107 protein-coding genes, 1 tRNA gene and 2 pseudogenes (2 of these 110 cut by a window edge) are annotated in these 114429 nt (G+C 62.4%); 71 read left to right on the forward strand and 39 right to left on the reverse strand.

Annotated elements, in window-relative coordinates; all coding sequences use genetic code 11:
* The 6 genes from NKI21_RS12240 to hutI form a co-directional block, all read right to left on the reverse strand.
* Nucleotides 1–6757: the 5' portion of a glycoside hydrolase family 94 protein gene (locus NKI21_RS12240; RefSeq protein ID WP_352865738.1), read on the reverse strand. 1826 nt of this gene lie to the left of the window's left edge; the window shows 6757 of its 8583 coding nt (coding positions 1–6757); the start codon lies at nt 6755–6757; its stop codon lies off the left edge, out of view.
* Between the two features lie 267 nt (nt 6758–7024).
* Nucleotides 7025–7612, reverse strand: a complete 588-nt coding sequence (locus tag NKI21_RS12245; RefSeq protein WP_352678533.1) for a HutD/Ves family protein — start codon at nt 7610–7612, stop codon at nt 7025–7027.
* 12 nt (nt 7613–7624) lie between these two features.
* Nucleotides 7625–9295: a urocanate hydratase gene (gene hutU, locus NKI21_RS12250; RefSeq protein ID WP_352865741.1), complete on the reverse strand. Its 1671-nt coding sequence runs from the start codon at nt 9293–9295 to the stop codon at nt 7625–7627.
* A gap of 27 nt (nt 9296–9322) precedes the next feature.
* On the reverse strand, nt 9323–10141 hold the full coding sequence (gene hutG, locus NKI21_RS12255; protein ID WP_352721273.1) for an N-formylglutamate deformylase: 819 nt from the start codon (nt 10139–10141) through the stop codon (nt 9323–9325).
* Nucleotides 10141–11682, reverse strand: a complete 1542-nt coding sequence (gene hutH / locus NKI21_RS12260) for a histidine ammonia-lyase (protein ID WP_023810174.1) — start codon at nt 11680–11682, stop codon at nt 10141–10143. Before hutH ends, hutG begins: the two co-directional genes overlap by 1 nt.
* Nucleotides 11679–12914 (reverse strand): imidazolonepropionase, encoded by a 1236-nt coding sequence (gene hutI, locus NKI21_RS12265; RefSeq protein WP_352865745.1) that lies wholly within the window; start codon nt 12912–12914, stop codon nt 11679–11681. The genes hutH and hutI overlap by 4 nt, the downstream gene beginning before the upstream one ends.
* A 98-nt stretch (nt 12915–13012) precedes the next feature.
* Here hutI and NKI21_RS12270 point away from each other — a divergent pair, with 98 nt between their 5' ends.
* From NKI21_RS12270 to NKI21_RS12300, 7 genes are all read left to right on the forward strand, one after another.
* Nucleotides 13013–14365: a formimidoylglutamate deiminase gene (locus tag NKI21_RS12270; protein WP_352865748.1), complete on the forward strand. Its 1353-nt coding sequence runs from the start codon at nt 13013–13015 to the stop codon at nt 14363–14365.
* Nucleotides 14362–15102, forward strand: coding sequence for a histidine utilization transcriptional repressor HutC (gene hutC, locus NKI21_RS12275; protein WP_352865752.1), 741 nt, complete (start codon nt 14362–14364; stop codon nt 15100–15102). The genes NKI21_RS12270 and hutC overlap by 4 nt, the downstream gene beginning before the upstream one ends.
* 177 nt (nt 15103–15279) lie before the next feature.
* The gene (gene urtB, locus NKI21_RS12280) at nt 15280–16896 is read left to right on the forward strand and encodes an urea ABC transporter permease subunit UrtB (protein WP_352865755.1); all 1617 of its coding nucleotides are present in this window, start codon (nt 15280–15282) and stop codon (nt 16894–16896) included.
* Complete coding sequence (urtC, locus tag NKI21_RS12285) at nt 16893–18125, forward strand: urea ABC transporter permease subunit UrtC (RefSeq protein WP_352865757.1); 1233 nt, start codon at nt 16893–16895, stop codon at nt 18123–18125. The genes urtB and urtC overlap by 4 nt, the downstream gene beginning before the upstream one ends.
* 6 nt (nt 18126–18131) lie before the next feature.
* On the forward strand, nt 18132–18878 hold the full coding sequence (gene urtD, locus NKI21_RS12290) for an urea ABC transporter ATP-binding protein UrtD (protein WP_023813007.1): 747 nt from the start codon (nt 18132–18134) through the stop codon (nt 18876–18878).
* 69 nt (nt 18879–18947) lie between these two features.
* Nucleotides 18948–19643, forward strand: coding sequence for an urea ABC transporter ATP-binding subunit UrtE (gene urtE / locus NKI21_RS12295; protein ID WP_023813006.1), 696 nt, complete (start codon nt 18948–18950; stop codon nt 19641–19643).
* A 268-nt stretch (nt 19644–19911) separates the two neighbouring features.
* Nucleotides 19912–20088 carry a hypothetical protein gene (locus tag NKI21_RS12300; protein WP_023759335.1) on the forward strand — a complete coding sequence of 59 codons (177 nt, stop codon included), beginning with the start codon at nt 19912–19914 and terminating at the stop codon, nt 20086–20088.
* 144 nt (nt 20089–20232) lie between these two features.
* Here the strand turns inward: NKI21_RS12300 and NKI21_RS12305 are convergent, their stop codons facing one another.
* The 8 genes from NKI21_RS12305 to NKI21_RS12340 form a co-directional block, all read right to left on the reverse strand.
* A complete protein-coding gene (locus tag NKI21_RS12305; RefSeq protein ID WP_352442593.1) occupies nt 20233–21384 on the reverse strand; it encodes a GGDEF domain-containing protein in 1152 nt (383 codons plus the stop codon).
* 115 nt (nt 21385–21499) lie between these two features.
* Nucleotides 21500–22321 (reverse strand): DUF72 domain-containing protein, encoded by an 822-nt coding sequence (locus tag NKI21_RS12310; RefSeq protein ID WP_352865760.1) that lies wholly within the window; start codon nt 22319–22321, stop codon nt 21500–21502.
* A gap of 25 nt (nt 22322–22346) precedes the next feature.
* Nucleotides 22347–22817, reverse strand: a complete 471-nt coding sequence (locus tag NKI21_RS12315; RefSeq protein ID WP_023813003.1) for a GNAT family N-acetyltransferase — start codon at nt 22815–22817, stop codon at nt 22347–22349.
* A gap of 31 nt (nt 22818–22848) precedes the next feature.
* On the reverse strand, nt 22849–25770 hold the full coding sequence (uvrA, locus tag NKI21_RS12320; RefSeq protein WP_023813002.1) for an excinuclease ABC subunit UvrA: 2922 nt from the start codon (nt 25768–25770) through the stop codon (nt 22849–22851).
* Between the two features lie 720 nt (nt 25771–26490).
* Nucleotides 26491–26787 carry a hypothetical protein gene (locus NKI21_RS12325; RefSeq protein ID WP_128303588.1) on the reverse strand — a complete coding sequence of 99 codons (297 nt, stop codon included), beginning with the start codon at nt 26785–26787 and terminating at the stop codon, nt 26491–26493.
* Between the two features lie 88 nt (nt 26788–26875).
* Nucleotides 26876–27481 (reverse strand): ATP-dependent Clp protease proteolytic subunit, encoded by a 606-nt coding sequence (locus NKI21_RS12330; protein WP_128303589.1) that lies wholly within the window; start codon nt 27479–27481, stop codon nt 26876–26878.
* Nucleotides 27482–27504: 23 nt separating this feature from the next.
* Nucleotides 27505–28002, reverse strand: a complete 498-nt coding sequence (locus NKI21_RS12335; protein WP_352442594.1) for an SRPBCC family protein — start codon at nt 28000–28002, stop codon at nt 27505–27507.
* Nucleotides 27999–28313, reverse strand: coding sequence for an ArsR/SmtB family transcription factor (locus tag NKI21_RS12340; protein WP_013531836.1), 315 nt, complete (start codon nt 28311–28313; stop codon nt 27999–28001). The genes NKI21_RS12335 and NKI21_RS12340 overlap by 4 nt, the downstream gene beginning before the upstream one ends.
* Before the next feature lie 226 nt (nt 28314–28539).
* Here NKI21_RS12340 and NKI21_RS12345 point away from each other — a divergent pair, with 226 nt between their 5' ends.
* Both NKI21_RS12345 and NKI21_RS12350 read left to right on the forward strand, forming a co-directional pair.
* Nucleotides 28540–29061, forward strand: coding sequence for a single-stranded DNA-binding protein (locus tag NKI21_RS12345; RefSeq protein WP_127270744.1), 522 nt, complete (start codon nt 28540–28542; stop codon nt 29059–29061).
* Nucleotides 29062–29178: 117 nt separating this feature from the next.
* Entirely contained in the window at nt 29179–29604 is a 426-nt protein-coding gene (locus tag NKI21_RS12350) for an OsmC family protein (protein ID WP_023812998.1), read from the forward strand.
* Nucleotides 29605–29631: 27 nt separating this feature from the next.
* Here NKI21_RS12350 and NKI21_RS12355 read toward each other — a convergent pair whose 3' ends face one another.
* Nucleotides 29632–30261: a MarC family protein gene (locus NKI21_RS12355; protein ID WP_023670949.1), complete on the reverse strand. Its 630-nt coding sequence runs from the start codon at nt 30259–30261 to the stop codon at nt 29632–29634.
* 146 nt (nt 30262–30407) lie between these two features.
* Nucleotides 30408–30938 (reverse strand): hypothetical protein, encoded by a 531-nt coding sequence (locus NKI21_RS12360; RefSeq protein ID WP_352442595.1) that lies wholly within the window; start codon nt 30936–30938, stop codon nt 30408–30410.
* Nucleotides 30939–31023: 85 nt separating this feature from the next.
* On the opposite strand from NKI21_RS12360, the gene NKI21_RS12365 reads away from it, so the two are divergent.
* Nucleotides 31024–31866, forward strand: a complete 843-nt coding sequence (locus tag NKI21_RS12365; protein WP_023812996.1) for a helix-turn-helix transcriptional regulator — start codon at nt 31024–31026, stop codon at nt 31864–31866.
* 253 nt (nt 31867–32119) lie between these two features.
* Entirely contained in the window at nt 32120–34924 is a 2805-nt protein-coding gene (gyrA, locus tag NKI21_RS12370; protein WP_352865764.1) for a DNA gyrase subunit A, read from the forward strand.
* Nucleotides 34925–34992: 68 nt separating this feature from the next.
* On the opposite strand, the gene NKI21_RS12375 is transcribed toward gyrA, so the two are convergent.
* Nucleotides 34993–35145 carry a hypothetical protein gene (locus NKI21_RS12375; RefSeq protein WP_352678740.1) on the reverse strand — a complete coding sequence of 51 codons (153 nt, stop codon included), beginning with the start codon at nt 35143–35145 and terminating at the stop codon, nt 34993–34995.
* Nucleotides 35146–35339: 194 nt separating this feature from the next.
* On the opposite strand from NKI21_RS12375, the gene coaD reads away from it, so the two are divergent.
* From coaD to tgt, 7 genes and pseudogenes are all read left to right on the forward strand, one after another.
* Nucleotides 35340–35840 carry a pantetheine-phosphate adenylyltransferase gene (gene coaD, locus NKI21_RS12380; RefSeq protein WP_127295887.1) on the forward strand — a complete coding sequence of 167 codons (501 nt, stop codon included), beginning with the start codon at nt 35340–35342 and terminating at the stop codon, nt 35838–35840.
* Between the two features lie 109 nt (nt 35841–35949).
* Nucleotides 35950–36444, forward strand: a complete 495-nt coding sequence (locus tag NKI21_RS12385; protein WP_245490450.1) for a peptidylprolyl isomerase — start codon at nt 35950–35952, stop codon at nt 36442–36444.
* A gap of 38 nt (nt 36445–36482) precedes the next feature.
* Nucleotides 36483–36995, forward strand: a complete 513-nt coding sequence (locus NKI21_RS12390; RefSeq protein ID WP_352865768.1) for a peptidylprolyl isomerase — start codon at nt 36483–36485, stop codon at nt 36993–36995.
* A 12-nt stretch (nt 36996–37007) separates the two neighbouring features.
* The gene (locus NKI21_RS12395; RefSeq protein ID WP_352660321.1) at nt 37008–37457 is read left to right on the forward strand and encodes a DMT family transporter; all 450 of its coding nucleotides are present in this window, start codon (nt 37008–37010) and stop codon (nt 37455–37457) included.
* On the forward strand, nt 37457–38545 hold the full coding sequence (queA, locus tag NKI21_RS12400) for a tRNA preQ1(34) S-adenosylmethionine ribosyltransferase-isomerase QueA (protein WP_352865772.1): 1089 nt from the start codon (nt 37457–37459) through the stop codon (nt 38543–38545). The genes NKI21_RS12395 and queA overlap by 1 nt, the downstream gene beginning before the upstream one ends.
* Nucleotides 38535–38734: pseudogene (locus NKI21_RS12405) on the forward strand (hypothetical protein). The gene queA and the pseudogene NKI21_RS12405 overlap by 11 nt, the downstream one beginning before the upstream one ends.
* Nucleotides 38727–39857, forward strand: coding sequence for a tRNA guanosine(34) transglycosylase Tgt (gene tgt, locus NKI21_RS12410; RefSeq protein ID WP_352865775.1), 1131 nt, complete (start codon nt 38727–38729; stop codon nt 39855–39857). Before NKI21_RS12405 ends, tgt begins: the two are co-directional and overlap by 8 nt.
* A 4-nt stretch (nt 39858–39861) precedes the next feature.
* Here the strand turns inward: tgt and NKI21_RS12415 are convergent, their stop codons facing one another.
* A complete protein-coding gene (locus tag NKI21_RS12415) occupies nt 39862–40281 on the reverse strand; it encodes a DUF4864 domain-containing protein (protein ID WP_023812986.1) in 420 nt (139 codons plus the stop codon).
* 266 nt (nt 40282–40547) lie between these two features.
* Between NKI21_RS12415 and NKI21_RS12420 the strand changes: the two genes are divergently transcribed.
* The 16 genes from NKI21_RS12420 to NKI21_RS12495 all read left to right on the forward strand — a co-directional run bounded on the left by NKI21_RS12420 (nt 40548) and on the right by NKI21_RS12495 (nt 57384).
* A complete protein-coding gene (locus NKI21_RS12420) occupies nt 40548–40784 on the forward strand; it encodes an Lrp/AsnC family transcriptional regulator (RefSeq protein WP_010909609.1) in 237 nt (78 codons plus the stop codon).
* 171 nt (nt 40785–40955) lie between these two features.
* Entirely contained in the window at nt 40956–42368 is a 1413-nt protein-coding gene (locus tag NKI21_RS12425; RefSeq protein WP_023812984.1) for a circularly permuted type 2 ATP-grasp protein, read from the forward strand.
* Between the two features lie 135 nt (nt 42369–42503).
* Entirely contained in the window at nt 42504–43445 is a 942-nt protein-coding gene (locus tag NKI21_RS12430) for an alpha-E domain-containing protein (protein WP_127411294.1), read from the forward strand.
* Between the two features lie 85 nt (nt 43446–43530).
* On the forward strand, nt 43531–44325 hold the full coding sequence (locus tag NKI21_RS12435; RefSeq protein ID WP_352774228.1) for a transglutaminase family protein: 795 nt from the start codon (nt 43531–43533) through the stop codon (nt 44323–44325).
* 132 nt (nt 44326–44457) lie between these two features.
* The gene (locus NKI21_RS12440) at nt 44458–45189 is read left to right on the forward strand and encodes a proteasome-type protease (protein WP_023812981.1); all 732 of its coding nucleotides are present in this window, start codon (nt 44458–44460) and stop codon (nt 45187–45189) included.
* A gap of 101 nt (nt 45190–45290) precedes the next feature.
* Nucleotides 45291–46700 (forward strand): pyridoxal phosphate-dependent decarboxylase family protein, encoded by a 1410-nt coding sequence (locus tag NKI21_RS12445; protein WP_352865779.1) that lies wholly within the window; start codon nt 45291–45293, stop codon nt 46698–46700.
* Between the two features lie 79 nt (nt 46701–46779).
* Nucleotides 46780–47547 carry a DeoR/GlpR family DNA-binding transcription regulator gene (locus tag NKI21_RS12450; protein WP_127258922.1) on the forward strand — a complete coding sequence of 256 codons (768 nt, stop codon included), beginning with the start codon at nt 46780–46782 and terminating at the stop codon, nt 47545–47547.
* A 125-nt stretch (nt 47548–47672) separates the two neighbouring features.
* Nucleotides 47673–49199, forward strand: coding sequence for a glycerol-3-phosphate dehydrogenase (gene glpD / locus NKI21_RS12455; RefSeq protein ID WP_352442603.1), 1527 nt, complete (start codon nt 47673–47675; stop codon nt 49197–49199).
* Nucleotides 49200–49241: 42 nt separating this feature from the next.
* A complete protein-coding gene (locus NKI21_RS12460; RefSeq protein WP_352442604.1) occupies nt 49242–50321 on the forward strand; it encodes an ABC transporter ATP-binding protein in 1080 nt (359 codons plus the stop codon).
* A 10-nt stretch (nt 50322–50331) separates the two neighbouring features.
* Nucleotides 50332–51399 carry an ABC transporter ATP-binding protein gene (locus tag NKI21_RS12465; protein WP_023812976.1) on the forward strand — a complete coding sequence of 356 codons (1068 nt, stop codon included), beginning with the start codon at nt 50332–50334 and terminating at the stop codon, nt 51397–51399.
* Entirely contained in the window at nt 51400–52266 is an 867-nt protein-coding gene (locus NKI21_RS12470; RefSeq protein ID WP_023812975.1) for a carbohydrate ABC transporter permease, read from the forward strand. It abuts the gene before it with no gap.
* A 1-nt stretch (nt 52267) separates the two neighbouring features.
* The gene (locus tag NKI21_RS12475; RefSeq protein ID WP_027036701.1) at nt 52268–53191 is read left to right on the forward strand and encodes a carbohydrate ABC transporter permease; all 924 of its coding nucleotides are present in this window, start codon (nt 52268–52270) and stop codon (nt 53189–53191) included.
* A 2-nt stretch (nt 53192–53193) separates the two neighbouring features.
* The gene (locus NKI21_RS12480; protein ID WP_352442605.1) at nt 53194–53475 is read left to right on the forward strand and encodes a DUF2160 domain-containing protein; all 282 of its coding nucleotides are present in this window, start codon (nt 53194–53196) and stop codon (nt 53473–53475) included.
* A 79-nt stretch (nt 53476–53554) separates the two neighbouring features.
* Nucleotides 53555–55279: an ABC transporter substrate-binding protein gene (locus tag NKI21_RS12485; RefSeq protein ID WP_352442606.1), complete on the forward strand. Its 1725-nt coding sequence runs from the start codon at nt 53555–53557 to the stop codon at nt 55277–55279.
* 97 nt (nt 55280–55376) lie between these two features.
* A complete protein-coding gene (gene glpK / locus NKI21_RS12490) occupies nt 55377–56870 on the forward strand; it encodes a glycerol kinase GlpK (protein WP_352442607.1) in 1494 nt (497 codons plus the stop codon).
* A 34-nt stretch (nt 56871–56904) separates the two neighbouring features.
* Nucleotides 56905–57384 carry a DUF6882 domain-containing protein gene (locus NKI21_RS12495; protein ID WP_352865784.1) on the forward strand — a complete coding sequence of 160 codons (480 nt, stop codon included), beginning with the start codon at nt 56905–56907 and terminating at the stop codon, nt 57382–57384.
* 96 nt (nt 57385–57480) lie between these two features.
* On the opposite strand, the gene NKI21_RS12500 is transcribed toward NKI21_RS12495, so the two are convergent.
* Entirely contained in the window at nt 57481–57966 is a 486-nt protein-coding gene (locus NKI21_RS12500) for a BA14K family protein (protein ID WP_023812969.1), read from the reverse strand.
* Between the two features lie 258 nt (nt 57967–58224).
* Between NKI21_RS12500 and NKI21_RS12505 the strand changes: the two genes are divergently transcribed.
* Nucleotides 58225–58300 (forward strand) — tRNA-Lys (locus tag NKI21_RS12505).
* A gap of 63 nt (nt 58301–58363) precedes the next feature.
* On the opposite strand, the gene NKI21_RS12510 is transcribed toward NKI21_RS12505, so the two are convergent.
* The 5 genes from NKI21_RS12510 to NKI21_RS12530 all read right to left on the reverse strand — a co-directional run bounded on the left by NKI21_RS12510 (nt 58364) and on the right by NKI21_RS12530 (nt 63131).
* Nucleotides 58364–58834, reverse strand: a complete 471-nt coding sequence (locus tag NKI21_RS12510; protein ID WP_352442609.1) for a nucleoside deaminase — start codon at nt 58832–58834, stop codon at nt 58364–58366.
* Between the two features lie 252 nt (nt 58835–59086).
* The gene (dprA, locus tag NKI21_RS12515) at nt 59087–60226 is read right to left on the reverse strand and encodes a DNA-processing protein DprA (protein WP_352442618.1); all 1140 of its coding nucleotides are present in this window, start codon (nt 60224–60226) and stop codon (nt 59087–59089) included.
* Nucleotides 60227–60243: 17 nt separating this feature from the next.
* On the reverse strand, nt 60244–60831 hold the full coding sequence (gene plsY, locus NKI21_RS12520; RefSeq protein WP_023812966.1) for a glycerol-3-phosphate 1-O-acyltransferase PlsY: 588 nt from the start codon (nt 60829–60831) through the stop codon (nt 60244–60246).
* 57 nt (nt 60832–60888) lie between these two features.
* Nucleotides 60889–62175, reverse strand: coding sequence for a dihydroorotase (locus tag NKI21_RS12525; protein WP_352442610.1), 1287 nt, complete (start codon nt 62173–62175; stop codon nt 60889–60891).
* Nucleotides 62172–63131 carry an aspartate carbamoyltransferase catalytic subunit gene (locus tag NKI21_RS12530; protein ID WP_127411308.1) on the reverse strand — a complete coding sequence of 320 codons (960 nt, stop codon included), beginning with the start codon at nt 63129–63131 and terminating at the stop codon, nt 62172–62174. The genes NKI21_RS12525 and NKI21_RS12530 overlap by 4 nt, the downstream gene beginning before the upstream one ends.
* Before the next feature lie 195 nt (nt 63132–63326).
* On the opposite strand from NKI21_RS12530, the gene NKI21_RS12535 reads away from it, so the two are divergent.
* From NKI21_RS12535 to NKI21_RS12545, 3 genes are all read left to right on the forward strand, one after another.
* Nucleotides 63327–64955 carry a DNA alkylation response protein gene (locus tag NKI21_RS12535; RefSeq protein ID WP_352442611.1) on the forward strand — a complete coding sequence of 543 codons (1629 nt, stop codon included), beginning with the start codon at nt 63327–63329 and terminating at the stop codon, nt 64953–64955.
* A gap of 193 nt (nt 64956–65148) precedes the next feature.
* On the forward strand, nt 65149–65718 hold the full coding sequence (locus NKI21_RS12540; protein ID WP_352442612.1) for a hypothetical protein: 570 nt from the start codon (nt 65149–65151) through the stop codon (nt 65716–65718).
* Entirely contained in the window at nt 65718–66059 is a 342-nt protein-coding gene (locus NKI21_RS12545) for a DUF6105 family protein (protein WP_023812962.1), read from the forward strand. Before NKI21_RS12540 ends, NKI21_RS12545 begins: the two co-directional genes overlap by 1 nt.
* Here NKI21_RS12545 and ruvX read toward each other — a convergent pair.
* Entirely contained in the window at nt 65977–66483 is a 507-nt protein-coding gene (gene ruvX, locus NKI21_RS12550; protein WP_127258949.1) for a Holliday junction resolvase RuvX, read from the reverse strand. The two genes, NKI21_RS12545 and ruvX, sit on opposite strands and share 83 nt — an antisense overlap.
* A gap of 122 nt (nt 66484–66605) precedes the next feature.
* Between ruvX and NKI21_RS12555 the strand changes: the two genes are divergently transcribed.
* From NKI21_RS12555 to NKI21_RS12580, 6 genes are all read left to right on the forward strand, one after another.
* Nucleotides 66606–67313, forward strand: a complete 708-nt coding sequence (locus NKI21_RS12555) for a metal-dependent hydrolase (RefSeq protein WP_352442613.1) — start codon at nt 66606–66608, stop codon at nt 67311–67313.
* Nucleotides 67314–67337: 24 nt separating this feature from the next.
* The gene (locus tag NKI21_RS12560; RefSeq protein ID WP_352442614.1) at nt 67338–67754 is read left to right on the forward strand and encodes a hypothetical protein; all 417 of its coding nucleotides are present in this window, start codon (nt 67338–67340) and stop codon (nt 67752–67754) included.
* Between the two features lie 118 nt (nt 67755–67872).
* Entirely contained in the window at nt 67873–68160 is a 288-nt protein-coding gene (gene gatC, locus NKI21_RS12565) for an Asp-tRNA(Asn)/Glu-tRNA(Gln) amidotransferase subunit GatC (RefSeq protein ID WP_023812958.1), read from the forward strand.
* 8 nt (nt 68161–68168) lie between these two features.
* Nucleotides 68169–68624 (forward strand): GNAT family N-acetyltransferase, encoded by a 456-nt coding sequence (locus NKI21_RS12570; protein ID WP_023812957.1) that lies wholly within the window; start codon nt 68169–68171, stop codon nt 68622–68624.
* On the forward strand, nt 68624–70189 hold the full coding sequence (locus NKI21_RS12575) for an amidase (protein ID WP_023812956.1): 1566 nt from the start codon (nt 68624–68626) through the stop codon (nt 70187–70189). Before NKI21_RS12570 ends, NKI21_RS12575 begins: the two co-directional genes overlap by 1 nt.
* Nucleotides 70190–70313: 124 nt before the next feature.
* Nucleotides 70314–71105, forward strand: coding sequence for a YdcF family protein (locus NKI21_RS12580; RefSeq protein ID WP_352442615.1), 792 nt, complete (start codon nt 70314–70316; stop codon nt 71103–71105).
* On the opposite strand, the gene NKI21_RS12585 is transcribed toward NKI21_RS12580, so the two are convergent.
* Nucleotides 71084–71797 carry a DUF599 domain-containing protein gene (locus NKI21_RS12585; RefSeq protein ID WP_027161543.1) on the reverse strand — a complete coding sequence of 238 codons (714 nt, stop codon included), beginning with the start codon at nt 71795–71797 and terminating at the stop codon, nt 71084–71086. The two genes, NKI21_RS12580 and NKI21_RS12585, sit on opposite strands and share 22 nt — an antisense overlap.
* Nucleotides 71798–71977: 180 nt before the next feature.
* Between NKI21_RS12585 and NKI21_RS12590 the strand changes: the two genes are divergently transcribed.
* The 4 genes from NKI21_RS12590 to NKI21_RS12605 all read left to right on the forward strand — a co-directional run bounded on the left by NKI21_RS12590 (nt 71978) and on the right by NKI21_RS12605 (nt 75409).
* On the forward strand, nt 71978–73381 hold the full coding sequence (locus NKI21_RS12590; RefSeq protein WP_127295570.1) for an L-serine ammonia-lyase: 1404 nt from the start codon (nt 71978–71980) through the stop codon (nt 73379–73381).
* Between the two features lie 76 nt (nt 73382–73457).
* A complete protein-coding gene (locus NKI21_RS12595; RefSeq protein WP_013531780.1) occupies nt 73458–73895 on the forward strand; it encodes a DUF1489 family protein in 438 nt (145 codons plus the stop codon).
* An 84-nt stretch (nt 73896–73979) separates the two neighbouring features.
* Entirely contained in the window at nt 73980–74711 is a 732-nt protein-coding gene (locus NKI21_RS12600; RefSeq protein WP_352794209.1) for a vWA domain-containing protein, read from the forward strand.
* Nucleotides 74711–75409, forward strand: coding sequence for a DnaJ domain-containing protein (locus NKI21_RS12605; protein ID WP_023812952.1), 699 nt, complete (start codon nt 74711–74713; stop codon nt 75407–75409). Before NKI21_RS12600 ends, NKI21_RS12605 begins: the two co-directional genes overlap by 1 nt.
* 46 nt (nt 75410–75455) lie before the next feature.
* On the opposite strand, the gene NKI21_RS12610 is transcribed toward NKI21_RS12605, so the two are convergent.
* The gene (locus tag NKI21_RS12610; RefSeq protein ID WP_023812951.1) at nt 75456–76865 is read right to left on the reverse strand and encodes a D-alanyl-D-alanine carboxypeptidase; all 1410 of its coding nucleotides are present in this window, start codon (nt 76863–76865) and stop codon (nt 75456–75458) included.
* A gap of 285 nt (nt 76866–77150) precedes the next feature.
* Here NKI21_RS12610 and NKI21_RS12615 point away from each other — a divergent pair, with 285 nt between their 5' ends.
* The 3 genes from NKI21_RS12615 to clpA all read left to right on the forward strand — a co-directional run bounded on the left by NKI21_RS12615 (nt 77151) and on the right by clpA (nt 80582).
* The gene (locus NKI21_RS12615) at nt 77151–77480 is read left to right on the forward strand and encodes a phasin family protein (protein WP_013531776.1); all 330 of its coding nucleotides are present in this window, start codon (nt 77151–77153) and stop codon (nt 77478–77480) included.
* Between the two features lie 297 nt (nt 77481–77777).
* Nucleotides 77778–78107, forward strand: a complete 330-nt coding sequence (gene clpS / locus NKI21_RS12620; protein WP_023812950.1) for an ATP-dependent Clp protease adapter ClpS — start codon at nt 77778–77780, stop codon at nt 78105–78107.
* 6 nt (nt 78108–78113) lie between these two features.
* The gene (gene clpA / locus NKI21_RS12625; RefSeq protein ID WP_023812949.1) at nt 78114–80582 is read left to right on the forward strand and encodes an ATP-dependent Clp protease ATP-binding subunit ClpA; all 2469 of its coding nucleotides are present in this window, start codon (nt 78114–78116) and stop codon (nt 80580–80582) included.
* Nucleotides 80583–80640: 58 nt separating this feature from the next.
* On the opposite strand, the gene NKI21_RS12630 is transcribed toward clpA, so the two are convergent.
* Nucleotides 80641–81995, reverse strand: a protein-coding gene (locus tag NKI21_RS12630; protein WP_502895240.1) for an IS3 family transposase whose coding sequence is annotated in 2 segments (ribosomal slippage) — nt 80641–81530 and nt 81530–81995 — 1356 coding nt in all. Because the reading frame shifts where the segments join, the coding sequence is not laid out codon by codon here.
* A 79-nt stretch (nt 81996–82074) separates the two neighbouring features.
* On the opposite strand from NKI21_RS12630, the pseudogene NKI21_RS12635 reads away from it, so the two are divergent.
* Nucleotides 82075–82693: pseudogene (locus NKI21_RS12635) on the forward strand (chloramphenicol phosphotransferase CPT family protein).
* Between the two features lie 52 nt (nt 82694–82745).
* Here NKI21_RS12635 and NKI21_RS12640 read toward each other — a convergent pair.
* The 5 genes from NKI21_RS12640 to NKI21_RS12660 all read right to left on the reverse strand — a co-directional run bounded on the left by NKI21_RS12640 (nt 82746) and on the right by NKI21_RS12660 (nt 87075).
* The gene (locus tag NKI21_RS12640) at nt 82746–83888 is read right to left on the reverse strand and encodes a phosphatase PAP2 family protein (RefSeq protein ID WP_352612296.1); all 1143 of its coding nucleotides are present in this window, start codon (nt 83886–83888) and stop codon (nt 82746–82748) included.
* A 183-nt stretch (nt 83889–84071) separates the two neighbouring features.
* On the reverse strand, nt 84072–84503 hold the full coding sequence (locus tag NKI21_RS12645; protein ID WP_352865792.1) for an HIT family protein: 432 nt from the start codon (nt 84501–84503) through the stop codon (nt 84072–84074).
* 99 nt (nt 84504–84602) lie between these two features.
* Nucleotides 84603–85817 carry a GNAT family N-acetyltransferase gene (locus NKI21_RS12650; RefSeq protein WP_352865795.1) on the reverse strand — a complete coding sequence of 405 codons (1215 nt, stop codon included), beginning with the start codon at nt 85815–85817 and terminating at the stop codon, nt 84603–84605.
* 50 nt (nt 85818–85867) lie between these two features.
* Nucleotides 85868–86596 carry a glycerophosphodiester phosphodiesterase gene (locus tag NKI21_RS12655; RefSeq protein WP_023812942.1) on the reverse strand — a complete coding sequence of 243 codons (729 nt, stop codon included), beginning with the start codon at nt 86594–86596 and terminating at the stop codon, nt 85868–85870.
* A 14-nt stretch (nt 86597–86610) separates the two neighbouring features.
* The gene (locus NKI21_RS12660) at nt 86611–87075 is read right to left on the reverse strand and encodes a RidA family protein (RefSeq protein ID WP_023812941.1); all 465 of its coding nucleotides are present in this window, start codon (nt 87073–87075) and stop codon (nt 86611–86613) included.
* Nucleotides 87076–87213: 138 nt separating this feature from the next.
* Between NKI21_RS12660 and NKI21_RS12665 the strand changes: the two genes are divergently transcribed.
* The 5 genes from NKI21_RS12665 (at nt 87214) to tsf (ending at nt 91797) form a co-directional block, all read left to right on the forward strand.
* Nucleotides 87214–88041, forward strand: a complete 828-nt coding sequence (locus NKI21_RS12665; RefSeq protein WP_023812940.1) for a cell envelope integrity EipB family protein — start codon at nt 87214–87216, stop codon at nt 88039–88041.
* 113 nt (nt 88042–88154) lie between these two features.
* Entirely contained in the window at nt 88155–89453 is a 1299-nt protein-coding gene (locus tag NKI21_RS12670; protein WP_352865798.1) for a lysophospholipid acyltransferase family protein, read from the forward strand.
* A 43-nt stretch (nt 89454–89496) separates the two neighbouring features.
* A complete protein-coding gene (locus NKI21_RS12675) occupies nt 89497–89775 on the forward strand; it encodes a DUF4031 domain-containing protein (protein WP_023812938.1) in 279 nt (92 codons plus the stop codon).
* A 203-nt stretch (nt 89776–89978) separates the two neighbouring features.
* Nucleotides 89979–90767 carry a 30S ribosomal protein S2 gene (rpsB, locus tag NKI21_RS12680; protein WP_023812937.1) on the forward strand — a complete coding sequence of 263 codons (789 nt, stop codon included), beginning with the start codon at nt 89979–89981 and terminating at the stop codon, nt 90765–90767.
* A 109-nt stretch (nt 90768–90876) separates the two neighbouring features.
* Nucleotides 90877–91797 (forward strand): translation elongation factor Ts, encoded by a 921-nt coding sequence (tsf, locus tag NKI21_RS12685; RefSeq protein ID WP_023812936.1) that lies wholly within the window; start codon nt 90877–90879, stop codon nt 91795–91797.
* Between the two features lie 21 nt (nt 91798–91818).
* Here the strand turns inward: tsf and NKI21_RS12690 are convergent, their stop codons facing one another.
* Nucleotides 91819–92745 carry a LysR family transcriptional regulator gene (locus NKI21_RS12690; protein ID WP_127295546.1) on the reverse strand — a complete coding sequence of 309 codons (927 nt, stop codon included), beginning with the start codon at nt 92743–92745 and terminating at the stop codon, nt 91819–91821.
* A gap of 116 nt (nt 92746–92861) precedes the next feature.
* On the opposite strand from NKI21_RS12690, the gene NKI21_RS12695 reads away from it, so the two are divergent.
* The 13 genes from NKI21_RS12695 (at nt 92862) to lpxB (ending at nt 105971) form a co-directional block, all read left to right on the forward strand.
* The gene (locus tag NKI21_RS12695) at nt 92862–93389 is read left to right on the forward strand and encodes a nuclear transport factor 2 family protein (protein ID WP_128303617.1); all 528 of its coding nucleotides are present in this window, start codon (nt 92862–92864) and stop codon (nt 93387–93389) included.
* A 38-nt stretch (nt 93390–93427) separates the two neighbouring features.
* Nucleotides 93428–94534 (forward strand): aldo/keto reductase, encoded by a 1107-nt coding sequence (locus tag NKI21_RS12700; protein ID WP_352442394.1) that lies wholly within the window; start codon nt 93428–93430, stop codon nt 94532–94534.
* 147 nt (nt 94535–94681) lie between these two features.
* Nucleotides 94682–95404 carry a UMP kinase gene (pyrH, locus tag NKI21_RS12705; RefSeq protein WP_013531760.1) on the forward strand — a complete coding sequence of 241 codons (723 nt, stop codon included), beginning with the start codon at nt 94682–94684 and terminating at the stop codon, nt 95402–95404.
* A gap of 99 nt (nt 95405–95503) precedes the next feature.
* Nucleotides 95504–96058 carry a ribosome recycling factor gene (frr, locus tag NKI21_RS12710; protein WP_023812931.1) on the forward strand — a complete coding sequence of 185 codons (555 nt, stop codon included), beginning with the start codon at nt 95504–95506 and terminating at the stop codon, nt 96056–96058.
* A gap of 34 nt (nt 96059–96092) precedes the next feature.
* Nucleotides 96093–96827, forward strand: a complete 735-nt coding sequence (locus tag NKI21_RS12715) for an isoprenyl transferase (RefSeq protein ID WP_023812930.1) — start codon at nt 96093–96095, stop codon at nt 96825–96827.
* A complete protein-coding gene (locus tag NKI21_RS12720; RefSeq protein WP_023812929.1) occupies nt 96824–97639 on the forward strand; it encodes a phosphatidate cytidylyltransferase in 816 nt (271 codons plus the stop codon). Before NKI21_RS12715 ends, NKI21_RS12720 begins: the two co-directional genes overlap by 4 nt.
* Nucleotides 97640–97743: 104 nt before the next feature.
* Entirely contained in the window at nt 97744–98886 is a 1143-nt protein-coding gene (rseP, locus tag NKI21_RS12725) for an RIP metalloprotease RseP (protein WP_023812928.1), read from the forward strand.
* Nucleotides 98887–99103: 217 nt separating this feature from the next.
* Complete coding sequence (bamA, locus tag NKI21_RS12730; protein WP_352442395.1) at nt 99104–101470, forward strand: outer membrane protein assembly factor BamA; 2367 nt, start codon at nt 99104–99106, stop codon at nt 101468–101470.
* A 75-nt stretch (nt 101471–101545) separates the two neighbouring features.
* Nucleotides 101546–102604 carry a UDP-3-O-(3-hydroxymyristoyl)glucosamine N-acyltransferase gene (lpxD, locus tag NKI21_RS12735; protein ID WP_352442396.1) on the forward strand — a complete coding sequence of 353 codons (1059 nt, stop codon included), beginning with the start codon at nt 101546–101548 and terminating at the stop codon, nt 102602–102604.
* A complete protein-coding gene (fabZ, locus tag NKI21_RS12740) occupies nt 102597–103064 on the forward strand; it encodes a 3-hydroxyacyl-ACP dehydratase FabZ (RefSeq protein WP_013531753.1) in 468 nt (155 codons plus the stop codon). The genes lpxD and fabZ overlap by 8 nt, the downstream gene beginning before the upstream one ends.
* A 13-nt stretch (nt 103065–103077) precedes the next feature.
* Nucleotides 103078–103911: an acyl-ACP--UDP-N-acetylglucosamine O-acyltransferase gene (gene lpxA / locus NKI21_RS12745; RefSeq protein ID WP_352442397.1), complete on the forward strand. Its 834-nt coding sequence runs from the start codon at nt 103078–103080 to the stop codon at nt 103909–103911.
* Nucleotides 103883–104800 (forward strand): LpxI family protein, encoded by a 918-nt coding sequence (locus NKI21_RS12750; protein ID WP_352442398.1) that lies wholly within the window; start codon nt 103883–103885, stop codon nt 104798–104800. The genes lpxA and NKI21_RS12750 overlap by 29 nt, the downstream gene beginning before the upstream one ends.
* A complete protein-coding gene (gene lpxB, locus NKI21_RS12755) occupies nt 104793–105971 on the forward strand; it encodes a lipid-A-disaccharide synthase (protein WP_128303625.1) in 1179 nt (392 codons plus the stop codon). The genes NKI21_RS12750 and lpxB overlap by 8 nt, the downstream gene beginning before the upstream one ends.
* A gap of 68 nt (nt 105972–106039) precedes the next feature.
* Here lpxB and gltA read toward each other — a convergent pair whose 3' ends face one another.
* Together gltA and gltX are read right to left on the reverse strand one after the other, a co-directional pair.
* Nucleotides 106040–107368, reverse strand: coding sequence for a citrate synthase (gene gltA / locus NKI21_RS12760; RefSeq protein ID WP_027036654.1), 1329 nt, complete (start codon nt 107366–107368; stop codon nt 106040–106042).
* Between the two features lie 185 nt (nt 107369–107553).
* Nucleotides 107554–108978, reverse strand: coding sequence for a glutamate--tRNA ligase (gene gltX / locus NKI21_RS12765; protein WP_352865808.1), 1425 nt, complete (start codon nt 108976–108978; stop codon nt 107554–107556).
* Between the two features lie 102 nt (nt 108979–109080).
* Here gltX and NKI21_RS12770 point away from each other — a divergent pair, with 102 nt between their 5' ends.
* Complete coding sequence (locus tag NKI21_RS12770) at nt 109081–111531, forward strand: ComEC/Rec2 family competence protein (protein WP_352865811.1); 2451 nt, start codon at nt 109081–109083, stop codon at nt 111529–111531.
* Here the strand turns inward: NKI21_RS12770 and lexA are convergent.
* The 3 genes from lexA to kynA all read right to left on the reverse strand — a co-directional run.
* Nucleotides 111525–112265, reverse strand: a complete 741-nt coding sequence (gene lexA, locus NKI21_RS12775; protein WP_013531746.1) for a transcriptional repressor LexA — start codon at nt 112263–112265, stop codon at nt 111525–111527. The genes NKI21_RS12770 and lexA overlap by 7 nt on opposite strands.
* A 412-nt stretch (nt 112266–112677) precedes the next feature.
* The gene (kynU, locus tag NKI21_RS12780) at nt 112678–113925 is read right to left on the reverse strand and encodes a kynureninase (protein WP_352631554.1); all 1248 of its coding nucleotides are present in this window, start codon (nt 113923–113925) and stop codon (nt 112678–112680) included.
* Nucleotides 113926–114004: 79 nt separating this feature from the next.
* Nucleotides 114005–114429: the 3' portion of a tryptophan 2,3-dioxygenase gene (kynA, locus tag NKI21_RS12785; RefSeq protein WP_027036649.1), read on the reverse strand. Its footprint extends 412 nt past the window's final position; the window shows 425 of its 837 coding nt (coding positions 413–837); the start codon falls outside the window, past its right edge; the stop codon is at nt 114005–114007.

Consider the following 114429-nt stretch of genomic DNA (forward strand, 5'->3'; position numbering starts at 1 on the left):
GCTCGCCGAAATCCAGCCCGTAGGGGTTTTGTGCCAGCAGCGCGCCGCTGGCGGCATCCCGCGACGGGACGATGGTTGCCGCCGTGCGCGACCGGTGCCCGCCGAGCACCCATTCGGCATAGGCATAGACACGCAGCCGCGCCGGCACCGAGCCGGAATTCTGGATGCGCAGCCGTGAGATCTTCAGCGGATCGACCGGATCGACGACATGGGTGAGATCCATCGACAATGGTCCGCGCTTCGAGCGGAAGGTCGAGAAACCCTGGCCATGCCAGGCCTCGTAGGTCATCGAGGGATCGCGCACCATGGCGGCGAGCGGCGAGAATGCCTTGCCGCTCGCCTGATCGTAGATATAGAAGCCCTCGCCCGGCCGGTTCGAGACCGGATCATTCGACCACGGCGTCAACTGGTAGTCGCGGCTGTTTCGGCTCCAGGTGAAGGCGGCGCCCTCGGCCGAGGTATGGAAGCCGAACGAGGCGTTGGAGACGACGTTGATCCACGGCTGCGGCGTCGTGCGCCGGCCGGCCAGGCGCACGACATAGTGCCGCCCGTCGCCGTCGAAACCGCCAAAGCCGTTCCACTGGCTGAGCCCGCTGCCATCGGCGCTGACATTTGCCACCGCCTGCGAGGCAGGAGCATGCGTCGTGGGTGTCGGCGACGGCAATTCACGCGGAATCGGCAATGCTGCCAGAGCGTCCCGCGCCTGCAGAGCCGCCGCCTCGGCGCGCTCGATCTGGTCGAAGATGGTGCCATTGCGCGTGTGCAGGACCACCCGGGCGACAGCGAGCAGCGTCTTGTAGGTGGTCTCGTCCATGAGGTCGCGGCGCACCGCGAAAATGTGCTGGCGCGGTCCGAGCTCCTTGCCGCGCAGGCGGCTGTTTTCGCACAGCGTCTCGACCGCCCGTTGCAGGTCCTGGACATAGGAGGACGCCTGCTCGTTGACGACGACGAAGTCGATCATCATGCCGCGGGTGCGCATATATTCCTGGAAACGCAGCGCCTGGGCAACGATTTCGAGATCGGCGACATCGCCGATCCTGACCAGGAAGATCGGGAAATCGCCGGAAATGCTTGTCGGCCACAGGCTCGACTGCTTGCCCAGCCCCGAGGCGATGGATTCGGCGGGAAGACGCAGGAACGGATCCGGATAGATCAGGTAGCGCGCCAGCTTCTGCACATTGGCGGCATCGGTCAGGCTGAGGCCCATATGGCGGGTCTGCACCTGGCTGCGCGTCCAGGCAAGCATGGCTTGGCGGGCAAAGCTCTCCGGATGGTCGAGGCGGGCGATGGCTTCGTCCAGCTCGGTGCGGCCAGCGCCGACGACGGTCCAGAAGGTCAGCGATATCTTCTTGTTGGCCGGCACGCGCACTTGGCGGCGCAGCGACGCGACGGGATCGAGCGTAAAGCCTGAATGGCCGCCCAGCCTGGCGCCCGGGTCGAAAGCGGCCGCATCGACGATGGTACGGCCACGGCCGATGAAGGCGCGCCTGTCGGTCTCGGCCTCGGCATCGCGCGCCGACCCGGACGGATCGGTGACGAAATGCACCATGGCGATATCGGGCTCGCTGGTCTCGCGCTTGCGCCGCGTGGCGAAGATCGCCGCGTTGTTCGCAGAGATTTCGGTTTCCACGAACATCTTCGAGAAGGCCGGATGCGCGTTGTCGGACGCCTCCAGGCCGAGCACCAGTTCGGCAAAGGAGGTCACTTCGATGTGACGGTCGGACGGACCGTCATTGTAGAGCGTGACCCGACGGCCCTCGCCATTGCCTTCCGAGATGACGATGCATTCGACCTCGGAGCGCAACGTGCCCACCGATTTGACGAAGCTCGCCTTGTCGTCGGAGAACAAGGTCTGCGCCTTTTCCTCGGCGGCGCGCTTCGGTTCGGCTGTAGCCGACCACCAGTCACCTGAGCCTGCGTCACGCAGGAAGATGTAGGAGCCGAGCCGGTCCTCGGTCGGATCCGGCTGCCAGCGTGTGACGGAGAGATCGCCCCAGCGGCTGTAGCCCGAGCCGGTCGCGGTGACCATCACCGAATAGCGGCCGTTCGACATGACGTTGGTCGACCGCAGCGACTGCAGCGGATTGAGCACGATGCGGGTGTCGGGGCTGTCGACTTCGGTCTCGTCCTTGGAGCGTTCGTCGGCCTCGGTCCTGACGGTCGCGGTCGGGATGTCGCGCGGCGCCCTCTCCTGCAGCAAGAGTTCGGCCGATTCGATGACCGGGTCGCTGTGGAAGCGGTCGCGCATGCGGCCTTCGAAGATGGCGTCGGCAACCGCCGCGATCGACATGCCCGAATGGTGGGCCATGTAGTTCTGGACGACGACATGATCCGTGCCTTCCGGCACGCGCTGCGGCGTGAAATCGACGGCATCGTAGTAACCGTGGCGGCCGAGCGCCCCGATCTCCCGCAATCGGGCGAGATTCAGCACGGCTTCACGCGGATTGAACTGGGCCGCCAGTATGGTGGCGTAAGGCGCGATCACCGTGTTCTGGCCAAGGCCGCGCTTCAGCCCGAGACCTGGAACGCCGAAATTGGTGTATTGGTAGGTCAGTTCGCGGTCGCGCGCATTGTAGGCGGCCTCCGAAATGCCCCACGGCACGTTCTTCTGGCGGCCGTACTGGATCTGGCGCTTGATGATCAGCTTGCTGGTCTGGTTGAGGATCGAGCCCTGCGGCTCCTTCATCACCAGCGGCGGCATCAGGTATTCGAACATCGAGCCGGACCAGGACATCAGGGCGCCCTGGAAACCGATTTCGACGATCGGCCGGCCAAGCCGGAACCAGTGCTCGGTCGGCAGGTCGCCCTTGGCGATGGCGAACAGGCTGGTCAGCCGCGCTTCGGAAGCCAGAAGGTCGTAGCAGCTTTCGTCGAGCTGGTGCTCCTCGACCCGGTAACCGATCGACAACAGCTTGCGCTCCGGCCGCATCAGGAAGGAGAAATCCATCTCGAAGGCGTAGCGGCGCGTGCGCTCGCGCAAGGTGAGCAGCTTGGCACGCAGCGCCTCGACGGCATTGTCGTCGCTGTGCGCGTCATGGACATGCGCTTCGCAGGTGGCTTCCAGCCTTGCCGCCCAGTCGACGATGACGTCGCTCTGGGGCGACACGGCCTCGGTATGGATGGCGGTGGCCAATTTGCGGATCTCGCCGGCCAGCACAGCCAGGTTGATGGTGCGGATCGACGCCATTTCGGGCTGCGCCTTGATGGTGTCGACAGCGCGCCGCATGCCGTCGAGACGGTCCGCGAGACGCTGGCGCAGCGGGCGCAACTGACGGCGGTCGTCGGGCAAATCATCGAGGCTTTCGCTGAGGATGGTGACCGTGTCGAGAATGCCTTCGAAATCGCCCTGGAGATGGACGGAGGGCGCTTCGGCCCATTCGGCGCAGGCCGCCGCCACCGCCACCAGATGGCCAGCGAGATTGCCGCTGTCGACAGCCGAGATGTAAAGCGGATAGAGCGGCTTCAGTGTCGTCGTGTCGTACCAGTTGAAGAGGTGGCCGCGCTCACGCGGCATGCCCTCGATCGTCGCCATGGTGGCGTCGATGCGGGTGATGGCGTCGGACAGGCTGATCCAGCCGAAATCGCGGGCGGAAACGACGGACAGCAGGTAGACACCGATATTGGTCGGCGAAGTGCGTGGCGCCACCACCGGCGCCGGGCTTTCCTGGAAATTATCGGGCGGCAGATGGTGGTGTTCTGCCGTCACGAAGCTTTCGAAATAGTGCCACGTGCGCCGCGCCACCGTGCGCAGCGTGTGGATGTCGGCCTGCGATATGCGCAGCCGATCCTCGGTTTCAGCCGAACGGCTGATCCAGCTGGCGATGGCCGGCGAGCCAATCCAGAACAGGGCGAAGAAGAAGGCCACGAAGGCGCCGGTCGAATCGGCCAGCACCGGAATGGCAAGGCCGACGAAGCCGATGATCACGGCGCCATACATCATGCCGTAATAGGAACCGACATCGTTGTCGCCCGCCTTGTGCGCCTGCGAGGCGGTGCGCCATTCCAAAAGGTTCTGGCGGCTGACAAACAGCCGGTAGAGCGTGCGCACGATGGCATCGCCCATCATCCAGGCGTTGTGCGCCATCAGCACGATCTTCAGCGCCACCATGGCGGTGCCGAAGGCGACGTCGCGTGCCAGGGCCGAGAAATGACCGCGCGGCGTCTGGTCGCCGCTCTTGGGCAGGATGGCGTTGACGATGTCGAATGTCGGCGCCATGAACAGGCTGAGGATCAGCAGGGCCTGCCATTGCGCGGCCTGCGTGAAGGGCAGCAGCGTCCAGCCGGCGATCGCCGCCATCACCCAGAAGATCGGCGTCAATGAGCGGCGCAGATTGTCGATCATCTTCCAGCGCGACAGCGCCGGCACGCCGGAGCGCGGATCGAGCATGAAGCCGAGCAGCTGCCAGTCGCCGCGCGCCCAGCGATGGTGGCGCGAGGCGTCGACCGAGTATCGGGTCGGATAGTCCTCGACCAGTTCGACGTCGGTGACCAGCGCCGCGCGCGCCAGCGCGCCTTCCAGCAGATCGTGGCTGAGGATGGTGTTTTCCTCGATGCGGCCCTGCAGCGCGGCCTCGAAGGCGTCGACATGATAGAGGCCCTTGCCGGTGAAGGACCCGTCGCCGAAGACGTCCTGATAGAGATCGGACACGGCAAAGACATAAGGGTCGAGGCCGCGATTGGCCGAAAACACCCGCTGGAAGAACGACGCATCGTCGCCCGATGTCAGCGACGCGGTGATGCGCGGCTGCAGGATCGCGTAGCCGGCGGTGACGACGCGCTTGCTGGCATCGAAATGCGGCCGGTTGAGCGGGTGGCAGAGCTTGCCCACGAGGGTGGCGACCGCGTCACGGGTGGTGCGCGTGTCGGCATCGAGCGTCATCACATGGACGACGTTCTCCGGCAGCGGCACGTCGAGCGGCAGGAACGTGGTGTCGCTGTCGCCGCGCAGCAGAAGATCGAGCTCGTGCAGCTTGCCGCGCTTGCGCTCCCAGCCCATCCAGGCCCCTTGCGCCGCGTTGAAAAGCCGGCGCCGGTGCAGGATGTAGAAACGGGGCGCGCCTTCGGAGGGATAGCGGGCGTTGAGACGAGCGATTTCGGTACGGGCGAATTCGAGGATTTCGGTGTCCGCCGCATCAATCTCGGTCTTCGAGTCTGGCCAGTCCGACAGCAGCGCGAAATGGATTTCATCGGCCGTGTTGGCGAGATGATGCACCTCGATGTTGCGGATGTTTTCCTCGACATCGTCGCGCGAGCCGATCAGCGACGGCACCACCACCAACGTGCGCGCCTCGGGCGGCACGCCGTGCCGGTAATCGTAGCCGACGAGGCGCGTCGGTTTCAGGAACAGCGATACGACCGTGTTGAAGAAGGCGAGCGCGCCCTCGCTGGCCGGCACGGCAAAAAGCGCCAGCATGAGGACGATCGAGGGCACCGACAGGCCAAGATTGGCAAGCGCGTTGCCGGACAGAACGAGAAGCAGCGCCGTCAGCGCAAACACGGGCACGACGATGCCGAGCCAGCCGGTCTTGCGGAAGGCACGCTTGACTGTCTGGCTGATGGTGGGCCGATAGCCGATCGCCTTCTCCAGCTCCAGCCGGCGTGGGCCGACGAGAAAGAAGCCGACATCGGTGTGGGCGGACCCGGTTAAAACGGCGTCGCCGTCACCATCGCTGGCGGCGTGGCCGGCCAACTCGATGGCCATCTCGGCAACGCGATATTCCGAAAGGTTCGAGCGGCGCGCCAATTCCTCGATCGCGGTCCGGTACTGATCGCGCGAGAAGAAGTCGAGCGCGGCGAAATCGGTGCGCTCGCGCAGCACGGTGTCGATGCGGCTGACGCCTTCGAACCACACCGTCCAGTCGACGTCGTTGATGAGGCGCAGGCCGCGGATGATGTTGCCCGTCGTCACATTGCCGCTGGACAGCGTGTGATGTTCGGAAATGATGATTTCCTCGGCATCGGAGCCGGTCTTTTCGAGCTCGCCTTCCAGCCATTCCAGAGCCTTGCCGGCATTCTGCGATCCATCGCGCAAGCGATAGAGCAGCTGGGTGGCGAAGGTGGTGTCCTGCGCGTGGGCGCTGAAGTTGGACAGGATCGACTGCCGGTCGGCGCTGTCGTCGGTGGCCAGGACCTTGTCGGCCACATCGTTGGCGATCTGGCGCATCTGGCGGGTGCGATTGACCCTGACGGCCAGCCGGCGGAGATTTTCGATCAGGACGAAGCGCAACAGCGAAGGCAGCGCCCAGAGTTCGCCGATCTTCAGCGGCTCGACCGACTGGAAACCCTGGACGATGGACTTGAACATCGTCGCCGAAACGGAACTGTCCGAATGCGCCACATAGGTCCAGGCCAGCGCCAGCGCGCGCGGCACAGTGCCGTTGTCAGGCAGTTTCAGCGTCGGCAACTGACGATAGAACCGGCGCGGCAGGTCGCGCTTGACCTGGAAAATGGTCTCTTCGACCAGGTAATTGTTGTCGAGCAGCCATTGTGCCGCCGGCGTGATCGTCTCGCCCCTCGCCTGCGCAGCATTGGTCGACCGGTAAACTTCCAAAATCTTCTTGGCGCTGTCCCGGATACGGGCCTGAAAATCAAAGGGCGTCAGGCCGAACAGGTCCGTGAGGTCGCCTTTTGCCAGGCTTTCGCCAAGCAGCCGAAGGCGCGCTTCGGGCAGGTAATTGGAACGGATCGGCTCTTCGGTAATGGCCGGGAAGCTTGCGCTTGTCTTCTCGATTTGGGCAGGATTCGTCTGAATATTCATTGAAAATTCCGTAAGCGGGCACTGAGCGGCGTCACCGCCACGGCAATGGCCCTAAAACCGGTTCAAATGCAATTGGTTGCATAAACCCCACTTGCCGAAAGTTTGTTTCCGCACCGCGACAGGGCGTCATCTCTCAGCAAGACTCAAAGACAAGCACCCTACTTCCCACCAAGCCAGATCGGCGGAGAGGATTCAGGCTTTTTCGTGATGCCGCCAGCAGCTTACGCTATATTTCGCCGGTACCGCGATCATGTTTGGAAACAAGCGTTAATCGTTGCCGGCGACGGCGCAGATCCGGATCACGAACAGCGTTGCCTCATGGGCGGGCTGGACAAGCAGGCCGGTGCTGACCGGACCGGACCGCAGCGTGTCGAGCGGCCCGAGGCGAACCGGTTCAGCGGCGGGCACGCTGACGTCGCCGTTCAAGCACAGGATCAGCGTTGTGCCGGCTTCAGTCCGGATTTCCACGGGGGCCGAAATCACCAGGCGTTCGACCGAATGCGTCATCCGGCTTCGGCGGGTCATGACATTGAGATCAGTGATCGGTCCGCCGATCAGCGCGGCCGAGGTCCGCACGTCGGCAGGGAAAGAAAACAGGGCAGTCGTCCTGTTTATGGATGTCGGCGGGTGGCCGGCAATCTCGAGGACGATGCCCTCGCCTTCGAGCACGGCAAGGGTGCGATCGATCCCGGCAAATTGCGAGAAAGGACCGCTCAATTCGACGCGCGCCATCGAGACGCGCCAGTCGAAATCGTCGAGCCCGGCACCAGTGGGCGAGACGGCGATTTCCGTCGTCACGCCGCCGCCGTTCTTCCACGGCATCGACCGGTATTCGGCTGCCCGCAGAACACGCATCGGCTCAACCAATCAGCCGAGAATGCCGGGCAAATTGAGCTGGTGCTCCTTGGCGCATTCGACGGCGATCTTGTAGCCGGCATCGGCGTGGCGCATGACACCGGTCGCCGGGTCGTTCCACAACACCCGCTCCAGGCGCCTGGCCGCTTCGCGCGTGCCGTCGGCGACGATCACCATGCCGGCGTGCTGCGAGAAACCCATGCCGACGCCGCCGCCATGGTGCAGCGACACCCAGGTGGCGCCGGACGCCGTGTTGAGCAATGCGTTGAGCAGCGGCCAGTCGGACACCGCGTCCGAGCCGTCTTTCATCGATTCCGTTTCGCGGTTCGGCGAAGCGACCGAGCCGGAATCGAGGTGATCGCGACCGATGACGACAGGCGCCTTCAACTCGCCCCTGGCCACCATCTCGTTGAAGGCGAGCCCGAGCCGATGCCGGTCGCCGAGGCCAACCCAGCAGATGCGCGCCGGCAGACCCTGGAAGGCAATGCGCTCACGCGCCATGTCGAGCCAGTTGTGCAGATGGGTGTTGCCGGGCGTCAGTTCGCGCACCTTGGCGTCGGTCTTGTAGATATCCTCCGGATCGCCCGACAGGGCCGCCCATCGAAAGGGGCCGATGCCGCGGCAGAACAGCGGACGGATATAGGCCGGCACGAAACCGGGGAAGGCGAAAGCGTTGTCGAACCCCTCCTCCTTGGCCACCTGGCGGATGTTGTTGCCATAGTCGAGCGTCGGCACGCCGGCGTTCCAGAACGCCACCATCGCCTCGACATGTTCGCGCATGGAGGCGCGGGCTGCCTTCTCGACTTCCTTGGGGTCGCTGACGCGCTTCTCGCGCCACTCGGCCATCGTCCAACCCTTCGGCAGGTAGCCATTGATGGGATCATGTGCCGAGGTCTGGTCGGTGACCATATTGGGGCGAATGCCACGCCTGAACATCTCCGGCACGATGTCGGCCGTATTGCCGAGCAGGCCGACCGACTTCGCCTCGCCGGCCTTGGTCCAGCGTTCGATCTTTTCCAGCGCCTCGTCGAGCGTGTCGGCGCGCTCGTCGACGTAGCGGGTGCGCAGGCGGAAATCGATCGAGTCCGGATTGCATTCGATCGCCAGGCAGCAGGCGCCGGCCATGACGGCGGCGAGCGGCTGGGCGCCACCCATGCCGCCGAGACCGCCGGTCAGGATCCATTTTCCCCGGAGATTGCCGCCATAGTGCTGGCGGCCGGCCTCGACGAAGGTCTCGTAGGTGCCCTGCACGATGCCTTGCGTGCCGATGTAGATCCACGAGCCGGCCGTCATCTGGCCGTACATCATCAAGCCCTTCTTATCGAGCTCGTTGAATTTTTCCCAATTCGCCCAGTGCGGCACCAGATTTGAGTTTGCGATCAGCACACGCGGCGCGTCCGGGTGGGTGCGGAAGACGCCGACCGGCTTGCCTGACTGCACCAGCAAAGTCTCGTCATCGGCCAGCGTCCTCAATGAGGCGACGATGCGGTCAAAGTCGTTCCAGGTGCGCGCCGCCCGGCCGATGCCGCCATAGACGACCAGCTCGTTGGGATTTTCTGCAACGTCCGGATCGAGATTGTTCATCAGCATGCGCAGCGGCGCTTCCGTCAGCCAGGAGCGCGCGCTGATTTCGGTGCCGCGCGGGCTGCGGACTTCGCGGATGTTGTGGCGAGGATTGTTCATGGCGTCACTCCATAAAAGGACCTAATGTCAGACACGCGCCCAGGATGTCGCGGTCTCGAGGATTTTCCGCAGCGTGGCGCGGATCGGTGCGGCAAACTCGGCATCGTAAGGCACTGGCCAGTTGTCCGGCGTACCCTTGCCATCGGGCTCGCGCATATAGCCGCGATTGGAAAGTTCCATCTGCAGCGCATGCACGCCTTGTTGCGGCTGGCCGAAATGGCGTGTAATCCAGCCGCCTTTGAAGCGGCCGTTGATGACAGAGGTTTCACCGGTTTCGGCCATGATCTGGCCGACCATCGCCTGCAGCGTCGGATCGGCGCTCCTGCCGTCATTGGTGCCGAGGTTGAAAACCGGCAGCGTGCCTTCAAACAGGCGCGGCAGCACTGAACGGATCGAGTGGCAGTCATAGAGGACGATCTTTTCGTGCAGGCCGCGCAACCGGTCGATTTCGGACTGCAGGGCGGCATGGTAGGGCACGAAGAATTTCTCGCGACGCTCGTCGATCTCCGACGGCCCCGGTTCTTCGCCCTCGCGATAGAGCGGATCGCCATCGAAAGTCTCGGTCGGGCAAAGGCCGGTCGTCGCCTGGCCGGGGTAAAGCGAGGCGCCGGAGGGATCGCGGTTGACGTCGATGACGGTGCGCGAGATCGCGGTGTGCACCACCGTCGCCCCGAGGCCGGCGGCAAAGTCATAGAGATTGTCGATCCACCAATCGCAATCGCGGCGGCCGAGCCAGGGCGAGACCAGCCGATTCTCAAGGCCGGCCAGGTCGATGCCGGTGTGCGGTAGCGACACCAGCAACGGGGCTGTGCCGGGCGTGACCGTCAGCCAGGGCGCGCTTGCCATCACATCGCTCCGGAAATCGACGGCAGAGCCACGCCGCCGGCGGCCTCGATGGCCGCACCGCTGCGCACCATGGCGATGGCTTTTTCCATATCGGGGTGGAAATGGCGGTCATTGTCGAGATGTGGCACTTCGGCCCGGACCAGCTTGCGCACTGCCTCAAGGGCATCGCTCGACGCCAACGGGGCATGGAAGTCGCAGCCTTGCGCCGCAGCCAGCAATTCGATGCCGATCACCGCGGTGGCGTTCTCGACCATGCCGATCAGCCGGCGCGCACCGTGCGCGGCCATCGAAACATGGTCTTCCTGGTTGGCCGATGTGGGAATCGAATCGACGCTGGCCGGATAGGCTTTCTGCTTGTTTTCCGAGACGAGAGCCGCCGCCGTCACCTGCGGGATCATGAAGCCGGAGTTCAGACCGGGCTTCGGCGTCAGGAAGGCCGGCATGCCCGAAAGTGCCGGATCGACAAGCATGGCAATGCGGCGTTCCGACAGCGAGCCGATCTCGCAGACCGCGAGCGCGATCATGTCGGCGGCGAAGGCCACCGGTTCGGCGTGAAAATTGCCGCCGGAAAGCGCGGTGTCATCCTCGGCGAAGATCAGCGGATTGTCGGTGACGCCATTGGCTTCGGTGCCCAGCGTGTCGGCCGCCTGGCGCAGCACGGTGAGTGCGGCGCCCATGACCTGCGGCTGGCAGCGCAGGCAATAGGGATCCTGCACGCGTTCGTCGCCAACCCGATGCGATTCACGGATGGCGCTGCCGGCCATCAGATTGCGCAGGGCGTCGGCCGTCTCGATCTGGCCGGGATGCTTTCTCAGCACATGGATGCGCGGATCGAAGGGGGCGTCAGAACCTTTTGCCGCGTCGGTCGATAGGGCACCAGCGACCAGCGCCGATTGATAGAGCACTTCGGCCTCGAACAAGGCGGCCAGCGCATAGGCGGTCGAAAACTGGGTGCCGTTGAGCAGCGCCAGGCCTTCCTTGGCGCCCAGTGTCACCGGCTCCAGTCCATGTGAGACGAAGGCGACCTTGGCCGGGAAACGGCCATGCGGGGTAAAACATTCGCCGACGCCGATCATCACCGCGGTCATGTGCGACAGCGGGGCAAGGTCCCCGGAGGCGCCGACCGAACCCTGCGCCGGCACCACCGGGATGACGTCGTTGGCCAGCATTGCTTCCAGCAATTCGATGGTTTGCGGCCTCACGCCGGACGCGCCCTGCGCCAGGCTGGCGAGCTTCAGCGCCATCATCAGCCTGCAGACAGCAACCGGCATCGGCTCGCCGACGCCGGCGGCGTGCGACAGAACGATGTTGCGCTGCAAGGTCTCGAGATCCTCGGCCGGGATGCGGACGCTGGCCAGTTTGCCGAAACCGGTGTTGATGCCATAGACCGGTTCGCCCTTGGCGACGATCCTGGCGACGGCCTCGGCGCTCGCCTTGATCTTTGGCCGGCAGGCGTTGTCCAGCTTGGGCACGGCGCCACGATAGATGGCGCGCCAGTCGGCCAGCGTCGCATTGCCGGGCTTCAGGGTCAGTTCGGTCATTGTCCTCTCCAGATGCGGGCATGCAGCGGGTTGAAGCCCATGCGGTAGACGAGTTCGGCGGGGCGCTCGATGTCCCAGATCGCCAGGTCGGCGGATTTTCCGACCTCGAGCGTGCCGGTTTCCCCCAGCAAACCAAGCGCGCGGGCGGCCTCGCGGGTGACGCCGGCAAGGCATTCATCGACGGTCAGGCCGAACAGGGTCGCGGCCATGTTCATGGTCAAAAGCAGTGAGGTCAGCGGCGAGGTGCCGGGATTGTTGTCGGTGGCGACAGCCATCCTGACGCCGTGCTGGCGAAACAGGCCGATCGGCGGCTTCTTGGTTTCGCGAATGAAATAGTAGGCGCCTGGCAGGATCGTCGCAACGGTCCCCGCCTTGGCCATCGCCGCTGCACCCGCCTCATCGGTGTATTCGAGATGGTCGGCCGACAGCGCGCCATAGCGGGCGGCGAGTTCGGCGCCATGCAGGTTGGACAGCTGGTCGGCATGGAGCTTGACCGGCAGGCCGGCCGCTTTGGCCGCATCGAAGACGCGCGCCATCTGTTCCGGCGAAAAGGCGATGCCCTCGCAGAAACCGTCGACAGCATCGGCCAGCCCCTCGGCGGCAACCGAAGGAAGAATCTCATTGGCGACCAGATCGACAAAAGCGTCCTTGTCGCCCTTGGCTTCCGGCGGCAGCGCGTGAGCGCCGAGGAAGGTCGTGCGGATCGTCACCGGCCGTTGCTCGCCTAGTTGGCGGGCGGCACGCAGCGACTTCTTCTCGTTTTCGAGGTCGAGGCCATAGCCGGACTTGATCTCGACGGTGGTCACGCCCTCGGCGATCAGCGCATCGAGGCGTGGCAGTGATTGAGTGACCAGTTCGCTCTCACTGGCGGCGCGCAGCGACTTGACCGAGGAGACAATGCCGCCGCCGGCCCGGGCGACCTCTTCATAAGTGGCGCCGGCCAGCCGCATCTCGAATTCGTTGGCGCGGTTGCCGGCATGGACCAGATGGGTGTGGCAGTCGATCAGGCCGGGTGTGATCCAGCGGCCCTCGCAATCGATCGTCTCGACGCCCTGGGCAAGTGTTGGGGGCAGCTCCGACTCGGGGCCGGCATAGACAATGCGGCCGTCACGCGAAGCGACCGCGCCGTGTTCGACGATGCCAAGTCCGGCAGACCCTTCGGCCATGGTCGCGAGCCGCGCATTGCGCCACAGACGAAGATCCCCTGCCCGGCTTTTGCTCTGTCCAGCCATCATCTTTTCCGTTTCAATCGATGACGATTATGTATATACATATCGAAGCGCACTGCAAGTGCCATCGTCGCATGAGAGACAGAGAACCGGAGAGAAAAGTGGCAGCGATCTTTGCGGAACAGGCGCTCCTTCCCAATGGCTGGCGCGATAATGTGCGGATCACCCTGGCCGAGGGACGCATTACAGCCGTTCAGCCTGGTGCCCCTGCGACAGCCGACGACGAACGCCACGCGATCCTGTTGCCCGGCATGCCCAATTTGCACAGCCACGCCTTCCAGCGCGGCATGGCCGGCCTTGCCGAGCTTCGCGGCCCCTCCGCCGACAGTTTCTGGAGCTGGCGAGAGGTGATGTACCGCTTCGCCCTGTCGATGACGCCCAATCAGGTCGAGGCGGTTGCAGCACAACTTTATGTCGAGATGCTGGAGGCCGGATTTTCGCGCGTCGGTGAATTTCACTACCTGCATCACGACCGCGATGGAAAACCCTACGCCAACCTCGCCGAGATGGCCGAGCGCATTGCGGCCGCGGCCGGCGAAACGGGTATCGGCCTGACGCTGCTGCCGGTGTTTTATGCGCACTCGTCTTTCGGCGGAGCCGTGCCAAACGAAGGCCAGCGGCGATTCATCAACGATGTGAATCGGTTCTCGCGGCTTGTTGAGAAATGCCGCGAATCGGTTCGTGCACTGAATCAGACTGTCGTCGGCGTCGCTCCGCACAGTTTGCGCGCCGCGACGCCGGAAGAACTGATTGAGGTGACTGCCATAGCGCCGGATGGGCCTATCCACATCCACATTGCCGAGCAGATGAAAGAGGTCGAGGATTGCCTTGCCTGGTCGGGCGCGCGGCCGGTCGAATTTCTGCTTGGGCATGCCAAGGTCGACAAGCGCTGGTGCCTGATCCACGCCACGCACATGACCGATGCGGAAGCCGTTGCCATGGCCAAAAGCGGCGCCATCGCCGGCCTCTGCCCGATCACCGAGGCCAATCTCGGCGACGGCACATTTGCCGCGCCGCTGTTCAGGGAACATGGCGGCCGCTTCGGGGTCGGCTCCGATTCCAACGTGCTCATCGGCCTGCCCGACGAGTTGCGCCAGCTCGAATATTCGCAGCGCCTCGCCCACCGCGCCCGCAATGTGCTGGCGGTCGCCGGCGGCTCGACCGGCCGTGCACTGTTCGACGCCGCGCTTGACGGTGGCGGCGTCGCCCTTGGCGCCGGCGCCTCGCAGATCGCCGCCGGCGCATCCGCCGATCTCGTCTCGCTCGATCCCAAAAGTCCCTCGCTGGCCGGCAAGAGCGGCGACGCGATCCTGGACGCCTGGATCTTCGCCAATGGCGGCAAGGTCGACTGCGTCTGGGTGCATGGCCGCAAACAGGTCAGCGGCGGCAGGCATGTGAAGCGAGAGGCCATCGCCGGGCGGTTTCGCAGCGTGATGACGGCGCTTTCGGCATGAGCATGGCCGACACAGTGGTAGCGGAAGGTGGCGGCTCGCTGCACCAGCGCATCCTGACCGACATTAGCGAGAAGATCACGTCCGGGGCCTGGGCGCCCGGCCATCGCATCCCGTTCGAGCACGAATTGAGCGTGCAATACAATTGCTCGCGCATGACGGTGAACAAGGCGCTGTCACAGCTTGCCAAGGCCGGGCTGATCGAACGCCGCCGCCGCTCAGGCAGCTTTGTGCGCCGGCCGCAGTCGCAAGCGGCGGTGCTGGAAATCCACGATATCCGCATCGAGGTCGAAGCGCTCGGTCTGCCCTATCGCTACGAGCGCGTGATGCGACACAAAAGGCGCAGCAGCGCCGGGGACCGCGCGCTGCTCGAGCTGGGCGTGGCCGGACCGGTGCTGGCGCTGGAGTGCGGGCATTTCGCCGGCGAGCGGCCGTTCGCGCATGAGCAGCGGCTGATCAACCTCACCGCCGTGCCTGAAGCAGCCGATGAGGAATTCCTGGCCATAGCGCCAGGGCCATGGCTGATCGGCCGCGTGCCGTGGAGCGAAGCCGAGCACCGGATTCGCGCTGTCGCCGCCGACAGGCATATAGCGGCCGCACTCGACATCGAAGCCGGCGCGCCATGCCTGGTGGTAGAGCGACGGACATGGAGCGCCGAACATCCGGTCACCCATGTGCGCTTTACCTACGCGGCCGAGAGCCACACGCTGGTGGCAAGGTTCAGGCCCTCGCAGGGGTGAGGCGTGTCCAGCCGCAGGCTGGCGAAAAGCCAACGATTTGGCTTTTCGAACGCCGAACGCCCGGAGCCATAGCGGAGGGCAGCGGCGCCGGGCCCCCCCCCCCCCCGGGGGGGGGCCCCCCCCCCCCCCCCGCCCCCCCCGACGCCCACTTCAACCTTCAGGGGTTACCAGAAACCGATGAACCTGTTTCGTACGATTGGTTTGACGCTGTTGTTCCTGCTGGCGACGCTGTCGTCTTCGGGCGCCGGCCAAGCCGATCTGCGCGGCATCATCGCCAAATTCGCCACGGCCAAGGGCTTTTCCGAGATCGGAGCCGTCGTCCACGAACTGGCTGCCGCCGGCGATCCGGCTGTAGAGCGGCCGCTTGCGGCACTTGCCGACGGCAACCTGTATGTCCGCAAGGCTGATTCCCTGGTGTTTGTCGGCAAGGAAGCGGGCGAAAGCGTCCAGCTTTCCGACCCGTTGAGCGGCGAGGCATCGGGCGAGGCGGCCAAGGACGGCATCACCAAGGTCAAGGTCAACAACACGCTGCGTCGCGTCATCCGAGATGCGTTGGGCACGCTGACGCTTGGCGCCAAGGATCCGGCCGTGCGCATTGCCGCCGCCGACACCATGTTCAAGACGCCCGACGCCGCAAACATCGGACCGCTCGACACGGCAATCGCCAGTGAGAGCGTGGCAAGCGTCAAGGCGCTGCTCGAACAGGCTCGTGCCGCCTCCGTTCTGGTCTCCGACCGGCCTGAAGCCGACAAGCTCGCTGCCATCGCGCTGATCGGGGCGCGGGGCGACCGCGACGCGGTTTCGTTGCTCACGTCTGTCGAGGTGAATTCCACCGACGCGGTCAGGCAAGCGGCGACAGCCGCGATCGCCAACATCAATTCGACGCTGGCCTTCTGGGATGCCGGCCAGAACATCTGGTACGGCATTTCGCTGGGCTCGGTGCTGCTGCTGGCGGCAATCGGCCTTGCCATCACCTTCGGCGTCATGGGCGTCATCAACATGGCGCATGGCGAGATGGTCATGCTCGGCGCCTACACGACCTTCGTCGTCCAGCAGGTGATCCGCACCTCCTTTCCCGGCCTGTTCGACTGGTCGCTGGTCATTGCGCTGCCGCTGGCTTTCCTCGTCGCGGCCCTAGTCGGCCTGATCATCGAGCGCGGCGTCATCCGTTTCCTCTATGGCCGGCCGCTTGAAACGCTGCTGGCGACATGGGGCGTCTCGCTGATCCTGCAACAGGCCGTGCGTTCGATCTTCGGGCCGACCAACCAGGAGGTGGGCAACCCCTCGTGGATGTCGGGCTCGTTCAATGTCGGACAGTTGGCGATCACCTGGAACCGCCTGTGGATCCTGGTTTTCGCGCTCGCTGTCTTCGGCATCCTGCTCTACGTGATGAAGCGCACGCCCTGGGGCCTGCAGATGCGCGCCGTCACCGCCAACCGGCGCATGGCCGCCTCGATGGGCATCAGGACGCCATGGGTAGACGCGCTGACTTTCGCGCTCGGCTCCGGCATTGCAGGCATTGCCGGTGTCGCGCTCAGCCAGATCGACAATGTCTCGCCCAATCTCGGTCGCGGCTACATCATCGACAGCTTCATGGTCGTCGTCTTCGGCGGTGTCGGCAATCTGTGGGGCACGCTGGTCGGCGCCTTCTCGCTTGGCATCGTCAACAAGTTTCTCGAGCCCTATGCGGGCGCGGTGCTCGGCAAGATCGTCGTGCTGGTGCTGATCATCCTGTTCATCCAGAAGCGCCCGCGCGGCCTGTTCGCGCTCAAGGGCAGGGCGGTGGAAGCATGATCACGGGACGCTTCTTTGCCGCCGGCGCGGACCGCCGCATCGCCATCACGATCTTCATCCTGCTGGCGGTGGCCGTCATCGTGCCGTTGCTCAACCTTGCGGTGTCTCCCACCAGCGCCTTCTACGTCCCATCCTACATCGTCGCGCTCACCGGCAAATATCTTTGTTATGCGCTGCTCGCCTTGGCGCTCGATCTTGTCTGGGGCTATTGCGGCATTCTCTCGCTCGGCCACGGCGCCTTCTTCGCGCTCGGCGGCTATGCGATGGGCATGTATCTGATGCGCCAGATCGGCTCGCGCGGCGTCTACGGCAACCCCATCTTGCCCGACTTCATGGTGTTCCTGAACTACAAGGAATTGCCGTGGTTCTGGTATGGCTTCGACCATTTCTGGTTCGCCGGCCTCATGGTGCTGGCGGTGCCTGGCCTGCTGGCTTTCGTCTTCGGCTGGTTCGCCTTCCGCAGCCGCGTCACCGGCGTTTATCTCTCGATCATCACACAGGCGATGACGTACGCGCTGCTGCTTGCCTTTTTTCGCAACGACATGGGGTTCGGCGGCAACAACGGCCTGACCGATTTCAAGGATATTCTCGGCTTCAACGTGCAGGCCGACGCGACGCGCTCGGCGCTGTTTGCCGCCAGCGCCGTGATGCTCGCGCTAGCCGTCTTCGTCACCTGGGCGATCGTCGGCTCCAAATACGGCAAGCTCCTGATGGCTGTGCGCGATGCCGAGAGCCGCACGCGCTTCCTCGGCTGGCGGGCGGAGAACGTAAAACTGTTCGCCTTCACCGTCTCGGCCGTCATGGCCGGCATAGCCGGCGCGCTCTACGTGCCGCAGGTCGGCATCATCAATCCGGGCGAGTTCGAGCCGGCCAATTCGATTGAAGTCGTCGTCTGGGCGGCTGTCGGCGGGCGAGGCACCATTGTCGGGCCGATCATCGGTGCGTTGCTGGTCAATGCCGGCAAATCTTGGTTCACCGGCGTGCTGCCGGAATTCTGGCTGTTTGCCTTGGGCGGGCTGTTCGTCGCCGTCACGCTTTTGCTGCCCAAGGGCATTATCGGCATGTGGGACAGCTGGCGCGGCAACGCCAGGGCGTTGCGGGCAGCTTCCGTCGCCGAGGAAGCCGGTAGCGACCCCGACGTCCCGCCGCCGGCGAAAATCGTTCGCAGCGAGGCGAGAAAGCCCGGCGACTGGTCCGCCAGCAACCCCGAGCCGCAGCCGGCGGAGTGAGCGACCATGTCAAAATCGAACACGATCCTTTATCTCGACGGCGTCTCGGTCTCCTTCGACGGCTTTCGCGCCATCAACAATCTGTCGCTGGTGCTCGACAAGGGCGAGATGCGCGCCATCATCGGCCCCAACGGCGCCGGCAAGACGACGATGATGGACATCGTCACCGGCAAGACGCGGCCCGACGAAGGCGACGTGTTCTTCGACGGCCAGGTCGATCTGACCAAGCATGATGAGGCCGAGATCGCCATGATGGGTATCGGCCGCAAGTTTCAGAAGCCGACCGTGTTCGAAAGCCACACGATCGAGGAAAACCTGATGCTGGCGCTGAAGGGGCCGCGCTCGATCTTTCCGGCGCTGTTCCATCGCCGCTCGGCCGCCGAGACGCGGCAGATCGATGATATCCTCGGCATCATCCGGCTTGGCGACAAGCGTGACGAACTGGCGGCCAATCTGAGCCATGGGCAAAAGCAGTGGCTCGAGATCGGCATGCTCTTGGCGCAGGACCCGAAACTGCTTCTGGTCGACGAACCGGTCGCCGGCATGACCGATGCCGAGACCGAGGAAACCGCGCGGCTGCTCAAGGATATTGCCCGCGACCATTCGGTCATCGTCGTCGAGCACGACATGCATTTCGTGCGCGAGCTCGGCGTCAAGGTCACCTGCCTGCATGAGGGCTCGGTGCTGAGTGAGGGCACACTCGATTTCGTGTCGGCCGACGAGCGTGTCGTCGAAGTCTATCTGGGGAGATGAGCATGGTTTGGCGGGTGCAGTTCCATCACTTCGATCTGTCGTTTCTGCGGTTCTGGAAAAGGCGCTGACATGCTCGAAGTTTCTAATGCCACGCTGCACTACGGCGCCGCCCAGGCGCTGCGCGGCGTGTCGCTGAAGGCGGGCGCCGGCAAGATCACCTGCGTGCTCGGCCGCAACGGCGTCGGCAAGACCAGTTTGATGAGATCGATCGTCGGCCATCACCGGCTGACGAGCGGAAGCGTTGCCTTCGAGGGGAAGGCGCTCGACCGGAGCGCGGCGTATGACCGCGCCCGGTCGGGCATCGCATTCGTACCGCAGGGCAGGGAGGTCTTTCCGCTGCTCACCGTGCGGGAGAACCTGGAATCAGGCTTCGCGCCGCTGAAACGGGCCGACCGCAACATTCCTGCACATGTCTTCGAATTGTTCCCGGTGCTGAAGCAGATGCTCGGCCGTCGCGGTGGCGATCTTTCCGGGGGCCAGCAGCAGCAGCTCGCCATCGGGAGGGCATTGGTGATGCGGCCGAAGCTGCTGGTGCTCGACGAGCCGACCGAAGGCATCCAGCCGTCGATCATCAAGGACATCGGCCGCGCCATCCGCTACCTGCGCGACCAAGCCGGCATCGCCGTGCTTTTGGTCGAACAATATCTCGATTTCTGCCGCGAACTCGCCGACGAGGTCAACATCATGGACCGGGGCGTGATCGTCCATACCGGTCCGGCGGAAGATCTGGACCGTGCCGATGTCCGGAAGTTCCTGACGGTGTAGAATCGCCGCCGCACTTCAGTTGACGATCCGAAGTCCTTGCCAAATCCAATATTTCTCCGGCCCTGCATCAGCGTCTCTGGTGCATCGGCAACTGCGTGCTAGTCTTTTCCTAGGCTTTTGTGAGTCGGCCGCTTCCGTACCAGTCTGGTTTATCGCAGATCGAGGCCGCGGCTATCACCGGCAAGTCTCACGCAAGCAAGGCTTCCTAGCTTCTCTCCTGCGATCTTTGTCGTTCAACGCGTTTGGGCACACAGGCTAAGGGACAGCCATGGAACGTTACGTCGAGGACTACCAGAAGCGGCGGCTTACCGAGCGCGTCGATATCATCACTGCCATCAACATCTTGAAGTCCCAAGGCTACGGCCATGACGACCTGATCGAGGAGATCACCAAGGTCTTCTATGTCGACCTGGATGCATTCAATGAAATCGTGATGGCGGCGTAGAGCAATTCTGGGAAAAGTGCGAAGCGCTTTCCCTGGATAATTGCATCAGACAACGGGTTAGAGCAGCTCGCCGTTTCCTTGAAACGGTGAAATGCTCTGGAAGTCGCACAGCTCATCGTGATCGTGGCTGCCACAGATGCGCGATCAGCCTGCGCGCCTGAACGGAGAGGCGGTGACGCGGTTGCGGCCACCGCGCTTGGCGTCGTAGAGCGCCTTGTCGGCGGTATTGAGCACCTTGTCGAAGCCGAGACCTTCCTTGGTGCCGAAAGCAAATCCGGCACTGACCGTGCATATCAGCGAGCCTGTCTCGGTTTCGATGCGGTGCGCGGCAAAAGCTGTCCGTATGGCCTCGGCGGTGGCCTCCACCGTTTCGGGCAAGGTCCGCTTCAGCACCAGCGCGAATTCCTCGCCGCCCATGCGCGCGGCGACGTCGCCCGGGCGGAGATTGCCGGCGAGTTCCCGTGCGAACACCTTCAGCACCTCATCGCCGGCGGCGTGGCCGAATTCGTCGTTGACGGCCTTGAAGTTGTCGAGATCGAAGACGACCACCGCCGTGAAGGCGCCGACCGGCGCATCGCCGTGCAGGTCGAACAGGGCGCGGCGGTTGAGCAGGCCGGTCAGCGGGTCGGTCAGGGCATTGTGGCGGTGATGCCGGGCCAGACGTCCCTGGTTCAGGGCCAGGGAAAGCGCCCCGATCCCGGTCATGCTGGCGATGACGATGATGAGGCTCAGTTCCTCGGCCCAGTTGCTTGGCGCATGTCCAAGGTCCAGCTTTCCATCCAAGGCTAGAACCATGGCGCAGAGAGCGAAGGATGCGGCCGTGGCGGAATAGAGCGCGGTGATACCGATCGTCAGGGCAGGGGCTTCGTCGCGGCCTTTCCAGTATTCGACCGCCGTTGCGAACAGAAGCAAGGCGGCGAAGGCATTTTCGAACATGAAGCCCAGCCCGTCATAGCCTAGAGCCATCGGAGGCAACGTCACGGCCAGCGAAATGGCGCTGCCAAGCACCGTTCGCGGCACTGGCGAGCCGCCGGTTCTGAACTGGTAGGCCGCGCCCAGCATTGTCGAGAAACCGAGCAGGAGGAAAGCCAGCGTGGCGATGCCGAGCAGGCGCCCGGGCATATCGATATAGGCGTCATAGACAAAAATATCGCCGACCACGAACACCAGACTGATCGCCCATGTCAGCAGGAATTTCTCCGAGCGAGCGGTCAGCCACATGCCAAACAATGTCAGGCTCAGGCAGGCAGCGGAAAAACCGACAGCCAGCAGAAGTGAAGTGTAGTCGAGCGACATGCCCCTCGTCCTTGCCCGCGGCGGCCCAAATCTGCGACTGGTTCGGCTGGATTCATGCAGCAAGGAGGTATCGATAAGGTTACGACGGTAGCGAAGATGCCATGATTCCGCTGCGTCAGGGCACCGGCTGACCCTGGTCCACTCGCTTCATCAGTGCCATGGCGCCGAACGGCGCGCGCACCTTGCCCTCGGTGATGAAGTAGACGAACACGTCGCGCGGCTTGACCGGCGCATCGGTGGCGGGGTCGGCGCGCCGCAGGTCGGCCGGCTGCTTGCCTTGCGCCCAAATCTTTACCCGCGCGGCCCATTCATCGAGGCCTTTCGGCGTGTAGCAGTCGGGATTGTCATCGCTGCCGGTCTGCAGCCGGGCGTAGACGAAATCACCGGTGACATCGGCGATGTCGGGATATTTGGCATGGTCGGCGTAAACGATCGCGGCCTTGTATTTTCGGGCAAGTGCTGCGAATTCCGGCACGACAAAACTGTCGTTGCGGACTTCGAGCGCATGGCGCAGCCCAACGCCGTCCTGCTTTTCCGGCAGCAGTTTCAAAAAGGCTTCGAAATCGTCCGGATCGAATTTCTTGGTCGGCGCGAACTGCCACAGGATCGGCCCGAGCTTTTCACCGAGCGCGGCAACACCCGAGTCGAGGAAGCGCATCATCGATTCGCCGGCCTCGCCGAGCACGCGCCGGTTGGTGACGAAGCGGTTGCCCTTTAGCGAGTACACGAAACCGTCCGGCGCCTCGTTGGCCCATTTAACGAAGGTCGGCTCCTTGAAGCTGGAATAGTAAGTGCCGTTGACCTCGATGCTCGGCACCTGGCGAGTGGCGTAGTTCAGCTGCTTGGCCTTGGGAAGCTTGTCGGGATAGAAGGACGTATCCCAGGGCTCGAAGGTCCAGCCGCCCATGCCGGCGCGGATTGTTCCCGATGTGCTCATTGTCATCCTCCCAGTGCTGAAAAAATCAGGCCGCGGTGGTCTCATCGACGACTTTTGCCATGTCGACGAGCACCCATCCCGGCCGGTAGGGATTGGGCCGGCGACCCGTTTCGTGGAAACCGTAGGCCAGATAGAGCGCGATGTTCCGCTCCATCCTGGCGTTGGTGTAAAGCCGCACCTCGGGCAAGCGCCACAGCCGCGTCTGTTCGTCCGCGTGTTTGAGCAACGCAATACCGAAGCCTTTGCCCTGAAAGTCAGGAGAGACCGCGACGGAGAAGATCATCGCGTGATCGTCGTGCCGTTCCAGTGTGAGTACTCCGGCAATTTCGCTGCCGCTTTCCAACACCCACACCTCGCCGCGCGCGATGCGCGGCGTATAGTCTTCGGTGACTGGGATCGGCGGTGCGCCTAACAGTGCAGTGTAAGGCGCATAGGCCGCTTCCGTCAGCGAGACGACAGTTTGGAGATCACCGGCAAGCGCTCTTCTGATTTTCATTCAAAAGCTCTCCAGGCGCCAACCGGTCCGATCACTCCGCCGCTTCGCGCTTGCCTCCGGGGCGCCGCTCCAGAAGCTCCTTGAGGAACTGGCCGGTGTAGCTGCGCTTCTCGCGCACGATTGCTTCCGGCGTGCCGGAGGCAACCAGTTCGCCGCCGCCGTCGCCGCCTTCGGGGCCGAGGTCGAGCACCCAGTCGGCGGTCTTGATCACTTCGAGATTGTGCTCGATGACCACCACCGTGTTGCCCTGGTCGACCAGTTCATGCAGCACTTCCAACAGCTTGGCGACGTCGTGGAAATGCAGCCCGGTGGTCGGCTCGTCGAGGATATAGAGCGTCTTGCCAGTTGCCTTGCGCGACAGTTCCTTGGCGAGCTTGATGCGCTGCGCCTCGCCGCCGGACAGCGTCGTCGCCTGCTGGCCGATGTGGATGTAGCCGAGGCCGACCTGCTTCAGCGTTTCGAGCTTGTCGCGCACGCCGGGCACGGCGGCGAAGAAGTCGACGCCTTCCTCGACCGTCATGTCGAGCACGTCGGCGATCGACTTGCCCTTGAACACGACGTCGAGGGTCTCTCTGTTGTAGCGCTTGCCGTGACAGACGTCGCAGGTGACGTAGACGTCGGGCAAAAAGTGCATCTCGATCTTGATGACGCCGTCGCCCTGGCAGGCCTCGCAGCGGCCGCCCTTCACGTTGAAGGAGAAGCGTCCCGGCTGGTAGCCGCGCGCCTTGGCTTCGGGCAGCCCAGCGAACCAGTCGCGGATCGGCGTGAAGGCGCCGGTATAGGTGGCGGGGTTCGAACGCGGTGTCCTGCCGATCGGCGACTGGTCGATGTCGATGACCTTGTCGAGGAATTCGAGACCCTCGATGCGGTCGTGTTCGGCCGGATGTTCGCGCGAGCCCATGATGCGGCGCGACGCGGCCTTGAACAGCGTCTCGATGAGGAAGGTCGACTTGCCGCCGCCCGACACGCCGGTCACGGCGGTGAAGGTGCCGAGCGGGATTTCTGCGGTGACGTTCTTCAAATTGTTGCCGCGCGCGCCGACGATTTTCAGGCGCCGGTTCTTCTTCGCCTCGCGCCTGACACCAGGCGTCGCCACTTCGAGCGCACCGGACAGGTATTTGCCGGTGATCGAATTGGGATTGGCCATGACCTGCTGCGGCGTGCCCTGGGCGATGATCTCGCCACCATGGATTCCGGCGGCCGGGCCCATGTCGACGACATAGTCGGCATGCAGGATGGCATCCTCGTCATGCTCGACGACGATCACCGTGTTGCCGATGTCGCGCAGATGCTTCAGCGTATCGAGCAGACGGGCATTGTCGCGCTGGTGCAGGCCGATCGATGGCTCGTCCAGCACATAGAGCACACCGGTAAGACCCGAGCCGATCTGCGACGCCAGCCGGATGCGCTGGCTCTCGCCGCCCGACAGCGTGCCGGAATTGCGCGACAGCGTCAGATAGTCGAGCCCGACATCGTTGAGGAAGCGCAGCCGCTCGCGGATCTCCTTCAAGACCCGCACCGCGATCTCGTTCTGCTTGTCGTTGAGCGACGCTGGCAGGTCGGTGAACCACTGGTCGGCCTTGCGGATGGAAAGCTCGGTGACTTCGCCGATGTGCTTGCCGGCGATTTTCACCGCCAGCGACTCGGGCTTCAGCCGATAGCCCTTGCAGACCGGGCAGGGCGTCGCCGACATGAAGCGCTCGATTTCTTCGCGCATCCAGGCGGATTCGGTCTCTTTCCAGCGCCGCTCGAGATTGGGAATGACGCCTTCAAAGGTCTTGGTGGTCTTGTAGGAGCGCAGGCCGTCATCATACTGGAAGGTGATTTCGCGCTCGCCCGTGCCGTGCAGGATGGCTTCCTTGGCCTCTTCGGACAAATCCTTGAACTTGTCGCCAAGCTTGAAGCCATAAGCCTTGCCCAGCGCTTCCAGCGTCTGCGCGTAATAGGGCGAGGTCGACTTCGCCCACGGGCTGACGGCGCCGTCGCGCAGCGAGATGTTCTCGTCCGGCACGATCAGATTGCCGTCGATGGCGCGCTGGCTGCCGAGACCGTCGCAGGTCGGGCAGGCGCCGAACGGGTTGTTGAACGAGAACAGCCGCGGTTCGATTTCCGGAATGGTGAAGCCGGAGACCGGGCAAGCGAACTTTTCCGAGAACAGGATGCGCTCATGCGTCTCGTTCTTCGACTTGTTGACCGAATCCTCGCCGGTCTGGCTGGCATCGAGCGGCTTGTCGGCGAATTCGGCGACCGCCAGCCCATCGGCCAGCTTCAGGGCGGTCTCGATGGAATCGGCAAGCCGCGTCGCCAGATCGCCGCGCACGACGATGCGGTCGACGACGACGTCGAGGTCATGCTTGTACTTCTTGTCCAGCGCCGGCACGTCGGCGATTTCGTAGAAGACGCCATCGACCTTGACGCGCTGAAAGCCCTTTTTTTGCAACTCCAGCAATTCCTTGCGGTATTCGCCTTTGCGGCCGCGCACCATCGGCGCCAGGATGAACAGCCGCGTGCCTTCCTCGACCGCCAGCACGCGGTCGACCATCTGCGAAACCGTCTGGCTCTCGATCGGCAGGCCGGTGGCCGGCGAATAGGGGATGCCGACGCGCGCAAAAAGCAGCCGCATATAGTCGTAGATCTCGGTGACGGTGCCGACGGTCGAACGCGGGTTCTTCGAGGTGGTCTTCTGCTCGATGGAGATGGCGGGCGACAGGCCGTCGATCTGGTCGACGTCAGGCTTCTGCATCATCTCAAGGAATTGCCGCGCGTAGGCCGACAGGCTTTCGACGTAGCGGCGCTGGCCTTCGGCATAGATCGTGTCGAAGGCAAGCGATGACTTGCCGGACCCCGACAGGCCGGTCATGACAATCAGGCTGTCACGCGGCAAGTCGAGATCGACATTCTTCAGATTGTGTTCGCGCGCCCCGCGAATGGAAAGATATTTATGGTCGGCCATAGCCGGTCGCCGCCTCAGAATCTGGAATTTCCTGGAATGGCGGGTTTTCCCGGCCATCCCCTATGTAGGTAGTTTTGCCGCCACGTCGAGAGACGCCACAATTCCCGACCAAAGCGTTTAACCGTCTTTCGCGTGAACGGGCAAGCGGAAAGAACAAAGGCCGAACACGCTCCTGACAAAGCTGTGCAAAAGCTGACCTGCACGTAACCTTCCGGCGATCACATTTTTCGGTAACCGGCTATTGATGGTTGACGCCACCAGCTGACGGGAGCAGTCTCCAGCAGTCAACGAAGACGGCCGTCTTTCGATGGCCTCGCCGCCCAAAGGCGGCCTGCGAGACGCCGCAGGCATTTGCGATTTGTGCTTCGTGACGACAACGTCGCAATGGACAAAGGAGCGGAGCTATGACGCCACCGGATCGTCCCATAGGGTTCCAGTTGTTACTGGAGCGGCGGCAGGCATAAGTGCCAGGGTTTAGCGTTTTCGCCACCCGACAAACCGTGACCTGCCATATCCCCGTAAAAATCAGAGACTGTTAGTCGGATCGTCGGTTGAACGCCGCGTTGCATCCGAAATCAAATGCCGGCAGTACACTCCCGGTAGAGATTGGATTTGAGATCCAAAAAGGCCCCGTCCGTTTGCGCAAAGCACGGCGGGGCCGTTTTCATGTGCGGATTGTCTGTTGGCGACAGGCGCAACGCAGCACGCGCCGACAGACTGTCAGTGGCGCGGCGGCCCGATCGAGCCGGCGCCGACATCGACGGTGATGCTGCCGGAAATCCTGACATCCGTATCGCCGATCTTGAACTGGCCGTTGCCGTTGCCGGGAAACGCGTCGTCGGGCTCCGGAGCCGGCTTGGCGATGCGGTAGTCACCGGTTACGCCGGGCAGGGCGCCTTTTTGCGTTGACGGCGAACTGTCTTCGGCAAGTGCCGCGCCGCTGATGAGGCCCGCAATGGCGAGCGCTACAACGGCGATGACGCGGTGCAATGATCTGGACTGATGAGTGTCGGTCATCCCAAGACTATAGTGGCGCGCCGCCGATGGAACCAGACCGGCATCGTCAAATCTTCGACAGCCGGACGGACTCCGATCCGGCCCTGGCTCACGCCGCCTTTTTTCGCGTGTCGAAAACATGGTCGACGATGCCCCATGCCTGGGCCTCGCGGGCGGTCATGAAGTGGTCGCGGTCCAGCGTGCGCTCGACCTCTTCATAGCTGCGGCCGCAATGCTGCGCGTAGAGTTCGGCCATGTGCCGTTTCGTCCGGCCGATGCGCTCGGCATGGCGCTGGATGTCGGAGGCCTGGCCCTGGAACCCGCCCAGCGGCTGATGCAGCAGGATGGTGGCGTTCGGCAGCGAGATCCGGCGCCCCGGTGCGCCTGCCATCAGCAGGAACGAGCCCATCGATGCGGCAAACCCCATGCATACGGTCGACACCGGGCAGCTGATGTATTGCATTGTGTCGTAGATGGCGAAGCCGCTGGTGACCACGCCGCCCGGCGAGTTGATGTAGAGCGAGATCTCCTTGTCGGGATTGTCCGATTCCAGCGACAGAAGCTGCGCGCAGACCAACGCCGAGATGTCGTCGTTGATCTCACCGTTGATGAAGACGATGCGCTCGCGCAGCAGTCGTGAAAAGATGTCGAAGGCGCGTTCGCCGCGGCTCGATTGCTCGATCACCATCGGAACCAGATTGGCAACACCGCTCATTGTCTCTCTCCGTCTGTTTGTTTTCAGGCCGCGCGCAGCAGGAGGCGAGGCGTGTTTGCGGCGATTGGCTTAGGTGACCTGTTTGCATCGAGCGAAAGCCGGCAGCCGGCGCCTGCCATGGCGACGGCAGGCATGGCCTTGCGGGCAAAGCCGTCATGGACGATGCGCAGATGCGTGCCGCCGGAAACGGTGCGCGCAAGCGTAAAAGTGACGGTACTGTCAAGCGGATCCTGCCGCGCGCCATCGCCTGGCTGCGAGCGCTCCCGCCAGGAATAGCGCAACAGGCGTTCGGGCTCGGCGTCGAGGATTTCGCAATCGATCGGCGCATCCGGTCCGGCGAGGGCAAAACGGTTGCCCATCTCGGGTCTGATGTCGTTCGGCATCATCCAGGCGGCGAGCAATTCCGGTACGGTCAGGGCCCGCCAGACCTTTTCCGGCGGCTCGGCAAGCTCGTACTCGAATTCGAGCGCATCCGCGGCGTCGCTTTGGCCCGCGTTGGTCGTTGATCCCGCCTTCTTCATTGATCCATGTCCTTCAAAACCGCCTTCAGCCTTTCGATGCGCTCCGGCCAGAAGGTCCGGTAGCGTTCGATCCAGGAGAGCAAGGGGGCGAGCCCCTGCGGATCGGCGCGGTAATAGGCGTTGCGGCCGGCTCGCCGCTCGACCACCAGCCCGGCCCCACGCAGCACCGCCAGATGCTGCGACACCGCGGGCTGCGACACCGTCATCCCGGTGCGCAATTCCGACACGCTCATCTCGCCGGCGGCCAGCCGCTCAAAGACGGCGCGGCGCGTCGGGTCGGCCAGTGCCCGGAAAATCTCTGCTTCGATCATGCCAAAAGCATAAGTGAATACTTATTGATTTGGCAAGCGGTCTTTTCAAACCCATATGAGCGGCTTCGGCATTGCTGCCATTCCTTGACAATAAGCAGCGATGCGGATAAGAACGAAAAGGGAACAAAAACCTTGTGGGTAAAGGCAGCCATGGCAAGCGGCGATCGCCTGCAGCCTGTAAGGTGCTGCGACAAAAATTTGTTTCGGATGAGCGCGGAGAAATATCATGGCGGGTAGCGTCAACAAGGTCATTCTGGTCGGCAATCTCGGCGCGGATCCCGAAATCCGTCGCCTGAATTCGGGTGAACCGGTCGTCAACATCCGCATCGCCACATCGGAAAGCTGGCGCGACAAGAATTCCGGCGAACGCAAGGAAAAAACCGAGTGGCACAACGTCGTCATCTTCAATGAGGGCATCGCCAAGGTGGCGGAGCAGTATCTGAAGAAGGGCATGAAGGTCTATGTCGAGGGCCAGTTGCAGACGCGCAAATGGCAGGACCAGACCGGTGCCGACAAGTACACGACGGAAGTCGTGCTGCAGAAATTCCGCGGTGAGCTGCAGATGCTCGACGCACGCGGACAGGGCGAGGGCGGTCAGGTCGGCGGCTATACCGGTGGCGGCAGCAGCCGTGGTTCCGATTTCGGTCAGTCCAGCCCGAGCGAAGGCTTCAATCGCGGCGGCGGCGGTGCCAAGAGCGGCGGCGGTGGCGGTTCGTCGCGCGAATTGGATGACGAAATCCCGTTCTGATCGCAACAGTTATGTCAGACACAGTGCCCCGAGAGTCATTCATGGACTTTCGGGGTTTTGCATCGTGATTGAGGCTGACCGGGCCGATCAAGGAAATACGGTGAAAGGACGAGTTCGGTGAAAGCACGCGTAAAGTGGGTCGAGGAGCGCACCTTCGTCGGGGAATCCGGCAGCGGTCACAAGGTCGTGCTCGGAACAGCGCACGGATCGGAAGGCAAGACGCCGGGTCCAAGCCCGATGGAGCTGGTGCTGATCGGCACCGGTGGCTGTTCGGCCTATGATGTCGTGCATATCCTCGAAAAAGGCCGCGAGGCGGTCGAGGACTGCGTCGTCGAACTCGACTCCGACCGGGCCGAAACCGAGCCCAGGGTTTTTACACGCATCCATATGCATTTCGTCGTCAAGGGCAGGGCACTCTCCAGCGACAAGGTGAAACGCGCGATCGACCTTTCGATCGAAAAATATTGCTCGGCGTCTGCGATGCTGGCCAAGACCGCGACGATTACCCACGATTTCGAAGTGATCGACACGACGGTGAAATAGGGCCGGCTTCGGCGGCAGCTCGTCGCGTTACCCCGCCATCAGCGCCTTGATGCCGTCGGCCACGAATTGCACGGCCAGTGCCGCCAGGATGACGCCAAGCAGCCGGGTCAGGATCGAACGACCAGTCTGGCCGAGGATGCGGTCGATGCGTTCCGACAGCACGAACACCAGATAGGTGATGGCGAGGCAGACGAAGATGATGCCGACCAGGGCTGCCTGCGCGGCAAATCCCTGAAATGAACCGGAAAGCAGCACCGTCGCCGAAATCGCGCCGGGGCCGGCGATCAGCGGGATCGCCAGCGGGAAGGCGGCGATGTTGTGGATCATGTCCTTGGTGATGGCGACGTCGCCGATCTTCTCCTTACGGTCCTGCCGGCGCTCGAACACCATCTCGAAGGCGATGAAGAACAGCAGGAAACCGCCGGCGACGCGGAAGGCCGGCAACGTTATGCCGAACACCGACAGGATCGATGCGCCGGCAACTGCAAACAACGCCATCACCAGGAAGCCGATGATCGAGGCACGGACGGAAACCTGCTGGCGCTCCTCGCGGTTCATGCCGCGCGTTACGGCCAGGAACAGCGGCGCCAGGCCAGGCGGATCGATGGTCACGAGAATGGTGACGAAGGCGTTGAACAGGCTGTCGAAACTCGGCATCTCTGACCCTCCCGCCGGGCCGTGCCCGGACAGAATATTGGTAGAGCAAAGCCCGGTCGGTGGGAACTGTCAGCGGGAAAGTGGTTGATGCCGGCGCAAAGGATCGCGACGCTTTTATTCTGGGCTGCTGCTGCATTCCTCGGCGATCAAACCTCTCGGCGCGCCAGGAACTCGACTTCCAGCCGCCATGTCGCGCCATTGTCTTGCGAGCGTTCGCCCAGCCATCGGAAGGAGTTTTCGGTGATGCGTGAAAAGCTCCAGCGTACTGAACTGCCGGTGCCGTCGGCGCCCACTTGCATGATCGTGTCGCCCTCGGCGCGACCGAGCTGGCGGCTGTAATACTGGTTGCGCGGATCGCTCCAGAAGATGTGCCAGGCATCCGCGCCGGGGTCGTAGACGCGCAACGTCGTGCCGTAGAACGTCCAGGCGCCGAGCGAAGGCGAAGGGCCGGCGTCGCGCGCGGGCAGGATCCAGACGTCCTGGATCGCCCGGCCTTCGAGCGCCCAGCCGAAATGCACCTCGCCACGCCCGGTCAGCACCGTGCCGTCCTCGAGATGGCGCGAGGCGTCGAACGCCCAGGCGCCGGCGAAGCGCCCGTAAAGGTTCAGCTTTTCGGCGAGTCCGTCGATAGGTCCGGGGCTGTGCAAGGCTTCGGCAAAGGAGGATTGGTCAAACATGGTTCAGCTCTCTTCTTGTCAGGAGACCGGGAAGGGTAGGCGGTGAAGGGGTTCTGGGCTTGGGAAAAATTGCTATATTTCGGCCATGACAGCGACCACACATATTCTCGCCTCCGGACCTGGCTGGCACGTGACGGATGTCATCTGCACGGCCGGTGCCGGCGACCGGCCGTTCGAGGAAGCACATCAGGATTTCTGCGTGGCTGCCGTCACCAGCGGCACGTTCCGCTACCGTGCGCAACAAGGCACGGCGATGCTGGCGCCCGGCGCGCTCCTGCTCGGCAATCCCGGCACATGCTACGAATGCGGGCATGAGCATGGCGGCGGCGACCGTTGCCTGTCGTTTCATTTCGGACCGTCTTACATGGAGCGGGTCGTGGCCGGCGTGCCGGGCGCCAGGAAGCTGGCCTTCGCCACGCCGCGCCTGCCGCCTTTGCCGGTGCTGGCGCCACTGCTGGCCGAGGCGGAAGCCGCGCGCGAGACTGCTGACATGGATGCCTTCGAGGAACTTTCCCTGCGCATGGCCGGTGCCGCCGCGACGATTGCCACCGGAGCCACGCATGTCAGGCGCGCGCCGAGCCGCCGCGATCAGAAACGGGTAGCCGAGGCAGTGCGGCGGATCGAACTGGACGCCGATGGGCCGGTCTCGCTTTCAGCGCTTGCGGATGAGACTGCGACCAGTCCGTATCATTTCCTGCGCATTTTCCGGCAGGTCGCGGGCATGACGCCCTATCAGTTCTTGCTCAAGACGCGGCTGCACAGGGCAGCGGTGCGGCTGCAGATGTCGGATGATGCGGTCTCGGCGATCGCCTTCGGGGCCGGCTTCAACGACCTGTCGACCTTCAACCGCCGGTTTCGTCGTGTCATGGGCGAAACGCCCGGTAAGTATCGCGCCCGCCGTGGCGCTATGGGCCTTCGCGTCTCGTGAATCGGCTCAGGTGCTCGCAAGGGCAGCCACAGGGTCCAATCCATCGCGCTCGTGGCTTTTGCTCGGGGAAAACGTCCATTGCAGGCTTTTGCGTCGATGGCGGCGAAACCGCCTTGGCCATATCGTCGCAATCAGTGGTATCCATTTGAAATTACCACCAAAAATGACACTGGAAAAGTGCTGGGAATGTTGGAGTTTCAGCCTTGCTTCCTATATAAGCACCAAGTGATTCCTGATTAGATTGTGATCCGATTTGACCGACCAGAAGACACCGCGCGGCGCCGACGGCGGCCCCACCGGCATCGAGCCGATATCCATCGTCGAGGAGATGCAGCGCTCCTATCTCGATTACGCCATGAGCGTCATCGTCAGCCGTGCGTTGCCGGACGTGCGCGACGGCCTCAAGCCGGTGCATCGCCGCATTCTCTTCGCCGCCCATGAGAGCGGTTACCACTGGAACCGCAAATATGTGAAGTCGGCGCGTCCTGTCGCCGACGTGATGGGTAAATACCATCCGCATGGCGACGCCTCCATCTATGATGCCTTGGTGCGCATGGCACAGGACTGGTCGCTGCGCGTTCCGTTGATCGACGGGCAGGGCAATTTCGGCTCGATCGACGGCGATCCGCCTGCGGCGATGCGCTACACGGAAGCGCGCCTGACCAAGGTCGCGCACGAGCTCCTGGAGGATATCGACAAGGATACCGTCGATTTCCAGGACACTTATGACGCGTCGGGCAGCGAACCGAAGGTTCTGCCGGCACGGTTTCCCAACCTTTTGGTCAACGGCTCGGGCGGCATCGCCGTCGGCATGGCGACCAACATCCCGCCGCACAATCTCAGCGAAATCTGCAACGGCGCCATTGCCCTAATCGACAATCCGGCGATCGACCTGCCGGCGTTGATGGAGATCATTCCGGGACCGGATTTCCCGACCGGCGGCATCGTGCTTGGCCGTTCGGGCATCTACAACGCCTATTCGACCGGCCGTGGCTCCATCGTCATGCGCGGCAAGGTCAACATCGAACAGCGCGGCAATGACCGCGAGTCGATCATCATCACCGAAGTTCCCTACCAGGTGAACAAGTCGTCGATGATCGAGAAGATGGCTGAACTGGTGCGCGACAAGCGCATCGAGGGCATTTCCGATATCCGCGACGAGAGCGACCGCCAGGGCTACCGCGTCGTCATCGAGTTGAAGCGCGACGCCGTTGCCGACGTCATCCTCAACCAGCTCTATCGCTTCACGCCGCTGCAGACCTCTTTCGGCGCCAATATGGTGGCACTGAATGGCGGCAAACCGGAAGTGATGAACCTGACCGATATGCTGAAGGCGTTCGTCGCCTTCCGCGAGGAGGTGATCACAAGGCGGACAAAATTCCTGCTGCGCAAGGCGCGCGACCGCGCCCATGTGCTGGTCGGTCTCGCCATCGCCGTCGCCAATATCGACGAGATCATCAAACTGATCCGCACCGCTCCGGATCCGCAGACAGCGCGTGAGCAGTTGATGGAGCGGCGCTGGCCCTCTGGCGACGTGGAATCTCTGATCCTCCTGATCGATGACCCGCGTCATCGGATCAATGAAGACGGCACCTACAATCTGTCAGAGGAACAGGCGCGCGCCATCCTCGAACTGCGCCTGCAGCGCCTGACCGCGCTCGGCCGCGACGAGATCGCCGACGAGTTGAACACGATCGGCGCTGAAATCATTGATTATCTGGACATTTTGTCGTCCCGAGCGCGTGTCCAGAAGATCGTCAAGGACGAGCTTGCCGCCGTGCGCGACGAGTTCGGCACGCCGCGCCGCACCGAACTCACCGACGGCGGTTCGGACATGGAAGACGAGGATCTGATCCAGCGCGAGGACATGGTCGTGACGGTGAGCCATTCCGGCTACATCAAGCGCGTGCCGCTGTCGCTCTACCGGGCGCAGCGCCGCGGCGGCAAGGGCCGCTCCGGCATGTCGACCAAGGAAGAGGATTTCGTCACCCGGCTGTTCGTCGCCAACACCCATACACCGGTGCTGTTCTTTTCCTCGCGCGGCATCGTCTATAAGGAAAAGGTCTGGCGGCTGCCGATCGGCAATCCGCAATCACGCGGCAAGGCGCTGATCAACATGCTGCCGCTGGAGCAGGGCGAGCGCATCACCACCATCATGCCGCTGCCCGAGGACGAGGCCAGCTGGAGCGAACTCTACGTGATGTTCGCCACCACACGTGGCACCGTGCGCCGCAACGATCTATCCGACTTCGTCCAGGTCAACCGCAATGGCAAGATCGCCATGAAGCTGGAGGAAGAAGGCGACGAGATCCTCGGCGTCGAGACCTGCACCGACAAGGACGACGTGCTGCTGACCGCCAGTTCCGGCCAGTGCATACGCTTCTCCGTCGGCGACGTGCGCGTCTTCCAGAGCCGCAATTCGGTCGGCGTGCGTGGCATTGCCATGGCCGAGACAGACCGGGTGATTTCCATGGCGGTGATCGAGAGTGTCGATGCGTCGCCGGCCATACGCGCTGCCTATCTCAAGCGGGCGGCGGCCGAACGGCGGCTTGCCGCCGGAATCGCTGCCGGCGAAGAGGAAGAGATCGCGCTGACCAACGAAGAGGTCGGCGAGGAGGCGGAGCTTTCCGACGCGGACTACGAGAATCTCAAGGTACACGAGCAGTACGTGCTGACAGTGACGGAATATGGCTACGGCAAGCGGTCGTCTTCCTATGATTTCCGGGTGACCGGGCGCGGCGGCAAGGGCATTCGTGCCACCGATGTCTCCAAGGTAGCCGAGATCGGCCGGCTGGTGGCGACCTTCCCGGTCGGCAATGACGACCAGATCATGCTGGTGTCGGATGGCGGCACCGTCATCCGGGTGCCGGTCAACGGCATCCGCTTCGCCAGCCGCGCCACCAAGGGCGTGACCATCTTCAACACGGCTGAAGGTGAAAAGGTGGTTTCGGTCGAGCGCATCTCTGAGCCGCAATCGGACGAGGAAATCGAGGAAAGCACCGATGCCGGTGCCGAAACCGATCCTGCGGCGGATGCCGGCCCCGAGGGTGCGGAATAAGACTGCTACCTTGTTTTGACATAACAACGCCGGCCAATCGGCCGGCGCGGCAGCAAGTTGAGACTGACTTAGTAGTGACGATACGGCTTGCGGGGGCCGAAGCCTTCGAAGCGCTTGGCGTTGGCCTTGATGCGGACGCGTTGTGCCTCCTGATGCAGCCCGAATACGGTTGCAATCAGCATGGCGACGGTCATTGCGGTGGCGAGCATGTAGATCAGCATGTGCGTGTTCTCCTGCGCCTAACAACGGATAGATGGGATTTTGGTTTCATCTTATTAAGGTGCAACCTAGTGAACGCTGCGTGAAGGCTTCGTGATCGGCGTGTTCATCTGTCGTTCATGTGCCGGAAAAGGTTCACCGCCGGCGCGCCGATCGGATTTGCCTTTGCGAGAGAGGCTCGCTAGAAGCACCAGCCATGACTGAACGCATCGCCCTCTATGCCGGCTCCTTCGACCCGCTGACCAACGGCCATCTCGATGTGCTGAAGGCCTCGCTGGCCGTGGCCGATATCGTTTATGCGGCGATCGGCATCCATCCGGGCAAGCAACCGCTGTTTTCCTTCGAGGAGCGGGTGAAGCTGATCGAGACGGCGACGAAGGCGGAATTCGGCAGCGACGGCGCCCGTATCAAGGTCGTCGCTTTCGACGGGCTGGTCATCGACGCGGCCAAGAAGCAGGGCGCCTCGATCATGATCCGCGGCCTGCGCGACGGCACCGACCTCGACTATGAGATGCAGATGGCCGGCATGAACGAGACCATGGCGCCTCAACTGCAGACGGTTTTTCTGCCCGCCAGTCCTTCGGTACGCACCATTACCGCCACACTTGTTCGCCAGATTGCCTCGATGGGCGGCGACATTCGCCCCTTCGTGCCGGCGGCGGTTGCCGGTGCGCTCACAGCCAAGTTCAAGAAGTAAGTTTTCGGAGAAAACCATGCAGCTGAAAAAGCTAGCCTCGTTCCTTGTCGTGCTCGCCGGTCTTGTGGCTGCGTCGGTCTCGGCTTTCGCCGCCGACCCGGAAAACACAATGATCATCACGCTGAAGGACGGCGACGTCACCATTGCGCTGAGGCCCGATCTGGCGCCAAAGCATGTCGAGCAGATCAAGAAGCTGGTGCGCCAAGGCGCCTATGACAACGTCGCCTTCCACCGCGTCATCGACGGCTTCATGGCGCAGACCGGCGACGTCAAGTTCGGCAATATGAAAAAGGGTTTCAGCGCCGAGGCCGTCGGCACCGGCGGTTCCGACCTGCCCGACCTGCCCGCCGAATTCTCACAGACCGAACATTATAAGCGCGGCGTGGTCGGCATGGCCCGCTCGCAGGACCCCAATTCGGCCAATTCGCAGTTCTTCATCATGTTCGCTCCGGCACCGCCCCTCGATGGCCAGTACACCATCGTCGGCAATGTCGTCAGCGGCATGGAACTGGTGGATCACATCAAGAAGGGCGACCAGGCGGACAACGGCACGGTCTCCGATCCCGACCGGATGATCAAGGTGCGCATCGCCGCCGGCAAGTAAAGTTGTCAACTCTGTTTTTCTGAAAAAGGATATCTGACATGGCCGAAATCAAGGACCGCGAGAACGCGCTCATCATGGAAACGACCAAGGGCGCGGTCGTCATCGAACTTTTCCCCGACCTGGCGCCCGGCCATGTCGCCCGCATCAAGGAACTGGCGCGTGAAGGCGCCTATGACGGCGTGGTTTTCCACCGCGTCATCGAGGGCTTCATGGCGCAGACCGGCGATGTCAAGTTCGGCAATTCGAGCAAGCCCTCGTTTGCGCCGTCGCGAGCCGGCATGGGCGGCTCGGAAAAGCCGGATTTGAAGGCCGAATTCTCCAACGCCAACCATGGCCGCGGCACCTGCTCGATGGCCCGGTCGCAGAATCCGAACTCGGCCAATTCGCAGTTCTTCATCTGCTTCGACGACGCCGCCTTCCTCAACCGCCAGTACACGGTCTGGGGCCAGGTCATCGAAGGCATGGACAATGTCGACAAGATCAAGCGCGGCGAGCCGGTGCCGGATCCCGACAAGATCGTGTCGCTGAAGGTCGCGGCCGACGTCAAGTAAGGGCAGACGACAATGATGGGCGTCGTCTGGTCGCTTCTCGGCATCCTGTCCGGCGCCTTCATTGCCATTCAGGCACCGATCAACTCGCAGCTGGCGCGCGACCTGGGTCTCCCGGTCGCGGCGGCGGCGTTTTCGTTCCTGTCGGGCGCAATCGTGCTCGGCATCATCTCCGTCGCGGTTGTGAAGCTGCAAGGCATCTCGCTCGACTGGAAGGCGCCGGCGCCCTGGCTGTTCGTGGCAGGCGGCATGCTCGGCGGCTTCTATGTCACGCTGTCGACGATTCTCACGCCACGCATCGGTGCGGCCGCGCTGATGGCGTTTCTGGTCGCCGGCCAGTTGCTGGCCGGCATGCTTATCGACCGCGTCGGCTTTCTCGGCGTCGCGGTGCGTGAAATCTCGCTCGGCCGCATCGCCGGCGCGGTGCTGCTGCTGGCCGGAGCGCTGCTCGTCCGGCTCTACTGATGCGCGTCGATCTCTTCGACTTCGATCTGCCGGAGGAGCGCATCGCGCTTCGCCCGGCGGAACCGCGCGACAGCGCCAAGATGCTGGTGGTGAAGCCCGGCGAAGGGCTCGACGACCGGACGGTTGGCGACCTGCCATCATTGCTCAGGGCCGGCGACGTGCTGGTGTTCAACGACACCAAGGTCATTCCAGCGCAGCTCAAAGGCATCCGGCGGCGGGGCGAGGCGACGGCGCAGGTCGAAGCCACGCTGCATATGCGCATGGCGCCGGACCGCTGGCTGGCCTTCATGCGGCCGGGCAAGCGCATCGCAACTGGCGACCGCATCCATTTCGGCCATGACGGCAATTCCTGTTTCCTCGGTCAGCTCGACGCCACGGTGATCGAGAAAGGCGAGGGCGGCGAGGCGCTGCTTGGCTTCGACCTGTCGGGGCCGTTCCTCGACGAAGCGCTGCACGCGGTCGGCCACATTCCGCTGCCGCCCTATATCGCCTCGAAGCGCGACGACGACGAACGCGACCGGGCCGATTACCAGACCATCTATGCCCGCGAGGAAGGCGCCGTCGCGGCACCGACCGCGGGCCTGCATTTCACGCCGGAGCTGTTTGCAGCGCTCGACGCCAAGGGCATCGAACGCCGCTTCGTCACCTTGCATGTCGGTGCCGGCACGTTCCTGCCGGTGAAGGCGGATGACACCGCCGACCACAAGATGCATGCCGAGACCGGTTCGGTCAGCCTGGCAACAGCCGACGCGCTGAATGCGGCCAAGGCGAGGGGTGGGCGCATTGTCGCCGTCGGCACGACCTCGCTGCGTCTGCTGGAGAGCGCGGCGCGTGAGGACGGCACTCTGCTTGCCTGGTCCGGCCCGACCGACATCTTCATCACGCCCGGCTACCGTTTTCGCACCGCCGACATGCTGATGACCAATTTCCATCTGCCGCGCTCGACGCTGTTCATGCTGGTTTCGGCCTTCAGCTGCCTCGACACGATGCGTGCGGCCTATGTCCATGCGATCGAGAACCGTTACAGATTCTACTCCTATGGCGACGCAAGCCTGCTTTTCCGAGCGGAGACGAGCGATGGACGATGATCTGCAAGCCTTTGACCGCGATGCGCTGATCGCGGAGGTCCGGAAATTGCGCGCCGGCGTTCGCCAGCATCGCGATGCGACCGGCCATGATCTGTGCTGAAATTCATGCGCAGCTGCATCCACTACCGCCAGTCGCTCGACAAACAGGCGCCGGGCGCCCCGATCCACGACAAGGAATTCAATGGCTAAGCCGTTCAGCTTCAAGGTTCTGGCAACCGACGGCAAGGCGCGGCGCGGCGCGATCGACATGCCACGTGGCGAAATCCGCACGCCGGCCTTCATGCCGGTCGGCACCGGCGGCACCGTCAAGGCGATGTATATGGACCAGGTGCGCGGCGTCGGCGCCGACATCATCCTGGGCAACACCTATCACCTGATGCTGCGTCCGGGCGCCGAGCGCGTGGCGCGGCTCGGCGGCTTGCATGAATTCGCCCGCTGGCCGCATCCAATCCTGACCGACAGCGGCGGTTTCCAGGTGATGTCACTGTCGAAGCTGAGGAAGCTGACGGAAAAGGGCGTCACCTTCCGCTCGCATATCGATGGCGCCGCCTACGAGATGTCGCCGGAGCGGTCGATCGAGATCCAGGGGCTGCTCGATTCCGACATCCAGATGCAGCTCGACGAATGCACGGCGCTGCCGGCCGAAATGAAGGAGATCGAGCGCGCCATGGAGCTGTCGCTGCGCTGGGCCGAGCGCTGCAAGACGGCGTTCGGCGACCAACCTGGCAAGGCGATGTTCGGCATCGTGCAGGGCGGCGACAATGCAGCGCTGCGGGTGCGTTCGGCGCAGGCGCTGAGCGCGATGGAGTTGAAGGGCTATGCGGTCGGCGGCCTGGCCGTCGGCGAGCCGCAAGCGGTAATGCTCGAAATGCTCGACATCACCTGTCCGGAATTGCCGGCGGACAAACCACGCTACCTCATGGGTGTCGGCACGCCGGACGACATCCTGAAATCGGTGGCGCGGGGCATCGACATGTTCGACTGCGTGATGCCGACGCGGGCCGGCCGCCATGGTCTTGCCTATACCAGGCGCGGCAAGGTCAATCTGCGCAACGCCCGCCATGCCGATGATCCGCGTCCATTGGACGAGGAGAGCGACTGCCCGGCGGCCCGGGACTACTCACGCGCCTATCTCCACCATCTGGTGCGCTCGCAAGAGGCGCTCGGCGCCATGCTTTTGACTTGGAACAACCTGTCCTACTACCAGAAACTGATGCAGGACATCCGCGCTGCGATCGAGGCCGGCACCTTCGAGGCGCGCGGCGCGGAAATCACCGAGGGCTGGGAGAGGGGCGATATCCCGTTGCTGTGAGGCCTCAAGTGCTGAGCGAATTCGAGGCGCGCAGGCTGCAACCGGTGATCTGGAACGTGCCGTCGGGCTGTTGCTGCAACGTGTAAACCGCCTCGTAGTCCTTGCCGTTGGGGCCGACGATCAGCACCTGCTGGACGATCGAACCCGGAGCCGTCTCCTCGACCTTGCCGAAGGAATAGGTCCGCGGCTTGCGCACCGGCGGATAGCCGTTGGTCACCATGTTCATGAAGGCGTCGACGGTCGGGAAGATCCGCTTCACATTCGGGGCGGCGAAGCTGTAGGCAGTGGCGCCGTCATCGGCAATGAGGGCCTCTAGCTGACTGTCGATGACGGACTGGCCCGCCTTGATCTCGGCATCGCCGGCCAATGCCGACGATACAAAGAGGAATGGAACGACTGCGATTGCGAAAAAGGCGTGGCGCATGGCCTGTCTCCGTTATCCCGCGAAATATCTTCCCTCAAAAATGGTGCTGTCCGAAGACGCATCATAACATACGCTTGGCAGCGCATCGCGGTTTCAGCGATTGCGAATAATCGCTGGCGATCGGCGGCAGATTGCATGCTGGTGTAGGGGCTGCGGGAGGTTGCAGCCCAGGCCTAGGCCGGCTGAGTACGGATTCCAGCGCTTGAAAGCCCGCCTCCAGTCTGCCAGAAGGGCCGCTGGACTTGGACGTTTAGCGGGACGAAGCCATGAAGGCGTTTTTCGTGCAGATCAAATGCGAGCTCGGCAAATCCTATGAGGTTGCCAGCGCGCTTGCCGATGCCGAGATCGCCTCGGAAATCTACTCCACCGCCGGCAATTACGATCTGCTCGCCAAATTCTACGTCGACGACGAGGAAGACGTCGGCCATTTCGTCAACGAAAAGGTGCAGATTCTCCCCGGCATCAAGGACACGTTCACCGTCGTCACGTTCCGCGCTTTCTAGCTGGCAAACGCATTTGCCCGGGCACGAGGCAAAGGCTGACCAAGGTCATATTTCACCTGCCTCAATTTTAGGCAGGCGCAACATACTGATCGCCGGTATCTCCCAAATCACCGATTGCGCTTGATTTTCTCCGGCGACGCCAGTGAAATGGCGTCACAGGGGAGTATGCGATTGGCAGCGTTCGATGAAATGCTTCCGGAAGTCTCCGGATTGAGAAGACCGTATTCGGCTTATGATCGCTGGCTGAAGGAGCAGGATCCGGCCAGGTTGACCGAGAAGATGCAGGACGCCGAACGCGTCTTCCGCAAGACCGGCATCACCTTCGCCGTCTATGGCGAGCAGGAAGCCTCCGAACGGCTGATCCCGTTCGACATCGTTCCACGTATCATCTCGGGCAATGAATGGCGGCGCCTGACGCAAGGCATCGAGCAACGCGTGCAGGCGCTGAACGCCTTCCTCGACGACATCTACCACCGCCAGGAGATCCTGCGCGCTGGGCGCGTCCCCAGGGAATTGATCGCCAGGAACGAGGCCTTCCTGCCGGAGATGATCGGGGTCAGGCCGCCGGCCGGCGTCTACACCCATATCATCGGCGTCGACATCGTCCGCATCTCGGAGGACGAATTCTACGTGCTGGAGGACAATGCGCGCACACCGTCGGGCGTCTCCTATATGCTGGAGAACCGCGAGACGATGATGCAGCTGTTCCCCGAGCTGTTCCAGAAGATCAAGGTGCGGCCGGTGGAAAACTACCCGCAGCTTCTGCGCCAGTCGCTGGCGGCGGTGCGGCCGCAAAGTACCAAGGGCGCGCCGACCATAGCCGTGTTGACGCCCGGCAGCTTCAATTCCGCCTATTTCGAACACGCCTTCCTTGCCGACCAGATGGGCGTGCAGTTGGTCGAAGGCCAGGATCTGCGGGTCGTCGACGGCCATGTCGCGATGCGCACGACCGAAGGCTACAAGCAGATCGATGTGCTTTACCGCCGCGTCGATGATTCCTTCCTCGACCCGCTGACCTTCCGGCCGGACTCCGCACTTGGCATACCCGGCATCATGGATGTCTATCGGGCCGGCAACATCACCATCGCCAACGCGCCGGGCACCGGCATCGCCGACGACAAGGCGATCTATTCCTACATGCCCGAGATCATCGAATTCTACACCGGCCGCAAGGCGATCCTGGGCAACATCCCAACCTGGCGCTGCTCGGAGCCCGACAGTCTGAAATACGTGCTCGAACACATCGACGAACTGGTGATCAAGGAAGTGCACGGTTCCGGCGGCTACGGCATGCTGGTCGGGCCGGCAGCAACCAAGAAGGAATGCGAGACGTTTGCCAAGAAACTCCAGGCAAAACCTTCGAATTACATCGCCCAGCCGACGCTGGCGCTGTCGACATGCCCGATCCTGACGGAAAAGGGGTTGGCGCCGCGCCATGTCGATCTCAGGCCCTATGTGCTGGTCTCCGACCGCATCCAGATCGTGCCCGGCGGGTTGACCCGCGTCGCGCTGAAGGAAGGCTCGCTGGTCGTGAATTCCTCGCAAGGCGGCGGCACCAAGGACACATGGGTGCTGGATGATTGAAGTGAGCGAGTAGGCAGTAGGCAGTAGGCAGTAGTGGAAGCAGAGGGACAGGGAAATGCCATATTCCATTGAGATTCAAACTCTTACTATTCCCTATTGCCTATTCCCTGCTCACTAGCCCGAAGGGCCAATTCAATGCTTCTCGGCCGCACCGCCAACGGGCTCTATTGGATGAATCGCTATATCGAGCGGGCGGAAAACATGGCGCGCTTGGTCGATGCCGGTTTGCGCATGGCGCTGACTCGCACGCAGAGCGCCTCGGAAGAGTGGAATTCGGTGCTCCTCAGCGCTGGTTCCGATGTCACCTTCAGCCAGAAATATTCTGACTATACCGCTGCCAATGTCGCCGACTTCCTGTTGCGCGACACGTCGAACCCGTCGAGCACGATGGCGTCGATCGAGACGGCCCGCAACAATGCCCGCATGGTGCGTACCGCGCTGACGCGCGAAACCTGGGAAAGCATCAACGAAGCCTGGATGTCGCTGAAGCGGATGCTGGCCAGGCCGATCGACGAGCGCGACCTGCCCAGCGTGCTCGACGCCATCAAGCGCGAGACGGCGCTGATCCGCGGCTCATTCTACGGCACCATGCTGCGCAACGAGATCTTCGACTTCTCGCAGCTCGGCACTTATGTCGAGCGCGCGGACAACACGGCGCGCATCCTCGACGTGAAATATTATGTGCTGCTGCCGTCGATCTCCTGGGTCGGCTCGACGCTCGACAATTATCAGTGGGAATCGATCCTGCGTTCGGTCTCGGCGCATCGCTCCTATCGCTGGGTCTACGATGCCGATTACAAGCCGACCAACATTGCCGATTATCTGATCCTCAACGTTCGTATGCCGCGCTCGCTGATGTTCTGCTATCGCTTCCTGTCGGAGCATCTGAAATTCCTCGGCGACGATTACGGCGAACGCCATGCCTGCCACGCAACGGCCGAGAAGACGCAGACAATGCTGAGAGCCGGGTCGATCAAGGGCATATTCGACGCCGGCCTGCATGAATTCCTGGCCAATTTCATTCGCGACAACACCAAGCTGGGCGAAGAGATCGCACAAGATTATCGGTTCAATTGAGCATGGTCCCGAAAGGTGGAGCCGGTTTTCTCAGACAAATGGAAACCGTTTGTCCGGAGATCGTGCTCACAAACGGAATAGAAGCATGCGGCTGAAGATCACCCATCGGACCGAATACCGCTACGATGCGCCGGTGCACTATCTGTTGCAGCGGCTGCGGCTGCTTCCGGTCAGCGGATCGACGCAGACCATTCTGTCCTGGGCTCTGGCGATCGAAGGCGCGCGCGAAGAGGTCCGCTTCGTCGACCATTTCGGCAACGACACAAGGCTGTTGAGCGTCGAGGGCGAGCGCGACTTCATCACTGTGGAAGCATCAGGCGAAGTGGTGACGCGCGACACCGCGGGTGTCTCGGGACCACACCAGGGCTTTACGCCGCTCTGGCTGTACAGCCATGAGACACCATTGACGACGATCGGCAGCGGTGTTCGCGATCTCGCCGCGTCGGTCGGCAAGGGCAGCGACATTGAAAGGCTGCACCGGCTGATGGCCATCATCGGCGAACGCGTCGCCTACACGCCCGGCACCACCAACGCGACGACGCCGGCGGAGGAAGCCTTGGCGCTCAAGACCGGGGTCTGCCAGGATCATACCCATATCTTTGCCGCCGCCGCCCGCGCCATGGGCTTTCCAGCTCGCTATGTCAGCGGCTATCTGATGCTGGATGCCACGGTCGAGCAGGCGGCCAGCCATGCCTGGGCCGAAGCGCATGTCTCGGGTCTCGGCTGGGTTGCCTTTGATGCCGCCAATGGCATTTCACCCGACGAGCGTTATGTAAAGGTGGCAACGGGCCGCGATTACCGCGACGCCACGCCGGTGTCGGGAATTCGGCTGGGACAGGCGGAAGAACGGCTTGCGGTCACCGTCACGGTGGAGCAGTAATCCTCCGCACGATTGCTGCCGAGCGATTCATCGTTTCAAGGAACGCCGAACCGCTCTATCCCCTTGTTTTAACGCAATTCCGCACGGAAAACCGCTTCACACTTTTCCTGGAATTGCTCTAGAAGAGATTCCATGACCTATTGCGTTGGCCTGAAGATCGACCGCGGGCTCGTGTTCATGTCGGACACGCGCACCAATGCAGGCATGGATTCCATCTCCACCTTTCGCAAGATGCATGTCTGGGAAGAGCCGGGCGAGCGTGTCATCGTTTTGATGTCGGCGGGCAATCTGGCGACGACGCAGGCCGTGGTCAGCCTGCTCGACGAGCGCACCAAGGCGATCTCCGAAAGGCATTCTACGGTGCTCGAAACGCCGTCGATGTACCAAACGGTCCGCATTGTTGGCGACACGGTCAAGGAGGTCATCGCCAATTCGTCACCCGCTGGCGAAAAGGCGGATTCCTATTTCAATGCGTCCTTCATCCTCGGCGGTCAGATCAAGGGCAGCGAGCCGCGCCTGTTCATGATCTATCCCGAAGGCAATTTCATCGAATCGACCGATGACACGCCGTTTTTCCAGATCGGCGAGACCAAATACGGCAAGCCGATCATCATCCGCGCCTACGAAAGGACGATGAGCCTGGCCGAGACGGTGAAGCTGCTTTTGGTGTCGTTCGATTCGACGTTGAAGTCGAACCTGTCCGTCGGCTTGCCGCTCGACCTGCTCTTCCTGGAGAAGGACGCCTTCAAGGTCGGATTGAAGAAGCGGATCGGCCAGGATGACCAGTACTACCGCACGATCTCCGACGGCTGGTCGAATGCGCTGAAGACGGCCTTTGCCAGCCTGCCGGATTTCCCCGGCTGAGGCGTGCGGCATCCGTTGCTGGTTGCATATATTTCACGCGTTAATTAATAAGGAGGCCAGCCGCGATGGATGGTGGCGGTCGATCATGTCGGGAGGACAGGATGAACAACGATGATTTCCGGCAATGGTCGCGGCGCGCCGCCGACTGGGGCGCTGACTATCGCAACAATCTGCGCGACCGCCCCGTGCGGCCACTGGTAGAACCCGGCGCCATTTCTGGAAGCATTGAGGTTTCGCCGCCCGAAGACGCCGAACCGATGGACCGGATCTTCGCCGACTTCGAAGAGAAGATCCTGCCGGGAATGACGCATTGGCAGCATCCGCGTTTCTTCGCCTATTTCCCGGCCAATGCGGCGCCGGTCTCGGTGGTGGCGGAATATCTGGTTTCGGCGATGGCCGCGCAATGCATGCTCTGGCAAACGTCGCCGGCGGCGACCGAACTCGAAACGCGCACCGTCGACTGGATGCGCCAGGCGCTCGGCCTGCCCGAAGGGTTTTCCGGGGTGATCCAGGATTCAGCCTCGTCGGCGACACTGGCCGCGGTGCTGACCATGCGCGAGCGGGCGCTCGATTGGCAAGGCAACAAACAAGGCCTGGCAGGGCAGGCGCGGCTGCGCATCTATTCCTCCGATCAGGTGCACACGTCGATCGACCGGGCGATCTGGGTGTCCGGCATCGGCGAGGACAATCTCGTGCGCATTCCGGTCGGCGGCCGCTTTCGCGCCATGGACACGGCAGCACTCGAGGCGGCAATCGCCGCCGACCTGGAAGCCGGCATGCAGCCGGCCGGCATCATCGCTTGCGTAGGCGGCACCAGCACCGGCGGCACCGACGACATTGCAGCGGTTGTCGAGGTCGCACGGCGGCATGGGCTTTATCTTCACGTCGACGCCGCATGGGCGGGATCGGCGATGATCTGTCCGGAGTATCGGCATTTCTGGACAGGCGTCGAAGGCGCCGATTCGATCGTCTTCAATCCGCACAAATGGCTGGGCGCGCAGTTCGACTGCTCGATCCAGTTCCTGCGCGATCCCGAGAGCCATGTCAGGACGCTGGCCATCAAGCCGGATTATCTGAAGACGCACGGTCATGACGGCATCATCAACTATTCCGAATGGTCGGTGCCGCTTGGCCGGCGCTTCCGCGCGCTGAAATTGTGGTTCCTGCTGCGCGCCCATGGCCTGGAAAATCTGCGCACGATGATCCGCAATCATGTCGGGTGGAGCGAAGGGTTGGCGGCGCGGCTGGCAAGGGAGCCGGATTTCGAGATCGTCTGCGAACCGATGCTGTCGTTGTTCTCGTTCCGACACAAGACCGCAACCGATGCGGACGAGCACAATCTGCGCCTGGTCAATGCGATCAATGACGATGGCCGTATTTACCTGACGCAGACGAGGGTCGACGACAGGATCGCAATCCGGTTCCAGGTCGGACAGTTCGAGGCGACCGCCGCCGATGTCGATGCGGCTTTTGTCGTCATTACTGAAGTAGCACGTGGCCTGGATCGCTGATTTCGTTAGCCGGCTTATGCCTTTCCATCGATTTCGTTTTCGACTATAGACAAGAAAAACGAAAACGGGAGGTTGCCCCATGTATCTGTCGCCACGCCATGCCGAGATTATCCAGATGGCCAAGGATCATGGCCGCGTGCTGGTAGATGATCTGGCCACCCACTTCAATGTGACGCCGCAGACCATACGCAAGGACCTCAACGATTTGTGCGACCAGCGGCTGCTCTCGCGCATCCATGGTGGCGCGCTGTATCCCTCCGGCATCGAGAACATGGAGTATGAGGCGAGACGCAAGATCGCCGCCGACGAAAAGGAGGCGATCGGCCGTGCGGCCGCCAGACTGATTCCCGACAATGCCTCGCTGTTCATCAACATCGGCACCACGACAGAGTCGGTCAGCAAGGCGTTGCTCGATCACAACGGTCTCATGGTCATCACCAATAACATCAATGTTGCCAATAGGATGCGGATATATCCCTCGATCGAGGTGGTGATCGCCGGCGGGGTTGTGCGCGGTTCTGATGGCGGTGTGGTCGGCGAAGCGGCGGTCGACTTCATCAGGCAGTTCAAGGTCGACTACGCGGTGATCGGTGCATCCGCCATCGACCATGACGGCGCCTTGCTCGATTTCGATTTTCGCGAGGTCAAGGTGGCGCAGGCGATCATCGCCAATGCAAGGCATGTCATCCTAGTTTCCGACCAGACCAAATTCGAGCGAACCGCACCGGTGCGCATCGGCCATCTGTCGCAGGTCAACACCTTCATCACCGATCGTTGCGACATCCCGTCAGTGCGCAAGATCTGCCAGGAGGCCGAGGTTCAGCTGATCGAGACGTCGCTCGCCTAGGCGGTTTTCACCCGATATCACGCGCTCGTGATATTTCGTTTGACATTCGTTATCATTTCGAAATAATTCCGACACGGTTTCGTAAAAGCCCAAAAATGGTGCAATGCGAAATCGTTGGAGGAATTGTGGACGCATCTCCGATCCGTGACATTTTCGTCATAGGTGGCGGCATCAATGGCTGCGGCATTGCCCGTGATGCCGTCGGTCGTGGCTTTTCCGTGTTTCTCGCCGAGATGAACGACCTCGCCAGCGGAACCTCCTCGGGTTCGACCAAATTGATCCATGGCGGCCTGCGCTACCTCGAATTCTACGAATTCCGCCTGGTGCGCGAGGCGCTGATGGAGCGCGAGGTTTTGTGGAAGAACGCGCCGCACATCATCTGGCCAATGCGCTTCGTGCTGCCCTATGCCAAGGGCCTGCGCCCGGCCTGGCTGATCAGGCTCGGTCTCTTCCTCTACGACCACATTGGCGGGCGCAAATTGCTGCCCGCGACCCGGACGCTGGACATGGCCAGGGATCCGGCCGGTAAGCCTTTGAAGCCGCTGTTCAAGAAGGCCTTCGAATATTCTGATGGCTGGGTCAATGACGCGCGGCTGGTGGCGCTGAACGCACGTGATGCCGCCGACCGCGGCGCCACGGTTCGCACCCGCACGAAAGTGACCGGCGCGCGCCGCGAAAACGGCCTGTGGGCAATCCAGATCGAGGATCTGCAGACCGGCGAGACCGAGGAGATCAAGGCGCGACTGCTGGTCAATGCCGCCGGCCCCTGGGTCGATCATGTGCTGTCCGGCGTCGTCGGGCTCAACGATGTGCACAATGTTCGTCTCGTGCAGGGCAGCCACATTGTCATCGCCAGGAAGTTCGACGATCCACGCGCGTATTTCTTCCAGAACAAGGATGGCCGCATCATCTTCGCCATTCCCTATGAGGAAGAGTTCACCCTGATCGGCACCACCGACCAGGATTATCCCGGCGATCCGCATGACGTGAAGATCAGCGACACCGAGATCGATTATCTCTGCGCCGCGGCAAGCGAATATTTCGCCCAACCCGTCAAGCGCTCGGACATCGTTTGGACCTATTCGGCCGTCCGTCCGCTCTATGATGACGGCGCCTCCAAGGCGCAGGAAGCGACGCGCGACTATGTGCTCAAGGCCGATGGCGGCGAGGGCGCCGCCCCGATCGTCAACGCCTTCGGCGGCAAGATCACCACCTATCGCCGGCTGTCGGAATCGATGCTGGAAAAGATCGAGGGTTTTCTCGGCAAGCGCGGCAAGCCGTGGACGGCAAACGCGCCACTGCCGGGCGGCGATTTCCCGGCCACCGGTTTCGATGCCGAAGTGACGAAATTGAAAACCGCTTATCCATTCCTCGACGCGCGCCTGGCTCGCCGGTTGACCCGGCTCTATGGAACCCGCGCGAGGATGCTGTTGGGGCTGGCCAAATCGAACGTCGATCTCGGCCGCAACTTCGGCGCCGATCTCTATGAGGCCGAGGTGCGCTATCTCGTTCAAAACGAATGGGCCGTGACATCAGAAGATGTATTGTGGCGCCGGACCAAGCGCGGTCTGCATCTCAGCCGCGAGCAGGTGGCGGCGCTCGATGAATTCATGCGCGGCATAAGCCGGCGCCATGTCGCGGCTGCCGAATGAAGAGGGGTTTGAGCTGATGCGGAAGGCCTGGGAGGAGGCGTCATGCTGGAACTGAGAAACGTCACCAAGACGGTCGGTGCGGTCGAGCATATAAGCGACGTGTCGCTGACGCTCCAGCACGGCTCGCTCAACGTCCTGCTCGGACCGACGCTTTCGGGCAAGACCAGCTTGATGCGGCTGATGGCCGGCCTCGATGTGCCAACCTCCGGTTCGATCTGGTTCGACGGTCAGAATGTCACCGGCGTGCCGGTGCAGAAGCGCAAGATCGCCATGGTCTACCAGCAGTTCATCAACTATCCGGCGATGACCGTCTATGAGAACATCGCTTCGCCGCTGCGGGTAGCTGGCATCGAGCAGGCCAGGATCGACAGCCAGGTACGTGAAGCCGCCGCACTTCTCAAGCTGACACCCTATCTCGACCGCACGCCGCTCAGCCTGTCCGGCGGCCAGCAGCAGCGCACCGCACTGGCGCGCGCCATCGTCAAGAACGCCAGCCTGGTCCTGCTCGATGAACCGCTCGCCAATCTCGACTACAAATTGCGCGAGGAACTGCGCGCCGAATTGCCCAGGATATTCGCCGCCGCCGGCACCATCTTCGTCTACGCCACCACCGAGCCGCACGAGGCCCTGCTGCTTGGCGGCAACACGGCGACGCTTTCGCAAGGCAAGATCACCCAGTTCGGACCGACCATCGAGGTGTTCCGCAAGCCGGTAGATCTGGTGACAGCCAGGACGTTTTCCGATCCGCCGCTTAACACCATCGTGCTCGCCAAGAAGGGTCGGGATTTCCTGCTCGAGGGCGGCGTGAACCTACCGGTGCCGGCCGAACTCTCCGGCATTGCCGACGCCATCTATACGATCGGTTTTCAGCCGCACCACTTGTCGCTCGAGCGGCCCAATGCGGCGGCGGTGCCGGTGCGTGCCAAGGTGACGATCACCGAGATCACCGGATCGGAGAGCTTCATCCATCTCGATTTCGCCGATGCGCGCTGGGTCATGCTGACCCATGGTATCAGGCATTTCGAGCCAGACGAGGTGGTCGAGGTGTTCATCGATCCGCGCCACATCATGGTTTTCGACGAGCACGGCAGCGCCGTGACTGCGTCGAAGCTGGCGGCTTGAGGGCAAAGAGATGGCACGCATCGACGTCAACCATGTCCGACATTCCTACCTGCCGAACCCGCAGAAGGATGCCGATTTCGCGCTGCGGGAAGTGCATCATGTCTTCGAGGACGGCGGCGCCTATGCGCTGCTCGGGCCCTCCGGTTGCGGCAAGACCACGCTGCTCAACATCATTTCGGGATTGTTGCACCCCTCGCACGGCCAGTTGCTGTTCAACGGCAAGGACGTGACCAATTTATCGACGCAGGAGCGCAACATCGCGCAGGTGTTCCAGTTCCCGGTCATTTACGACACCATGACCGTCTACGATAATCTGGCCTTCCCGCTGCGCAACCGCGGCGTGCCGGAAGCCGATGTCGACCGCAAGGTTCGCGAGACGTTGGAGATGATCGATCTGGCGTCCTGGGCGAAGAAGAAGGCGAGGGGCCTGACCGCCGACCAGAAGCAGAAGATCTCGCTCGGCCGCGGGCTGGTGCGCTCCGACGTCAACGCCATCCTGTTCGACGAGCCGCTGACCGTCATCGATCCGCACATGAAGTGGGTGCTGCGCTCGCAGCTGAAGCAGTTGCACCGCCGCTTTGGCTACACCATGGTCTATGTGACCCACGACCAGACCGAGGCGCTGACCTTCGCCGAGCAGGTCGTGGTCATGTATGATGGCGGCATCGTGCAGATCGGCACACCGGCCGAATTGTTCGAACGGCCACGCCATACCTTTGTCGGTTATTTTATCGGCTCGCCGGGCATGAACGTCATGCCGGTGGCAATCGACGGCAAGACGGCGACACTCGGCTCGCAGCGCATCGAACTGCCGGGCGCGCCAAAGGCAGGCAGCGGCGCCGTCGAGCTCGGCATCCGTCCCGAATATGTCCGGCTCGGCCGCGAAGGCATGGCCGTGCAGGTCAGCAAGGTCGAGGATCTCGGCCGCCACAAGGTGGTGCGCGCCAAGCTCGAAGGCCGCGATATTTCTGCCGTGATCGGTGAGGACGAGACCCTGCCCGCCGATCCGAAGGTGCGGTTCGACCCGGCCGGCATCAACATCTATGCCGATTCCTGGCGTGTCGAGATGGAGGCCTAGATGGAGAAGACCTGGAACAACAAGGCCTGGTTCATGGTGCTGCCGGTCCTCCTGCTGGTGGCGTTCTCGGCGGTGATCCCGCTGATGACGGTGGTCAACTATTCGGTGCAGGACACGTTCGGAAACAACGTCTTCTTCTGGAACGGCTCGGACTGGTACACCGAAATTCTGGAGTCGGAACGCTTCTGGCTGTCGATGGTCCGCAACCTGATCTTTTCCGCAACCATCCTCGCCATCGAGATTCCGCTCGGCATCTTCATCGCTCTCAACATGCCAAAGAAAGGCTGGGGCGTGCCGGTCTGCCTGGTGCTGATGGCTCTGCCGCTGCTGATCCCGTGGAACGTCGTCGGCACGATTTGGCAGGTATTCGGCCGCATCGACATTGGCCTGCTCGGCTACACGCTGTCGGCGCTCGGCTTCGACTACAACTACGTCAACGATCCGACTGATGCCTGGGTGACGGTCATCCTGATGGACGTATGGCACTGGACAAGCCTCGTCGTTCTGCTCTGCTACGCCGGACTGGTCTCGATCCCCGATGCTTTCTACCAGGCGGCCAAGATCGACGGCGCCTCACGCTGGGCAGTGTTCCGCTACATCCAGCTGCCGAAGATGAACCGCGTGCTTCTGATTGCAGTGCTGCTGCGCTTCATGGACTCGTTCATGATCTACACCGAGCCGTTCGTGGTCACGGGCGGAGGCCCTGGCAATTCGACGACGTTCCTGTCGATAGACCTGGTCAAGATTGCGATCGGCCAGTTCGATCTCGGGCCGGCGGCCGCCATGTCGATCATCTACTTCCTGATCATCCTTTTGCTGTCTTGGGTGTTCTACACCGTCATGACCAATGTCGATGCGGAGCGCTGAGATGAGCGGCGCCAACGAAGGAACGACGAGGCAGGACCGAGTGCGTGAGACGGCGGTTTCGGACGGGCTCGCCAGCACATTGTCGCAGGACCAGCTTGCGCGGCTGATGCGCCGACGCGGCGAAGAATCCCGGTTCTGGTGGTTGGTGCCGACGATCTACATCATCTTTCTGATGCTGCCGATCTACTGGCTGGTCAATATGAGCTTCAAGACCAATCAGGAGATTCTGGGCGCGTTTTCGCTGTGGCCGAAGAGCCCGACCCTGGCCAACTACATCGTGATCTTCACCGACCCGTCCTGGTACAAGGGCTACATCAATTCGATCATCTATGTCGTCATGAACATGGTGATCTCGGTTTCGGTGGCGCTGCCGGCGGCCTACGCTTTCTCGCGCTACCGGTTCCTCGGCGACAAGCACCTCTTCTTCTGGCTGCTGACCAACCGCATGGCGCCGCCGGCAGTGTTCGCGCTGCCGTTCTTCCAGCTCTATTCGGCGTTCGGGCTGATCGACACGCATATCGCGGTGGCGCTGGCGCACTGCCTGTTCAACGTGCCGCTGGCGGTCTGGATCCTCGAGGGTTTCATGTCCGGCGTGCCGAAGGAGATCGACGAGACCGCCTATATCGATGGCTATTCCTTCCCGCGCTTCTTCCTGAAAATCTTCATGCCGCTGATCGCAAGCGGCGTCGGCGTGGCCTGCTTCTTCTGCTTCATGTTCTCATGGGTCGAACTGCTGATCGCGCGGACCTTGACCACGACGGCCGCCAAACCGATCGCGGCGATCATGACGCGTACGGTCTCGGCCTCCGGGCTCGACTGGGGCGTGCTGGCCGCCGCCGGCGTGCTCACCATCCTTCCAGGCGCGCTCGTGATCTGGTTCGTCCGCAACTACATCGCCAAGGGCTTTGCCCTGGGGAGGGTATGACCATGAACCTCACCTGGATGGCATGGACGCTGCCAACGGCGATCTTTTTCATCACGATCCTGGTACTGCTCTGTGGCATGGCGGTCTGGGAATACGCCTCGCCTGGCGGCAATCTCCGGGTCGGCCTCCTGCGCTTCGAGACGACGCGCGGCGACCGCCTCTTTGTTTCGCTGCTCGGCAGCGCCTTTATCCATCTCGCTTGGCTGGGTCTTGTCGGACCCAACCTGTGGTGGGCTCTCGCTCTCTCCGTAGTCTACGCCGTCGGCGTGTTCCGCTACGTATAGAGGGGGAAACTGTTGGAGCGACCGCGTGCCGACGGCCGCTCCAGATCGCACTTGAAACTTGAAAAGTGGAGGAAACGAAATGCGAAGGCAATTTTTAACATCAACGACTGCGCTTGTCCTGCTCTGGGGAGCAGGCCAGGCCTATGCCGGAATGGACGAAGCCAAGACTTTCCTCGATAACGAAATCAAGGACTTGTCGACGCTCGATCGCGGCGCCCAGGAAGCCGAGATGCAATGGTTCATCGATGCCGCGAAGCCTTTCGCCGGGATGGACATCAAGGTGGTCTCCGAGACCATCGATACGCATAGCTATGAGTCCAAGGTCTTGGCGCCCGCCTTCACCGCGATCACCGGCATCAAGATCACTCACGACCTGATCGGCGAAGGCGATGTCGTCGAGAAGCTGCAGACGCAGATGCAGTCGGGCGAAAACATTTACGACGCCTACGTCAACGACTCCGACCTGATCGGCACCCACTGGCGGTACCAGCAGGCGCGCAGCCTGACCAAGTGGATGGCGAATGAGGGCAAGGATGTCACCAATCCCAACCTCGACCTCGCCGACTTCATCGGCACCAAGTTCACGACCGCTCCGGACGGCGACCTCTACCAGCTGCCGGACCAGCAGTTCGCGAACCTCTACTGGTTCCGCTACGACTGGTTCAACGACGAGAAGAACAAGGCCGATTTCAAGGCCAAGTACGGCTACGACCTCGGCGTTCCGGTCAACTGGTCGGCCTATGAGGACATCGCCGAGTTCTTCACCGGCCGCGAAATCGACGGCAAGAAGGTCTATGGCCACATGGACTACGGCAAGAAGGACCCCTCGCTCGGCTGGCGGTTCACCGATGCCTGGCTGTCCATGGCCGGCAATGGCGACAAGGGCCTGCCGAACGGTCTTCCGGTCGACGAATGGGGCATCAAGGTCAACGAGAAGTCGCAGCCTGTCGGCTCGTGCGTCGCGCGCGGCGGCGACACCAACGGCCCGGCTTCCGTATATTCGATCCAGAAGTACCTGGATTGGCTGAAGGCCTATGCGCCGCCGGAAGCCCAAGGCATGACGTTCGGCGAATCCGGCCCCGTCCCGTCGCAGGGCACGGTCGCGCAGCAGATGTTCACCTACACCGCCTTCACCGCCTCCTTCGTCAAGGAAGGGCTGCCGGTCGTGAACGCGGACGGCACCCCGAAATGGCGCTTTGCTCCCTCGCCGCATGGCGTCTACTGGAAGGACGGCATGAAGCTCGGCTACCAGGACGTGGGTTCATGGACGCTTCTCAAGTCCACGCCTGACGATCGCGCCAAGGCCGCCTGGCTCTATGCGCAGTTCGTCGTATCGAAGACGGTCGACGTGAAGAAGAGCCATGTCGGCCTGACGCTGATCCGCGAGTCGACGATCCAGGACAAGAGCTTCACGGAACGCGCTCCGAAGCTCGGCGGCCTGATCGAGTTCTACCGCTCGCCGGCCCGTGTTCAGTGGTCGCCGACCGGAACGAACGTTCCGGACTATCCGAAGCTGGCACAGCTCTGGTGGCAGGCGATCGGCGATGCGTCGTCGGGTGCCAAGACGGCGCAGGAGGCGATGGACTCGCTTTGCTCCGAGCAGGAAAAGGTCATGGAACGCCTGGAAAAGGCCGGCATCCAGGGCGATATCGGCCCGAAGATGGCCGAAGAGCATGACCTCGCCTACTGGAACGCCGACGCGGTCAAGAAGGGCAATCTCGCTCCTCAGTTGAAGATCGAGAACGAGAAGGAAAAGCCGGTCACCATCAATTACGACGAGCTGGTGAAGAGCTGGCAAAAGTAAGACTGTTCTAAGCGGGCGTCTGCGCCCGTGTGACATTGGGGGAGGCGGCATCTTGCCGTCTCCCCTGTTTGTGTAAAAGACAAAGCGGGGAGGCATAATGACCGGATATATCCTTGCCATCGACCAGGGCACGACTTCGACCCGGGCGATACTGTTCGACGGCGAGATGAAGGTCGCCGGCAGCGGGCAAAAGGAATTCGCCCAGCACTATCCGGCTTCCGGCTGGGTCGAGCACGATCCCGAGGATATCTGGGCGAGTGTGGTGTCGACCGTGAAGGCGGCGCTGAAGAAGGCCGGCCGGAATGCTTCCGACGTGGCCGCGATCGGCATCACCAATCAGCGCGAAACCGTGGTCATCTGGGACAGAGCGACCGGCAAGCCGATCCACAATGCCATTGTCTGGCAGGACCGGCGCACCGCGCCGCTGTGCCAGAAACTCAAGAAGCAAGGGTTGGAGAAGACATTCACTAAGAAAACCGGGCTGCTGCTCGATCCCTATTTTTCCGGCACCAAGATCGCCTGGATGCTGGACAAGGTGAAGGGCGCCAGAAAACGCGCCGAGAAAGGCGAACTGCTCGCCGGCACCATCGACAGTTTCCTGATCTGGCGGCTGACCGGCGGCAAGGTTCACGCCACAGACGCCACCAACGCCTCGCGCACGCTGGTCTACAACATCGCTGAGAATGCCTGGGACGACGAGCTGCTGTCGATCCTCAACATCCCGGCAAAAATGCTTCCCGAGGTGAAGGACTGCGCCGATGATTATGGAATCACGGAGAAAAATCTCTTTGGTGCCGAGATTAAAATCCTCGGTGTCGCTGGCGACCAGCATGCGGCGACCATCGGCCAGGCCTGCTTTGAGCCGGGCATGATGAAATCGACCTACGGCACTGGCTGTTTTGCGCTGCTCAACACCGGCAGCGATCTGGTGCGCTCGAAGAACCGGCTCTTGACCACCATTGCCTACAGGCTGAACGGCAAGACGACCTATGCACTGGAAGGCTCGATCTTCATTGCCGGTGCAGCGGTCCAATGGTTGCGCGATGGCATCAAGGTGATCGGCAAGGCCGAGCAGAGCGGCAAACTGGCTGATGAAGCCGATCCGACCCAAAACGTCTACCTGGTGCCGGCCTTTGTCGGGCTCGGTGCACCGCATTGGGACGCGGAGGCACGCGGTGCCATTTTCGGGCTGACGCGCAATTCCGGTCCGGCGGAGTTTGCCCGCGCCGCGCTCGAATCCGTCGCCTACCAGACACGCGACCTGCTCGACGCCATGCGCAAGGACTGGAAGGGTGCTTCTGCCAAGACCGTGCTGCGGGTCGACGGGGGCATGGTGGCGTCGGACTGGACGATGCAGCGTCTGGCCGACATCCTCGATGCACCGGTCGACCGCCCGACCATTCTGGAGACGACGGCGCTCGGTGCCGCCTGGCTGGCTGGCTCGAAGGCAGGTGTGTGGCCGGATGCCAAGAAGTTTGCGAAGAGTTGGGCACTCGAACGGCGCTTCAAGCCGGACATGGATGGCTCCGTGCGCGCAGCCAAGCTCGCTGGTTGGCGCGATGCTGTGCGCAGGACGCTCAGCGTGTCATAAACAGCCATCAGTGGCGGGTGATGGGGCGCGAGGAATGCAGCCAGACTGGTATCCTGCTTGGCGCGACGAGGCTATCGAACAGCTGAAGGCCAAGAATGCACGCTTGAAAAAAGATCTCCACCTCGGTAGCTGGTTGCGCTATGACTATGACCTGACGGCCGGAACGCTTCTGTTCTCGCAAGACGGGGTCGCCAAGGTCGTCACCGAAATCCAGATTGTCGGCTCAACGAGCACGGAGGCCGGAAACTGGCTGTGGGCTTGGGCAAATTCCAGCCTGCCCAGCGAGCTCCTCAGCGATGCAAAGCTAGTCCGATCCTTCGGAGAGCAGAATGGCATCGACGAACTGGCCCAAGCCTATGCGACGGATGCGGACAGTGCGCTGGAAGTGGTTGGTTGCGAACTCAGTGCGGTGATGGCCCGTATCTGCAATGGGTTGGGTATCTATCGTTGTCCCAGCAGAGAGGACGGCGGTGGCTTTTATCTGATGCTCAAGAGCATCAACTGGGCAAGCTGACGGCAACTGTTCGTCTTCCGGCCAAAGGATCAAAAGCCCGCGCCGTTGCCGGCGCGAGCTCCACTAACGCATATCAGCTACTTAAACGCGCCTTGATCAGTAAGGCGAACGGCACTCCTTGCGAGGGCCGTAATTCGGCTGGAACGTGTTGTCCGAAGCACGGTAGCTGCGATAGCGGTCGTAGCACCATTGGACGTGGGCGTTGCCTCCGTAGACGCGGTTGTTTTCGTTGTTGATGATTGCGCCGGTAATCAGCGCGCCAGTAGCGAAGGCGGCAAGCGGGAACCAATAATCGCCGTGACGACGGTAGCCGGGGCGATATTCGCGATAGCCGCGATGGCCGTTCCAATATGCGCCGCGATTGCGGGAAAAATTGCGGTCACGCGAAAAACTGCGGTCACGCGAAAAATTGCGATTGTGGCGGTCCTTACGCCACTCCCGGTACTGGACTGTCTGCACATCCGGCACCGCGACCTGGGATTGCGGCACATAGTTCGGTTGGGCATTAACGGACACCGCCTCCGCCGCAACGAATGTGACGGAGAGAGTGGCCGCCAGCAGGCTCGTTGTGATTCTGTTCATTGGTCTTCTCCTCGATAGTTTGGCGGACGTCCCTGTGCCGGGAAAACGAGCGGCGCATACAATTGTTCCCCAGACTGGATGCCGCTGTCGGGCAGAAATGCCAGTGTTCCCTTGTCTGTTCTCCCACCGATGGCGCGGCTGGCAAGTGTCGCGACAGGGCGAAGCCGCCCGTGTTTGCGAGCCCTCTTTTTCCGGTTGACCGGTCGAGGCACTCTCCCTATGTTCCGCGCAATTTCGAGGGCCGCCTTTCGCCCGCGGGAGCGCGTAGCTCAGCCGGTAGAGCAACTGACTTTTAATCAGTAGGTCATGGGTTCGAATCCCATCGCGCTCACCAAATCCACGCGATAAACTGTCACCCATCTCTCGGGAAGGGCACACCACAACTGGCTCGAAGCCGTCAGCGCTTCCAGAAATCGCGGTGCGGTGCGAGCATCTCGTCGGCGATTTCTGGGAAGGGGCCAAAGACCTCGATCTTTTTCTGGCCAGAGTCGAGGACGGTGCGCGAAGAGAGGCTCATCGTCGGATTCTCTGCGTGATCCCCGGTGAGCGCCAGCAGCTCGGTCTCCTCGAAGCCGTAGACCAGCCGGCCGATATTCGCCCAGTAGAGCGTTCCGGTGCACATCGCGCAGGGCTCACCGGTTGAGACCAGCGTGCATTGCCATAAGAACTCCGGCTCGTAGGCTGCCGCGGCGCGCCGGGCGAGCTCCGTCTCGGCGTGGCGCACCGTGTCGAGATTGCCTTGCCGCATCAGCACCCGATCGTCCGGCCCGACCAGCACGCAACCAAACGGATGATGCCCATGCGCCGCCGCCTCGCGCGCGACCGCGTCGGCGGATCGAAGGTGGGCGAGCATCTGATCGCGTGTCATGGCAAGATCCTGTCATGCCGACATCCACCGATGAGCGGCTGAGCGAGATTGGTGCCAACGGACGCGAGTGGCAAGAGCCAACTTTTGCTTGAGACCTTTGCCTCGGGATATCAGACCTTTGCCCTACAATCCGCCGGCCGGTCTTGGCGTCGAACAGATGAGCACAGGCGCGGCAAAGCGGAAAGCCGGCTGAAAAGGCCATCCTCGCCGAGCTTCTCGAAGGAGTTCGGCGGCGCGAAAATGCGAACAGCGTCAGACCGAAGGCTCCCCGAACACCAGCGAAACATTGGCGCCGGCGTGGCGTTCGAGCCGGCCGGCGAGGTCGAGTTCCAGCAGCACCATGAAGACCTGGGCCGGGTGCAGGCCGGTGTGGCGGATGATCTCGTCGACCGCCACTGGCGTCGGGCCGAGCGCCTCGATGACGCGGGCGCGGTCGCTTTCGCCGGGCGGTGGTGTGGCCGAGAAGTCGGGCGGCTCTTCGAACGGCGGCACGTCGGGCGCCCGCATGCCGGTCAGCGGGGCGATCGCCCTGGAAATATCCGATGCCTCGGTGACCAGGGTGGCACCATCCTTGAGCAGGCCGTTGGTACCGGCGGCGCGTGGATCGAGCGGTGAGCCCGGCACGGCAAAGACCAGCCGGCCCATTTCGCCGGCAAGCCTGGCGCTGATCAGGGAGCCGGAGCGTTGCGCTGCCTCGACCACCACCAGCCCAAGGACCGCACCCGCAACAAGGCGGTTGCGGCGCGGAAAATCCTGGGCGCGCGGCTGCCAGCCGAACGGCATCTCCGAAATGATGGCGCCACGCTCGGCGATTTCCTCGCACAGGCCGGCATTTTCAGGCGGGTAAGGCAGGTCGAGACCGCCAGCCAGGACGCCGATCGTGCCGGTCGCAAGACTGCCCTGATGCGCCGCGGTGTCGATGCCGCGCGCCAGGCCGGAGACGATTGCGTAGCCGTCGCGGCCGAGGTTGGCCGCCAGCATGCGTGCCATCTTGATGCCGGCCAGCGACGCGTTGCGTGCCCCAACGATGGCGACACCCGGCAGCCGGAAAACAGCTGCGTTGCCCTTTACCGCCAGCAGGGGCGGCGGATGGTCCATGTTGCGCAATAGGGGTGGGTAGTCTGCTTCACCGATCCCGACAAAGCGGGCGCCGGCCTTTCCGGCTAGTTCCAGTTCCGCCTCGGCTTCGGCAACGGAAGGGATGCGAGCGATCCGGATGGCGCCGCCCGAAATCATCAGTTCCGGCAATATCTCCAGCGCCACCTCGGCCGAACCGAAACGGTTGATGAGGTCGCGAAAGGAGGCGGGGCCGACATTCTGGGTGCGGATCAGCCGCAGCCAGCTCAGCCGCTGCCGGTCGCTGAGCCGCGGCCCGGCGGCCGGCCCACTCACCACGGCGGCAGGCTCGCTCACCCCTTGGCTCCGATCTTGCCCTCGGTGCCGGTAAGCAGGCGCGAAATGTTTTCCCGGTGCTTGATGAAAACGATGATGCTCATCACCACGAACAAGGCCGCATTCTGTGGTGTGCTCAGCACATAGAGGGCGATCGGCACGATGACCGCCGCTGTCAGCGCCGCAAGCGAGGAATACCGGAAGAGGAATGCCATCACCAGCCAGGCGACGGCGAAGATCAGCGCCACCTGCCAGGCAAGGCCGATCAGCACACCGAGATAGGTGGCGACGCCCTTGCCGCCCTTGAAACCGAGCCAGACCGGGAAGAGATGACCGAGAAAGGCGCCGAGACCGGCCCAGATCGCCAGGTCAGGCGCGAAATGGCCTGCTATCAGCACGGCGGCCGTGCCCTTCAGCGCGTCGAGTAGCAGCGTCGCGGCGGCAAGGCCCTTGTTGCCGGTGCGCAGAACGTTGGTGGCGCCGATATTGCCGGAGCCGATCTTGCGCACATCGCCAAGGCCAGCCGCGCGGGTGAGCAGGAGCCCGAACGGAATCGAGCCAAGCAAATAGCCGAACACGAGCGCTGGGATGAGGCTGTAAATCATTGTTTCCCCCGCATTTCCCCAGTTCGGCCGGATCAGGCTCGATGCGCCGTGGCCGGTTCAGGCGGAAAACACTGTGCGGCCCGCAACCAGCGTTTGCAAGACCTTGCCTTGCAGTCGCGCGCCTTCGAAACAGGTGTTTTTCGACCGCGAACGAATGCCGCTTTCGCTGACGATCCAGGGTTCGTCGAGGTCGACAAGCGCAAGATCGGCGACAGCGCCCGGCTTCAGCGTGCCGCCGGGCAGGCCGAACAGTTTTGCGGGAGCGGTGGACAGGGTTTCGATCAGCCGCAGCAACGGTACGTCGCCATTGTGGTAGAGCCGCAGTGCGGCGCCCAGAAGCGTCTCCAACCCTATGGCGCCGGCCGCCGCATCGGCGAAGGGCAGGCGCTTGGTGTCGACATCCTGCGGATCATGCGAGGAGACGATGATGTCGATCGTGCCGTCCCTGACCGCCTCGATCATCGCCAACCGGTCTTCCTCGGCGCGCAAAGGTGGCGTCAGGCGGAAGAAGGTGCGGTATTCGCCGACATCGTTTTCATTCAGCGACAGATTGTGGATCGCCACGCCTGACGTCACCGTCGCGCCGTCGGCTTTCGCATGCGTTATGGCGTTTGCCGCCATCGCCGTCGAGATCTTTGCTGCATGGTACGAACCACGCGTCAGCCGGGCCAAGGCCAGATCGCGCTCCAGCGGGATGGATTCGGCTTCGCGCGGAATGCCGGAGAGGCCGAGCCAGCTGGCGTAGAGGCCTTCATTCATCACGCCGGATGAACCGAGGTCCGCATCCTGCGTCTCATGCACGATGGTGGCGCCGAAGTCGCGCGCATAGGTCAGCGCGCGGCGCATCACCAGCGCGCTCGATATGGTGTGGCGGCCATCGGTGAAGGCGACGGCGCCGGCTTCGCGCAGCAGGCCGAACTCGGTCATTTCGCGCCCGTCGAGGCCCTTGGTGATCGCCGCGGCCGGAAAGACGTTGACGATGGCCGTGTCCTTGGCGGTGCGCAGCACGAATTCGACCAGCGCCACATTGTCGATCACCGGATCGGTGTCGGGCATCATGACGATGGAGGTGACGCCGCCGGCCGCCGCCGCGACACTTGCCGACGCGATAGTCTCGCGATGCTCGCCGCCCGGTTCGCCGATGAAGACGCGGCCGTCGATCAGGCCTGGAATGATCGCCTTGCCGGCGCAGTCGATGACGGTGGCGCCCTCGGGCGCGCCCTGGTTCAGCGCTGCTTTGCCGGCGGCTACGATCTTGCGGCCATCGACGAAGACGGCGCCGACTTCATCGATGCCGCGCGAGGGGTCGACAACGCGGGCGCGCTCAAAGACCGTTATGCTCATGCGCCGCGGCCCTCTTGATTACGGCGCGGGTCAAGAAGCGCTTCCATCACCGCCATGCGCACGGCGACGCCCATTTCAACTTGTTCCTGGATGACGCTTTGCGGACCGTCGGCGATTTCCGAGGCGATCTCGACGCCGCGGTTCATCGGCCCGGGATGCATCACCAGCGCGTCATCCTTGGCGGCCTTCAGTTTCTCGGCATCGAGGCCGAAATAGCGGAAATATTCGCGAACCGAAGGCACGAAGGCGCCCTCCATGCGCTCGCGCTGCAGGCGCAGCATCATCACCACATCGGCGCCCTTGAGGCCTTCGGCCATCGAACGGGTTACGATGACGCCCATCTTCTCGATGCCGGTGGGCAGCAGCGTCGACGGAGCGACGACGCGCACCTGCGCGCCGAGCGCGTTGAGCAGCATGATGTTGGAACGCGCCACGCGCGAATGCAGGATGTCGCCGCAGATTGCCACGATGAGCTTCGACAGCGGACCCTTGGCGCGACGAATGGTCAGCGCATCGAGCAGCGCCTGTGTCGGGTGTTCATGCGCGCCGTCGCCGGCGTTGACGACGGAGCAGCCGACCTTCTGCGCCAGAAGGGCGGCAGCACCGGCCGATTGGTGGCGGATGATCAGGATGTCGGGCCGCATGGCGTTCAGCGTCATCGCCGTGTCGATGAGCGTTTCGCCCTTCTTCACCGAAGAGCTTGCCACCGACATGTTCATGACATCGGCGCCGAGCCGCTTTCCGGCAAGCTCGAACGACGACTGTGTGCGCGTCGAGGCTTCATAGAAGAGGTTGATCTGTGTGCGACCGCGCAGGGTCGAGGTTTTCTTCTCCGACTGCCGCGAGATCGCGACCGCCCGGTCCGCCCTGTCGAGCAACAGCTCGATATCGGCGGGGGAAAGGTCGCGGATGCCCAGAAGATGGCGATGAGGATAGGGGGACGAAGCGTCGGTCATCTCAAGGCGCTGCTATAGGGTGGAGACTTTGCGGCTGCAAGCGCGCCAGCTTTGCATTGTAGCCGTTCTCCTCAATTTTTTCGTGTAGATAGCCGATTGTATCGGCCGGTATTTTCATCGCGCGCGCTGCATGGCTTGGCTATATCTAGCCGACAGCCCCGGATTCGTGGCTTTCTGACGATAGAAGGATTGGGCGTGACCGACGACGTGACGAACCAGCCGCCGCCGCTGACGGGCGGCAACGCCTGGCGGGGCGATCCGTTGCTGATCCAGCTAGCGGAGCGTTTTTCCGATCCGGTGCGCCGGGAACTCGATGGTCTCGGCCGCTTTGTGCTGACGCAGGAGGCGCAGGAATTGGCGCGCCTCGCCAATGTCGAGACGCCGAAGCTCAGGACGCATGATCGCCAGGGACGGCGCATCGACGTGGTTGAGTTCCATCCCGCCTATCACGCCTTGATGCGCCGCTCTGTGGCCAACGGGCTGCATTCCTCGGTGTGGGAGAACGGCGACACCGAGATCGGCCGCCGCCATCAGGTCCGCGCCGCCCGGTTTTATCTCACGGCTGAGCTCGAGACCGGGCATCTGTGCCCCATCACCATGACCAACGCTTCGCTGGCGGCCTTGATGGCCAGCCCGAAACTGTTTCGCGAATGGGCGCCGCGCGTGACGACGCGCAAATACGACCAGAGCCAAAAGCCGCCGGTCGAGAAGACCGGGCTGACGCTCGGCATGGGCATGACCGAGAAACAGGGCGGCACCGATGTGCGCGCCAATGTGACGAGGGCGGAACGCGCCGGCAGCGGTTTTTATCGTCTGAACGGGCACAAATGGTTCATGTCGGCGCCGATGTCGGATGCCTTCCTGGTGCTGGCGCAGGCGCCTGAGGGACTATCGTGCTTCCTCGTGCCGCGCGTTCTCGGTGACGGCTCGGGCAACGGCTTCCGCTTTCAGCGGCTGAAGGACAAGCTCGGCAATCGTTCGAACGCCTCCTCCGAAGTCGAATTTGTCAATGCCATCGGCGAGATGGTCGGCGAAGCCGGTGCCGGTGTGAAGACGATCATGGACATGGTCACCCTGACCCGGCTCGATTGTGCCATCGCATCGTCGGCGATCATGCGCGCGGGCCTGGCCGAGGCCGTTCACCACGCCCGCCATCGCCAGGTGTTCGGTTCGACCCTGATCGAGCAGCCGTTGATGCAGCGCGTTCTGGCCGACATGGCGCTCGATGTCGCCGCCGCCACCGCGCTGTCGTTCCGGTTGGCGCGCTCCTTCGACGAGGCGGCCGGCGATCGCGGCGAGGCGGCGTTTGCTCGGGCCATGACGCCGGTCGTCAAATACTGGGTCTGCAAGATCGCGCCGCCTTTGCTCTATGAGGCTATGGAGTGCCTCGGCGGCAATGGCTATGTCGAGGAGGCGCCACTCGCCCGCTACTATCGCGAGGCCCCGGTCAACGCGATCTGGGAAGGCTCGGGCAATGTCATGGCGCTTGATGTGCTGCGCGTGCTCGGCCGTGCGCCCGGCCTGTTCGAGGATGTGCTGGCCGGCATCGACCGTGATCTCGGCGCCGGCGGACGCGGCACGATCGGCGTTCTGAAGGCGGCGATGCAGGTTGCTTCAACCGACGAAGGTTCTGCCCGGCTGCTGACCGAGCAGCTGGCACTGTCGGCTGCGGCGGCGGAATTGCGCCGTCTGGGGGCAGGGCGGATCGCCGACGCTTTCGTCGAGACGCGTTTGGCCGGCCAATGGCGCAACACCTATGGCATGATCGATTCGCGCCACGATGCACGCATGATCATCGACACGCTCTATCCGCCGGTGAACTGAGGACGAGCATCGCAAAAACCGGCGCCATCCACAGTTTTGACGCGTTGGCGGGCATCCTCACGCGTATGGCTAATCGTCGTTAACCTTAACAAATGGTTTCCGTTGCGATGGCGGACGGCAAGGCCCACTGTCCTAGTGCAAGCAGGGAATGGTTCAGATTGGCCGTCTCTTGCTCTGCGAAGCAGGAACACCGATGCGACAGGTACTGACCTCTTTTCTGGCCTTGCACTGGGCGATTGTTTTCGCCCTGCTTGCGCTCATCTGCATCGACGGAAACCGGGGTGTGGCGGCGGCGCTCGGCGTGCTGGGCACCACAATCGAGGGTACCCGCTTCGTCAACCTCGACAATTTCGTTGTCGTGGCGCCGCTCGCCACCGCATTGCTTGTCGTCGCGGTTCTGTTTTTCTGGGCCTTTGTCGAAGCCCTGGTCAACGACGCGACCAGCGCGGGCGCCGACAGCGTCGCCCGCATCGCCTTCATCTGCGCGTCCGGCATGTTGTCGCTGATCGTCATCGGAGGTGCTGCGCAAGGCATCAACGGGCTGTTCATGGCGGTTGCCGTGCAGTTGACGGCACTTCTGGCGTCCTATGTCGCCATGCTTGCCGAGCGGCGGTCCGTGGTTGCGGCAGCGGCTTCCGGCGAAAGCGAGATACATGCCGTCGCGCATGACATGGCAAAAGCCGCAGCTCACAATTCGCTGCTCTCACTCATATCAGGCCGAACGGTCTCCAAGACCGGCTCCAATCACAGGGGAGGCCGCTGATGCGTTACATCTTCGGGTTCTGGGCGGCGCCGATGGCGATTTTCTGGGGCTGGTTCTATCTGTCGGCCAATGACATCAATTTCGGCTACACGATGCTCAGCCGACAGATGCACGACTTCTTCTTCCAGCTCTATGGTCAGATGCTCGGCATCGACCCGGCGATCATTCCCGGCATGGTGGCGAAGACGTGCGTCTTCGACGGGTTGCTGCTGATGGCGCTTTGGGCCTTTCGTCGTCGCCGCGAAATCGCCGGCTGGGTCAGACAGCGCTGGGCGGGTCCGGTTCCGTTCGAGCGGATGCGTGGAGCGACTGAAGCCGGTCCAAAACTCCCTGCAGAATAAACGCGGCTGCCGCCGAATCGATCTTGCCGGCGCGCTTGCGGCGCGAGAAATCCATCTCGATCAGCGTCCTTTCGGCCGCGACCGTCGATAGTCTCTCATCCCAGAGGACGAAGGGGAGGTCGCTCATCTGTGCCATGTTGCGGACGAAGGCGCGCGATTTCTGCGCACGCGGCCCTTCCGAACCGTCCATATTGATCGGCAGCCCAATCACCACCGCGCCGGCATTCTCCTTCTGCAGCAAGGCAAGCAGCACCGCCGCATCGAGCGAAAATTTCCTTCGCATGATGACCGGACGCGGATGGGCGAAGGAAAACCTCTGGTCCGAGACCGCGACGCCGATCGTCTTGTCGCCGAGGTCAAGCCCCGCCAGCGTCTTGCCGCCGGTAAGCCGCGCCGGCAATTCTTCGATCGTGATAATGCCCACCGGCCGTCCTTCGCCTTTCACCACCAGGTGTTTTGTCAAACGCGTGGCGGACAAGTAACCCTTTGATCTCGGGGCCATCGGCGTTCTATCCTTTGGCAAGACAAAAATCGAGGAATGCATTCATGAAACTGACCTGGTACGGCCACTCGGCCTTTCGCATCGAGACCGCTGATGCCAAGATCCTCATCGATCCCTATCTGATCGGCAATCCGTCCTGGACGGGCGGCTGGGAGGGCCCGGCCGAGGGGATCACGCATGTGCTGCTGACGCATGGCCACAGCGATCACATCAGCGGCGCCGTGGAGGTGCTCGGCAAAAGCGGCGCGCAGTTGGTCGCCAATTTCGAGATCTGCATGTATCTGGTCGGCAAGGGTGTCAGCGACAAGAAGATCAACCCGGGCAACATCGGCGGCACCGTCGATTGCGGCAGCTTCACCACCACTTTCGTCCAGGCGCTGCACTCATCCTCGTTCCCGGGCGAGGGTGGCCAGAACACCTATCTCGGCAATCCGGGCGGCCTCGTCCTGCATTTCCCGGAAGACAAGACGCTCTATCACATGGGCGACACCGACATCTTCTCCGACATGGCGCTGATCAACGAGTTGCATGAACCGAAGGTCGGCCTGGTGCCGATCGGCGACCGCTTCACCATGGGGGGCGCGGTGGCGGCACTTGCCTGCCGGCGCTTCTTCAAGTTCGACACCGTGGTTCCCTGTCACTTCGGCACCTTTCCGATGATCGATCCGACCGCCGACAAGTTCGAGGCCGGCCTGGAAGGATCCGGCATCAAGGTGGCTTTGCCCAAGATTGGCGAGACGATTACGATTTAGAAGCAGCCAAAATGGAATGAAACCATGGCTTTGAGGCAATCTCTTTGCGTTTCGATGTTTGTCGCGGCGTCACCCGCGCTCGCGGCGGACGATTTCATCGAAGGCGTCTACCTGCAATCCGAGGAGCTTTGCAAACAGGCCAAAAAGGACACGCTGCAAACGCTGATCGACGCCGGCAACATCGTGCTTTCGGCGTACGGCCTGCAAAGCGTCGAATACAATTGCGAGTTTCTGCAGATCAGCAAGGCGACGGCTTCGCCGAGCTGGGCGGTGACGGCCATCTGCCAGGAACCGGGCTATGTCTTCCCGGATGTCCTCTCGGTGACGCAAATGAACGCGAAGCAGATCGATCTCGTGTCGGTCCGGCCGACCGATGACGAGGGCGAGGCGAGCGGCAATGGCGGCAGCTACTATCTCTGCGAGGGCGTTACCCTGCCATAGACGTATTCTGAGGGGCCACGAGCGGGCCGCCGGCACAGCCTGGTCTCTCGCACGATGCATGTTGCGCAGCGCGCGCGGCGCCGCTATAGCCCGAACTGGTTTTCCCCGAGGCAAAAACATGTCCGTAGATCTTCAGACAGTGAAGCGCGTCGCGCATCTCGCCCGCATCGCGGTGAGCGAAGAAGATGCCGAACGGATGACCGGGGAGCTGAACGCCATTCTGGGCTTCGTCGAGCAGCTGAACGAGGTCGATGTTTCCGGTGTCGAACCAATGACCTCGGTAACGCCGATGGACATGAAGAAGCGCAGCGATGTCGTCACCGACGGCGGCAAGGCCGCCGACATCGTCGCTAACGCGCCGGCGACCGAAGAGAATTTCTTCCTCGTGCCGAAGGTCGTGGAGTAAACCGGCCGATGGCAATCGAGATCGCCATTGAGAAGCCGCTCCAGGACGACGTGCGCAGGCTGGTCACGGAACTCAACGAGACCTTGCTCGAACTGACGCCGCCGGAGCATTGCTACCATTTGACGGTCGAGCAGATGGCCGGTGAGGACACGACGGTTTTCATCGCCCGCGATAATGGCCTGGCCATTGGCTGCGGCGCGCTGAAGCGTCATGACGGCGCCATTGGCGAGGTCAAGCGCATGTATATCAGGCCGTCGCATCGCGGGCAGAAGATCGGCGCGAAAATCGTTGAGCGGGTCGAATCGCTGGCGCGCAACGAGGGGCTGAAGCGCCTGGTGCTGGAGACGGGCGATCGTCATCCCGCGGCGTGGACAGTCTACGAACGCGCCGGGTTTTCGCGCTGCGGCCCGGTGCTGGATTATCCCGATTCTGAGTGGTCGGTGTTTTACGAAAAGAGCCTTTGATGAGCGACCTGACCCAGCTGACGATTTCACAGGCCCGCGCCAAGCTGCGCGACAAGGAAATCACCGCGACCGAGATCACCGAGGCCTATCTCGGCGCTATCGAGCGCGCCAATCCGGCGCTCAATGCCTATGTCGCCGTGACCGGCGACAAGGCGCGCGACATGGCCAAGGCGTCCGACGCCAGGCTGGTCAAGGGCGAGGGCGGTGCGCTGGAAGGCATTCCGTTGGGGATCAAGGACCTGTTCGGCACCGAAGGCGTCCACACGCAGGCTTGCAGCCATGTGCTCGACGGGTTCAAGCCGCGCTACGAATCGACCGTTACGTCAAATCTGTGGGCCGACGGCGCCGTTATGCTCGGCAAACTCAACATGGACGAGTTCGCCATGGGCTCGTCCAACGAGACGTCCTACTATGGCCCGGTCATCAATCCGTGGCGGCGCTCGCGCCTCGATACTGCGGTGATGCCCACGACGCATCAGGGCGACGGCGGCTTCGTTTCGGCCGGCGGCACGAGGACCGTGCGCAGCCTGGACAATGCGCAGTTGGTGCCGGGTGGCTCTTCTGGCGGGTCGGCCACGGCAGTCTCCGCCTTCCTGTGCGCCGGCGCGACCGCGACGGACACTGGCGGCTCGATCCGCCAGCCGGCCGCCTTCACCGGGACGGTCGGCATCAAGCCGACCTATGGCCGCTGCTCACGCTGGGGTATCGTCGCGTTCGCCTCGTCGCTCGACCAGGCCGGCCCGATCGCGCGCGACGTACGCGATGCCGCGATCCTGTTGAAATCGATGGCCTCTGTCGATCCGAAGGACACGACGTCGGTCGACCGGCCGGTGCCGGATTATGAGGCGGTGATCGGCAAGCCGATCAAGGGCATGAAGGTCGGCATTCCCAGGGAATACCGCGTCGACGGCATGCCCGAAGAGATCGAAGCGCTGTGGCAGAAGGGCATTGCCTGGCTGAAGGACGCCGGCGCCGAGATCGTCGACATTTCCCTGCCGCATACGAAATACGCGCTGCCCGCCTATTACATCGTGGCGCCGGCCGAGGCTTCGTCCAACCTCGCCCGCTATGATGGCGTCCGCTACGGCTTGCGCGTGCCGGGCAAGGATATCGTCGACATGTATGAGAAGACCCGCGCCGCGGGTTTCGGCCGCGAGGTCAAGCGCCGCATCATGATCGGCACCTATGTGCTGTCGGCCGGCTATTACGACGCCTACTATCTGCAGGCGCAGAAGGTGCGCAATCTGATCAAGCGGGATTTCGAGACTGTCTTCGCCGCCGGCGTCGATGTCATCCTGACCCCGGCAACGCCGTCCGCCGCCTTCGGCATCGCCGACGAGGACATGGCTGCCGATCCGGTCAAGATGTACCTGAACGACATCTTCACCGTCACTGTGAACATGGCGGGCCTGCCGGGCATCGCTGTGCCCGCCGGGCTCGACGCCAAGGGCCTGCCGCTCGGCCTGCAGCTGATCGGCCGGCCGTTCGATGAGGAAACCCTGTTCCAGACCGCTGCCGTCATCGAGCAGGCCGCAGGCACGTTCCAGCCGGAGAAGTGGTGGTAGGGACGTCGCTCGTCTAGCGCATGCCCTGAAAGTCGAATCGATTTTCGGAAGGATCCTGCGCAAAATCAAAGTGTTAGCGTCCTTTGAGCGCGCACGCCCGCGCGGCGCTGCAATGGGGTGAGCGATGTTCTTCTACCTGTCCAAGATCTTTTGGTTCTTCATCCAGCCGCTGAACCTGGCGATCTTTCTGCTGCTGGCGGGATTGCTCGCGGCCATGATCGGGCGCCGGCGGCTGGCGGCTACCGGCAGCGTGCCGGCATTTCTGGTCCTTGCGCTGTCAGCGTGGACGTCGCTCGGCGCCATGATGCTCAATCCGCTGGAAGAGCGCTTCGCGCGCCCGCCGCTGCCGGCAAAGGTCGACGGCATCGTCGTGCTCGGCGGCGGCTTCGAGGGCGCCATCAATCTGGCGCGCGGCGGCTATGAGTTGAACAGCAGCGGAGATCGGATGGTCGAGACCGCAGTTCTGGCCCGGCGCTTTCCTACCGCCAAGGTGGTCGTCTCCGGCGGCACCGGCGCGTTGTTTCTCGATGGCGAGGGCGATGCCGCAACCGCGCCGCGCCTGCTCACCGCGCTTGGCGTGGCCGCCGATCGTCTGATCCTGGAGAACAAGTCCCGCAACACCTATGAGAACGCGGTCTTCACCAAGGAGTTGCTAACGCCGAAGCCCGGCGAGACCTGGCTGCTGGTGACTTCGGCCTTCCATATGCCGCGCGCCAAGGCGCTGTTCGACAAGGCTGGCTTTGCGACTGTTCCCTGGCCGGTCGACTATCGCACCTCGGGCAAAGAAGGCATCGGCCTGTTCCGCGACAATCCAGCCGATTCGCTGCAGGCCGCCACCATGGCCATCCGCGAATGGATCGGGCTTTTTGCCTACTGGCTGTCAGGCCGGATCGATCAGCCTTTTCCAGGCGGCTGACCGATCACCGCCTGCCTGGCGGCCGAGAAGAACTGGCGCCGCACCAGAACGGCCAGCAGCAACAGCGTCGACAACACGAACACCATTGGGTCGACGAACCAGCCGAGATAACCGATCGAGAAGAACACGCCGCGCAGGCCGGAGTTGAAGTGCTTTCCGGCCAGCATGTTCATTTGCGCCGCACGCCACACCGCCGTTTCGGTGACCGGATTGCGTGAGGCTTCGCCATGCGGGATCGGCACGGCGCCGATCAGGATCGTGCAATAGTTGAACAGCCGGTACGCCCAGCCGAATTTGAAGAACGAAAACGCCAGGATCAGCACCAGCCCGAACACCTTTATCTGGAAGGCCGCGCGCGACGGCGCGCCACCCAGGGGCAGGTCGCTGAGCACTTCAAGAACCCGGTCGGATGCGCCGAGCAGGGCAAAACAGCCGCCGATGGCGATCAGCGAGCTGGAGGCGAAGAAGGCGGTGCCTTGCTGCAGCCCGCTCATGATGGCGGTATCGACGATGCGGATCTCGCGCTCGGCCATGGTCCGCATCCAGGCTTGCCGCTGTGCATTCATCGCCGTCGTCAGTGACATGCGGCTGACCAGCTTGCCGTCGGAGGCGAACGTGTGCAGCAGCCACGCGACGAGGAAGAAGGCCAGCGCCGCGAGATCGGCTGTCGAAAGATCGAGGGAATCGCCCATGGCCTGAATTTAGCACATTCAGCGCGATCGCTTCGATGTCCGCCTACAGCGATAAGGCACCAATGTCGCTGCCGGAGCAAACAAGGTCGGCGGGTGCAGCGCCGCGATTTCCAAAAGAGCGGAAACATCGTGGGAATTCCTATATGTAGTCATCGACCTGACGCCAGGAGACAACGCCGCGTGTTCCTTTCGGTTTTCGACCTGTTCAAGATCGGCATAGGACCCTCGAGTTCGCACACGATGGGGCCGATGACAGCCGCTGCGCGGTTTCTCGACGAGGTCGCGGGAAATGACTGGCCGCGTCCGGCGGGCGTCAAGGTCGATCGGCTTGGCGCAAGTCTGCACGGGTCACTCGCCTACACCGGTATTGGCCACGGCAGTGATCGCGCCGTCATGCTCGGCCTTGCCGGCCTGACGCCGCAGACGGTCGATCCCGACCAGGCCGATGGCATTGCCAGCCGCATCGCCGCCGAAAAGCGCATTTCGCCGCCCGGCCATCCCGCCTATCGCTTCGATCCGGCCACCGATCTGGTGCTGGACCGCAAAACGCCGCTCACCGGTCACGCCAACGGCATGGCGTTCTACGCCTATGATTCCGGCGGCCGCCTGCTGCTCAAGCGCATCTATTATTCGATCGGCGGCGGCTTCGTGGTTTCCGAAGAAGAACTGCAGCGGATGAAAGCCAAAGGTTCGGTGACAACCGAAGGCAAGAAAGTGCCTTATCCGTTCAAGAATGCGGTCGAGATGCTGGCCATGGCCGGCAAAAGCGGCCTTTCCATCGCCGACATGAAACGCGTCAACGAGGAGACGCAGATGACGCGCGAGGAGCTCGACGCCGGCCTCGACGGAATCTGGAGCGCCATGAAGGGCTGCATCGACCGTGGCCTGTCGCAGGATGGCATCATGCCGGGTGGGCTGAAGGTGCGCCGCCGTGCCCGCATGCTGCACGATAAGCTGCAGGAGCAGTGGCAGCAGAACAAGCCCAATCCTTTGCTCGCCAATGACTGGCTGTCGATCTACGCCATGGCCGTGAACGAGGAAAATGCCGCCGGCGGCCGCGTCGTCACCGCGCCGACCAATGGCGCTGCCGGCACGCTGCCGGCGGTGCTGCGCTACTGGCTGCATTTCCATCCCGAGGCGGACCAGCCGAGCATTCGTGATTTCCTGCTGACGGCTGCCGCCGTTGGCGGCATCATCAAGACCAACGCGTCGATCTCGGGCGCCGAGGTCGGCTGTCAGGGCGAGGTCGGCTCGGCATCGGCGATGGCGGCGGCCGGCCTGTGCGCCGTCATGGGCGGCACGCCCGAGCAGGTCGAGAATGCCGCCGAGATCGCGCTCGAACATCATCTCGGCATGACCTGCGATCCGGTCGGCGGGCTGGTGCAGGTGCCGTGCATCGAACGCAATGCGCTGGGCGCGGTCAAGGCGGTGACGGCAGCGTCACTGGCCATCAAGGGCGACGGCATCCATTTCGTACCGCTCGATGCGGCGATCGAGACCATGCGCCAGACCGGCCTCGACATGAACGAGAAGTACAAGGAAACCAGCCTTGGCGGGCTTGCAGTCAACGTCGTGGAGTGCTGAAGGCTGGCCTAAACCGCCACTGTGGAGAAGTCGATCCGGTCGTTGACGCGTTCGCGTGCAGGACTAACCTTAAGCGATGTCTCTCAATCTCATAAAACTCTGTGTCGGCTGCGACAGCGTCGAGGATCTCGAAGAGTGGATCGCCTTCCGCCTCGACGAGCGGCGGCGCGCCGGTGAGCCGGTCGAGCAGTATCACACCACCCGTATGATGCCGACGCGCGGCGCCGAGGTTACCGATGGCGGTTCGCTCTATTGGGTGATCAAAGGCAATGTGCAGTGCCGCCAGTTGATCACCGAAATCCGGCCGTTCACCGACAGTGAAGGCATAGGCCGTTGCCATCTGATACTCGACCCCGAGGTTGTACGCACCGACTGGCAGCCACGCCGGGCTTTTCAGGGCTGGCGCTACCTGAAGCCGGCGGACGCGCCGCTCGATCTGGGTAAGGGCAAGGCCGGATTGATCGAGATGCCGCCGAAACTCAGGCGCGAGCTGGCCGATCTCGGTCTGCTCTGACCCCAGGTGGCATCACCGCCTGGCCCTTTGCACTGCCCGATGTGGGGCTTGCAAGCGATGTGGCAACGCCACATCTTGTTTTTCATGAGCGATAAGAAGCAGCCTGTGCCAGCGGGGACCAATCCTGCGCCGATCAAGCCTCAATCCAACGCCGGCGAGATCGACGCCTTCATTCGTCAGGCGAGGACACTTGCCGCGTCGGCGACCGATTCGGGCAGGCTGATCCTTGCTCTCGACGCAACAATGAGCCGCCAGCCGACCTGGGATCTGGCTTGTGAGCTGCAGGGCCAGATGTTCGACGCTGTCGGCAAGGCCGGAACCCTCAGCGTGCAACTGGTTTATTTTCGTGGTCTCGGCGAGTGCCGTTCGTCCGCTTTCGTGAGCGACACCAATGCCTTGAAGCAGCTGATGACGCGGATCGAATGCCGCAGCGGCCACACCCAGATCGGCAAGGTCCTGACGCATGCGTTGAAACAGACGGCGGCCGCCAAGGTCAATGCGCTGGTCTACATCGGCGACGCGATGGAAGAGAATATCGACGATCTGGCCGAAAAGGCCGGCAGCCTCGGCCTTCATGGCGTTCCCGTCTTCGTGTTTCAGGAAGGCCATGATTCCGGCGCAGAAAAGGCGTTCAAAGAGATTGCGCGGCTGTCCAAGGGGGCTTGGTTTAGATTTGATCGGCGGGCTGCCGCGACCCTGGCAGGACTGCTTTCGGCCGTCGCCGTGTTTGCGACCGGCGGGTTGAAGGCGCTCGAAGCCAGGGGCAGGCCGGAAGACCGGCTGATGATCGAGTATCTGCGGGGCGGCGGAAAATAATGGGCGCGATCATCGCTTTTGGAGCGTTGCTTCTGCTGCTCCTCGGCGCGGTGACGATCTTTCTGCGTGCCGAGCCGGCGAAACTGGCGAGCACGCTGCGAACGCTCGGGCCGGCTCTTCTGGCACTTGTCGGCGTCGCCGTGCTTGTGGTCGGCCGGGAAGGCATCGGCGGCATGATTCTCACCGGCGCAATTGCCTGGTATGGTTCCATGCGCATGAAACGCCAGCCGGCCGGGCTTGCACCGGGCAAACGCTCGACGGTGCGCACAGCGGCATTGGAAATGGAACTCGATCACGATACCGGCGGCCTCGAAGGACTGGTCCTGGCTGGCCGCCACGAAGGCAAGATGCTTGGCGCGATGGGGCTGGCGGAATTGCAACACCTCTACCGCGAACTCTCCGGCGATCCGGAGAGCCGACAGCTGCTAGAGACGTATCTTGACGGCAGATTTCCCGTCTGGCGCAAAAACGCTGAGACGAACGGTGGCGAAGGGCTGGGTGTTGCGCCAGGTCCGGGCGCCATGACTAAGGAGGAGGCCTACAAGGTCCTTGGTCTTGAAGCGGGGGCCGCCGCGGCGGATGTCCGCAAGGCGCACCGCCGCCTGATGCAGCGCCTGCACCCCGATGTCGGCGGCACGTCTTTCCTGGCGGCGCGGATTAACGAAGCCAAGGACGTCTTGCTCTCCAATCACAACTAGTCTCCTTCGACGCAGAATTTTTCCGGGAGATGGCTTGCACGCCGTCCTACTGCTGGACGGCGTAGCACTCGATGTTCTTCTTCTTCAAAGCGGTACAGGCCTTCCAGGCGGCGGTCTTCGAACCGAAGCCACCGAAGCGGGCGCGGTAGTAGGTGACGCCATCCTTGTCGAAGGCGACAGTGAAACCGGAAGCGTCCGCCAGCACCTTGGGCGCCTGCTTGGTGGTCTTGTCGAGAAAGGCCTGGGCCTCGGACTGCTTGGGCGACGAGGCGACCTGAATGGCCCAACCCGAAGGCACCGACGCGGTGTTGACCGGGTCGACAGCCGCCGGCGTCGGCTCGGCATAGGCCGCTACAACCTGGGCCGTCGCGACTTGGGGGGCTGAAACGATGACGGTCTTGACCTTTCTGGTCTTGACGACGGGGGCTGCTTCTCCGGCCTGCGCGGTATCGTCTTCCGCGACCGTGGCGTCCTCGGCAACGGTGACATCGTCCTGCGCTATGACAGGCTTGTCGTCCGGTGTCGGAGCGTCATGCTTGGGCAGGAGAACCTTGGCAAGGGCGGTGATCGGGTTGTTGCCACCGGCCTTGGCGACCAGATCGCCACCACCGCGAGTCGACGCCCTCGGCAGATAGGTGTTGATCAAGCTGGCCATCTGATTGTCGCGGCTGCCGCCCGAGGTGCCGCCCATGACCACGCCGACGATGCGGCGATTGCCATCGGAAACCGATGAGACGAGGTTGAAGCCGGAGGCGCGGGTGTAGCCAGTCTTGATGCCGTCGACGCCCTTGATGCGTCCAAGCAGACGGTTGTGGCCGTTGATGCGCTGGCGCCCATAGAGAAAGGAGCGCTGCGAGAAATAGCCGTAATACTGGGGAAAATGCTCGCGCAGCGCGATGCCGAGCGTCGCCATGTCGCGCGCGGTGGTGAACTGGCCGGGGTCGGGCAGGCCATTGGCGTTGCGGAACACGGTGCCGTTCATCCCCAGCGCACGCGCCTTGGCGGTCATCATGCGGGCAAAAGTGGTTTCATTGCCGCCGAGCATTTCGCCGAGCGCGGTGGCCGAGTCATTCGCCGACTTGGTGACGATCGACAGGATCGCGGTCTCGACCGTGACGGAACCGCCCGGCTTCACGCCAAGTTTCGTCGGCGCCTCGGCGGAGGCCTTGGCGGAAAACACCACTGGCGTGTTCCTGCTGATCTTGCCCTTCGCCATCGCTTCGAAGGTCAGATACAGCGTCATCATCTTGGTCAGCGAAGCCGGATAGCGCCTGCCGTTGGCGTCGGCGGAGTAGAGCACTTTGCCGGTCTTGGCATCCACGACGATGGCCGCCTGCCTGGCCGCCAGCGACGAGGCAACGTCGCCAAAAACGAATGTCATCGCCAGGGCGATGATCATCATCGTTTTGAGAGGGGAGGTAGATTTGGAAACGATGCCCAACAACGCCTTACGCACTGGTACTTCCCTTGGATTTCTTCGTTGCGTTGGAGGCGGCAAAGGGTCCTGCCTCGCTTCCGGCCAAGCTACCGGCGCAGCGTTACCAATCCGTTTATGGTAACCGCCGCGTTCACCATTTTCTTCGGGCTTGTGGCTCTCTTTATTCGATTTTTAGCCATTGGCTGCGCAGGCGGGTCCGCAAGCCCGCGAAATCTTGACTTTTGTGCGGTGCACAATATATTATCTTGCATTGCACAAGGGCGCCCCGAAGAAGGACGCTTCAACCGTCAAGGGAATCGTGAAATGACCCAGACCTATGAGGACTTCAGCAAATACGGCAAAGAGTTCGCCGACACCGGATTGAAGAGCTTTGCGTCGCTGTCCAAGGGCGCGCAGGCGATTGCCACCGAAGCTGGTGAATACACCAAGAAGAGTTTTGAAACCGGCAGCGCCACGGTGGAGAAGCTGTTTTCAGCCAAGTCGCTGGAAAAGGCGATCGAGATCCAGTCGGATTACGCCAAGCAGTCCTATGAGGCGTTCGTCGCCGAGGCCACCAAGATCGGCGATCTCTATGCCGAACTCGCCAAGGAAGCTTACAAGCCATTCGAATCGATCGTTGCCAAGGCAAAGTAATTTTGCCCGGGCGAACTGATTTCGCCTGACGTGACCCCAGATTCAGCCTTTGAACCCGAGAAAAAGCCCGGCCACGGAAACGCGGCCCGGCTTTTTCGTGTCAATTTCCGTTCCAGAGCCTCGCGCCCCTTCACGATTGCGAAAATCGTCCAAGTTTGGTGACCTAGCCATATTGTCAGCTAACCAGAAGGGCTTAAAATCGTACATCGAACACCTACATGTCGAACTCGCATGGGGAATCGAAAGAGGCAGGAATACGTGACGATCGGTTTGACTGCCACGAGACGAGTGGTGCGGATGCAAGACGGCGACGGTAACGGCAATGGGGCCGGCCGTGGGACGGCCGTCATCACGCGCACCAAAACCAAGACCAAGAAGCCCAGCCTTTATCGGGTCCTCATCCTCAACGACGACTACACTCCGATGGAGTTCGTGGTTCACGTGCTGGAGCGTTTTTTCCAGAAGGATCGCGAAGCCGCCACACGCATCATGCTTCATGTTCACAATCATGGAGTGGGCGAGTGCGGGGTCTATACATTCGAGGTGGCCGAGACCAAAGTGTCCCAGGTCATGGATTTCGCCCGACAGAATCAGCATCCGCTGCAATGCGTGATGGAGAAGAAGTGAGGTAACATGCCGGCTTTCTCCCAAGGCCTGGAAAAGGCGCTTCACCAGGCGCTGACGCTCGCCAATGAGCGGCACCATGAATATGCAACCCTAGAACATCTGCTGCTCGCGCTCATCGACGACACCGAGGCGGCCGCCGTCATGCGCGCCTGCAATGTCGATCTCGATGAGCTCAAGCACACGGTTCTCACCTATATCGACACCGAGCTCGACAACCTCGTCACCGGTTACGACGAGGACTCCAAGCCGACCGCCGGTTTCCAGCGCGTCATCCAGCGCGCGGTGATCCATGTGCAGTCGTCTGGCCGCGAGGAGGTTTCGGGCGCTAACGTCCTCGTCGCCATCTTCGCCGAGCGCGAGAGCCATGCCGCCTATTTCCTGCAGGAACAGCAGATGACCCGCTACGACGCGGTCAACTACATCTCGCACGGCATTGCCAAGCGTCCGGGCGCATCGGAGACACGCTCGCCGCGCGGTGCCGATGACGAGCAGGGCGGCCAGAACGGCGCCGAGCCACAAGAGGAAGGCGGCAAGAAGAAGCAGCAGCAGGATGCGCTGACGGCTTATTGCGTCAATCTCAACAACAAGGCCAAGGCCGGCAAGATCGACCCGCTGATCGGCCGCGAGTCCGAGATCAACCGCACCATTCAGGTGCTGTGCCGCCGCTCGAAGAACAACCCGCTCTATGTCGGTGATCCCGGCGTCGGCAAGACGGCGATCGCCGAGGGTCTGGCCAAGCGCATCGTCGAGGGCGACGTTCCCGAAGTGCTGCACAACGCCACCATCTTCGCGCTCGACATGGGCACGCTGCTCGCCGGCACGCGCTATCGCGGCGATTTCGAGGAACGGCTGAAGCAGGTCGTCAAGGAACTCGAGGACTATCCCGGTGCCGTGCTGTTCATCGACGAGATCCATACGGTCATCGGCGCAGGGGCTACTTCAGGCGGCGCCATGGATGCGTCCAACCTGTTGAAGCCGGCGCTGTCATCGGGTGCGATCCGCTGCATCGGCTCGACCACCTACAAGGAATTCCGCCAGTTCTTCGAGAAGGACCGTGCTTTGGTGCGGCGCTTCCAGAAGATCGACGTCAACGAACCGACCATCGCGGACGCCATCGAGATCATGAAGGGCCTCAAGCCCTATTATGAGGAGTTCCACAAGGTGAAGTTCACCAACGAGGCGATCAAGGCCTCGGTGGAGCTGTCGGCACGTTACATCAACGACCGCAAGCTGCCGGACAAGGCGATCGACGTGATCGACGAGACCGGCGCCTCGCAGATGCTGGTTCCGGAAGCCAAGCGCAAGAAGACGATCGGCATCAAGGAGATCGAGGCGACGATCGCCACCATGGCCCGCATCCCGCCGAAGACGGTTTCGGCCGATGACGAGAAGGTGCTGCAGGGTCTCGATATCGAGCTGAAGCGCGTCGTTTATGGCCAGGACACCGCGATCACCGCGTTGACCTCGGCGATCAAGCTGGCGCGTGCCGGCCTGCGCGAACCGGAGAAGCCGATCGGCTCCTACCTGTTCTCCGGCCCGACCGGCGTCGGCAAGACCGAAGTGGCCAAGCAGTTGGCCGCGTCGCTCGGCGTCGAGCTGATCCGCTTCGACATGTCGGAATATATGGAACGCCACACCGTCTCGCGGCTGATCGGCGCTCCTCCCGGCTATGTCGGCTTCGACCAGGGCGGTCTTCTGACGGACGGCGTCGACCAGCATCCGCATTGCGTGCTGTTGCTCGATGAGGTCGAGAAGGCGCATCCGGACCTGTTCAACATCCTGTTGCAGGTTATGGACCATGGCAAGCTGACCGACCACAATGGCAAGCAGATCGACTTCCGCAATGTGATCCTGATCATGACCACCAATGCGGGCGCGTCGGATGCGCAGCGCGCGGCGATCGGCTTCGGCTCGACCAAGCGCGAAGGCGACGATGTCGAGGCGATCAACCGGCTGTTCACGCCGGAATTCCGCAACCGTCTCGATGCGATCATCCCGTTCGGCTCGTTGCCGGTGCCGGTCATTCATCAGGTGGTGCAGAAGTTCGTCATGCAGCTCGAGGCCCAGCTTTCCGAGCGTGGCGTCACCTTCGACCTGTCGGCGGATGCGATCGCCTGGCTCGCCGACAAGGGCTATGATGAGCGCATGGGAGCGCGGCCGCTCGGCCGTGTGATCCAGGAGCACATCAAAAAGCCGTTGGCCGACGAGGTGCTGTTCGGCAAGCTCAAGAAGGGCGGCACGGTGCGTGTCACCGTCGAGAAGAAGGAAACCGGCGAGACCGGCCTGAAGCTCGAATCACTCGCCGACGAGGCGCCGGTGAAGCCGAAGAAGGAAGAGCCGGAAGAAACAACGAAGCCCAGAAAGGCCGTGACGAAAAAGCCCGCGGCCAAGAAGCTGGTGGCGCAGAAGCCCGAAGCCAAGGGCAAGGACGGCGGCAAGCGCAGCCTCGTGCCGCAACTGCCCCGAAAGAACTGACCTTGACGAAAGTCGAAAAAAGCCCCGGAAATGAACTGACCCCATAAAGTTGGACGGTTCATTGAGTTGGTAGGTTTAAGGGCTGGTTCCTGTATTGCACAGGGGCCAGCCCTTTCAGTTTCAGTTTGATGCGGCGGTGGTTGTAATAGTCGATGTAGTCCGTGATGGCGTCGTCCAGGCTTTGAACGGTGTCGAAGGTTCCGGGATGGAAGAGCTCGGATTTGAGGATGGCAAAGAAGCTCTCCATTGGGGCGTTGTCGAGGCAATTGCCTTTGCGTGACATGCTCTGTTGGAGGCCTCTGGCTTCCAGCCTGCGTTGGAATGCCGACATCTGATACTGCCATCCCTGATCGGAATGCAGGATCGGCCTTTCGTTCTCACCAAGCCGGGCGAGGGCTTTGGTCAGCATATTGTCCACCATTTTGAAGCGTGGCCGCCGCGCCGTCTCGAACGCGACGATCTCGCCATTGTAGAGATCCATGACCGGGGACAGATAGAGCTTGTCGCCGGCCAGGCTGAACTCCGTCACGTCGGTCACCCATTTGCGGTTGGCGCGGTCGGCGCCGAACTTGCGCTGCAACAGATCGGGAGCGGTCCGCCCAGCCTCGCCCCTGTAGGAGCGATACTTCTTCGGCCTGACCAGCGACTTCAATCCCATCCCGGCCATCAGGCTCTGGACGGTCTTGTGGTTGACGCGCCGGCCCAACCGGTGCAGTTGCGCAGTCACCCGGCGATAGCCGTAGCGACCCTTGTGGCTGTCGAAGATGGCCTTGATCGCCGCCTTCAGCGCCGCATGGCGGTCCGAGCGCTTCGCTGCTTTCTGTCTGTAATAGAACGTGCTGCGCGCAAGCTTCGCCAGCTCGAGCAGCCCCTCAAGCGAATGCAACGGCCTTAACGCCTGGACGGCTTGCGCTTTTTGAGCGCATGTCCCTGCGTTAAGGCCTCTAGTTTTTTTAGGTAGTCGTTCTCCATCCGCAGATGCTTCAGCTCAGCCAGCAGTTCTTCGCGGCTTTTGGCCTCGTCACTGGCTGCAACAGGCACTGCGGGGGACGGCGGCTTTGACATGGGTCGTCCTCTGGGACGTGGGCCGAGCGCCTCTATCCCGCCCGCATGATAGCGCTTCTCCCAGCCCGTCAGGCAACTGGCATTGCGGATATTGAACAATGCAGCCGTCTGCCGATACGACAGACCTTCCTCCCACATTCGCTCAAGCACCGACAGCCTGAACGCCGCGTCGTAACGACCGTACTTACCAGATAGCCCGGCATCGCCATGCGCCTGGTACAACGCAACCCACTTGCGAACAGTGGCCGCATCAACGCCATGCATCGACGCCGCACTCGCGCAGCTCTCATCCCCGCCTAAATAGCTATCGACAACCGAGCGCTTGAAACTCTCGCTGTATTTGGACATGCAAAACCCCCGAAGGTTGTGTCCAACTTTCGGGGGGTCAGTTCAAAACGGGGCTTTTTTCATTGGAGCGGGAGGACGCATGGCCGGGCAGATCATTATCCTGAACGGCGCGCCGCGATCGGGAAAATCAAGCATCGCGAGGGCTATTCAGGAGAGCTTCGACGGCGTCTGGCTCAATCTCGGCGTCGACGTCTACGAGCAGGCCACGCCGGCACGCTATCGGCCTGGGATTGCGGCCTGGCGGCGAGCGTCCGGACCTTGAGGGCCTCGTGCCCGGATTATACGCCGCGCTCTACGAATCGATAGCCGCTCATAGCCGGTTGGAGCTGAATGTCGTTGCGGATGTCGGCCATCACGATGCCTATTCGAAACCGCTCCACATCCTGGCCGATTGCGCTCGCCGGCTTGTAGGTCTGCCGGTGCTGTTTGTCGGTGTTCGCTGCCCGCTGGAAATCATCATGGAAAGGCGTGCGGCCAGCGCGGCAGACAAGGGATATGTAACCGGCTCGCCCGATGATCCCGTCCCGCTGCCCGTGCGTCTGTGGCAAGAAGAAGTCCACCGCCCAGGCGTGTACGATCTGGAAGTCGACACCTCGCTCCTCAGCCCTGGGCAATGCGCGGATACGATCGCAGAGCAGCTTAGCACCGTATCCAACAGCGTTTCAGAAACTATTCAACCCATCCAGCGCGGCCCTTGAGCCGTTTTGACCGGCATGGCCGCCGCAGGCGGGTTCGTCCAGATCGGCGAATTTACAGCCCGCATACGGCCGGCGATTGCATGGTGGAGCTCTCGATTTCAGCGGCCATGCGGTCCGACGCGAAACGTGTCACCAAATATCCGCACGCCTTCCAGATCGCGATCATCAGGAATGCACCCGCATAGCCATCCACGGCATAGTGCCAGCCAAGTACGACGGAACCGACCATAATGACGCCGGCGAATAACCACATCACAAGACCGGCCAGCCGAGACCGCCGTGTTGCGTAGAGGGCGAACAGCACCGCCATCGCAACGTGCAGGGATGGGAAGGCGGATATACCGACGCTGCCGGTAGTTGCGCCGGTATAGCCACTCCACAGCATATCCTGCGTGCTGAGCGCCCAGATCGGATAGACGCGATCGGCAACGGCAAGTGCTTGCATGAGGGGGTGAAAGTCGTTGCCGAACCCCAATCGCTCGTAAAAGCAAGGGCCAGCCGACGACAGGCCCATCGCGAGGAAGAAGCCACCCAGCGTCCACATCGTCATGAAGCTCATCAGGAACTGGTGACGCAGCTTCGTATCCTTGCGTGTGATGCACACGGTGAAAACCGTGGTGATGAGCACGACGAACCAGAAATTGTACGCGATGTTGATGATCTTCAACGCAAGCGGCGACTGGACGACAAACCACAACCATTCGTGCGGGGCTCGACCGAAATGCAGGATGCGATCGGCGTGAGCCAATGCTTTGTCCCATGCAAACGGAGAGAGGATTGCAATGGCTCCCTTCAACACACCGATCGCGGATATGAAGGCAAGACCTGCACCCAGGCCATTCAGGCTGTTGGCAATGCGTTCGGCATCGCCAAAGAATCTACCCAGTGACTTGAGGAAGGTGTGCAGCGGTTCGGTATCCCGCTGGACCAGCGCAAGGTGGAAAAGCGTCCCAAGTGCAAGGGCTGAGCCGCAAATCCAGAAGGCGATGAAAAGATACTCGGCGTATTCCTCCAGAACGCCGAAATCCGGCATGTTTCCAGTGTGCCACCCGACTGCGCTTGCCAGAAGCAGCGCAGCGGCAGCCATAGCGTGCAGCAGCCGGTGTCGCCAAAAGGCATCCGCCAAGATACCAAGAAAAGCACGTCCGAAAATTGCCCCCGTCAGCGGGGCCGATGCCGCAACCGAATCTTCCATGGTTTTGAAGCCCCACAGCTCGCCACGCCGTTACTGTTTTACCGTGAGACGGTTCAATATTTCCTAATCAGACGATTAGAGTTGCAAACGGTTGAGTCCCGGCGCCGGCACGGCCGGGCACTAGAATCGTCTTCTCGGCTAAACGGCGCTACCCGGTCCGCCACATCGGCTGACCTCTCGCTCTCAATTTTTGAGCGCAGTCCGGATCTTTTCGGCATTTTCGGTCAGCACCTCCGGCTTCTCCATTCCTCCCGTGTGCGACTTCAGCGGGATGCCGTCGAAGCGCGGAATGACATGTACATGCAGATGATAGACGGTTTGCCCCGATGCCGGCTCATTGAACTGCATGATGGTGACGCCGTCGGCGCCAAAGGCCTTTTTCACCGCCAGCGCCACTTTCTGAACGACGTTCAAGAGATGGCCGAAAATTGACGGGTCGGCGTCGAGCAGGTTGCGCGATGGCGCCTTCGGCACCACCAGCGTATGGCCTGGCCCCTGCGGCATCACATCCATGAAGGCGATCACCGCTTCGTCCTCGTAGACGCGGTGCGAAGGAATTTCGCCGCGCAGGATCTTGGCGAAGATGTTGTCGGTATCGTAGGCGGCCTCTGTCATGGTGAACGCTCCGGATTGTGCCTTTCGTGTAGCGAAACGGTGGAAAATCGGCAAGACGATCGGACGAAGTCGGCCCTGCTCGTCAAGGCAGCCCTGTTGCTACTCCTCCAGATCCTTGCGGAACGGGGTGTGCTCTTCCAGATATTCGCTCATCCGCTCCACCTCCTGCCGTTCGCGCCGGAGGTAGTCGGCGACGGCATTGCGCAGGCCTGGGTGTGCAATGTAGTGCGCGGAATGCATGGTCACCGGCCGGTAGCCGCGCGCCAGCTTGTGCTCGCCCTGCGCGCCTGCCTCGACAACCTTCAGCTTGCGTTCGATGGAGAAGTCGATCGCCTGGTGATAGCAGACCTCGAAATGCAGGAAAGGGTGGTCCTCGATGCAGCCCCAGTTGCGGCCATAGAGTGCGTCGGAGCCGATGAAATTGATGGCGCCGGCGATATAGCGCCCATTGCGCCTGGCCATCACCAGCAGGATGTCGTCGGCCATGCGTTCGCCGATCAACGAGAAGAATTGACGGTTGAGATAGGGCCGACCCCATTTGCGGCTGCCGGTGTCCATGTAGAAGGCGAAGAAATCGTCCCAGGCCTTCTCCGTGAGGTCCTTGCCGGTCAGCCGGTCGATCGAAATGCCTGGGGCAAGCGCTTCACGCCTTTCCTTCTTCATCGCCTTTCGCTTGCGCGAGGCAAGGGTGGCGAGGAAGTCGTCATAGGTCGAAAAGCCTTCGTTGAAGAAATGGAATTGCTGGTCGGTGCGGTGCAGGAAACCGGCCGCTTCCAGCACCTCCACATCGCTCTCTTGCGCGAAGGTGACATGCGCGGAAGAGACGCCGAGTTTTTGCGTCACTGCCTTCAGGCCCGCCGCGAGACCGGCCTTCACTTTGGCGCTGTCCTCGCCTTTGCTGACCAGCAGGCGAGGGCCGGTGACCGGGGAGAACGGCACGGCACTTTGCAGTTTGGGATAGTAACGGCCGCCGGCGCGCTCGAAGGCATCCGACCAGCCATGATCGAACACATATTCGCCCTGGCTGTGCGATTTGAGATAACAGGGCACCGCGCCCAGCAATCTGCCTTGCCCGTCCTCCAGCCTGAGGTGATGGCCCTGCCAGCCGGTACGCCGCACGGCGCATCCAGAATCTTCGAGCGCACTTAGAAAAGCGAAGGAAACCAAAGGATTGTAACTGGTTTCTGAATCTCCGCGCGCAGTTCCGGCAAAGCCGTTCCATTCATCACAGGTGAAGGCGCCGATGCCGGCGGCGACGCGGATCGAATAGTCCGCATTGGCCGTTTGTCCGTCACCCTCGTCGCCCTGATCCATGAGGCTTATTTAAGCTCCGTCCGGCCTGGTACAAGTCACGTTTCAGACACTCAGGCGACTTTGACCAGATCGGGTTCGAACCCTTCGAACGTCATCTGGTCGGCATATCTGAAGGTCAGGTCGACCGCCGGCTGGTCATGCACCGTCCAGGTGATAACAGGCATTTTCAGCCTTTCACGCACGAAGCTGACAAATGGGTTCGGCAGGTCGCCGGCGGCGTAGGAGGTGAAGGCGATCTCATGCGCCAGCATGGCGAAATGCGCCTCGATCAACCCGACGTCCTTGCCGTAGGCGGTGAGCCCCCCTGGGATACCCGGCGCGTCCTTCGGAAAATCGCGGACCAGCCAGTGGTCGAACGACATGATCGCCGCTTTGCCCTTGTAGCGCTTGAGCATCTTGCCGACGCTTGCCACCAGGCCTTCGTCATAGCCGGGCGTGCCTTTCAACTCGACCACCAATGGCACGCGGCCGTTCACCAGGTCGAGCGCTTCCTGCAGCGTCGGCACATGGTCCGCCGTGCCACCGACCCTGAGCGCCGCGAGTTCAGCTGCGGTACGCTGCCAGACGAAACCATCCTGGCCGGTCAGGCGCTTGAGATCGCCGTCATGGATGATGACGGGAACACGGTCGGACGACAGGTGCACGTCGCATTCGATGGCATAGCCGCGCTCGGCGGCCGCGGCGAAGGCCGACAGCGTGTTTTCCCAGCGCGTCTTGTTCATGTCGTGGAAGCCGCGATGGGCGACGGGCCGGGCGGTCAGCCAGGATAGGTCGGTCATATCTGTCCCCTGGCTCATTCGATTTCGAAGACGGCTTCGATTTCCACTGCGGCATTAAGCGGCAGGCAGGCGGTGCCGACGGCGGAGCGCGCATGCTTGCCACGTTCGCCAAGGGCCGCCACCAGGAAATCGGAGGCGCCGTTGGCAACCAGATGCTGCTCGACGAACTCAGGTGCCGAGGCGACGAAAACGGTGATCTTCACCAGACGGCTAATCTTCTCGAGGTCGCCGAGTGCTGCCTTGGCCTGTGCCAGGATGTTGATCGCGCAGTATTTTGCCGCGTCCTTGCCGCCTGCCGTATCCAGATCGCGACCTAACAGCCCGCTCGCCTGCAGCTTGCCGTCCTTGAGCGGCAATTGCCCGGCGGTGAACAGCAGATTGCCGGTCCGGCAATAGGGCACGTAGTTGGCGGCGGGCGCGGCGGCGACGGGAAGCGTCACACCCAGATCGCTTAGCCGCTTTTCGATTGTTTCACTCATGGTATTTCCCTATTGCTTGGTGACGCCGCGCCGGCCGGGCCGAAATTGCTATTTTTGCCTCGCTTCCGCCACGACTTTTTTTAAGCTGGACCATCTTTCCCTGCGGCCTGCCATCAGTCGCGACGATCGGAGTACCTCATGCGCGCAACGCGCCTCGCATTCCATGCCGTCCTGTTGTCGGGAGCCCTCTCGATAGGCCCTGCCTTTGCCGCGCCGGCGCTGCAAGCCCACCGCGCCGTCTACGATCTTACCCTGAAAAAGGCTTCCGATCAGTCCGGCATCACGGGCATATCCGGCCGCATGGTCTATGAGTTCAATGGCTCGGCCTGCGAAGGCTATACGGTGAAATTCCGCTTCGTCACCCAGATCGTCACCGCCGACAACACCAGGTTGACCGACCAGCAGACGACCACTTTCGAGGACGCCGAAGGCAAGACTTTTTCGTTCGTGACAAAATCCTTCGTCGACCAGAACCTCGACAAGGAGGTCAAGGGCATCGCCACGAAAGAGACCAAGGGCCTGAAGGTCGACATCGACAAGCCTGAAAAGAACAGCGTCGAGCTGGCGACAACCCAATTTCCGACCCAGCACCTGGTCGAGCTGATCGGCAAGGCCGAAAAAGGCGAGAATTTTTACGAAACGAACCTGTTCGACGGTTCCGAAGACGCCAACAAGGTGATGACCACCACTGTCGTGGTCGGCAAGAAAACCGATGCCGACAAGGCCGACCCGGAAGCTTCGGCACTGGCAAAGCTCGCCACGGACAAATACTGGCCGGTCGACATCGCCTATTTCGACGACACCAACAAGACGGGCGAAGAGGTGCCGGAATACCGTATCAGCTTCAAGCTGCATGAGAACGGCATCACCCGCGATCTCGTCATGGACTATGGCGACTTCTCGATGACCGGCAAGCTGGTCAACCTGTCGCTGTTCGACCAGACGAAACCCTGCCCCGCCAAATAGTGCCGGTCTAGGCAGTTGATTTACCACGACACGGCGTGGTCGTTGCGATCGACTTGAACGTGCCGCAATCGTCTCTCAACCTCTCCCAGCGTCCAGGCGCGAGGGGGATCAGCTTGAGCAGGATCGATACATTCGTCGCGCCGCGGCCCAACCCGGCACTGATCAGGGCCATGACATCCGTCAACCGGATCGTCATGCTGCGCGGCATTCCCGGATTTCGGGATCTGTTGCCGTTCAATCGCCTGGCCGGTCTTCGCGGCGTCGCCAATGTCCGCCATATCGACTTTCCCGACGCCGATCTTGAGCGGCTGAAGGCCAGTTGCGGGGCAGGGAAGGCGACCTTCATCACGCCCAATCATCCCGAGTTCTTCACCGACTGGATGATCGACAAGGAGATTGTGTCGCAGGTCAGCCCGCTCACGGCCTCATGGGCAACCAATGGTGTCGTCAACGGCCTTGGCCGGCTGATGCAGAAGTTCTGGCTGGCCAACAATCTGATCGCCCAGATTCCGGGCAACAGCGGGGCAGCCAAGGAACACTCCGTCGCCTGGGCCTTGAAAGGCCATGGCGTGCTGCTGCATCCCGAAGGCGGCGTTGGCTGGCATGCCAACATCGTTGCGCCTTTGCTGCCGGGTGCCGTCGAGATGGGGCTCGAGGCCCTCAAGCGCGGCCGGGCCACGGATCCGGATTTCAAGGTCTGGATCGCGCCAGTCGTCTGGAAGCTGGCCTTCACCGGGAATGTCGAAGCGGCGCTGGCGAAGGAATGCGCCTATGTCGAGAAAAGCCTGAAAATAGAACGCCTTGCGACCGACACGCTGCCGCAGCGCATCCACCATGTCTATTCGACGCTGCTGGCCCGCGATGAAGCAGCATCGGGCATGCCATCCGACGAAGGCGCAACCTATACCGAGCGTCAGCAGGCATTGGTTGCTGAACTCGGCCGCCGACTCGGCGAAAGCATCTCGCCCGACACTGATGTCACCGACGCAACCGAACTTCTGCGGCGGGCGCGTCGTTGGCAGCGCGAAAACAGTGGCGATGCGGAAGGCCGAAAGCAGGTCCGCGCGCTCGCCGACACGATTCAGAGGCTGCAACGCGTCGGGCCCTGGGCCGCGGCCAACCCGCGCATCAGCCTGGAAGAGATCGCCGAACATCTGAAGCGGGTCCGCAACGACTATTGCCGGGGCGGACTGCGTGACACGATCAACCGGTTCATTCCGCAGCCGGCCGGACCGCGTTGCGCCCATATCCGGGCGCCGGAGGCGCTGGGCCTGCATGAGTATGCCGGCTCGATCGACGATGCGGTTGCCGAGTTGCATCGTCGCATGCAGGACACAATGACCAGCACCGTGGCTGAAGTCGAGGCCGGCGGCGGCTTCATTTTCTATCCGAATCCCTTCTATCATCGCTAGACGAGTGCCTGTCGGCGCAAGATGAAGGAATACGGCAAGCCTCATGGCAGTCTATGTCGACGCAGCGATCTGGAACTGGGCCGGCCATCGCTGGTGCCATCTGTTGGCCGACGACACCGACGAGTTGCATCGCTTTGCCGCCCGGCTCGGCGTCAAGCGTTCATCGTACCAGGGACCGCCCAAGACTTCGGCGCCGCATTATGACATAACGGGCTTCGAGCGTGATCGTGCGGTGCGGCTCGGCGCTATCGAATGCAGCCGCGAGGAGATCGTCGCGGTCTTCCGGCGGGTGCGGGTGCCGAACGGCAAGGTCAAGCGCTGACAGCAGGGCGCGGATCGTCGCACGCAACACCACGGATCCTGCGGCGCTTGCGTTTATCGCGCATCCCCTCTATATGCGCGCTCATTCCACACACGGACTTTGGTGTCTGCCCGGGAGAAATCCGGCTGAAACCTCCGGTGGCGTTCGAGGACAAAGTCCAAAAATGCCTGTGTCCGTGGAGGCTAACCGGAAAGGAACTTTGAATGGCACTGCCTGATTTCAGCATGCGCCAGCTTTTAGAAGCTGGCATTCACTTCGGCCACCAGACCCACCGCTGGAACCCGAAGATGGCGCCCTACATCTATGGCGCCCGCAACAACATCCACATCATCGACCTGTCGCAGACGGTGCCTTTGCTGCACCAGGCGCTGAAGCAGGTTTCCGACACCGTTGCCAAAGGTGGCCGCGTGCTGTTCGTCGGCACCAAGCGCCAGGCCTCCGACATCGTCGCCGATGCGGCACAGCGTTCGGCTCAGTATTATGTCAACTCGCGTTGGCTCGGCGGCATGCTGACCAACTGGAAGACGATCTCGAACTCGATCCAGCGCCTGCGCAAGCTCGACGAGATGCTGGCCGGCGAAGCGCAAGGGTTGACCAAGAAGGAACGCCTCAACCTCGACCGCGAGCGCGAGAAGCTCGACAAGGCGCTGGGCGGCATCAAGGACATGGGCTCGACGCCCGACCTGATGTTCGTGATCGACACCAACAAGGAAGCGATCGCCATCCTCGAGGCCAAGCGCCTCGGCATCCCGGTCGTCGCCATCATCGATTCGAACTGCGATCCGGACAAGATCGACTTCCCGATCCCCGGCAATGACGACGCGGCCCGTGCCATCCAGCTCTATTGCGACCTGATCGCCAAGGCTGCGATCGACGGCATCGCCCGCCAGCAGGGCGCGCTCGGCGTCGACATCGGCGCTTCGGTCGAAGCTCCGGTCGAACCCGCGCTCGACCCGGCTCCGGCCCCGGCGTCGGAAGCTCCCGAAGCTTGATAATCGAAGGCCGGTTGCGGCCTTCATCTTTCTCATATTCTGGCACGCTAAACAGACGCACCATCGAATACCGATGGTGCGTCGGTGCATTTAAAACAAAGAGGCGACAATGAGCATTTCGGCTGCACAGGTCAAAGAACTCCGCGACTTGACCGGCGCGGGCATGATGGATTGCAAGGCCGCGTTGACCGAGACCAACGGCAACATGGAAGAGGCCGTCGACTGGCTGCGCAAGAAGGGTATCTCCAAGGCCGACAAGAAGGCTGGCCGCACCGCGGCTGAAGGTCTGATCGGCGTCGACAATGGCGTGCGCGAAGCTGCCGTCGTGGAAGTCAATTCCGAGACCGACTTCGTGGCCCGCAACGCCGCGTTTCAGGAAATCGTCGCCAACGTTGCCAAGGTTGCGCTGGCCTATGGCACGACGGAGGCTGTGGCCGCCGCAAAGTATCCGGGGTCCGACAAGTCGGTTGCCGACACCATCAAGGACGCTGTCGGCACCATCGGCGAAAACATGGGCTTCCGCCGCTCGGCCAAGCTCACCGTTCCGCACGGCGCTGTCGCTACCTACGTTCACAACGCGGTTGCCGACGGCCTTGGCAAACTCGGCGTGCTGGTCGCGATCGAGACCACGGGCAATGAGCATGCCGCCAACGCCTTTGGCCGCCAGGTGGCGATGCATGTTGCCGCCACCAACCCTCTGGCGCTGACGGCAGAGCAGATCGATCCGGCCGCGGTCGAACGCGAGAAGGCGATCTTCTCCGACCAGGCGCGCCAGTCCGGCAAGCCGGAAGCGATCATCGAGAAGATGGTCGAGGGCCGTCTGCGCAAGTTCTACGAGGAAGTCGTGCTCCTGAAGCAGGCCTTCGTGCTCAATCCCGACATCACTGTCGAGAAGGCGCTGAAGGATGCCGAGAAGGAGATTGGTGCGCCGGCCAAGATCACCGCCTACCTGCGCTTTGCGCTGGGCGAGGGCATCGAGAAGGAAGAGACCGATTTCGCCGCGGAAGTCGCTGCAGCGGTCAAGAAATAGCCCTTTCCAGGGCTCACGAACTCAGGCAACTCGGCCGGGTGTCCGCAAGGAGGCCCGGCCGATTTCTTGTGCGGTGTCGATAAAGGCCCTGAGCTTCGGCGCCATCGCCGCCCGGCGAGGGAAATAGAGGAATAGCCCCGGTTCCTCGATCGCCGTCTGCGGCAGCACCTGGACGAGGCGGCCCGCGGCAAGATCGGCGCGCGCCAGCGGCTCGAACACATAGGCAAGCCCGACGCCTGCAAGCGCAAGATCGATTGCTGCGAGCGAATCCGTCACGACAACGCTGCCCCGCGTCTCCATGGCGATGTCCTTGCCATCCTCGATCAAATCCCAGCGATAGAGCGCACCGGAGCGGACGAGCCGGTAGCCGATACAATTGTGGTTCGCCAGGTCGGCAACGCCGCCGGGACGGCCGTGCCTTCCGATATAGGCGGGCGAGGCGACGATGACGACGGAGAATGGCGGCGTCAGCCGGACCGCAACCATGTCCTGAGCGATCATCTCGCCAAGCCGGACGCCGGCATCGAAGCCTTCGCCGACGATATCAACCAGACCCTGGTCAGCGAAGACCTCGACCGTAACCTCCGGATAGCGCTCGGCCATCGCCGCGACCACCGGCGTCACCGCCAATGGTATCGCTATGTTGGAGGCGTTGATCCTGAGCAGGCCAGACGGCCTGCCTTTGACGCTGCGGATGCGGTCCATCCGCTCGGCAATATCCTGGAGGGCCGGAGCCGCCGTTTCCACCAGCGCCTTGCCGGCCTCGGTGAGCGAAACGCTGCGCGTCGTGCGGGCGAACAAGGGCTGGCCGATCCGCTCTTCGACAATGCGCACCGCATGGCTGACCGCCGAAGGGCTCATGCCGAGTTCGGCGGCGGCAAGCGCGAAGCCGCCACGCCGGGCAACGGCGACCACGACCGGAAGATGGCTGAGCAGATCGCGATCCATTCATGAATGATATCGCATGGTCTTTGCGAACAATGCAACCTTATCGATGCCAAGGCGGTGGTCCACATTGTCGCCAACTCATCGGCGATCGGCTGATGGCACTGAGGAGACGAGACATGAACACGTTAAAGCACGTAACTTTCACGGCAGGCATGGCGTTGGCGCCGATGGATGCCGGTGGGGCGGAGCCATCAGACTGGCGGGCCCTTGCAGACGAACGCGCGGTCATTCGCATTGCCGATGCCATCGACCGGGCCGTTGACGCCCAGGACTGGAAACTTGCACGCGGCTATTTTGCGGATCGGATCACCGCCGACTTCAGCAGTCTCTCCGGACAGCCGGCGGCCAACATCGCTTCCGACGATCTGGTTGGCGCTTGGGCGGCCAACCTCAAGGGCAGCAAGACAAGCCTGCATCTGCGCACCAATCACCAGGTCGCTCTCAAGGCGGACACGGCGACTGTCCTGTCGAACGGCTATGCTTGGAACCGGATGGAAGGCAATGGCGACCCGCTTTGGGAGGTCTGGGGCACCTATGAGCATCACCTGACGCGTTTTGCGGATGGCTGGAAGGTCGATGGCTTCGCGTTCCACATGACACACGAGCGCGGCAATCCCTGGGTCAAGAACACTCCGGGCCAGTGACGCGCGGGGTATCTATCACCAAGCATTGGAAGACGATCATGACCATGACCTACTACACTCTTGGCAACAGCGGCCTTAGGGTCAGCCGACTGGCACTGGGCACGATGACTTTCGGCAAGGAATGGGGCTGGGGAGCCGACAGGGATACGGCGCGGGCGATTTTCGACGCCTATGTCGAGGCGGGCGGCAATGTGTTCGACACGGCGGATCTCTACACAGATGGCACGGCCGAAGCCTGGCTTGGTGAATTCATCGCCGAGCGCGGGCTGCGCGACACGGCGGTGATAGCCAGCAAGTTCACCATGAACATGCAGCCCGGCAATCCGAATGCTGGCGGCAACGGCCGCAAGAACATCATGCGGGCCGTCGATGCTTCGCTGAAACGGTTGGGGACCGACTATATCGATCTCTATCTCATGCATGTCTGGGACAGGCTGACCCCGGCTGAAGAGGTCATGCGCACGCTGGACGACCTGGTCCGGATGGGCAAGGTGCGCCATGTCGGCCTTTCCGATGTGCCCGCCTGGTATGCGGGCCGCGCACAGGCGATCGCCGAATTGCGAGGATATGAGCCGGTTTCGGCGCTACAGCTCGAATATTCGCTGGCCGAACGCGCGATCGAGAACGAGTTCGTGCCATTCGGCACGCGCCATGGCGCCGGCATCATGGTGTGGAGCCCGCTGGCCGGCGGTTTGCTGAGCGGCAAGTATCGACCGGCCCAGACCGGAAACGGCCGCCTCGACGGATTTCGCAACTCGACGCATCCGGGTTTCCAAAAGTTCACGCAACGCAACTGGGCTATCGTGGCCGAACTCGAGAAGGTCGCATCCGAGGTCGGCCGCAGCATGCCTCAGGTCGCGCTCAACTGGGTGGCCACGCAGCCGGGGATCGCAACCGTCATCCTCGGTGCGACGACGCTCAGCCAAATGCGTGACAATCTTGGCGCGCTGGATTTCGAGATTCCGAAAGCGCATCGCGACCGGCTGGAGAGAGCCAGCAGAACTCCAGCGCCGTTTCCCTATTCCTATTTCGGTTCGCAGATACAGGCGCGCGTTACCGGCGGCGCGACAACCGGCGACAAGCCCCCCAACTACGTGTCACCGGTGCTTATCGAAGGAGAGTCGGCCAGCGTGTCCACCAATTGATCAATGGGCAGGAAACCGGCAATTTGCCGTTTGGGCGCCGCGTGACATCGCGGCGCCCTTCGTGTATCGGAACGCCATTGTTTCGGATGGCGCGCCTGCGCCAGAGCAGCCACCCGGAACGCGCCACATGCAAATGAAGAGGCCCAGATGACGGTGAAGCCCCTCTACCGACGTGTCTTGCTGAAAGCGTCGGGCGAAGCACTGATGGGCGAGCAGCATTTCGGCATCGACGTTTCAGTAGTGGATCGCATCGCCGGCGACATCGCCGAGGCGCGTGCATTGGGCATCGAGGTCGGCGTCGTCATCGGCGGCGGCAACATCTTTCGCGGCGTGGCCGTTGCCTCCAAGGGCGGCGACCGTGTCACCGGCGACCACATGGGCATGCTTGCCACGGTGATCAACTCGCTGGCGCTGCGCACGTCGTTGAACAAGATCGGCGTCGACGCCGTGGTGCTTTCGGCGATCGCCATGCCCGAACTTTGCGAGAGCTTTTCGCAGCGCCAGGCGACCGCCTACATGAACCAGGGCAAGGTGGTGATCTTTGCCGGCGGCACCGGCAATCCATTCTTCACCACTGATTCGGCCGCAGCCCTTCGCGCCGCTGAAATCGGCGCCGACGCGCTGTTCAAGGGCACTCAGGTCGACGGCGTCTACTCGGCGGACCCGAAGAAGGACCCGAATGCGACGCGTTTCGAGCGCATCAGCCATGGCGAAGTCATAAATCGCGGCCTTTCCATCATGGATACCGCTGCGATTGCACTTGCGCGCGAAAACAACATTCCGATAATCGTCTATTCGATCCACGAAAAAGGTGGTTTCGGCGATATTCTGAGGGGCGGCGGCCGCTGCACGGTCGTCGCGGACGATTGATCGGCGGCCTGACCCGAAAAGGGAAGCCGGTTTTCGGAAGTTCGATTCGAAGACGGCCCCGAAGCAGTGAGCCCGCATTAGACGGTCGAGGAGATAAAGATGAGTGGTGAGTACGACGATCTCAAGCGGCGCATGGATGGGGCCATTGCCGCGTTCAAGCATGATCTGGCCTCGCTGCGGACCGGTCGCGCCTCCAGCAATCTGCTCGATGCGATCCAGGTGCAGGCCTACGGCACCACCATGCCGATCAATCAGGTCGCCAACGTCTCGGTGCCGGAGCCGCGCATGATCTCGGTATCGGTATGGGACAAGTCGATGGTTGGCGCGGTCGACCGCGCGATCCGCGAATCCAATTTGGGGTTCAACCCGATCGTAGACGGCACCAACCTCAGGATTCCACTTCCCGAACTTAACGAACAGCGCCGCAAGGAACTGGTCAAGATCTCGCACACCTACGCCGAGAACGCCCGTGTCGCCGCGCGCCATGTGCGCCGCGACGGCATGGACTTCCTGAAGAAGGCGGAGAAGGACGGCGACATCAGCGAAGACGATCAGCGCAAGCGCTCGGACCAGGTCCAGAAACTTACCGACGAGACGATCAGCAACATCGACCACCTGCTTTCCGATAAGGAAGCTGAAATCATGCAGGTTTAGGGTCATGGCCGCCGGCTGACCCGAAAGCAAGAACATGGCAACGCCCGCGCATGTCGCGATCATCATGGACGGAAACGGACGCTGGGCCAAGGCGCGCGGCATGCCCCGTCTTGCGGGCCACCGTGCCGGTGTCGAGGCGCTGCGCAAGACGGTGCGCGCGGCACCTGGGCTCGGCATTTCCTACCTGACCGTCTATGCTTTCTCGTCGGAGAATTGGTCGCGGCCGAAGTCCGAGGTCAGCGACCTGATGGGCCTCTTGAAAATGTTCATCCGCCGTGACCTTGCTGAACTGCACCAGAGCGGTGTGCGGGTTAGAATCATCGGCGACCGGGCAGGGCTGCAGTCTGATATCAGGGGACTGCTCGATGAGGCCGAAACGCTGACGGCCGCAAACGAATCGCTGACGCTGGTGATCGCCTTCAACTATGGCGGACGAGACGAAATCGTTCGCACGGCACAAAAGCTTGCGGCGGCCGTGGCGCGTGGCGAACTCGACGCCGAGGCGATATCAGCCGAAAGTTTTGCCGGCGCGCTTGATACGCAAGGCATTCCCGACCCGGAACTCGTCATCCGCACCAGCGGCGAGCTTCGGTTGTCAAACTTCCTTCTGTGGCAAGCCGCCTATAGCGAACTCGTCTTCCTGCCTTGCTATTGGCCCGACTTCAGCCGCGAGCACCTTGCGGAAGCTTTGCGTGAGTTTGCTGGCCGCGAACGCCGTTTCGGCGGACTTGGAGGCCAGGACGTCGCTTCGCGACCGGCCGCGGGATGAGCAATCTTCAACTCCGTATCGTTTCGGCGATCGTGCTCGCCATCATCACTCTCGGCTTGACCTGGATCGGCGGTTTGCCGTTCCGGCTGCTGTGTGCCGTGATCGTAGCGGCGATCTTCTATGAATGGACCCGCATGTCGCGGCCAACCGGGGCAACGGGTCTGGGTTTCCTGCCGGAAGCACTGCTGGTTGTCTTCATTGGCGCCTTGATTGGCGGCCTGGCCTCCTCCTGGCTGCTACCGCTTGTGGCGGCCATTGTTGCCGCAACGGCGATAGCCGCCTCGGTTCGCAAGACCGGACAATGGGATGCGAGCGGCCTTGCCTATGCCGCGGTTTCAGGCCTGTCGCTCGCCTTGCTGCGGGATGGCGATCGTTCAGGCCTCATTGCCATCCTGTTCCTGTTCGCGGTCGTCTGGGCCACCGATATCCTTGCCTATTTCGTGGGGCGCGCCGTTGGGGGGCCGAAACTGGCGCCGGCGATCTCGCCCGGCAAGACGCGCAGCGGCGCACTCGGCGGCGCTGTCGGCGGCGTCGTCGCCGGGCTGGTCCTCGCCGCAGCTGCCGGTGTCGGCAATCTGGTATTGCTCGGCTTGGTCGCGCTCGTGCTGTCGATTGTCTCGCAGGCAGGCGACCTGTTCGAATCCTGGATCAAGCGCCGCCATGGCCGCAAGGATTCGGGGGCGCTCATCCCGGGCCATGGCGGCGTCATGGATCGTGTCGACGGGCTTGTCGCAGCGGCATTCGCCCTATACGTCATCGGCTGGATTTCGGCGAACGCCGATCATCCGGCGCAGGGTCTGTTTCCCGTTTGAGCGATGTCATTTCAGGGTCCTATGCGCGGTGCGCCTTGGATTCGCCCGGATTGGTGTCACAGTCACGGCGCAGTCTGCGCCGTGGAAGAATTTGAGGGTTTGTCTTGAACGAGATTCTTCACGCGCTTTTCAGCACAGAAGGCTTTGTCCTGGGCACGCTGGTGCCATTCCTCTTCGTGCTGACAGTGGTCGTGTTCGTCCATGAAATGGGCCATTACCTTGTCGGGCGCTGGTGCGGCATCGGTGTCAGGGCCTTCTCGATCGGCTTCGGCCCGGAACTTTTCGGCTTCAACGACAGCCACGGCACGCGCTGGAAACTGTGTGCGATACCGCTTGGCGGCTATGTCAAATTCGTCGGCGACATGAACGCCACATCGAGCCAGCCCACGTCGGAAGAAATTGAAACGCTGACCGAGGAAGAGCGCAAGGTCGCCTTCCACACGCAGCCGATCTGGAAGCGCGCGGCAACGGTGGTGGCCGGACCGTTGTTCAATTTCCTGCTGACGATCGTCGTCTTTTCCGTGCTGTTCACCGCCTATGGCCGCTATGTCGCCGAGCCCATGGTGGCCGAGGTGACCGCCGACAGCCCGGCGGCGAAGGCCGGCATTCTTCCCGGCGACCGATTCGTCAGCGTCGACGGCAACAAGGTCGAAACCTTTGGCGACGTTCAACGCCTGGTCTCGGGCCGTGCCGACGACGCAATCACCTTCGTCATGCTGCGCGACGGCCAGGAGGTCACTGTGACCGCGGCGCCGCGGCTGATGGAACAGGAAGACGCGCTCGGCAACAAGGTCAAGGTCGCCGTGATCGGTGTCGTCAATAACAAGGAACTCGGCCAGCCGAGGCTCATCACCTACACGCCGGTCGGAGCGGTCGCGGCGGCGGTCGAGGAAACCGGTCACGTCATCCAGCGCACCGGCCAGTTCCTGCAGCGCTTTGTTGTCGGGCGCGAAGACAAATGTCAGCTGGGCGGTCCGGTGAAGATAGCCGACATGGCGGGCAGGGCTGCGAAACTGGGATTCGAATGGCTCGTGCAGCTGGTTGCACTGCTATCCGTTGGCATCGGAATTCTGAACCTTTTGCCGATTCCCCCCCTCGACGGCGGTCACCTCTTGTTCTACGGGGTGGAGGCTGTCATTCGCCGTCCGGTGTCGGAACGGATGATGGAAATGGCCTATCGGGCCGGGTTGCTTCTGGTGCTGTGCTTCATGGGGTTCGTTTTTTGGAACGATCTGTTTGGGTGCTGAAATCATGAAGAAATTTGGCTTCTGCATGGACGATGTTGAGACGCCGTTTACCATGCAAGGGGATATGAGTGACGCGAAAGCCACGCCGCAGGGTTAAGTAAATACAAATTAACCAGAAGCCTTGCGTGTAGGGAAAATCCGGTTAATACGGTAGGGGAAATTACCGCACGTCCGGTTTTCTCGCCGTGGGGACTACGAGAAAAGGTTATTAAGCCCGATGAAGGCAGCATCCAAGTTTCTAAGCGCCGCGTCCGCGGTGACCCTGTCCGCGGCCATGGTCGTGCCAGGCGCGCTCGCAGTGCAGTTCGTTGCCACATCGGCGGCTGAAGCCGCTGTCGTCAGCAGAGTCGAAGTGAGCGGCAATCAGCGTATCGACGCTGAGACCATCCGCAATTACATCACCATCAAGCCGGGCAAGGCTTTCTCCAGTTCCGATATCGACGGTGCGGTCAAGGCGCTCTTCGGCACAGGCCTGTTTTCGGACGTGCAGATCAACCAGGTCGGCTCGACGCTGGTGGTCAAGGTTGCCGAGTACCAGGTTGTCAACCAGGTGCTGTTCCAGAACAACAAGAAGCTCAAGGACAATGCGCTTGCGGCGGCCGTGCAGCTGAAGCCGCGCGGAACGTTCTCGCAGGCGACGCTCGATGCCGACGTGGAATCGGTCAAGGCTGCATACAGGCGCATTGGTCGCGACGATGTGACCGTGACCACGCAGGTCATGCAGCTTGGCGACAATCGCGTAAATGTTGTCTTCAACATCGCTGAAGGCGATCGCACGCAGATCGCGGCGATCAATTTCGTCGGCAATAGCGCCTATTCCAGCCGCCGCCTGTCGGATATCATCAACACCAAGCGTTCGTCCTGGGTTTCCTTCATCCTGCGCGACGACGTCTATGACGACGACAAGCTGCGCGCCGACCAGGAGCTGCTGCGTCGCTTTTACTACAATCATGGGTATGCCGACTTCCAGGTCGTGTCCGCTGTCGGTGAACTCGACAGTGCGACGAACAAGTACACGGTCACCATCACCGTCCAGGAAGGCGACCGCTACACGTTCGGTGACGTCAGCGTCGAGAGCTCGATCCCTGAAGTCGACGGCAAGTCGCTGGAATCGGTGATCGAGACCCACAAGGGTGACGTCTACAACGCCAAGAACGTAGAGGATTCCATCATCGCGCTGACCGAGAAGGTGGCCGGTTCCGGCTATGCCTTCGCGCAGGTCACGCCGCGCGGCGACCGCAATTTCGAGAACCACACCATTTCGGTTGTCTATACGATCGACCAGGGCACCAAGGCCTATATCGAACGCATCGAGATCCGCGGCAACGATCGCACGCGTGACTATGTCATTCGCCGTGAGTTCGACGTCAGCGAAGGCGATGCCTTCAACCAGGTGCTCATCCAGCGCGCGAAGAAGCGTTTGGAAAACTTGAATTACTTTGAGAAAGTCGACATCTCGACCGTGCCGGGCTCGCAGCCTGACCAGGTCGTTCTGGTGGTCGATGTGGTCGAGAAATCGACCGGCGAGTTCTCGGTAGGCGCTGGTTATTCGACCGGTGGCGACACGGCCGGTCCGTCGGTCGAAGGCTCGGTGACCGAGCGCAACTTCCTCGGTCGTGGCCAGTTCATCAAGCTGTCGGCGGGCGGCGGCAAGAATTCACGCGACTACAGCCTGTCCTTCACCGAGCCTTATTTCCTCGGACGGCGCATCGCTGCCGGTTTCGACATCTTCAAGCAGACCAGGGAATACGACAACTACGAAAGCGACACTGTGGGCGCGACGGTGCGCTTCGGTCTGCCGATCACCGACAGCATCTCGACCCAGTTGGCGTACAACATCTCGCAAGAAAAGTATAAGCTGGAAGACGATTGCGTGACCGGCGGCGTTTACGATCCGGCGAAGTGTGACGTTTCCACGGCTATCCTGGATGGCATCGAACAAAGCCCTTGGATCAAGTCGTCGGTCAGCCTCGGGCTGGTCTACAACACCATCGACGATATGAAGAGCCCGCACGAGGGTATCTACGCCACCACGACGGTAGAAGTCGCAGGCCTCGGCGGTGATGCCAAGTTCGTGAAGGTCACGGGGCGCGGCAGCATCTACCAGACGTTGTCGGAGCAGTACGACCTAGTCGGGCTCATTTCAGGTGGCGCTGGCCATGTTGAAGGATACGGCAGCGATGGTCTGCGGATCTTCGATCAATTCCAGAGCACCGATCGCATGATCCGTGGCTTTGCCTATGGCGGCATCGGTCCTGTCGATATTGCTACGGGCGACCATCTCGGCGGCACGACCTATTTCAATGCGTCCGCAGAAGCTCAGTTTCCGTTGCCGGTCGTACCGGAAAGCTTCGGCTTGCGTGGCGCTGTCTTCGCGGATGCGGCAACGCTCTATGGAAGCAAGGTCGACACCGCTGGCGTCACCCAGGACTCGGTCGGCATGAAGTTGCGTGCCTCGGTCGGCCTCGGCCTGATGTGGGCGTCGCCGTTCGGTCCGATCCGTATCGACTATGCGATCCCGGTCAAGAAGGAAGCGCGCGACGACGTGCAGGAATTCAACTTCGGCATATCGACCCGCTTCTGATCGGCGGCCAACGATGCTCCCGGGTCTTCAGGGTCCGGGAGAAATGTTCCGACCTAGCTGGATATAGCTTCTGGAATGACCGATCCGGTGTTCTTCGCGCCATCACGCCGGTATACGGCGGGCGAAGTCGCGAATCTGACCGGCTCGGTGCTCGTCGATTCCGGCCACTCAGATATTTCGATCGAAGCACTCGCGCCAGCCAGCGAGGGCGGCGAGAATGCGCTCGTCTTTGTCGACGGCAAGCGCAATTCCGCGCTGATGCCGTCGCTGCGGGCAGCCGCGGTCCTGTGCCCGGCGGAATTTGCCGGCAAGGCGCCGGCCGGCGTTGCCGTTCTGGTTCATCCGCGTCCGCAACAGGCCTTCGCGTTTGTCGGGCGTCTGCTGTTTCCGAGGGCGGCGACACCAGGGCCGATGACCAGTGAAACCGGCGTCTCGCCGCACGCTCATGTCGATGCGACCGCGCATGTCGAAGCCGGTGCCGTCATCGAGGCCGGCGCGGTCATCGGGCCAGGCGCTTCGATCGGCAGCGGTACCGTCATCGCCCCAAATGCGGTCATCGGACAATCCTGCCAGATCGGCCGCGACGGCTATGTCGGTCCAGGCGCGAGCGTCCAGTATGCCTTGATCGGCAATCGCGTCATCATTCATGGCGGTGCCAGGATAGGCCAAGATGGTTTTGGGTTCGTCGGCGGGGCCAAGGGGCCCGAGCGCGTGCCGCAGATCGGTCGTGTCGTTATCCAGGACGACGTCGAGATCGGCTCCAACACCACCGTCGATCGCGGCGCCATGTCCGATACGGTCATCGGCCAGGGCACCAAGATCGACAATCTCGTGCAGATCGCCCATAACGTCCGCATCGGCCGCAATTGCATAATAGCCGGGCTTTCGGGTATTTCGGGTTCTGTGATCGTGGGTGACAATGTCACCATGGGCGGCGGCGTCGGGCTTGCGGATCACCTGACCATAGGGACAGGGGCCAAGCTTGCCGCCAGAAGTGGATTTATGAGCAATGTCCCTGCAGGCGAGATCTGGGGCGGCTATCCGGCACAGCCGATGGCGGAAGCCATGCGGGAGATAGCCATGCTGCGCAAGCTCGCCAGGACCCGCAAACAGGGCGAGGGAGGCAATGGCTGACATGATCGCGTCGACGACGCTGGAAGCGGTCGACATCATGGGGCTGATGAAGCTCCTGCCGCACCGCTATCCGTTCCTGATGATCGATCGTATCGTCGACATCGATGGCGACGAATCCGCCATCGGCATCAAGAACGTGACCATAAACGAGCCGCATTTTCAGGGCCATTTCCCTGAGCAGCCGGTCATGCCGGGTGTGCTCATCGTCGAGGCGATGGCGCAGACGGCCGGCGCCATCTGTATCCGCAGCCTGGGCACCGAAAAGCCGTCGCTGGTCTATTTCCTGACCATCGACAACGCCAAATTCCGCAAACCGGTCGTTCCCGGCGACCAGTTGAAGATCTATGTCAAGAAAATCAAGAAACGCGGCAACCTGCTCAAATTCGCTTGTGAAGCCATGGTCGACGGCGCCAAGGCGGCCGAGGCCGAGATTTCAGCCATGATGGTCACCAGCGACTGACGATCGAGTGCTTATGAAAATCAGAACATCCATTCATGCTTCCTCCATTGTCGAGGAAGGCGCCCAAATCGGCCAAGGCGCGCGCATCGGGCCGTTCTGCCATGTCGGGGCCGATGTGGTGATCGGCGACGACGTCGAACTGGTCAGTCATGTCTCGGTGATGGGCGCGACGTCGATCGGCGCCTCGACCAAGGTCTACCCGATGGCGACATTGGGCGCGCCGCCGCAAAACACCAAGCACAAGGGCGGCCGAACCACCTTGGTCATCGGCAGGAACTGCACGATCCGCGAAGGCGTGACCATGCATCTCGGTACGGATTCCAGCCGCGGCGAGACCACGGTCGGCGACAATGGCAATTTCCTTGCCTACGCCCATATCGCCCATGATTGCGTCGTCGGCAACAATGCGACGTTCGCCAATGGCGCAACGCTGGGCGGCCACTGCGAGGTCGGTAACAATGTCTATATCGGCGGCCTGACCGCAGTGCATCAGTTCGTCCGCATCGGCGACAACGCCTTTCTGGGCGGTTGCTCCGCGATCGTCGGCGATGTCATCCCCTTTGCCATCGCGGTCGGTAACCGCGCCAGCCTGCGCGGTCTCAACATCATCGGCCTCAAGCGCTCCGGTCTGCCGAGGTCCGAAATCCTTGTGCTGCGCAAGGCTTACAGGATGATCTTCGATCGTTCCCGCACCGTTGGCGAGAACATCGAATTCGCCAAGGCGGAGTTCGTGTCGTCGCCGACCGCCATGAAGATCATCGATTTCATTACCAGTCGCGGCAAGCGGCACTATGCTGTGCCGTCGCTCAAGGGCGGCGATGGCGACGATGTCGATGACGAAGACTGAGACAGCGGCAGCGCGTCTTGATCTTCCGCCGGGCTCCAGGGTCGGCATCATTGCCGGCGGCGGCAGTCTGCCGGTCGAAGTCGCGGCCGGTTCGGCTGAACAAGGTTATCCGCCCTTCGTCATCCTGATGGAAGGCGAAGTCGACCGCATCGCGGAACTCTCCCGATACGATCACGAAAACCTCGCTCTGGAAGGTATAGGCTCGCTCGTCCCATTGCTGCGGCGGCACCGGATCACCCATCTGGTGCTTGCAGGCGAGATCAAGCGCCGGCCGCGATTGCTTGCGCTGCGCCCCAGTCTCAGCCTGCTCGCGGTGATTCCTTTGGTCGTCATGGCGCTCGCGCGTGGCGATGATGGTCTTCTAAAGATCTTGGCACGGGGCCTCGAAGCGCGTGGAATAAAGGTCGTTGGCGCCCACGAAGTAGTGCCGAATCTTGTCGCCGCCGAAGGCGTGCTGACCAAGGCCGAACCGCGAAAATTGGACTGGCGTGATATTGAGGCGGGCCTTGCGGCAGCAAAGGCCATCGGGGCGCTGGATGTCGGCCAGGCGGCGATCGCGGTTGGCGGCCGGGCAATCGCGCTGGAAGGCATCGAAGGAACAGCCGGCCTGCTTGATCGTGCGAAGCTGCTGCGCGGCCACGGCCGTATTGCGGGCAAGACCCGCGGCGTCCTCGTCAAGTGCGCCAAGCCTGGTCAGGAACTGCGCGCCGATCTTCCATCCATCGGTCCGCAGACGGTCGAGGCAGCGCACGCGGCCGGGCTCGCCGGCATTGCCGTCGAGGCGGGACGCTCGCTGATCCTCGAAGGTCCTGGAACCATCGCACGCGCCAATGCACTCGGCCTGTTCGTCCTTGGCCTGCCTGTCGCCACGGAGCCGCGCAATGGCTGACAGGGCATTGAAGATCGCGATCGTTGCCGGAGAGGAGTCCGGCGACCTGCTCGGCGCCGACATAGTACGCTCGCTCAGGCAGGCGGCCGGGCGCGAGGTGCAACTCGTCGGCCTCGGCGGCCGTCATTTGCAGGCGCTGGGACTGGTCTCGCCATTCGATGCCGGTGAGATCGCCCTCATGGGGTTCAGTGCCGTCCTGCGCGACCTGCCGCGCCTGATACGGCGGATCAGCCAACTGGCCAAGACCGTTGCCGACGAAAAGCCGGACTGCCTTGTCACCATCGACAGTCCGGACTTTTCGTTGCGCGTCGCCAAAAAGGTGCGTGCGGCCAACCCGTCGATTCCAATCATCCACTATGTCTGCCCGAGCGTATGGGCGTGGCGGCCGGGCAGGGCGGTGGCGATGAAGCCCTATGTCGACCACATCCTCTGCATCCTGCCTTTCGAGGTCAAGGAGCTCGATCGGCTCGGCGGGCCACCGGGCACTTATGTCGGGCATCGCCTGACCCACGATGCGGGCTTGCTGGCCGCAGCCAAGGCGCAGGAGCTGCCGCGCGACCTTTCTCCTGATCGCGTCAAGACCCTGCTCGTCCTGCCCGGTTCGCGGCGTGGCGAGGTACGGCGGCTGCTCGACCCGTTCGGCGAGACGGTGTCGATTCTGCGTGCGCGTGGCCACCGCCTACGGCTGCTGCTGCCGACCGTTCCGCATGTCGCCGACCTCGTCAAATCCTCCGTCAACCGCTGGGATGAAAAGCCTGAGATCATCGTCGATCCCCAACGCAAATGGCAGGCTTTCGGCAAAGCCGATGCGGCGCTGATCGCGTCCGGGACGGTATCGCTGGAACTGGCGCTGGCCGGCGTGCCGATGATTTCCTGCTACAGGCTCGACCCGGTCGCGCGCGTCTTGGCGCCGTACCTCGTTTCCGTCTGGTCGGCGCTGCTGCCCAATCTGATATCGGATCGAGCGCTTATTCCGGAATTCTACGACGGCTACATCAAGCCGAACAATCTGGCCCGGCAATTGGAAGCCCTGTTCGCCGACAGCGGCATGCGCGCCTGGCAGAAGAATGGATTTGCAGAGATCACGCGGCGCATGGCGACGGATAGACCGTCCGGCGAGATCGCCGCGCAGGTGGTGATGCGGTATATCAAGAGAGGGAATAGTCAGTAGGGAGTAGGGAAGTTGACCGTGCCTACTGCCTACTGCCCAATCCCCAATCCCCAATCCCTACTCCCAATTCACCGCTTGGCGATCGGCACGTAGTCACGCTCGGGTGCGCCGGTATAGAGCTGACGCGGGCGGCCGATCTTCTGGCGCGGATCCTCGATCATCTCTTTCCACTGGGCGATCCAGCCGACGGTGCGGGCGACCGCGAACAGCACGGTGAACATGGTGGTGGGAAAGCCCAGCGCCTTCAGCGTGATGCCGGAATAGAAGTCGACATTCGGGTAGAGCTTCTTCTCGATGAAATAGGAATCGGTCAGCGCGATCTTTTCCAGCTCCATGGCGATGTCGAGCAGCGGATCGTCCTTGATGCCGAGCTCGCCCAGAACCTCATGTGCCGTCTTCTGCATGATCTTGGCGCGCGGATCGTAGTTCTTGTAGACGCGGTGGCCAAAGCCCATCAAGCGGAACGGGTCGTCCTTGTCCTTGGCGCGGGCGATGAATTCGGGGATATGATCGACATGGCCGATCTCGCCAAGCATGTTGAGCGCCGCTTCATTGGCGCCGCCATGCGCCGGTCCCCACAGGCAGGCTATACCGGCGGCGATGCACGCAAACGGGTTGGCGCCCGACGAGCCGGCGAGACGAACGGTCGAGGTCGAGGCGTTCTGCTCGTGGTCGGCGTGCAAAATGAAGATGCGCTCCATGGCGCGCGCCAGCACCGGGTTGATCTTGTATTCCTCGCACGGCACGGCAAAGCACATGTGCAGGAAGTTGGCGGCGAAGTTGAGCTCGTTCTTCGGGTAAATGAACGGCTGGCCGATGTGGTATTTGTAGGCCATCGCCGCGATCGTCGGCATCTTGGCGATCAGCCGCATGGAGGCAACCATGCGCTGGTAGGGGTCGGAGATGTCGGTGGAGTCGTGGTAGAAGGCCGACAGCGCGCCGACCACGCCGCACATCACCGCCATCGGATGCGCGTCGCGGCGGAAGCCGGTGAAAAAGCGCGACATCTGCTCATGCACCATGGTGTGGCGCGTCACGCGATAGTCGAAGTCGTCCTTCTGCGCCTTGGTCGGCAATTCACCGTAGAGCAGGAGATAGCAGACCTCGAGGAAATCGCCATGTTCGGCCAACTGGTCGATCGGATAGCCGCGGTGCAGGAGGATGCCGGCGTCGCCGTCGATGAAGGTGATTTCGGACTCGCAGCTTGCCGTCGAGGTGAAGCCGGGATCGTAAGTGAAGGCGCCGGTGGTTGAGTAGAGCGAGGCGATGTCGATGACATCAGGCCCGACTGAACCACTTCGCACCTTGAATTCATGGGTCTTGCCGGCGAATGCAAGCGTTGCCGTGGCCTCCTGGGTCTTGCCGCCCAAATCCATTTTTTTCGCAGCTTCGGTCATTGCAAACTCCTTCTTGTTTCCTCATGCCGGCAAAGGCAAAATTCTGCAGAGCGACACGTCGAAAATCACCGCAATGCGCGTATTCGCCACCGCATTTCAGGAGGTGCGTGCCAGATTGGGCCAAGGCCTAATGTTGCACTGCGAAACCCGCCTTTCAATGCCAATCTTCTTGGGCCAGTTTGCTCCTAATCGATTTGATCTGAGATGCGCGCCAGGCTTTCCTCGCGGCCGAGCACGGCGAGCACATCGAACACGCCCGGCGAGGTGCTTTTACCGGTCAACGCAGCGCGCAAAGGCTGGGCCACCGCGCCGAGCTTGTGACTGCCGCCCGCTGCCACCTCGCGGATCGCCGCCTCCGCCGAGGCGGCTGTCCAGTCACTCGCAAGCCCGTTCAAAGCTTCGTGAGCACTGCGCAGGATCTTGCGGGCATCGTCGGTAAGCAGAAGGGCCGCCTTGTCGTCGATCGGCAGGGGGCGCGTGGCGAACAGGAAGGCCGCGCCATCGACGAGCTCGACCAGTGTCTTGGCGCGCTCCTTCAGGCCCGGAAGCGCTGCCAGCAACTGCGCCTTGGTGCTGTCGTTCAGGCGCGCGGCGATCGCCGGGCCACCTTCGAGATGGGGCAGGGTGGCGATGAAGATATCGAACAGCTCGGCATCGCTCATGCGGCGCATATGCGCGCCGTTGATCGCTTCCAGTTTGGCGAAGTCGAAGCGCGCCGCGCCCTTGTTGACGTCGCCGATATCGAACCACGAGATCATATCCTTGATCGACATGATCTCGTCGTCGCCATGGCTCCAGCCGAGGCGCGCCAGGTAGTTGAGCAGCGCCTCCGGCAGGTAGCCCATGGCGCGATAGGCCTCGACGCCAAGCGCGCCGTGCCGCTTCGACAGCTTGGCGCCATCGGCGCCGTGGATCAGCGGGATATGCGACATGGACGGCACGTCCCAGCCCATGGCGTTGTAGATGACGGTCTGGCGGGCGGCATTGGTCAGATGATCATCGCCGCGAATGATGTGGGTGACGGCCATGTCATGATCGTCGACGACGACGGCATGCATGTAAGTGGGATTGCCGTCCGAACGCAGGATGATGAAGTCGTCGAGATCCTTGTTGGGAAAGCGCACGTCGCCCTGGACACGGTCATGAACGATGGTCTCGCCTTCGGTCGGCGCCTTGATGCGGATGGCGCCCTTGGCGCCTGCGGGCGCCTCTGAGGGGTCGCGGTCGCGCCAGCGGCCGTCATAGCGGGGCGGCAGCCCCTTGGCTCTGGCAGCCTCGCGCATGGCCTCCAGTTCGGCTGGCGTGGCATAGCAATAATAGGCCATGCCCATGCGCACGAGCTCCTCAGCCACCTCGCGGTGGCGCGGCGCACGCTCGAACTGTGACACCGGCTCGCCGTCCCAGCTCAGGCCAAGCCAGGAAAGCCCGTCGAGGATGGCAGCCGTCGCGGCTTCATTGGAGCGTTCACGGTCGGTGTCTTCGATGCGCAGCAGCATCGTGCCGCCAGTGTGCTTTGCATACAGCCAGTTGAACAGCGCCGTGCGCGCGCCGCCTATGTGCAGATAGCCGGTGGGCGAGGGGGCAAAACGGGTGACGACCTTGTCGGACATGGAACTCTCGGAAACCATCTGAAGCGGGGTGCGGTTGCGCGGACTTTCGCGCGCCCGGCGTTCATGTAGCATAGGGTGTCGAGGGCGCAAGGGGCAGACCCGATGGCTGGACGAGGCTGGGGCTCGGATCAGGGCGAGGACGCTGCCATCGGCGTCAGCGAACGGTCCCTCTTTGCGCCTCTGCCATTGCCGTCGCCCCTCCTGCCGGATCCCGGCCAAGCGCCGTTACAAGCGGATGTCGCCGCCTCTGTTCCTGTTGCCGAAACCGGCAGGATCGTTCGCGTGCGCCGGCAAATCAGCCTGACATCACTGCCTCGCCTGCGCCACAGCGTGAACACGGCGGCGAGCCTGGAACTCGACCGGGGCGTGGCCTTCCTGCTGGTGCCGGTCTGCCTGGCGATCGGAGCGATCGGCTATTTTTCGCTGGCGGCGGAGCCTGACTTTGCGAGACCTGTCGCGGTTGTCATTCTGACGGGGATCTGTGCGCTGGTCTCGCGTTCATGGCCGAAGACCCATCTGTGTTTCATGGCGGCACTTTTGTGCGCCCTAGGACTGCTTGCTGCCAAGGTCGAGACGTGGCGTGCGGGCACACAAATGTTGGGCTCGGAAATTTCGACGCAAGTCACCGGCCGCGTCGTCTCGCTCGACCGGATGGAAACCGGCCGTATCCGGCTGACCATCGACGTGACATCGACCGCAAGACCGAAACTGCGCTATGCGCCGGAACGGGTGCGGCTTTCGGCACGCAAGATCCCGGCTGACGTGACCGCCGGCTCCCTCATCACCGGATATGCCAAGCTCTTGCCGCCGACCGGGCCGGTGCGGCCGGACAGCTATGACTTCTCCTTCGACAGCTACTTTGCCGGCATCGGTGGCAGCGGGTTCTTTCTCGGCAATCCAAAGCTTGTCGTCAACGATGACGGCGACATGCCGCTGCCGGCCCGAATTTCCTCTAGCGTGGAAAATGCCCGTGAAGGCATCGCCGACCATATCAGGGCGAGCGTCGGCGGCGCCGAAGGCGAGATCGCCGCGGCGCTGATCGTCGGCGTGCGCGCCGGCATTCCCGATGACATCAATGAGGCGATGCGACGTACCGGCATCTACCACATCATCTCCATTTCGGGACTGCACATGGCTCTGGTCGCAGGCACCATCATGGGTTTGCTGCGCGGCGCCTTCGCCTTGTTTCCCGACTTTTCCGCGCGTCGCCCGGTCAAGAAGTATGCCGCCGCCGCCGCACTGTTCTCGATCGCGGCCTATCTCATCATCTCGGGAGTCGTCGTTGCCGCCGAGCGCAGCTTCATCATGCTGGCGGTGATGCTGATTGCCGTGCTGTTCGATCGAGCAGCACTCACCATGCGCAATCTGGCGATCTCGGCGATCGCCGTCATCGTGGTGTCGCCGCATGAGGTGGTCGGCCCGAGTTTTCAGATGTCGTTCGCCGCGACCGCGGCTCTGGTCGGCGCCTATGCCGGCTGGGCGGATCACCGCGCGGGAAAAGCAAGACCGCCGCCGCCAAAGCGATCCGTGCCCGGTTTCCTGACGCGAAAATTCCTGCTGGCGGCAACCGGCCTTGCCATGACCTCGATCATCGCGGGAAGCGCGACGACGCTGTTTGCCATCTGGCATTTTCAGCGTGTCTCGCCGCTCAGCCTGTTTGCCAATCTCGCGGTAATGCCGATCGTCACCGTCGTCATGTTCCTGGCCGTCGCCAGCGCGCTGTTGATGCCTTTCGGATTGGATTGGCCGGCTCTCTACCTGATGGGTAAGGGCCTGACGATGATGATCGCCATATCAGGCTGGATCTCCGAGCGTTCGCCTGTCGATGGGGTCGGGCTGATTTCGCAGCAGTCGGTCCTGTTGGTGGCAATTGCCCTGGTCATCGCGACAATGGCGACAACTTGGCTGCGGCTCGCTGCTCTGCCATTCGCGCTGGCAGGCTTGCTGACCGTCTCGGATACGCGCACGCCGGATGTGCTAATCTCGGAAGACGCCCGGCTGGTGGCGTTGCCGATCGGTGGCGGCGAGCTTGCCGTCAGCCGGGAACGGCCGAACGAATTCACCGTCGACAACTGGAAACGCGCCCTGACATCAGAAACCATCGTCGTGCCGGAGGTGTTCGACAACAGCGATGGGCAATTCGATGTCGCGGATGCCGTTGATCTGCCGCTGGGATCGCCGTTCTATTGCTCCTCAGGCGTTTGCGTGGCCAGGCACATGTCCGGTGCGATCATTGCCTATGTCGAGGACCGCAAGGACGCCTGGAAAGCCTGCGGCTTCGCCGAGCTGATCGTCATCAATGACGCCACCGCGTATGACGCCTGTCACAATCCGCTGGTTCTCGTCATCACCAAGCGGCAACTGGCTCGCAAAGGCAGTGCCGCGGTCTTCTTCGATCGCCAATCGGCGACCACGCCGGCGACGATCAGCTTCGCGGTGGACAGCCCATATCGGCCCTGGCACACGCAACGCAAATACTCTCGTGAGGCAAGGGGGCTGGCACCCTTCAAGAAACCGGAGAAGCCAGCGGCCAACCCACAGCCGCCTCAGTAGCGGCGGATCAGGCCGACGAGCTTGCCTTGCACCTTGACCCTGTCCGGGCCGAAAATACGGGTTTCATAGGCCGGATTGGCGGCTTCGAGAGCAATCGAAGCGCCCTTGCGGCGGAACCGCTTCAGCGTCGCTTCCTCTTCATCGACCAGCGCCACGATGATCTCGCCGGGGCTCGCCGTGTCGGCATTGCGGATGATGACGGTGTCGCCGTCGAAGATACCGGCCTCGATCATCGAGTCTCCCTTGACCTCCAGCGCATAGTGGGCGCCGCCCATGATCATGTCCGGCGGCACCGAGATCGAATGCGTCTGATGCTGGATGGCATCGATCGGCACACCGGCAGCGATACGGCCCATGACCGGGATCGACACGGCGGAGACCGCATCGTCATCATTGCCGGGCGAGGGCATCCGCGAAGGCGCCGGCTTGATCTGCCGGCCAAGGGCGCCACCCTGACCGAGACTGCCCTGGATGACGCTTGGCGAAAACTTCTTTGCCGCGTTGAGACCGGGCGCGATCGAGTCCGGCAATCGCAGCACTTCCAGCGCGCGTGCCCGGTTGGGCAACCGGCGAATAAAGCCGCGCTCCTCAAGTGCGGTGATCAGCCGATGAATCCCGGATTTGGAGGCAAGGTCAAGCGCCTCCTTCATCTCGTCGAAGGATGGCGGAATGCCGCTCTCCTTCAGGCGTTCATGGATGAACATCAGCAGTTCATGTTGCTTGCGCGTCAGCATGGCGGCCCCCAGGTTACCTGAAACCAGAATCGAAAAACAAACCCAGAACAAACCCTATCTGTTCCAGTTGTGTTCTGCAACCGTTTAAAGTTTAATGAATTTGTTAAGGCTGCTGAAATTATTTGGCGCTTGCCAGCGGGTCGCGATCAACAGGCGCTAGGCACGGCGATGCGCCTGCTCACATTGAAATTATTATGGTTAATGACCTGTGGCTCATCCTCGACCCAAGGCTTGGCATTATTAGTCTATCGACCTCCACAAAGGACGATATCAATCTTCGGGACGTTCGTTTGCCGTGAACGAAACGGAGCCAAAACGCCAACGTCTGTTGGCATTTGTGGCTGGAAATTCAGCCCTCCGTCATCTGCCAAGGCAGTGAGGGCGGCGGCGGTGGATCGCGGGGATCGTTGCGTCAGGTAACGGCTTCCTTGACCGCGAAACGGCGGTCCTTCCATGCGCCCGTGCGCAGAATATCCTCCAGCACCTCAACCGCCAGCCACACATCCTTGTAGCCGACATAGAGCGGCGTGAAGCCGAAACGGATGGTCGATGGCGCACGAAAATCACCGATGACGCCGCGCTCGATCAGCGCCCGCATGATTTGATAGCCGTGATCGTGAAGGAACGACACCTGGCTGCCGCGCCTGGTCGCGTCGCGGGTGGTCTCCAGCGTGAGACCGTAGGCGCCGCACCTGGCTTCGACGAGCTGGATGAACAGTTCTGTCAACGCGACACTCTTCTTTCGCAATGCCGCCATGTCGACGTCATTCCAGATGGCAAGCGCGCCTCTGAGCGCCCGCATCGACAGGATCGGCTGAGTGCCGCACAAAAAGCGGCGGATGCCGGTGCCGGCAACATAACCCCGTTCGAAGGCAAAGGGCCGCGCATGGCCCCACCAGCCGCTGAGCGGCTGGCTGATATCGCCGTGGTGGCGCTGCGCGGCATAGATGAAGGCCGGTGCGCCCGGACCGCCGTTGAGGTACTTGTAGGTGCAGCCGATGGCGAAATCGGCATTTGCGTGATCGAGCTCGACGGGCAGGGCGCCGGCGGTGTGGCAAAGATCCCAGACGATCAGCGCTCCGGCCGCATGAGCTTTGCGCGTCAGCGCCGCCATGTCGCGCAGTTCACCCGATTTGTAATTGACGTGATTGACCAGCACCACCGCGACGTTTTCGTCGATCAGCTCTTCGATGGTCGGCGCGTCGACACCCGCGAGGCGCAGCAGGACGCCATCCCGGGTCGAGGCCACGCCTTCGGCGATGTACAGGTCGGTGGGAAAACTGTCACCTTCGGCGACGATGGCCGACCGGCCGGGCCGCATCTCCATCGCCGCGTGCAGCACCTTGTAGATGTTGGTCGATGTCGTGTCGCAGACAACGGTCTGGCCGGCCGCGGCTCCTATCAGGCGTCCGAGCTGGTCGCCGAGTTCGATTGGCATCTCGAACCATCCGGCCGTGTTCCAAGCTCGGATGAGATCCTGGGCCCATTCTTGGGTCGCCGCCTGCTGCAGCTCGCTGAAAACGGCATGAGACGCTGCCCCCAGTGAATTGCCGTCGAGATAGATCATCCCCTCCGGCAGAATGAAACGGTCGCGCATGGCCCGCAGCGGATCCGTGGCATCCATCGCTTCGACTGCGGCGAGATCAGGAATTCCACTCATGGTCGGTCAGTCCCCGGTTGTTCGCGAAGGGTTTTCCGCCACAGCGCGTCCCCTCGGTGTGCCTGTTTTCATTTCGACGTCAGAGCCGGGTGCGGACCGTCCACAGCTCCGGGAACAGCACGACCTCGAGCATTTTCTTCAGATACGAAGCACCCGACGTGCCGCCGGTGCCGCGTTTCAGGCCGATGATGCGCTCCACCGTGGTGACGTGGTTGAAGCGCCAGCGGCGGAAGTAGTCCTCGAAGTCGACCAGCTTCTCGGCCAGTTCGTAGAACATCCAGTAGCGCTGCGGATCGCGGTAGATGGTCTGCCAGGCGACCAGCACCTCTTCATTCTCGGTTCGCGTCTCACGCCAGTCCGTGCGCCTGGCATCGGCACCGATGTCGAATCCGTTGCGCGCCAAAAGCAGCAGTGCCTCGTCATAGAGCGACGGCTCGGCCAGGATCGCTTCCAGCTTCCCGCTCAGGTCGGGCCGATGCTTGTGCGGCCCGAGCATTGCCAGGT

Origin of the sequence: Mesorhizobium sp. M0715 (assembly GCF_040320355.1) — a bacterium.
Classification (GTDB): domain Bacteria; phylum Pseudomonadota; class Alphaproteobacteria; order Rhizobiales; family Rhizobiaceae; genus Mesorhizobium.

Excerpts from the sequence above, each read along its gene's own strand:
- NKI21_RS12650 (WP_352865795.1), bottom strand. The coding sequence starts at position 85,817 with ATGGATCAGGGCGACGAGGGTGACGGACAAACGGCCAATGCGGACTAT.
- NKI21_RS12575 (WP_023812956.1), top strand. The coding sequence starts at position 68,624 with ATGAGCGACCTGACCCAGCTGACGATTTCACAGGCCCGCGCCAAGCTG.
- NKI21_RS12345 (WP_127270744.1), top strand. The coding sequence starts at position 28,540 with ATGGCGGGTAGCGTCAACAAGGTCATTCTGGTCGGCAATCTCGGCGCG.
- NKI21_RS12485 (WP_352442606.1), top strand. The coding sequence starts at position 53,555 with ATGCGAAGGCAATTTTTAACATCAACGACTGCGCTTGTCCTGCTCTGG.
- hutH (WP_023810174.1), bottom strand. The coding sequence starts at position 11,682 with ATGACCGAACTGACCCTGAAGCCCGGCAATGCGACGCTGGCCGACTGG.
- NKI21_RS12355 (WP_023670949.1), bottom strand. The coding sequence starts at position 30,261 with ATGCCGAGTTTCGACAGCCTGTTCAACGCCTTCGTCACCATTCTCGTG.
- NKI21_RS12445 (WP_352865779.1), top strand. The coding sequence starts at position 45,291 with ATGAACAACGATGATTTCCGGCAATGGTCGCGGCGCGCCGCCGACTGG.
- NKI21_RS12595 (WP_013531780.1), top strand. The coding sequence starts at position 73,458 with ATGTCTCTCAATCTCATAAAACTCTGTGTCGGCTGCGACAGCGTCGAG.
- coaD (WP_127295887.1), top strand. The coding sequence starts at position 35,340 with ATGACTGAACGCATCGCCCTCTATGCCGGCTCCTTCGACCCGCTGACC.
- NKI21_RS12500 (WP_023812969.1), bottom strand. The coding sequence starts at position 57,966 with ATGAACAGAATCACAACGAGCCTGCTGGCGGCCACTCTCTCCGTCACA.
- NKI21_RS12365 (WP_023812996.1), top strand. The coding sequence starts at position 31,024 with ATGACAGCGACCACACATATTCTCGCCTCCGGACCTGGCTGGCACGTG.
- NKI21_RS12585 (WP_027161543.1), bottom strand. The coding sequence starts at position 71,797 with ATGGGCGATTCCCTCGATCTTTCGACAGCCGATCTCGCGGCGCTGGCC.
- NKI21_RS12310 (WP_352865760.1), bottom strand. The coding sequence starts at position 22,321 with ATGAGCACATCGGGAACAATCCGCGCCGGCATGGGCGGCTGGACCTTC.
- NKI21_RS12340 (WP_013531836.1), bottom strand. The coding sequence starts at position 28,313 with ATGATCGAAGCAGAGATTTTCCGGGCACTGGCCGACCCGACGCGCCGC.
- NKI21_RS12770 (WP_352865811.1), top strand. The coding sequence starts at position 109,081 with ATGGCTGGACGAGGCTGGGGCTCGGATCAGGGCGAGGACGCTGCCATC.
- pyrH (WP_013531760.1), top strand. The coding sequence starts at position 94,682 with ATGACGGTGAAGCCCCTCTACCGACGTGTCTTGCTGAAAGCGTCGGGC.
- lexA (WP_013531746.1), bottom strand. The coding sequence starts at position 112,265 with ATGCTGACGCGCAAGCAACATGAACTGCTGATGTTCATCCATGAACGC.
- NKI21_RS12640 (WP_352612296.1), bottom strand. The coding sequence starts at position 83,888 with ATGGAAGATTCGGTTGCGGCATCGGCCCCGCTGACGGGGGCAATTTTC.
- NKI21_RS12660 (WP_023812941.1), bottom strand. The coding sequence starts at position 87,075 with ATGAGTGAAACAATCGAAAAGCGGCTAAGCGATCTGGGTGTGACGCTT.
- NKI21_RS12460 (WP_352442604.1), top strand. The coding sequence starts at position 49,242 with ATGCTGGAACTGAGAAACGTCACCAAGACGGTCGGTGCGGTCGAGCAT.
- lpxB (WP_128303625.1), top strand. The coding sequence starts at position 104,793 with ATGGCTGACAGGGCATTGAAGATCGCGATCGTTGCCGGAGAGGAGTCC.
- fabZ (WP_013531753.1), top strand. The coding sequence starts at position 102,597 with ATGGCTGACATGATCGCGTCGACGACGCTGGAAGCGGTCGACATCATG.
- NKI21_RS12420 (WP_010909609.1), top strand. The coding sequence starts at position 40,548 with ATGAAGGCGTTTTTCGTGCAGATCAAATGCGAGCTCGGCAAATCCTAT.
- NKI21_RS12615 (WP_013531776.1), top strand. The coding sequence starts at position 77,151 with ATGACCCAGACCTATGAGGACTTCAGCAAATACGGCAAAGAGTTCGCC.
- lpxA (WP_352442397.1), top strand. The coding sequence starts at position 103,078 with ATGAAAATCAGAACATCCATTCATGCTTCCTCCATTGTCGAGGAAGGC.
- NKI21_RS12700 (WP_352442394.1), top strand. The coding sequence starts at position 93,428 with ATGACCATGACCTACTACACTCTTGGCAACAGCGGCCTTAGGGTCAGC.
- NKI21_RS12525 (WP_352442610.1), bottom strand. The coding sequence starts at position 62,175 with ATGAGCATAACGGTCTTTGAGCGCGCCCGCGTTGTCGACCCCTCGCGC.
- kynU (WP_352631554.1), bottom strand. The coding sequence starts at position 113,925 with ATGAGTGGAATTCCTGATCTCGCCGCAGTCGAAGCGATGGATGCCACG.
- NKI21_RS12675 (WP_023812938.1), top strand. The coding sequence starts at position 89,497 with ATGGCAGTCTATGTCGACGCAGCGATCTGGAACTGGGCCGGCCATCGC.
- frr (WP_023812931.1), top strand. The coding sequence starts at position 95,504 with ATGAGTGGTGAGTACGACGATCTCAAGCGGCGCATGGATGGGGCCATT.
- NKI21_RS12580 (WP_352442615.1), top strand. The coding sequence starts at position 70,314 with ATGTTCTTCTACCTGTCCAAGATCTTTTGGTTCTTCATCCAGCCGCTG.
- NKI21_RS12600 (WP_352794209.1), top strand. The coding sequence starts at position 73,980 with ATGAGCGATAAGAAGCAGCCTGTGCCAGCGGGGACCAATCCTGCGCCG.
- urtB (WP_352865755.1), top strand. The coding sequence starts at position 15,280 with ATGAACCTGTTTCGTACGATTGGTTTGACGCTGTTGTTCCTGCTGGCG.
- tgt (WP_352865775.1), top strand. The coding sequence starts at position 38,727 with ATGGCTAAGCCGTTCAGCTTCAAGGTTCTGGCAACCGACGGCAAGGCG.
- gltA (WP_027036654.1), bottom strand. The coding sequence starts at position 107,368 with ATGACCGAAGCTGCGAAAAAAATGGATTTGGGCGGCAAGACCCAGGAG.
- gatC (WP_023812958.1), top strand. The coding sequence starts at position 67,873 with ATGTCCGTAGATCTTCAGACAGTGAAGCGCGTCGCGCATCTCGCCCGC.
- rpsB (WP_023812937.1), top strand. The coding sequence starts at position 89,979 with ATGGCACTGCCTGATTTCAGCATGCGCCAGCTTTTAGAAGCTGGCATT.
- NKI21_RS12390 (WP_352865768.1), top strand. The coding sequence starts at position 36,483 with ATGGCCGAAATCAAGGACCGCGAGAACGCGCTCATCATGGAAACGACC.
- NKI21_RS12665 (WP_023812940.1), top strand. The coding sequence starts at position 87,214 with ATGCGCGCAACGCGCCTCGCATTCCATGCCGTCCTGTTGTCGGGAGCC.
- gltX (WP_352865808.1), bottom strand. The coding sequence starts at position 108,978 with ATGTCCGACAAGGTCGTCACCCGTTTTGCCCCCTCGCCCACCGGCTAT.
- NKI21_RS12385 (WP_245490450.1), top strand. The coding sequence starts at position 35,950 with ATGATCATCACGCTGAAGGACGGCGACGTCACCATTGCGCTGAGGCCC.
- NKI21_RS12655 (WP_023812942.1), bottom strand. The coding sequence starts at position 86,596 with ATGACCGACCTATCCTGGCTGACCGCCCGGCCCGTCGCCCATCGCGGC.
- bamA (WP_352442395.1), top strand. The coding sequence starts at position 99,104 with ATGAAGGCAGCATCCAAGTTTCTAAGCGCCGCGTCCGCGGTGACCCTG.
- NKI21_RS12470 (WP_023812975.1), top strand. The coding sequence starts at position 51,400 with ATGGAGAAGACCTGGAACAACAAGGCCTGGTTCATGGTGCTGCCGGTC.
- NKI21_RS12325 (WP_128303588.1), bottom strand. The coding sequence starts at position 26,787 with ATGACCGACACTCATCAGTCCAGATCATTGCACCGCGTCATCGCCGTT.
- urtD (WP_023813007.1), top strand. The coding sequence starts at position 18,132 with ATGTCAAAATCGAACACGATCCTTTATCTCGACGGCGTCTCGGTCTCC.
- NKI21_RS12430 (WP_127411294.1), top strand. The coding sequence starts at position 42,504 with ATGCTTCTCGGCCGCACCGCCAACGGGCTCTATTGGATGAATCGCTAT.
- NKI21_RS12335 (WP_352442594.1), bottom strand. The coding sequence starts at position 28,002 with ATGAAGAAGGCGGGATCAACGACCAACGCGGGCCAAAGCGACGCCGCG.
- NKI21_RS12750 (WP_352442398.1), top strand. The coding sequence starts at position 103,883 with ATGGCGACGATGTCGATGACGAAGACTGAGACAGCGGCAGCGCGTCTT.
- NKI21_RS12645 (WP_352865792.1), bottom strand. The coding sequence starts at position 84,503 with ATGACAGAGGCCGCCTACGATACCGACAACATCTTCGCCAAGATCCTG.
- hutC (WP_352865752.1), top strand. The coding sequence starts at position 14,362 with ATGAGCATGGCCGACACAGTGGTAGCGGAAGGTGGCGGCTCGCTGCAC.
- NKI21_RS12305 (WP_352442593.1), bottom strand. The coding sequence starts at position 21,384 with ATGTCGCTCGACTACACTTCACTTCTGCTGGCTGTCGGTTTTTCCGCT.
- urtE (WP_023813006.1), top strand. The coding sequence starts at position 18,948 with ATGCTCGAAGTTTCTAATGCCACGCTGCACTACGGCGCCGCCCAGGCG.
- NKI21_RS12450 (WP_127258922.1), top strand. The coding sequence starts at position 46,780 with ATGTATCTGTCGCCACGCCATGCCGAGATTATCCAGATGGCCAAGGAT.
- NKI21_RS12540 (WP_352442612.1), top strand. The coding sequence starts at position 65,149 with ATGCGACAGGTACTGACCTCTTTTCTGGCCTTGCACTGGGCGATTGTT.
- hutU (WP_352865741.1), bottom strand. The coding sequence starts at position 9,295 with ATGAACAATCCTCGCCACAACATCCGCGAAGTCCGCAGCCCGCGCGGC.
- NKI21_RS12415 (WP_023812986.1), bottom strand. The coding sequence starts at position 40,281 with ATGCGCCACGCCTTTTTCGCAATCGCAGTCGTTCCATTCCTCTTTGTA.
- plsY (WP_023812966.1), bottom strand. The coding sequence starts at position 60,831 with ATGATTTACAGCCTCATCCCAGCGCTCGTGTTCGGCTATTTGCTTGGC.
- NKI21_RS12510 (WP_352442609.1), bottom strand. The coding sequence starts at position 58,834 with ATGACACGCGATCAGATGCTCGCCCACCTTCGATCCGCCGACGCGGTC.
- NKI21_RS12300 (WP_023759335.1), top strand. The coding sequence starts at position 19,912 with ATGGAACGTTACGTCGAGGACTACCAGAAGCGGCGGCTTACCGAGCGC.
- NKI21_RS12315 (WP_023813003.1), bottom strand. The coding sequence starts at position 22,817 with ATGAAAATCAGAAGAGCGCTTGCCGGTGATCTCCAAACTGTCGTCTCG.
- NKI21_RS12715 (WP_023812930.1), top strand. The coding sequence starts at position 96,093 with ATGGCAACGCCCGCGCATGTCGCGATCATCATGGACGGAAACGGACGC.
- uvrA (WP_023813002.1), bottom strand. The coding sequence starts at position 25,770 with ATGGCCGACCATAAATATCTTTCCATTCGCGGGGCGCGCGAACACAAT.
- NKI21_RS12375 (WP_352678740.1), bottom strand. The coding sequence starts at position 35,145 with ATGCTGATCTACATGCTCGCCACCGCAATGACCGTCGCCATGCTGATT.
- queA (WP_352865772.1), top strand. The coding sequence starts at position 37,457 with ATGCGCGTCGATCTCTTCGACTTCGATCTGCCGGAGGAGCGCATCGCG.
- NKI21_RS12720 (WP_023812929.1), top strand. The coding sequence starts at position 96,824 with ATGAGCAATCTTCAACTCCGTATCGTTTCGGCGATCGTGCTCGCCATC.
- NKI21_RS12555 (WP_352442613.1), top strand. The coding sequence starts at position 66,606 with ATGAAACTGACCTGGTACGGCCACTCGGCCTTTCGCATCGAGACCGCT.
- NKI21_RS12605 (WP_023812952.1), top strand. The coding sequence starts at position 74,711 with ATGGGCGCGATCATCGCTTTTGGAGCGTTGCTTCTGCTGCTCCTCGGC.
- NKI21_RS12690 (WP_127295546.1), bottom strand. The coding sequence starts at position 92,745 with ATGGATCGCGATCTGCTCAGCCATCTTCCGGTCGTGGTCGCCGTTGCC.
- NKI21_RS12395 (WP_352660321.1), top strand. The coding sequence starts at position 37,008 with ATGATGGGCGTCGTCTGGTCGCTTCTCGGCATCCTGTCCGGCGCCTTC.
- NKI21_RS12360 (WP_352442595.1), bottom strand. The coding sequence starts at position 30,938 with ATGTTTGACCAATCCTCCTTTGCCGAAGCCTTGCACAGCCCCGGACCT.
- clpS (WP_023812950.1), top strand. The coding sequence starts at position 77,778 with ATGCAAGACGGCGACGGTAACGGCAATGGGGCCGGCCGTGGGACGGCC.
- lpxD (WP_352442396.1), top strand. The coding sequence starts at position 101,546 with ATGACCGATCCGGTGTTCTTCGCGCCATCACGCCGGTATACGGCGGGC.
- hutG (WP_352721273.1), bottom strand. The coding sequence starts at position 10,141 with ATGGCAAGCGCGCCCTGGCTGACGGTCACGCCCGGCACAGCCCCGTTG.
- NKI21_RS12695 (WP_128303617.1), top strand. The coding sequence starts at position 92,862 with ATGAACACGTTAAAGCACGTAACTTTCACGGCAGGCATGGCGTTGGCG.
- NKI21_RS12475 (WP_027036701.1), top strand. The coding sequence starts at position 52,268 with ATGAGCGGCGCCAACGAAGGAACGACGAGGCAGGACCGAGTGCGTGAG.
- NKI21_RS12530 (WP_127411308.1), bottom strand. The coding sequence starts at position 63,131 with ATGACCGACGCTTCGTCCCCCTATCCTCATCGCCATCTTCTGGGCATC.
- urtC (WP_352865757.1), top strand. The coding sequence starts at position 16,893 with ATGATCACGGGACGCTTCTTTGCCGCCGGCGCGGACCGCCGCATCGCC.
- NKI21_RS12330 (WP_128303589.1), bottom strand. The coding sequence starts at position 27,481 with ATGAGCGGTGTTGCCAATCTGGTTCCGATGGTGATCGAGCAATCGAGC.
- tsf (WP_023812936.1), top strand. The coding sequence starts at position 90,877 with ATGAGCATTTCGGCTGCACAGGTCAAAGAACTCCGCGACTTGACCGGC.
- NKI21_RS12245 (WP_352678533.1), bottom strand. The coding sequence starts at position 7,612 with ATGCGTGTTCTGCGGGCAGCCGAATACCGGTCGATGCCGTGGAAGAAC.
- glpK (WP_352442607.1), top strand. The coding sequence starts at position 55,377 with ATGACCGGATATATCCTTGCCATCGACCAGGGCACGACTTCGACCCGG.
- NKI21_RS12440 (WP_023812981.1), top strand. The coding sequence starts at position 44,458 with ATGACCTATTGCGTTGGCCTGAAGATCGACCGCGGGCTCGTGTTCATG.
- NKI21_RS12560 (WP_352442614.1), top strand. The coding sequence starts at position 67,338 with ATGGCTTTGAGGCAATCTCTTTGCGTTTCGATGTTTGTCGCGGCGTCA.
- NKI21_RS12435 (WP_352774228.1), top strand. The coding sequence starts at position 43,531 with ATGCGGCTGAAGATCACCCATCGGACCGAATACCGCTACGATGCGCCG.
- clpA (WP_023812949.1), top strand. The coding sequence starts at position 78,114 with ATGCCGGCTTTCTCCCAAGGCCTGGAAAAGGCGCTTCACCAGGCGCTG.
- hutI (WP_352865745.1), bottom strand. The coding sequence starts at position 12,914 with ATGGCTGGACAGAGCAAAAGCCGGGCAGGGGATCTTCGTCTGTGGCGC.
- NKI21_RS12465 (WP_023812976.1), top strand. The coding sequence starts at position 50,332 with ATGGCACGCATCGACGTCAACCATGTCCGACATTCCTACCTGCCGAAC.
- NKI21_RS12480 (WP_352442605.1), top strand. The coding sequence starts at position 53,194 with ATGAACCTCACCTGGATGGCATGGACGCTGCCAACGGCGATCTTTTTC.
- NKI21_RS12495 (WP_352865784.1), top strand. The coding sequence starts at position 56,905 with ATGCAGCCAGACTGGTATCCTGCTTGGCGCGACGAGGCTATCGAACAG.
- NKI21_RS12545 (WP_023812962.1), top strand. The coding sequence starts at position 65,718 with ATGCGTTACATCTTCGGGTTCTGGGCGGCGCCGATGGCGATTTTCTGG.
- NKI21_RS12570 (WP_023812957.1), top strand. The coding sequence starts at position 68,169 with ATGGCAATCGAGATCGCCATTGAGAAGCCGCTCCAGGACGACGTGCGC.